The 115,343-nt window shown below is 33.7% G+C and carries 86 protein-coding genes and 1 tRNA gene (2 of these 87 cut by a window edge); 48 read left to right on the forward strand and 39 right to left on the reverse strand.

All coding sequences use genetic code 11. The annotated features are described in order from the left end of the window. From pbpC to HM982_RS09210, 4 genes are all read right to left on the reverse strand, one after another. Nucleotides 1-1,072, reverse strand: the start of a protein-coding gene (pbpC, locus tag HM982_RS09195) for a penicillin-binding protein 1C (RefSeq protein WP_179352867.1). Its footprint begins 1,277 nt before the window's first position; only the first 1,072 of its 2,349 coding nucleotides appear in the window; the start codon lies at nucleotides 1,070-1,072; its stop codon lies off the left edge, out of view. Between the two features lie 138 nt (nucleotides 1,073-1,210). After that, complete coding sequence (locus HM982_RS09200; RefSeq protein ID WP_179352868.1) at nucleotides 1,211-2,062, reverse strand: SH3 domain-containing protein; 852 nt, start codon at nucleotides 2,060-2,062, stop codon at nucleotides 1,211-1,213. A 291-nt stretch (nucleotides 2,063-2,353) separates the two neighbouring features. Beyond that, complete coding sequence (locus HM982_RS09205; protein WP_179352869.1) at nucleotides 2,354-7,927, reverse strand: alpha-2-macroglobulin family protein; 5,574 nt, start codon at nucleotides 7,925-7,927, stop codon at nucleotides 2,354-2,356. A gap of 242 nt (nucleotides 7,928-8,169) precedes the next feature. Beyond that, nucleotides 8,170-9,234: an isoaspartyl peptidase/L-asparaginase family protein gene (locus HM982_RS09210; RefSeq protein WP_179352870.1), complete on the reverse strand. Its 1,065-nt coding sequence runs from the start codon at nucleotides 9,232-9,234 to the stop codon at nucleotides 8,170-8,172. A gap of 123 nt (nucleotides 9,235-9,357) precedes the next feature. Here HM982_RS09210 and amaB point away from each other — a divergent pair, with 123 nt between their 5' ends. The 5 genes from amaB (at nucleotide 9,358) to HM982_RS09235 (ending at nucleotide 15,095) form a co-directional block, all read left to right on the forward strand. Next, nucleotides 9,358-10,911 (forward strand): L-piperidine-6-carboxylate dehydrogenase, encoded by a 1,554-nt coding sequence (amaB, locus tag HM982_RS09215; protein ID WP_179352871.1) that lies wholly within the window; start codon nucleotides 9,358-9,360, stop codon nucleotides 10,909-10,911. A 126-nt stretch (nucleotides 10,912-11,037) separates the two neighbouring features. Continuing rightward, nucleotides 11,038-11,733, forward strand: a complete 696-nt coding sequence (locus HM982_RS09220; RefSeq protein WP_179352872.1) for a hypothetical protein — start codon at nucleotides 11,038-11,040, stop codon at nucleotides 11,731-11,733. Beyond that, the gene (locus tag HM982_RS09225) at nucleotides 11,711-12,412 is read left to right on the forward strand and encodes a hypothetical protein (RefSeq protein WP_179352873.1); all 702 of its coding nucleotides are present in this window, start codon (nucleotides 11,711-11,713) and stop codon (nucleotides 12,410-12,412) included. The genes HM982_RS09220 and HM982_RS09225 overlap by 23 nt, the downstream gene beginning before the upstream one ends. Before the next feature lie 131 nt (nucleotides 12,413-12,543). After that, nucleotides 12,544-13,905 (forward strand): DUF1800 domain-containing protein, encoded by a 1,362-nt coding sequence (locus HM982_RS09230; protein WP_179352874.1) that lies wholly within the window; start codon nucleotides 12,544-12,546, stop codon nucleotides 13,903-13,905. Nucleotides 13,906-13,907: 2 nt separating this feature from the next. Continuing rightward, nucleotides 13,908-15,095, forward strand: coding sequence for a DUF1501 domain-containing protein (locus HM982_RS09235; protein WP_179352875.1), 1,188 nt, complete (start codon nucleotides 13,908-13,910; stop codon nucleotides 15,093-15,095). Between the two features lie 264 nt (nucleotides 15,096-15,359). Here HM982_RS09235 and HM982_RS09240 read toward each other — a convergent pair whose 3' ends face one another. From HM982_RS09240 to HM982_RS09250, 3 genes are all read right to left on the reverse strand, one after another. Continuing rightward, on the reverse strand, nucleotides 15,360-16,493 hold the full coding sequence (locus HM982_RS09240; RefSeq protein WP_179352876.1) for an ATP-binding protein: 1,134 nt from the start codon (nucleotides 16,491-16,493) through the stop codon (nucleotides 15,360-15,362). A 28-nt stretch (nucleotides 16,494-16,521) separates the two neighbouring features. Next, on the reverse strand, nucleotides 16,522-17,274 hold the full coding sequence (locus HM982_RS09245; protein WP_179352877.1) for an SDR family NAD(P)-dependent oxidoreductase: 753 nt from the start codon (nucleotides 17,272-17,274) through the stop codon (nucleotides 16,522-16,524). Nucleotides 17,275-17,354: 80 nt separating this feature from the next. Next, nucleotides 17,355-18,218, reverse strand: a complete 864-nt coding sequence (locus tag HM982_RS09250) for an aldo/keto reductase (protein WP_317167423.1) — start codon at nucleotides 18,216-18,218, stop codon at nucleotides 17,355-17,357. A gap of 106 nt (nucleotides 18,219-18,324) precedes the next feature. Between HM982_RS09250 and HM982_RS09255 the strand changes: the two genes are divergently transcribed. From HM982_RS09255 to HM982_RS09315, 13 genes are all read left to right on the forward strand, one after another. Beyond that, complete coding sequence (locus HM982_RS09255) at nucleotides 18,325-18,885, forward strand: DUF4382 domain-containing protein (protein ID WP_179352878.1); 561 nt, start codon at nucleotides 18,325-18,327, stop codon at nucleotides 18,883-18,885. A gap of 195 nt (nucleotides 18,886-19,080) precedes the next feature. Beyond that, nucleotides 19,081-20,082, forward strand: coding sequence for an AAA family ATPase (locus tag HM982_RS09260; RefSeq protein ID WP_179352879.1), 1,002 nt, complete (start codon nucleotides 19,081-19,083; stop codon nucleotides 20,080-20,082). Nucleotides 20,083-20,159: 77 nt separating this feature from the next. Continuing rightward, nucleotides 20,160-21,026, forward strand: coding sequence for a DUF58 domain-containing protein (locus tag HM982_RS09265; RefSeq protein WP_179352880.1), 867 nt, complete (start codon nucleotides 20,160-20,162; stop codon nucleotides 21,024-21,026). Then, nucleotides 21,026-22,816: a hypothetical protein gene (locus HM982_RS09270; RefSeq protein WP_246296689.1), complete on the forward strand. Its 1,791-nt coding sequence runs from the start codon at nucleotides 21,026-21,028 to the stop codon at nucleotides 22,814-22,816. Before HM982_RS09265 ends, HM982_RS09270 begins: the two co-directional genes overlap by 1 nt. Continuing rightward, nucleotides 22,816-23,820 (forward strand): vWA domain-containing protein, encoded by a 1,005-nt coding sequence (locus HM982_RS09275; protein ID WP_179352881.1) that lies wholly within the window; start codon nucleotides 22,816-22,818, stop codon nucleotides 23,818-23,820. Before HM982_RS09270 ends, HM982_RS09275 begins: the two co-directional genes overlap by 1 nt. Further along, nucleotides 23,813-24,853: a vWA domain-containing protein gene (locus HM982_RS09280; RefSeq protein WP_179352882.1), complete on the forward strand. Its 1,041-nt coding sequence runs from the start codon at nucleotides 23,813-23,815 to the stop codon at nucleotides 24,851-24,853. The genes HM982_RS09275 and HM982_RS09280 overlap by 8 nt, the downstream gene beginning before the upstream one ends. A 244-nt stretch (nucleotides 24,854-25,097) precedes the next feature. Further along, the gene (locus HM982_RS09285) at nucleotides 25,098-25,937 is read left to right on the forward strand and encodes an aerotolerance regulator BatC (RefSeq protein WP_179352883.1); all 840 of its coding nucleotides are present in this window, start codon (nucleotides 25,098-25,100) and stop codon (nucleotides 25,935-25,937) included. A 74-nt stretch (nucleotides 25,938-26,011) separates the two neighbouring features. After that, nucleotides 26,012-27,781: a BatD family protein gene (locus tag HM982_RS09290; protein ID WP_179352884.1), complete on the forward strand. Its 1,770-nt coding sequence runs from the start codon at nucleotides 26,012-26,014 to the stop codon at nucleotides 27,779-27,781. 1 nt (nucleotide 27,782) lies between these two features. Next, nucleotides 27,783-28,541: a tetratricopeptide repeat protein gene (locus HM982_RS09295; protein WP_179352885.1), complete on the forward strand. Its 759-nt coding sequence runs from the start codon at nucleotides 27,783-27,785 to the stop codon at nucleotides 28,539-28,541. A gap of 98 nt (nucleotides 28,542-28,639) precedes the next feature. Beyond that, nucleotides 28,640-28,882, forward strand: a complete 243-nt coding sequence (locus HM982_RS09300; RefSeq protein WP_179352886.1) for a hypothetical protein — start codon at nucleotides 28,640-28,642, stop codon at nucleotides 28,880-28,882. A gap of 95 nt (nucleotides 28,883-28,977) precedes the next feature. Beyond that, the gene (locus HM982_RS09305; protein WP_179352887.1) at nucleotides 28,978-30,570 is read left to right on the forward strand and encodes a SulP family inorganic anion transporter; all 1,593 of its coding nucleotides are present in this window, start codon (nucleotides 28,978-28,980) and stop codon (nucleotides 30,568-30,570) included. A gap of 357 nt (nucleotides 30,571-30,927) precedes the next feature. After that, nucleotides 30,928-31,557 carry a carbonic anhydrase family protein gene (locus tag HM982_RS09310; RefSeq protein WP_179352888.1) on the forward strand — a complete coding sequence of 210 codons (630 nt, stop codon included), beginning with the start codon at nucleotides 30,928-30,930 and terminating at the stop codon, nucleotides 31,555-31,557. 204 nt (nucleotides 31,558-31,761) lie between these two features. Then, nucleotides 31,762-32,388: a carbonic anhydrase gene (locus tag HM982_RS09315; protein WP_179352889.1), complete on the forward strand. Its 627-nt coding sequence runs from the start codon at nucleotides 31,762-31,764 to the stop codon at nucleotides 32,386-32,388. A gap of 43 nt (nucleotides 32,389-32,431) precedes the next feature. On the opposite strand, the gene HM982_RS09320 is transcribed toward HM982_RS09315, so the two are convergent. Then, complete coding sequence (locus HM982_RS09320; protein ID WP_179352890.1) at nucleotides 32,432-32,953, reverse strand: CvpA family protein; 522 nt, start codon at nucleotides 32,951-32,953, stop codon at nucleotides 32,432-32,434. A gap of 148 nt (nucleotides 32,954-33,101) precedes the next feature. Between HM982_RS09320 and HM982_RS09325 the strand changes: the two genes are divergently transcribed. Then, entirely contained in the window at nucleotides 33,102-33,458 is a 357-nt protein-coding gene (locus tag HM982_RS09325; protein ID WP_179352891.1) for a hypothetical protein, read from the forward strand. Nucleotides 33,459-33,649: 191 nt separating this feature from the next. Beyond that, nucleotides 33,650-34,669 (forward strand): phenylalanine--tRNA ligase subunit alpha, encoded by a 1,020-nt coding sequence (pheS, locus tag HM982_RS09330; protein WP_179352892.1) that lies wholly within the window; start codon nucleotides 33,650-33,652, stop codon nucleotides 34,667-34,669. Here the strand turns inward: pheS and HM982_RS09335 are convergent. Beyond that, nucleotides 34,666-36,186 carry a pyruvate kinase gene (locus HM982_RS09335; protein ID WP_179352893.1) on the reverse strand — a complete coding sequence of 507 codons (1,521 nt, stop codon included), beginning with the start codon at nucleotides 36,184-36,186 and terminating at the stop codon, nucleotides 34,666-34,668. The two genes, pheS and HM982_RS09335, sit on opposite strands and share 4 nt — an antisense overlap. Before the next feature lie 211 nt (nucleotides 36,187-36,397). Here HM982_RS09335 and HM982_RS09340 point away from each other — a divergent pair, with 211 nt between their 5' ends. After that, nucleotides 36,398-36,793 (forward strand): hypothetical protein, encoded by a 396-nt coding sequence (locus tag HM982_RS09340; RefSeq protein ID WP_179352894.1) that lies wholly within the window; start codon nucleotides 36,398-36,400, stop codon nucleotides 36,791-36,793. Nucleotides 36,794-36,986: 193 nt separating this feature from the next. Here the strand turns inward: HM982_RS09340 and HM982_RS09345 are convergent, their stop codons facing one another. The 3 genes from HM982_RS09345 to HM982_RS09355 all read right to left on the reverse strand — a co-directional run bounded on the left by HM982_RS09345 (nucleotide 36,987) and on the right by HM982_RS09355 (nucleotide 41,069). Then, on the reverse strand, nucleotides 36,987-37,988 hold the full coding sequence (locus HM982_RS09345) for an NAD(P)H-dependent glycerol-3-phosphate dehydrogenase (RefSeq protein WP_179352895.1): 1,002 nt from the start codon (nucleotides 37,986-37,988) through the stop codon (nucleotides 36,987-36,989). Nucleotides 37,989-38,086: 98 nt separating this feature from the next. After that, complete coding sequence (locus HM982_RS09350; RefSeq protein ID WP_179352896.1) at nucleotides 38,087-39,280, reverse strand: helix-turn-helix domain-containing protein; 1,194 nt, start codon at nucleotides 39,278-39,280, stop codon at nucleotides 38,087-38,089. A gap of 67 nt (nucleotides 39,281-39,347) precedes the next feature. Further along, entirely contained in the window at nucleotides 39,348-41,069 is a 1,722-nt protein-coding gene (locus tag HM982_RS09355) for a T9SS type A sorting domain-containing protein (protein WP_179352897.1), read from the reverse strand. Between the two features lie 253 nt (nucleotides 41,070-41,322). Here HM982_RS09355 and HM982_RS09360 point away from each other — a divergent pair, with 253 nt between their 5' ends. Continuing rightward, a complete protein-coding gene (locus tag HM982_RS09360) occupies nucleotides 41,323-42,264 on the forward strand; it encodes a nicotinic acid mononucleotide adenyltransferase (protein ID WP_179352898.1) in 942 nt (313 codons plus the stop codon). 251 nt (nucleotides 42,265-42,515) lie between these two features. Here HM982_RS09360 and HM982_RS09365 read toward each other — a convergent pair whose 3' ends face one another. The 3 genes from HM982_RS09365 to mfd are packed head-to-tail and all read right to left on the reverse strand — an operon-like array spanning nucleotide 42,516 to nucleotide 48,056. Next, a complete protein-coding gene (locus HM982_RS09365) occupies nucleotides 42,516-43,817 on the reverse strand; it encodes a TlpA family protein disulfide reductase (RefSeq protein ID WP_179352899.1) in 1,302 nt (433 codons plus the stop codon). A 46-nt stretch (nucleotides 43,818-43,863) separates the two neighbouring features. Next, complete coding sequence (locus tag HM982_RS09370; RefSeq protein ID WP_179352900.1) at nucleotides 43,864-44,727, reverse strand: DMT family transporter; 864 nt, start codon at nucleotides 44,725-44,727, stop codon at nucleotides 43,864-43,866. After that, complete coding sequence (gene mfd / locus HM982_RS09375) at nucleotides 44,724-48,056, reverse strand: transcription-repair coupling factor (RefSeq protein WP_179352901.1); 3,333 nt, start codon at nucleotides 48,054-48,056, stop codon at nucleotides 44,724-44,726. Before mfd ends, HM982_RS09370 begins: the two co-directional genes overlap by 4 nt. A 99-nt stretch (nucleotides 48,057-48,155) precedes the next feature. On the opposite strand from mfd, the gene HM982_RS09380 reads away from it, so the two are divergent. Next, complete coding sequence (locus HM982_RS09380) at nucleotides 48,156-48,587, forward strand: tellurite resistance TerB family protein (RefSeq protein WP_179352902.1); 432 nt, start codon at nucleotides 48,156-48,158, stop codon at nucleotides 48,585-48,587. A gap of 84 nt (nucleotides 48,588-48,671) precedes the next feature. Here HM982_RS09380 and fbp read toward each other — a convergent pair whose 3' ends face one another. Further along, entirely contained in the window at nucleotides 48,672-49,682 is a 1,011-nt protein-coding gene (gene fbp / locus HM982_RS09385; RefSeq protein WP_179352903.1) for a class 1 fructose-bisphosphatase, read from the reverse strand. 132 nt (nucleotides 49,683-49,814) lie between these two features. Here fbp and HM982_RS09390 point away from each other — a divergent pair, with 132 nt between their 5' ends. Genes HM982_RS09390 through HM982_RS09405 form a run of 4 tightly spaced genes read left to right on the forward strand, consistent with a single transcriptional unit; the run spans nucleotide 49,815 to nucleotide 54,433 of the window. Next, nucleotides 49,815-50,294 carry a GNAT family N-acetyltransferase gene (locus tag HM982_RS09390; protein WP_179352904.1) on the forward strand — a complete coding sequence of 160 codons (480 nt, stop codon included), beginning with the start codon at nucleotides 49,815-49,817 and terminating at the stop codon, nucleotides 50,292-50,294. 27 nt (nucleotides 50,295-50,321) lie between these two features. Further along, entirely contained in the window at nucleotides 50,322-51,572 is a 1,251-nt protein-coding gene (locus HM982_RS09395; protein WP_179352905.1) for an aspartate kinase, read from the forward strand. A gap of 19 nt (nucleotides 51,573-51,591) precedes the next feature. Continuing rightward, entirely contained in the window at nucleotides 51,592-53,427 is a 1,836-nt protein-coding gene (locus HM982_RS09400) for a GNAT family N-acyltransferase (RefSeq protein ID WP_179352906.1), read from the forward strand. Further along, nucleotides 53,411-54,433 carry a carboxypeptidase-like regulatory domain-containing protein gene (locus HM982_RS09405; protein ID WP_179352907.1) on the forward strand — a complete coding sequence of 341 codons (1,023 nt, stop codon included), beginning with the start codon at nucleotides 53,411-53,413 and terminating at the stop codon, nucleotides 54,431-54,433. The genes HM982_RS09400 and HM982_RS09405 overlap by 17 nt, the downstream gene beginning before the upstream one ends. Before the next feature lie 35 nt (nucleotides 54,434-54,468). On the opposite strand, the gene HM982_RS09410 is transcribed toward HM982_RS09405, so the two are convergent. The 11 genes from HM982_RS09410 to HM982_RS09460 all read right to left on the reverse strand — a co-directional run bounded on the left by HM982_RS09410 (nucleotide 54,469) and on the right by HM982_RS09460 (nucleotide 65,929). After that, a complete protein-coding gene (locus HM982_RS09410; RefSeq protein WP_179352908.1) occupies nucleotides 54,469-54,927 on the reverse strand; it encodes a YtxH domain-containing protein in 459 nt (152 codons plus the stop codon). A 62-nt stretch (nucleotides 54,928-54,989) separates the two neighbouring features. After that, nucleotides 54,990-55,376 (reverse strand): VOC family protein, encoded by a 387-nt coding sequence (locus HM982_RS09415; RefSeq protein ID WP_179352909.1) that lies wholly within the window; start codon nucleotides 55,374-55,376, stop codon nucleotides 54,990-54,992. Between the two features lie 131 nt (nucleotides 55,377-55,507). Further along, nucleotides 55,508-55,963: a DUF1801 domain-containing protein gene (locus HM982_RS09420; RefSeq protein WP_179352910.1), complete on the reverse strand. Its 456-nt coding sequence runs from the start codon at nucleotides 55,961-55,963 to the stop codon at nucleotides 55,508-55,510. A gap of 18 nt (nucleotides 55,964-55,981) precedes the next feature. Continuing rightward, nucleotides 55,982-56,920, reverse strand: coding sequence for a 2-hydroxyacid dehydrogenase (locus HM982_RS09425; RefSeq protein ID WP_179352911.1), 939 nt, complete (start codon nucleotides 56,918-56,920; stop codon nucleotides 55,982-55,984). Between the two features lie 321 nt (nucleotides 56,921-57,241). Next, complete coding sequence (mgtE, locus tag HM982_RS09430) at nucleotides 57,242-58,615, reverse strand: magnesium transporter (protein ID WP_179352912.1); 1,374 nt, start codon at nucleotides 58,613-58,615, stop codon at nucleotides 57,242-57,244. Nucleotides 58,616-58,672: 57 nt separating this feature from the next. Then, the gene (gene rsmA, locus HM982_RS09435; protein ID WP_179352913.1) at nucleotides 58,673-59,449 is read right to left on the reverse strand and encodes a 16S rRNA (adenine(1518)-N(6)/adenine(1519)-N(6))-dimethyltransferase RsmA; all 777 of its coding nucleotides are present in this window, start codon (nucleotides 59,447-59,449) and stop codon (nucleotides 58,673-58,675) included. Nucleotides 59,450-59,625: 176 nt separating this feature from the next. Further along, the gene (locus HM982_RS09440) at nucleotides 59,626-59,946 is read right to left on the reverse strand and encodes a DUF4286 family protein (RefSeq protein ID WP_179352914.1); all 321 of its coding nucleotides are present in this window, start codon (nucleotides 59,944-59,946) and stop codon (nucleotides 59,626-59,628) included. Between the two features lie 165 nt (nucleotides 59,947-60,111). Further along, nucleotides 60,112-61,899, reverse strand: coding sequence for a tetratricopeptide repeat protein (locus HM982_RS09445; RefSeq protein WP_179352915.1), 1,788 nt, complete (start codon nucleotides 61,897-61,899; stop codon nucleotides 60,112-60,114). A 395-nt stretch (nucleotides 61,900-62,294) separates the two neighbouring features. Beyond that, nucleotides 62,295-63,566 carry a serine--tRNA ligase gene (serS, locus tag HM982_RS09450; RefSeq protein WP_179352916.1) on the reverse strand — a complete coding sequence of 424 codons (1,272 nt, stop codon included), beginning with the start codon at nucleotides 63,564-63,566 and terminating at the stop codon, nucleotides 62,295-62,297. Between the two features lie 154 nt (nucleotides 63,567-63,720). Beyond that, nucleotides 63,721-65,028, reverse strand: coding sequence for an HTTM domain-containing protein (locus HM982_RS09455; protein ID WP_179352917.1), 1,308 nt, complete (start codon nucleotides 65,026-65,028; stop codon nucleotides 63,721-63,723). Next, a complete protein-coding gene (locus tag HM982_RS09460; protein WP_179352918.1) occupies nucleotides 65,021-65,929 on the reverse strand; it encodes a bifunctional riboflavin kinase/FAD synthetase in 909 nt (302 codons plus the stop codon). Before HM982_RS09460 ends, HM982_RS09455 begins: the two co-directional genes overlap by 8 nt. 90 nt (nucleotides 65,930-66,019) lie before the next feature. On the opposite strand from HM982_RS09460, the gene HM982_RS09465 reads away from it, so the two are divergent. Next, the gene (locus HM982_RS09465) at nucleotides 66,020-69,349 is read left to right on the forward strand and encodes a zinc-dependent metalloprotease (RefSeq protein ID WP_179352919.1); all 3,330 of its coding nucleotides are present in this window, start codon (nucleotides 66,020-66,022) and stop codon (nucleotides 69,347-69,349) included. A 53-nt stretch (nucleotides 69,350-69,402) separates the two neighbouring features. Here the strand turns inward: HM982_RS09465 and pth are convergent, their stop codons facing one another. From pth to HM982_RS09480, 3 genes are all read right to left on the reverse strand, one after another. Further along, the gene (gene pth / locus HM982_RS09470; protein WP_246296699.1) at nucleotides 69,403-69,969 is read right to left on the reverse strand and encodes an aminoacyl-tRNA hydrolase; all 567 of its coding nucleotides are present in this window, start codon (nucleotides 69,967-69,969) and stop codon (nucleotides 69,403-69,405) included. Nucleotides 69,970-70,122: 153 nt separating this feature from the next. Beyond that, on the reverse strand, nucleotides 70,123-70,755 hold the full coding sequence (locus HM982_RS09475; protein WP_179352921.1) for a 50S ribosomal protein L25/general stress protein Ctc: 633 nt from the start codon (nucleotides 70,753-70,755) through the stop codon (nucleotides 70,123-70,125). A 181-nt stretch (nucleotides 70,756-70,936) separates the two neighbouring features. Next, a complete protein-coding gene (locus HM982_RS09480; RefSeq protein ID WP_179352922.1) occupies nucleotides 70,937-71,878 on the reverse strand; it encodes a ribose-phosphate pyrophosphokinase in 942 nt (313 codons plus the stop codon). 206 nt (nucleotides 71,879-72,084) lie between these two features. On the opposite strand from HM982_RS09480, the gene HM982_RS09485 reads away from it, so the two are divergent. The 13 genes from HM982_RS09485 (at nucleotide 72,085) to HM982_RS09545 (ending at nucleotide 93,175) form a co-directional block, all read left to right on the forward strand. Further along, a tRNA-Leu gene (locus tag HM982_RS09485) sits at nucleotides 72,085-72,166 on the forward strand. A gap of 564 nt (nucleotides 72,167-72,730) precedes the next feature. Continuing rightward, complete coding sequence (locus tag HM982_RS09490; RefSeq protein WP_179352923.1) at nucleotides 72,731-72,991, forward strand: hypothetical protein; 261 nt, start codon at nucleotides 72,731-72,733, stop codon at nucleotides 72,989-72,991. 11 nt (nucleotides 72,992-73,002) lie between these two features. Continuing rightward, nucleotides 73,003-75,333: a chondroitinase-B domain-containing protein gene (locus HM982_RS09495; RefSeq protein WP_179352924.1), complete on the forward strand. Its 2,331-nt coding sequence runs from the start codon at nucleotides 73,003-73,005 to the stop codon at nucleotides 75,331-75,333. 132 nt (nucleotides 75,334-75,465) lie between these two features. Further along, nucleotides 75,466-76,518 carry a polysaccharide lyase family 7 protein gene (locus HM982_RS09500; protein ID WP_179352925.1) on the forward strand — a complete coding sequence of 351 codons (1,053 nt, stop codon included), beginning with the start codon at nucleotides 75,466-75,468 and terminating at the stop codon, nucleotides 76,516-76,518. A gap of 42 nt (nucleotides 76,519-76,560) precedes the next feature. After that, the gene (locus HM982_RS09505; RefSeq protein ID WP_179352926.1) at nucleotides 76,561-78,849 is read left to right on the forward strand and encodes an alginate lyase family protein; all 2,289 of its coding nucleotides are present in this window, start codon (nucleotides 76,561-76,563) and stop codon (nucleotides 78,847-78,849) included. A 416-nt stretch (nucleotides 78,850-79,265) separates the two neighbouring features. Continuing rightward, nucleotides 79,266-82,382 (forward strand): SusC/RagA family TonB-linked outer membrane protein, encoded by a 3,117-nt coding sequence (locus HM982_RS09510; RefSeq protein ID WP_179352927.1) that lies wholly within the window; start codon nucleotides 79,266-79,268, stop codon nucleotides 82,380-82,382. A gap of 30 nt (nucleotides 82,383-82,412) precedes the next feature. Then, the gene (locus tag HM982_RS09515) at nucleotides 82,413-83,858 is read left to right on the forward strand and encodes a RagB/SusD family nutrient uptake outer membrane protein (protein WP_179352928.1); all 1,446 of its coding nucleotides are present in this window, start codon (nucleotides 82,413-82,415) and stop codon (nucleotides 83,856-83,858) included. A 27-nt stretch (nucleotides 83,859-83,885) separates the two neighbouring features. Beyond that, nucleotides 83,886-84,782, forward strand: a complete 897-nt coding sequence (locus HM982_RS09520; protein WP_179352929.1) for a PKD domain-containing protein — start codon at nucleotides 83,886-83,888, stop codon at nucleotides 84,780-84,782. A 108-nt stretch (nucleotides 84,783-84,890) separates the two neighbouring features. After that, a complete protein-coding gene (locus tag HM982_RS09525; protein WP_179352930.1) occupies nucleotides 84,891-85,592 on the forward strand; it encodes a FadR/GntR family transcriptional regulator in 702 nt (233 codons plus the stop codon). A gap of 12 nt (nucleotides 85,593-85,604) precedes the next feature. After that, a complete protein-coding gene (locus tag HM982_RS09530) occupies nucleotides 85,605-86,918 on the forward strand; it encodes an MFS transporter (protein WP_179352931.1) in 1,314 nt (437 codons plus the stop codon). 26 nt (nucleotides 86,919-86,944) lie between these two features. Continuing rightward, nucleotides 86,945-87,709 carry an SDR family NAD(P)-dependent oxidoreductase gene (locus HM982_RS09535; protein WP_179352932.1) on the forward strand — a complete coding sequence of 255 codons (765 nt, stop codon included), beginning with the start codon at nucleotides 86,945-86,947 and terminating at the stop codon, nucleotides 87,707-87,709. A gap of 842 nt (nucleotides 87,710-88,551) precedes the next feature. Continuing rightward, on the forward strand, nucleotides 88,552-91,617 hold the full coding sequence (locus tag HM982_RS09540; RefSeq protein WP_179352933.1) for a SusC/RagA family TonB-linked outer membrane protein: 3,066 nt from the start codon (nucleotides 88,552-88,554) through the stop codon (nucleotides 91,615-91,617). 43 nt (nucleotides 91,618-91,660) lie between these two features. Then, a complete protein-coding gene (locus HM982_RS09545; protein ID WP_179352934.1) occupies nucleotides 91,661-93,175 on the forward strand; it encodes a RagB/SusD family nutrient uptake outer membrane protein in 1,515 nt (504 codons plus the stop codon). A gap of 201 nt (nucleotides 93,176-93,376) precedes the next feature. Here the strand turns inward: HM982_RS09545 and HM982_RS09550 are convergent, their stop codons facing one another. Then, nucleotides 93,377-94,444: a T9SS type A sorting domain-containing protein gene (locus HM982_RS09550; RefSeq protein ID WP_179352935.1), complete on the reverse strand. Its 1,068-nt coding sequence runs from the start codon at nucleotides 94,442-94,444 to the stop codon at nucleotides 93,377-93,379. 409 nt (nucleotides 94,445-94,853) lie between these two features. Here HM982_RS09550 and HM982_RS09555 point away from each other — a divergent pair, with 409 nt between their 5' ends. After that, complete coding sequence (locus tag HM982_RS09555; RefSeq protein WP_179352936.1) at nucleotides 94,854-95,807, forward strand: T9SS type A sorting domain-containing protein; 954 nt, start codon at nucleotides 94,854-94,856, stop codon at nucleotides 95,805-95,807. A 678-nt stretch (nucleotides 95,808-96,485) separates the two neighbouring features. Here HM982_RS09555 and HM982_RS09560 read toward each other — a convergent pair. Further along, a complete protein-coding gene (locus tag HM982_RS09560) occupies nucleotides 96,486-98,870 on the reverse strand; it encodes a polysaccharide lyase 6 family protein (protein WP_179352937.1) in 2,385 nt (794 codons plus the stop codon). 185 nt (nucleotides 98,871-99,055) lie between these two features. On the opposite strand from HM982_RS09560, the gene HM982_RS09565 reads away from it, so the two are divergent. Together HM982_RS09565 and HM982_RS09570 are read left to right on the forward strand one after the other, a co-directional pair. After that, nucleotides 99,056-99,892: a DMT family transporter gene (locus HM982_RS09565; RefSeq protein ID WP_394354350.1), complete on the forward strand. Its 837-nt coding sequence runs from the start codon at nucleotides 99,056-99,058 to the stop codon at nucleotides 99,890-99,892. A gap of 70 nt (nucleotides 99,893-99,962) precedes the next feature. Next, complete coding sequence (locus tag HM982_RS09570; protein ID WP_179352939.1) at nucleotides 99,963-101,135, forward strand: hypothetical protein; 1,173 nt, start codon at nucleotides 99,963-99,965, stop codon at nucleotides 101,133-101,135. A 34-nt stretch (nucleotides 101,136-101,169) separates the two neighbouring features. Here the strand turns inward: HM982_RS09570 and HM982_RS09575 are convergent, their stop codons facing one another. Further along, the gene (locus tag HM982_RS09575) at nucleotides 101,170-102,186 is read right to left on the reverse strand and encodes a LacI family DNA-binding transcriptional regulator (protein WP_179352940.1); all 1,017 of its coding nucleotides are present in this window, start codon (nucleotides 102,184-102,186) and stop codon (nucleotides 101,170-101,172) included. 149 nt (nucleotides 102,187-102,335) lie between these two features. Between HM982_RS09575 and HM982_RS09580 the strand changes: the two genes are divergently transcribed. From HM982_RS09580 to HM982_RS09595, 4 genes are all read left to right on the forward strand, one after another. Beyond that, on the forward strand, nucleotides 102,336-103,382 hold the full coding sequence (locus HM982_RS09580) for a sugar kinase (RefSeq protein ID WP_179352941.1): 1,047 nt from the start codon (nucleotides 102,336-102,338) through the stop codon (nucleotides 103,380-103,382). 121 nt (nucleotides 103,383-103,503) lie between these two features. Next, nucleotides 103,504-104,172, forward strand: coding sequence for a bifunctional 4-hydroxy-2-oxoglutarate aldolase/2-dehydro-3-deoxy-phosphogluconate aldolase (locus tag HM982_RS09585; RefSeq protein WP_179352942.1), 669 nt, complete (start codon nucleotides 103,504-103,506; stop codon nucleotides 104,170-104,172). A gap of 4 nt (nucleotides 104,173-104,176) precedes the next feature. Then, nucleotides 104,177-104,692 carry a LacI family DNA-binding transcriptional regulator gene (locus HM982_RS09590; protein WP_179352943.1) on the forward strand — a complete coding sequence of 172 codons (516 nt, stop codon included), beginning with the start codon at nucleotides 104,177-104,179 and terminating at the stop codon, nucleotides 104,690-104,692. 124 nt (nucleotides 104,693-104,816) lie between these two features. Then, nucleotides 104,817-105,584, forward strand: a complete 768-nt coding sequence (locus tag HM982_RS09595) for an XRE family transcriptional regulator (RefSeq protein ID WP_179352944.1) — start codon at nucleotides 104,817-104,819, stop codon at nucleotides 105,582-105,584. Between the two features lie 79 nt (nucleotides 105,585-105,663). On the opposite strand, the gene HM982_RS09600 is transcribed toward HM982_RS09595, so the two are convergent. The 6 genes from HM982_RS09600 to HM982_RS09625 all read right to left on the reverse strand — a co-directional run. Continuing rightward, nucleotides 105,664-105,939 carry a F0F1 ATP synthase subunit epsilon gene (locus tag HM982_RS09600; protein WP_179352945.1) on the reverse strand — a complete coding sequence of 92 codons (276 nt, stop codon included), beginning with the start codon at nucleotides 105,937-105,939 and terminating at the stop codon, nucleotides 105,664-105,666. Between the two features lie 97 nt (nucleotides 105,940-106,036). Next, nucleotides 106,037-107,545, reverse strand: coding sequence for a F0F1 ATP synthase subunit beta (gene atpD / locus HM982_RS09605; protein WP_179352946.1), 1,509 nt, complete (start codon nucleotides 107,543-107,545; stop codon nucleotides 106,037-106,039). Between the two features lie 178 nt (nucleotides 107,546-107,723). After that, nucleotides 107,724-109,304 (reverse strand): SGNH/GDSL hydrolase family protein, encoded by a 1,581-nt coding sequence (locus HM982_RS09610; protein ID WP_179352947.1) that lies wholly within the window; start codon nucleotides 109,302-109,304, stop codon nucleotides 107,724-107,726. A gap of 11 nt (nucleotides 109,305-109,315) precedes the next feature. Then, on the reverse strand, nucleotides 109,316-112,048 hold the full coding sequence (locus tag HM982_RS09615) for a TonB-dependent receptor (RefSeq protein WP_179352948.1): 2,733 nt from the start codon (nucleotides 112,046-112,048) through the stop codon (nucleotides 109,316-109,318). A gap of 347 nt (nucleotides 112,049-112,395) precedes the next feature. Then, nucleotides 112,396-114,243, reverse strand: a complete 1,848-nt coding sequence (glmS, locus tag HM982_RS09620; protein ID WP_179352949.1) for a glutamine--fructose-6-phosphate transaminase (isomerizing) — start codon at nucleotides 114,241-114,243, stop codon at nucleotides 112,396-112,398. Nucleotides 114,244-114,258: 15 nt separating this feature from the next. Further along, nucleotides 114,259-115,343, reverse strand: the 3' portion of a protein-coding gene (locus HM982_RS09625; RefSeq protein ID WP_179352950.1) for a DUF4270 domain-containing protein. The gene runs 631 nt beyond the window's last position; 1,085 of the gene's 1,716 nt are visible here — the last part of the coding sequence; the start codon falls outside the window, past its right edge; it ends in the stop codon at nucleotides 114,259-114,261.

The raw sequence follows: 115,343 nt of genomic DNA on the forward strand, positions 1-115,343 counted from the left end.
TTGGGAGTAAATCACCAGCATCGAGCATAGCTGCATATAAAAAAGGTTTTAAAATACTACCTGTACTTCTGGGTTTATCTATAATATCTACACTATTTTGGTGCGTGTTATCGGTTGGGGAATTTCCAACGTATGCTAATACTTCTCTCGTTTTTACATCTAAAACTAATACTGAAAGGTTGTGAATTTCATTTTGTTTTAACAGGTCGTAATGTTGTTTTACAATGTTATTAGTTTGCTGTTGAAGAGATGTATTTAATGTTGTTTTTACACGTTTTCCTCGCGATGTTTTGGCAATTTTCTGAAGTAGATGTGGTGCGAGTTGAGGCAAGGGGTAGGGCTTTTGTGGTAAATCCTCCGAAATTGCTAATTGGTGCGTTAACGTATCAATCGTGCCATTATTTAGTAGTTTAGTTAATAATCGATTGCGTTTTTTTAATAATTGTTTCTGATTTTTTCCGGGATAAATTAAACTAGGAGCGTTTGGTAGTACAGCTAAGGTGGCACTTTCTGCCCAAGATAGGTCAGAAGCATGACGATTAAAATAACGCCAAGAAGCGGCATCAATGCCAACAACATTGCCTCCAAATGGAGCATGGCTAGCGTATAGATTTAGAATGTCATCTTTAGAAAGTCTCAGCTCTAAACGCGTGGCAAGAATTAGTTCTTTTAGTTTTTCTAAATAGGTGCGTGATTGGCCTTTTCGAGATAACCGAATGACTTGTTGGGTTAAGGTGCTTCCACCACGTTTAACTTCTCCAGAGCTTAAATTACTTTTTAAAGCTTTAACTATGGAAACCGGATTAAAGCCGGGATGTTTATAAAAATATTCATCTTCAAATTGAAGAATACAGGTTTTAAATTTATCAGGAATACTATCGTTTACAGGAAATCGCCATTGGCCATCCTTGGCAATTAATGCGCCTAATAAATCGTTAGATTTGCTGGTGATTACTGTTGTTGTAGGGTCTTTGAATAATTCTTGAGGCAAACAAAAATAATAGGCCACAAGGAGAACGGCGACAATTACCGATTTTATCTTATGGCGTTTTATGTGGTTTATTAATTTCAAAAATCTTAATTCCAATAACTTTTTTTTGCTCAGTATAAGCGTTCTTTTTTATTAAACCCCTAAAGTCCTTATAGTAACAATCTTAAAAAATTTAGGTGGAATGTTCGCTTGAGGGGATTTTAGGGGTGTAAATTATATTTAACAACCTTTATGCATATTAAATTCTATGACTTTTTCACTAATATTATCTTCAAAATCAGTCAATATAAGTTTTAAAAACACACGATTTGTAGCAACACCAACGGGCCGGTCCTTGACATTTTTTATGGTTTTAAAGTAATTTAGCCATTCGGCACCACATTGGTCAATGACCTCTGCTTTTAAGGCTTCTACAGAGGTGTCAATAAAGGTTTTCCAGTCTTTTTCGGTATAAGCTAAAGTTTCAAATGTATTAGATGTTACTTGCTTTAAAGGTTTCCATTCGGAATCAAAATGTTTCCAATCGTTAGCGTCACACTGTTTGTCTACACTCATAAATGAAATACTATTTTCATAACGTTGAAAAATACTTACATGTTTATAATCGCTATCAATCAAAACAATTTGCTTACGCTCTGGTGATGCGCCTAAACCGACATTAATTTTTGCTGAATCTAGCTGTATTAAGTGGTGTAGCCTTTTATTGTCACTTGTGGCTAAATTTTTGATTTCCACATTCAGTTTGTCTAAATCTAATCGAATCGTTTTATTGATTTTTGTTGAAGAGAGATAGCCATTAAAGACATAGCCAATATGATTTCGAGTTTCTACTTTTACCCATTCGCCACTCACTTTTTTACCGCCATCGAGGACCACGAGTTTTTGGTCTGTTGTTTCTAGTACATCAATGGCTTGACCATAGGCTAATTTGCTAATCATTTTTCCATTGACGTCGGGCTGATCTCTAAGTGATAAGCCGCTTTCTGCTGCTACATAAGCATTTTGTTGTGCTGTAGCGAAGGCTGTGCTTACTACCATTACAATCGCTAAAATCTGTTTTAAATTTTTCATAATTTTTAGTTTTTAGCTTGCCACTATGGCAAGCTTAGTTAAACATTTTAGCGGTTTTGTTCTAGGATTTTTGCCTTCCGGACGGCTTTTGTTTAGTTATTTTATGCTGAACTTGTTCAGTATCTTGTATTTGTTTTTTAGGTCTACTAGGCACGTGTTGAATTAGATTCAACGTCTGACTTTGTAGGTGTTGTTTTTGGTTCCGTAGACCTGCTAGATTTTAAAAACCTGCAAGGTCTTAAATTGTTTAATATTAATTAATATAGTAAGGCCTATACTGGTATTATGAGCTTACTTCTCAACCGTTATCCACTGCCCTTTATTTCGGACTAAATAATCATTATCATACATAGCTTCAGCTTGTGAACCTGGTAAGTAATACGTACCTAAATAAGACGCATTCAATAAAACGGTAAAGGTTTTGGTGCCATGTTGCCCTTTCTTATTCATATCAAAATAAAAGTTCACACGGTCGTCTCTAATATCAGTATATCTCGCTTGGCTTACGGTTGTATTACCAAAGTCGGTAAATCTTGTGTTTACAATATCCCAACCTGAAGGAAAAATTTGTGTCAGTGCCACATCATGCACATTATCATTCGTTAAGTTAGAAATGCTAACCGTTGCTACAAAATCTTGACCTTGTTGTAGTTTACTAACATTAATTTTATTGCCTTGTAAATCTTTGTAAATCGTTGAAATTGTAAAGCCGCGTTGTTCTGCTAATTCTTCACCTAATTTTAATTTTCCAGTGTTTAAAACGCGTACATAAACCAAATTATCTTTGGCGTTAGTGATTAATAGCTGATTGCTGCCATCTTTTACAGGGATATTGCGTTGTGCAATAGCATTTTTAGTTGTTATCGTTTTTGATGTTCCATTAACACTGTAGGTTAATTTTAAATCTTTTCCGCCATTTTTAATCACCATTTTCCCCATAGCTAATAAACTATAAGCTGTGGTTTGCGTGCTCATCCATTGGTCACTCGATAAATCTTTTGCTATAGATTTTGCTAAAGCTCTCGCTTTAGGATTTTCTGTGATAATCATGGTTTCTAAAGCCATTGCTCTATTTCTATCCACCGAACCGTAGGTATAATAATTAGATTTTGGAGGTTGAAAATCGATATTAGCCGTTTTAGAAATCGCATCGCTGGCTTCTTTTTGGCCTGCTAAGGCATAAGCTGCTGCTAAACGCCATTTGGCTTCGTTAGAAATCTCTTCAAATTCTCGCAATCGGTTCATGCTTGCTAAATCTGGACTTCCTGCTAAAGCCAAGGTGTATAAACGATAGGCTTGTGCTAAATCGGAATGATAGACGCGGTAACTAGGTCGCCAATTTCGAGCGGCTTGTTTTTGGTAGGCTATCCAATTGCTTTTAAAGGTTAACGGCAATACAAAGCCTTTTTTCTCAGCTTCAATCATAAAATGACCTGCGTAGCTTGTGCCCCAATCATTGGCCGAACTTTCACCCATCCAATAGCTCATGCCACCGTTAGCTTGTTGAAAATTACCTAAGCGCTTAATACCATTTTCAATATTTTTTTGAACGTCTTGCTTCTTTTTAGTTGTTAAATCGAAAATATCAGTTAGGAATAATTGTGGAAATACACTAGATGTAGTTTGTTCTAGGCAACCATGTGGATAACGAATAAGGTATTGTAATCGTCCTGTAAAATCCATAGGAGGTAAGGTTGAAAATTCTACCGTAGCTGAATTTGTTCCTGAAACACCAAAGGTGCTAACATCTATAGTCTGTTTTTCATTCGCTTCTAGCTCATAGTCCATAACACGAGTTGTAAATGGATTAGGGTTTTCTACATCAATTTCAACTTTGTAAGTTGATTTCTCACCATGTCCTGTGGCTATGACTTCAACGGTATTAATGCCTTTGGCTTTGGTTACATCCAATTCAAAATAAACCATTTTTTCATCAGGTTTATCAAATCTAAGTGATTGTGTAGATGCGCCTTTTACTGTAATCCCATCGCTTAATTTTAAGGATAAGTTGACGTTTTTTACTTTGTTTTCCATCGCAAAAACCGTGACCGGAAGTGTTACTTTTTCGCCAGGACTCAATTTACGAGGTAAGGTTGCTAAGACCATCAGTGGTTTTTTAACATGTACTGATTTTTCGGCACTTCCATAAGCTTCCGTGGTATTGTTGCCAGCCACCACCATCGCCCTTACGGCACCGATATAATTTGGCATTTTAAGTTGGTGTGTTTTGGTTTTGCCTTCGCCTAAAAGAAAAGGACCCAAATATGTTACCACAGGTTTAAAACGGTTAGCTTTCTTATTTTTACCGGCTGCTGCATTGCCATCACCACCAATAGCGAAAACTTGGTCAATACTACCAGAATACGCCCCAACAACATCATCAAAAATATCCCAAGTTTTAACGCCTAATGCTTCACGCGCATAGAAGCTGTCCCATGCATTTGGAGTTTTAAAACGTGTTAAATCTAATAGGCCTTCTTCAACAACAGCAATGGTGTAGGTCATAGCTTTGTTATTCTTCTCTGAGACCTCTATCTCGTAAGATTGCTCAGGCTGAATGACATCTGGCATCTTAATTTCTGGTGTTAGTTTAGTTGCTGGGTCTTCAACCATCATAGGAATTACGCCGTATAAACGAATTGGTAAATCGTTTGAGGTAATGGCATGCGGCTGTAATAACGAAATATTAATGAAGACGTTTGGTGCCATTTCTGAAGTTACAGGAATATCAACTGTGGTTTCGCCTGGTGCTGTCTTTACCCATTGATGTTGCAACACTTCTGAACCATTTTCTATGCTGACTAAAGCTCTACCTTCTGAACCTGAAGGGAAAGTTAATTTAGCAGTTTCACCAACATTATATTTTTCTTTGTCCGTTGAAAATACTAACATCTTAGCGGCTTCTTTATTGCCTGAAGGATTTGTAGACCACCAGTTTTTATAGAAATAAGCTGTTCTTCCTGTGGCGTGTCCGCTTACTGGGTCAACCACTCTAATTAAATAGCGACCGCGTTCGTTTTCAGGAATTTTAAGTTTAAAATTAGCCTTTCCATTCGCATCGGTATCCACTGTAAAGGATTGAACAGGCCTGTGGTAATTACTCGATACGTAGCTTGATAAATTGTCGTAAGAGGAATTCCACCACCAACGCCATTCAATTTTATAGACTTTGACTTCTAAATTTTTTCTTTTTATGGGTTGGCCTTCGGCTGTTACTGTCGCGATATCAAAGGTGTGATTTTCATCTGTAAAAAATGAACCGTAGGTATTGCCTTTTGGTGATTGCAGACCTACAAAACTTTCATAAGGTGCGTAAGGCATGGTAAAGGCATCTAGTGAAAAATCACCACCATTTTCAAACGCACGTATTAAAAATTGAGCGTTTAACATACCAGGAGCATTTTTTCCGATATTTAATTCAGAATTGATGGTCGCATTACCTTCGGCATCTAAATTTCCTTCAAATACATTGGTTTCTTCAGAATTAAATGTTCGCGTAGGGTCGTTAAAAATATAGTTTTTATAGCCTTTAAATGTGGTGCTGGTTGAGGTGAACTTTGCTTTAATTTCAGCTTTTAAGTTCTTGGCGGGAGCACCGTGTAACCAAGTAACGTTGAGGTCGCCTTGAAGTGGTTTGTTGTGACTTAGAGTTTCGTCTTCAAAATCGATTTTAATTTTTAATCGGTTGGGTTTTACAGTTTCAATTTTTAAACCTTTTGAAAATGTTGCACCACCGACAGATACCTTGGCACTATAATTTCCGGTTTTGTAATCGGTTGAGGTTGGTACTTTAAAATCGTAAAAACTATTTAGATTGTCAATCGATATTTTTCTATAGACCAATTTGCCAACAGGGTCTGTAATTTCTAATTTTACAGGGTGACGTTTTGGTAGTTTGTTAGCATTGTCATTTAATACAAAAGTTAAAAATAAACTATCTCCAGGGCGCCAAACTCCTCGTTCTGCATAGATATAGCCTTTAAGTCCACGTTGTAATTTGTTTCCAGAAACATCAAATTTACTTAAGGATAGCGATAATCCATCTTGTAACTTTATATAGCTCACATTACTACCTTTTGTGGCGATGGCAAAAGCGGCTCTATGTTGGGCATCAACTTTTAGCATGCCTTCTTTATTGGTAATACCGTTGGCTAATTCTTGTTGCTGGTAGTTGTATAACGTAATTTTTACGCCAGTTTCAGGGCTGGTATTAAGAATATTAGTAACTGCAAATAAGTAAGTGTTATCAGCACCTTGTTTGGTTATAACACCAAGATTTGAGCTAATTAAGTTTTGGGCTACTGTACGGTTTCCGTAGTTAAAATAAGAATCGGTACATGGATTGTCTCGGTCTCTCCAGCGGTAATTGGTATTTCTATAGTTGTAGGTTAAATTATCCCAATAGCGCTCTTCAAGTAAGTTTTCTTCTTCTTCAGAAATATCTTCTGTAGCATAATAATCGTCGTCGTAATAGTCATCGTAATAATCGTCTTCGTCAACACTTGTTGTTTCTGCATTTGAAGCACAGTCATAAAGCGAATAGTCCTTTTTAAAACTTAATTCTACTCTGTAAATGGCGCCAGGGTCGGCTTTGAGATATTTAGATAAATCGATGCTGTAGGCTTTCCATTTTCCGGTATTCTGATTTTCGTCCTGAATTAGCGTTATCGTTTCTTTGGCAATACGACGTCCCACTTGTTTTATGGCGTGTTCGTTACCGCTTGTTAGCGTATTGTTTTGTAAGAATTGTAAAACATTATCTTCAAATATTTTGATAATTCTTACATCGACTTTACTCAAATTAACAGCTTCAAAATTGAATTTTAAGTTATTTGAATTTGGAAGGATGCTGCCATTGCTAATGAGTCTTACTTCTGGCTTTAATTCCTCAAAAGTTATGAGCTCAGAGAATGGTTTTTTCAATTTAAAACCATCAGTGCTTTTGATGCCTTGAAACACATCAACCTGAATGTCTCCAGCTAATTTAGTGCCTGGGTAAACGCGTAGTACATTGCCATCTACAACATATTTAGGCGTGTTGGCGCCGTGAAGTGATACTAAACCATCAAAATTTTGTTGTTTTAATAAAGGATCAGAAAAGTTTAAGGATAAAAATTGTTCCGGACTTTGGTACACTTCAGTTTTTATAATCGTAAAGTTATTTTTTCCAGGAATAGTGATGAAATTTTCCCCTTTGTTGTCCGCTTTTATTGCTTTTCCGTTCCATTGGATATCAATCTTACTGTCTTCCACCAGTCGATTAATACTGTCTATTTTAAACTCAAAGAATTTTGCATGTTCTGTAGCTTCATTCCATACTAAATTCAATGTTTTTGCGCTTTGTGAGGCAGATACTAATTTTTTGGCGTTTTTGAGCGATATCAGATCAGCAGAGCGCAATTGCCCATGCAGATATTGCCATTCTTTACTGTATGATTGTAAATTTTGAGTGGTGATGTTAAAACTTGGTGTAATGGTTTTAAATTGAAAGGTGTAATCTTCAAACTCTTCCGAAATGCCTTTGTAGATGTCACTCAATTTAACATTTACGGTGTATTCGGTAGAAGGATCTAAGTGTTCATCTGGAGTAAATAAAAGGGTATGATTGTTCATGGCTTTAAGCTGGCCTTGAACGTGAGGTGTAATTTTAACCAATTCTGTTGGTAGGTTTTTGTCTATCTCCCATCCGCTAACCGTATCTGATAAGCTAATTTTTATTGGGTCGGCAACAGAGACTAAACCTGATGAGGTGTAGCTAATATAATCGCGATATTTAAAGATGTTATCAGTTTCAACAGGTTTGTCTTTACAAGAAAATACAAAGGCTATAATGAAAAGTAGGATGACGTGTTTTTTGAGGTTCATGATGATTAATAGATTTAGTGCAAAACTACGATTTAAAAAATTTTGAGTAGGTGCATTCTTGTTAAATAAGTACGCTAAGTTTTAAAGGTTTAGACTTGTTTAAATTGTTAAATTGCTCTTAAATTTAAGAATTGCGTGCAAATGAGTTAATATTATTGAGATTATTTTAGTAAAGATTAGTTTTATTTGTTTTTATAATAATGATGTTAAACTGTAAAGAATATAGCTTTTTAAGCTGTGTTTTATTTTTCATAAATCCCAATTTCTAATTCGCCTTGGTCGTTCATCGTGGCGCGATACATGCCAGCAGTATTGAACTCCATAACCATTTTGCCATCTTTGTCAACCGCTATAATACCTCCATCACCACCAAGTTTGGCTACTTTTTCGTGTATCACTATGCGAGCAGCTTCTTGTAATGACAACCCTTTGTACGCCATTAAAGCAGAAATATCATGGGCGACTTGCGCACGAATAAAATATTCGCCCCAACCTGTGCTCGATACGGCGCAGGTTGCATTGTTAGCATAAGTACCAGATCCAATAATTGGGGCATCTCCAATTCTACCATAGCGTTTGTTAGTCATGCCTCCTGTTGATGTTCCTGCAGCTAAATTTCCATTTTTATCTAGCGCAACGCAACCCACTGTTCCAAATTTAGAATCTTTAATAGTGGGGTCGTAAAACGCTGTTTGGTCATCGTGATCTAGTTCTACTTTTTCTCGGTCCTTGGCACGTTGTAATGATTTGAATCGGTTTTCGGAATAAAAATAACTCGGGTCTACAAGCTCTAAGCCTTGCTCTGCAGCAAAGGTTTCAGCACCTTTTCCCGATAGCATAACATGTTCTGACTTGTCCATAATTGTACGTGCTAAATGTATTGGATTTCTTACCGTTGTTGTGCCAGCTGAAGCTCCTGCATTTAGTGTTTTTCCGTCCATTATCGAAGCATCTAATTCGTTGGTTTCTGCATTGGTGAAAACAGCGCCTTTACCAGCGTTAAATAGTGGCGAATCTTCCATAATAGTAATGGTTTTTTCAACCGCATCAAGACTGCTTCCACCTTCTTTTAAAATGTTGTAGCCTACTCTTATAGCTTCTTCAAGTTTTGCTTTGTAGGCAGCTTCATTTTCAGGTGTCATATTAGTTCTTAAAATGGTGCCTGCTCCTCCATGGATGACAATGGCGAATTCTGGTTTTTCAAATTTTATTTTAGGTGAAGTGTTTTCTATTGGGGTTGCGTTGTTTTCGTTTTTGCATGCAAAAGTTAGAACTAAAATGAATAGTAAAAGAAATGGTTTTTTCATAATTTAGAAGGTTGATTTTCTGTTATTAAAGTTACATAATTTAAGGAGGTAGCGTTTCGACTAGCAAACTTTTTATTAGTAACTTCGCATAAAATTTTAATAATTCATAAAAAATAAGCAAATATGGAAGCAGTAGCTACCGATTTCGGAATAAAAGAAGCCTTAGAGCAGTTGGGGGTTAAAGATATAAATGAAGGGACTTCTACAGGTTCAAACCATTTTTCTAATGGAGATATTATTGAATCGTATTCACCAGTAGATGGAAAATTAATAGGTAAAGTAAAATCGACGACAAAAGCAGATTACGACAAAGTGATGGATGCCGCAACAAGTGCATTTAAAACGTGGAGAGATGTGCCAGCACCACAACGTGGTGAAATTGTACGTCAGTTTAGTAATAAGTTAAGAGATTTAAAAGAGCCTCTAGGAAAGCTTGTTTCTTATGAAATGGGAAAATCCTTGCAAGAAGGTTACGGCGAAGTACAAGAAATGATTGATATCTGTGATTTTGCAGTTGGATTATCACGTCAGTTAAACGGACAAACGATTCCATCGGAACGTCCAGGGCATGTCATGAGAGAACAATGGCATCCAATTGGTGTTGTTGGGATTATTTCAGCATTTAACTTCCCAGTAGCCGTTTGGTCTTGGAACACTGCTTTAGCTTGGATTTGTGGTGACGTGTGTGTATGGAAAGCTTCTGAAAAATCATTATTATGTTCTGTAGCATGTCAAAATATTATCGCAGGCATTTTAAAAGAAAATAACTTACCAGAAGGTATTTCTTGTATCGTCAATGGCGATTATAAAGTTGGTGAAATGATGACAACAGATCCTAGAATGGCACTTATTTCTGCAACAGGTTCTACAAGAATGGGACGTATTGTTGGAAAAACAGTGGCAGAACGTTTTGGTAAATCATTATTAGAATTAGGAGGAAACAATGCCATTATTATTACACCAACGGCCGACTTAAAAGTGGTTGTTCCTGGTGCTGTATTTGGTGCTGTTGGGACTTGTGGACAACGTTGTACATCAACACGTCGTTTAATTATTCACGAATCGGTTTATGATAAAGTGCGTGATGCTATCGTTGGTGCGTACGGTCAGATTAAAATTGGTAATCCATTAGATGAAAACAATCATGTTGGGCCATTAATCGATAAGGATTCTGTAAATACGTATTTAGCAGCTATTGAAAAAGCTAAAGCTGAAGGTGGAAACGTTTTAGTAGAAGGTGGTGTTTTAGAAGGTGAAGGTTACGAATCTGGTTGCTACGTAAAACCAGCAATTATAGAAGCTGAAAACCATTATGAAATTGTTCAGCACGAAACATTCGCACCAATTTTATACATCATGAAGTATTCTGGAGATGTTGAAAATGCGATTGAACAACAAAATGGCGTAGCGCAAGGTTTATCATCAGCAATCATGACCAATGAATTAAAAGAAGCAGAGAAATTCTTGTCTTATGCTGGTTCTGACTGTGGAATTGCCAATGTGAACATTGGAACCTCTGGTGCCGAAATTGGTGGTGCTTTTGGTGGTGAAAAAGAAACTGGAGGTGGACGTGAGTCTGGTTCTGATGCATGGAAAGTCTATATGAGAAGACAAACCAACACCGTTAACTACTCTGATGAGTTACCTTTAGCACAAGGCATTAAATTTGATCTTTAAACTAAGGTTAAGTTTTATAAATATTATGAAGCCATATCGAAAGATATGGCTTTATTTTTTTAACATTGTAAGACGCAACCTTTTCTTACGAACTGTATCTGCTTAAAAACCAATCTATTTCATGTTATGAAACTACTAATTAGATTCTTTTTATCGTGCTGTGTGCTGTTAACAGTAGTGAGTTGCGAGGTTCACCTAGAAGACGATACCAGGATTTTAGTAGAAGGAAACATAATTGATCAAAATAACTTACCTGTTTCTGATGTGAAAATTAGCGTTCAAACTAGAAGGAGTAGTTACAATGAAGGAGAGAATCAGTATATTTTAGGAGAAGGCTACAGTAATTCTGATGGTGCTTTCTCTGTTATTTCACTATATGATGGAGATGAAGATTTTGCTATTGAAATTGATGGAGGTGACAAGTATAGTACTTATGTTTATAAAACCAACACTATAAATTATACGCCAACAGATTTAACTTTCAATCTGGAAACAGTAAGCTTAAAAAAAACAGCCACCTTTAATTATAATATGATTAAAACAAGTGGTGAATCCAATACGCTTAGATATAGTTTTAAATATGTTGAAGGTTTTTGTTTAGAATATTATGAAGGAACAACACTCAATGAATATCAAAGTTTATGTTATCAAGAGCGTGTGATAGGCCAATTGCTCAATGACAACAATCCTGATAATGAATGGTCATTTAGGCTTCCATTGGGCGAAGTGGTTGAGTTTACATACTCTATAAATGATGAGCCTGAAATCACTGAAATAATCACAATTAATCAAGATAGCTATGACTTTACGTTTACTTATTAATACGAGCTTAGTTATTAGTATGCTTTTGTGTGCTTCAGTTGGTTTTGCACAAGACAATCTTAACGAAAGTGAATCACAATCCGAGTCTAGCAACACGTTTTTCGATTCAGAGGATCGTCAAAGCTTTTTTGCTATAACGATAGGAGGTCATAAACCTTTTGCAAGTGGTGATAACTTTATGGGAGAAGGTCTAAGCGGAAAGTCAGGCATAGATTTTAAAGTTCAAATGTATGTGTATAAGCATTTATTTATAGGATTGGCAACAGGAGCCAGCTATTTTGATGTGAAAAACCAAGAGCTTTTAGGGAGTTATAGAAAATCTAGAATTGCTGAAAATTATATTTATTTAGGTTACGAATTTCTACCAGCTGAAAACTTAAGGCTAGGTCTTAATATTGCTATAGATGGTGATTTGAATTATAAAAATTCAGGATTTAGCGCGTCTGATATTGCAGAACAACATGATTCGGCCAAGTTAAATCGCTATGAATTATATCTTTATTATGAGTTGTCAAAACATTTTATGGTCTATCTCGATTATGGGTATAATGTGAGTAAAACCGATATTAGAGTGCCATCTGAACTAGAGGATTTCTTCAGAAAAGGAAAATACAGTACTATAGGTATAGGCCTTGTTTTTACCATTGGAAGTCGTGATTTAATTTCTCGTTTTTTGTAAATTAAAGGTCTGTTTTTTAGATGTTCTGTAGTTGTTTTGAAATAATTAGACTCATAAGCCGTTTTATATGAGAAGGGTTTATTTGAATGCACTTCAATTAAACTTTTCGATAATGAGTAAGTCTTATTTATATGACACAGCAAGAACTTCAACATTTATATTGGCGCGCTGGTTTCGGTATTAATCCGAATAGGTACAAATCTATGCCTAAGAATAAAGCGCAAGTTATTGAAGATTTTTTTGCAAACTCTAAGACTTTTACACCACTTCACATTGACTTGTCTTATCTGAATGGCATTAAGCCCATTGATTTAAAAAATTATCCAGAATTAAAAAAAGAGATTAATCAAAAGGGTAGAAAGAAGATCTTAGAGCTAAACAATGCATGGGTAAAACGCCTATTTAATCCTAAAGAATTACTTCGTGAACGGATGACACTTTTTTGGGCCAATCATTTTGTGTGTAGAGAGCGAAACCCATTATATGCCCAGCAATACAACAATACGCTGAGGTATTTTGCTTTAGGGAATTTTAAAGATTTTGTAAAAGCCATTTCTAAAGAAGCCGCCATGCTGAGGTATTTAAATGGGAAACAAAGCAGAAAAAATAAGCCAAACGAAAATTTTGCACGCGAGTTGATGGAATTGTTTACGCTTGGAGAAGGTGAATATTCTGAAAAAGACATTAAAGAAAGTGCACGTGCTTTTACAGGTTATAATCATGATTTTGAAGGCAATTTTATTTTTAGAAAGTTGCAACATGACTATGAGTCAAAGTTGTTTTTTAACAGGATAGGAAAACATGATGGTGACGACATTATAGATATCATTTTATCAGATAAGCGTTGTGCGCGGTTCGTTTCAGATAAAATCTACCGTTATTTTGTAAACCCAAAGCCAAACAAAAAACATATTGACGCTATGGCTGAGGTATTTTTTAAAGATTATAATATTGAGAACTTAATGCGTTTTGTGTTTCTTTCTGATTGGTTTTATGATGAAGTAAACAGAGGTGCCAAAATAAAATCGCCAATAGAATATGTGGTAGGATTAGCAACTACGGTTCCTGTGACATTTGAAAATGATAAAGACCTCCTAAAAATTCAAAGAATATTGGGGCAAACCTTATTGGACCCACCAAATGTAGCGGGTTGGAAAGGTGACAAAGCATGGATTGATGCCAATACAATTATGATTCGCTTAAAATTACCTTCTGTTGTATTAAATAATGGATTTATTGCTTTAGGTGAAAATGGTGATTTCAGAAAGCAATTCACCAAGAATAAGAAACAAAAATTACCTTTTAAAACACGACCGAATTGGGAGGTGTTTCTAGAAAATTTTAAATATACAAATATTGAAAACCTTCAAGATTATATCATTCAAGGAACGATTAACAAAGGCACTTTAGATTATATAAAAGCACTTGATAAATCTTCTAAACAAGCTTACTGCATTCAACTCATGTCATTACCAGAATATCAAATGTGTTAATTATGGACAGACGAAAATTTCTTAAGAATTCAGCCTTAGTGAGCAGCTTATTTTTTGTTCCTAATTTTGTGAAAGCATTTGAATCTTTGCCGTCAGAACGATTGGGTTATAAACGCTTAGTCATTGTGCAATTGGCTGGTGGAAATGATGGCTTAAATACTATAATTCCATATAATAACGATTTATATTACAACGCAAGACCGCGATTAGCGATTTCTAAAAACATTATAAAATTGAATGACGATTTGGGTTTTCATCCAAGTTTAAGCCCGTTACAGTCTTTGTTTGATAATGGCGAATTATCTATTATTAATAACGTTGGTTATCCTAATCCGGTACGCTCACATTTTAGGTCTATGGATATTTGGCAAACCGCAAGTGAATCAGATGAGTATTTGCAAAGTGGTTGGTTGGGACGTTATTTAGATCAGCATGGTAAAAAGCCATATAATGCTATGGAAATGGACGAGCAACTTAGTTTAGCTATGAAAGGTGAACATTTTAATGGCATTGCCACTAGCAATTATAAAACGCTTCATAACTCCGCCAAAGATCCTTATTTTAAAAATGTTCTTAATCATTATAATGATGCGCATTTAAGCGAACATAACTTAGGGTATTTGTACCAAACGATGATTGAAGCTAAATCGTCAGCCAACTATATTTATGAGAATACAAAGGTGAAATCCTCGCAGAAAAGCTATCCTCAAAATGGATTTGCTGGTCAACTCAAAAATGTGGCACAATTCATTAATTCTGGATTAGACACTAAGGTGTTCTATACGTCCTTGGCTGGTTTCGATACACATGCTAATCAAGATTACAAACAAACCCGATTATTAACGCAATACGCAGAAAGTGTCTCTGCTTTTGTGAGTGATTTAAAGCGCAGTAGTACATTTAAAGACACGTTGATTTTAACCTTTTCGGAATTTGGAAGACGTGTAAACCAAAACGCAGCAAACGGAACAGATCATGGTTCTGCTAACAATGTGTTTGTTATTGGGAAAAACTTGAAGACAGCCGGATTTTATAATGAGCTTTCCAGTTTGAGTGATTTAGATGCTAATGGGGATTTAAAATATAATATCGATTTTAGGTCTGTATATGCAACAATACTTTCCCAATGGATGGGAGTTTCTACTAAAGGCATTATTTCTGGTCAACCCAAGCCCTTAGATTTTCTGTAAGTGATTTTATTAATGAATTTTAACCTGCAGAATAGGTGATTCTATATTGAGATAAAAAAAACCTTGTTTCAATTTTAGCTTTTCGGCTCATTAGAAACAAGGTTTAATAATTGATTAATAGCAGTACAAATATGGTTAATATTTTGATTGATGAGTAAAATTAATGATGAATGGTAGAAAAAAATGTATAATCAGTACTGTTTATATAAGGCTTCCGATTAAATGCGTTAATATCCTGATGAAAAAATCATTATTTCCGACAAACTAGCTGTATTTTACTTTTCTTAGAATCCTAATGGTTTCTTTATAAGAGTTATAAAGATTTGTGTTGTGTTTTTTTATGAAGGGTTTTGCATATTCAAGTTTTGGTAATGCTTCATCAAAACCGTTGAGGTAACAAATAAGGTAACTTGCGGCTAAACTTTTTAAATCTTCATTTTCATTTTGATTTAAGGGGCTTTTCTTTTCAAGCTTTTTTAAGAGTGCATTATTGGCATTATAGATATGATGTAGCACTTTTTTGTCATATTGTGGCGGTTTAAATATTAACTTAGCTTCAATGGTGTAATTAACGTTGTCACTAAAACGTATCGTTTTTTCTTCAAGTTTATAATACTTATAAGATTTATACAATCCCAGTCTTACATATTCAATTATTCTAAAAGAATCTTCAGTATAGGTGATTGAAACATCATCTAATGCTGAATAAAACAAAAGCACTTGTTCGTTAATTAATTTAATATCAACTCTAGAGAAGAAGGTCTTGTCTTCAACCTGTTTTTTTGCGCCAGACCAGCACAGCACAAAATATTCTTTAAATACTTTGTATTGCGGATTAAAATCTTGGCGTTTATTCATAAAATCGAAAACACCGTCTAGGGTGAGTTCAATATTATTCTGTGCATGGTTTTCTATAGCTGCCACGATTTTAGAATTGACATCTTTAATTTCAATATTAAAGACTTTAGGCATACTTATGCTGCCATCCCTAAAAAACACAGAACCACCATAATATTTCCAAATGTTTTTTCTTAGCGAAGTAATACTGTCAATAGGTCTAATGGTTACCAGACCAACTACTTTGTGCTCTGGTAGGTGTGGAAACGGAATGTTTTCGTATTGAACAATAGGTGGATTTGCGAGGTAGGCATTAATAAGGTTTTGAATTTTACTGTCGTCAAAAAAATCGACACCAATAATTTTATTGTCTTCATCTTGTACGCCAATAACAATATAAGAGTTGTTTTTTGGGTTGCTATTAGATAAGGCGCAGATATGTTTTAAGAATTTCCCTTTTCCTTCTTTGGTACTGATGTTGATTTTTCGCTTCTTGTCATAAAAACTATTCTCATCGTTATGAGCTAATAAGTTTTTTATGAGTAGTCGCTTGTTAATCATAATAGCTCTTACAAGAGCAAGGATTTTGTTAATTAGATTTTTTCACAATCGTGGAGTTGGCTTGTGCAGTACAAAACATCAGTACATCGGCTATATTCACATGTGCAGGTCTAGAAACGGCAAAATAAATAACCTCTGCAACATCTTCTGCTTGTAGGGCTTTATAACCTTTATACACATTGTTTGCAATAGCATCGCCTTTAAACCGGACTTCTGAAAATTCTGTTTCTACCAAACCAGGATTAATGGCGCCAACTTTGATTTCAAAAGGATTCAAATCTATTCGCATACCTTCTGTTATGGCTAAAACGGCGTGTTTACTTCCGCAATACACATTGCCATTGGGATAAACTTCTTTTCCGGCTGAAGAGCCGATGTTAATAATTTGTCCAGATTGGCGTTCTGTCATCCCTGGGATAATCGCTTTACTCACATAAAGCAAGCCTTTCACATTTATATCTATCATAGCATCCCAGTCATCTAAATCACCATTTTGAATAGGGTCTAAACCATGAGCATTTCCGGCATTATTAATTAAAATATCAATTTGCTTAAATTCTTGTGGTAATGAAGCAATAGCTTTGAGTGTTTCTGCTTTATCACGGACATCAAAATTCAAGGTGTGTACATTAACTATATCAGATAATGCTTCTTGGATAGTGTTTAGTCGTTCTTGTCTGCGGCCACATAGAACTAGGTTAATGCCATGCTTGGCAAATTCATAAGCGGTTGCTCTGCCTATACCACTTGTAGCTCCTGTTATTAATGCTGTTTTTTTCATAGTTCTATAGTTTAAGAGAAAGCAGGAATATATGTTTATGAGTAAGCAACTGAATGCTACTACTGAGACAGTGAACTCACCTATGGCACCTTATGTCCCTGAGCGGCCACCAATATTAAAAACCAATCTTCTAATTCCAATTCAATTTTTGCGGCTTCAACCGATAACTTTAAGCGTTCTTCAGTTGTTGTGCCAACTACAGGGTGAATATTTGCGGGATGTTTCATAATCCATGCTAATAATAATTGGTCTTCAGTTGCATTGTATTTATCTTTTAGTTCACTGAGTTGTTTATGAATACGTATGTTTTGTTCATTGTCGTCTTTAAAAATAGAACCTAAAGGCGACCAAGCCATTGGCTTTATACCACATGTTTTTAGATAATCTAAAGTTCCATCATGCATGGCAGAATGTTCTGTAAGTGAAAATTCAATTTGGTTCACGTCAATATCCATACGTAAACCAATCATGTCCATTTGCGAAGGTGTAAAATTCGATACCCCAAAATCTCTAATTTTTCCTTCTTTCTTTAAGATGGTGATCGCTTCGGCAATTTCTTCAGCAACCATTAACGGACTAGGTCTGTGTAAAAGTAAAAGGTCTAAATAATCGGTTTTAAGATGTTGTAAGGATTCTTCAGCAGACCATATAATATAATCTTTGCTGTAATTATAGTGTTTAACGCTGTTGTTTCGGTTGTCGCTTATATCTTGAATACCACATTTTGAAATCAGTTGAATAGCTTCACGTTTCAAGCCTGAATCTGCAAAGGCATTACCAAAATCAGCTTCAGTGGTATATGCGCCATAAATATCAGCATGGTCAAAAGTGGTAATTTGATTTGAAACGCAGAAATTCATTAAGGCTGCCATTTCTTTTTTTGAGAGTTGCTTACCCCAACTCCCCCAAGTCATAGTACCTGCAATTAATCGGGAATATTTCACTTTGTTTTCATTTTATACGGGTTTTTATGCAATTGGTGTATAAAAATACTGAAAACATCAAGAATACAATATCATTGGGGTATAATTATTTAACAGCCCCCAAATTATGAAACCTATTCAAACGATTAAACTTTTAATCTTTACACTTATTGTAGTTAATTTTTCTAGTTGTGCTAAAGATGATATTAGTAGCAATGTTGACTACACAGGTATAACTGTAAGCCTAAAAAGTGATTCTAGTAAACTTAAAGATATATTTTTAGAAATCGAAGGCATTCAGCTAAGAGTAAAAGAAGATAGTAGCTCAGCAAATGCTTGGGTGAGTTTAAGTACTGTTAATACAGGAACTTATGATGTTTCGAAATTAAGAAGTGAATCTGAGTTATTATTAGTTAATCATTCTGAAATAGCATCAGCTTTCATTTATGAAATAAGATTAGTGCTTGGTGATAACAATTTTATGAATATCGACGAAATGTTAGTCAGTTTAGATGTTGCTGAAAATGGTAACGCTACACCATCAAATTTAATTGAGCTAGATTTTGAAGCCAACCATTTTTATGATTTAATGATTAATATAGATTTAGATGCTTCGGTAAGTTTTAATGAAGCTGAAAATATGATGACCCTCAATCCAAAACTCTTCACAGAAATAAGAAAGTTTTAATATTAATTAACCCTAATCCATAATTAAATCTTAATAAAGAGCGATACTTCGGTGTTGCTCTTTTTTTTAACCAATTGTTAACAGCAACTAAGAAAAAATTTTAACACTTTGCATCCTCTAAAATATGACGAAACCATTTCTTGAAATTTTATCAAAAATGGTATAAAAATAGTTTTGTTCTTAAACTCTTAAATAATGGAAGAAACGAGTACAGTTGACATTAAGTCAATTAATGAAAAGATTGAAAAAGAAAGTGCATTTGTAGACTTATTAACCTTTGAAATGAATAAGGTAATTGTTGGGCAAAAGCACATGGTAGAACGTTTGTTGATTGGCTTATTAGGTCAAGGTCACATTTTATTAGAAGGTGTGCCAGGTTTGGCAAAAACATTGGCAATTAACACGCTGTCTAAAGCCATTGATGCTAGTTTTAGTAGGGTTCAGTTTACACCAGATTTATTACCTGCAGATGTTGTTGGTACGCTTATCTTCAATATGAAGGAGAATGACTTTACCATTAAAAAAGGACCCATCTTCGCCAATTTTGTTTTAGCAGATGAGATTAACAGAGCACCAGCAAAAGTGCAATCTGCTTTGCTTGAAGCCATGCAAGAAAAACAAGTGACTATTGGAGATGAAACTTTTGTTTTAGATAAGCCTTTCTTAGTAATGGCAACGCAGAACCCAGTAGAGCAAGAAGGAACTTATCCGTTGCCAGAAGCGCAAGTGGATCGTTTTATGTTAAAAACAGTAATCGATTATCCAACTATAGATGATGAACAACAAATTGTAAGAGCCAATTTAAGAGGGACTTATGAAAAGGTGAATCCTGTAGTTTCTGTAGCGCAGATTTTAAGTGCCCAAAAAGCAGTTAAAGAGGTTTACATGGATGAAAAAATAGAAAAATATATTCTCGATATTATTTTCGCCACACGTTATCCTGAAAAATATGGATTAGCGGATTTAAAACCCTTAATTTCTTTTGGTGCTTCTCCACGTGGTAGTATTAATTTAGCTGCTGCAGCTAAATGTTATGCGTTTATAAAACGAAGAGGCTATGTTATACCAGAAGATGTTAGAGCTGTTGTTTATGATATTTTACGTCATAGAATAGGTATTACCTATGAAGCTGAAGCTGAAAATGTAACTTCTGAAGACATTATCAATAAGATTGTAAACCAAATTGAGGTACCTTAAAGATTCAAAATTTTAAGTTCAAAAATTCAAAGTTACTAAACCTTGAATCTTAAATATTAAATCTTGAACATCAAAAAATGGACACTAAAGAATTACTCAAAAAAGTACGAAAAATAGAGATTAAGACAAGACGTTTGTCTGATCATATATTTGGAGGCGAATACCACTCGACTTTCAAGGGCCGTGGTATGACTTTTTCTGAAGTGCGCCAGTACCAGTTTGGTGATGATGTTAGAAATATAGACTGGAATGTTACCGCGCGATATAACGAACCTTACATTAAGGTTTTTGAAGAGGAGCGTGAGTTAACAATGATGCTTATGGCTGACGTTTCGGGTAGTGAAATGTTTGGAACAGAAAATCAGTTTAAAGATGAAATTGTGACTGAAATTGCTGCGACATTAGCATTTTCAGCCACACAGAATAATGATAAAATAGGTTTAATCTTATTTTCAGATGAGATTGAACTATATATTCCGCCTAAAAAAGGCCGTTCGCATGTGCTTAGAATTATACGCGAACTGTTAGAATTTCAACCTAAAAGTAAACAGACCAACGTTGCAGAAGCCTTTAAATTTTTGTCTAACGTTATGAAGAAGAAAGCGATTGTTTTTGTGCTGTCCGATTTTGTTGCAGACGATTATAAGCAAAATCTAAAAATAGCTGCCGGCCGACATGATATTACAGGGATTAGAATCTACGATAAACACGAAGCTGAGATTCCTAATATAGGTATGGTGCAAATGCAGGATGAGGAAACTGGCGAATTAATGTTAGTAAATACAGCCTCTAAAAGTGTAAGACAAAATTACAGTAAATATTACCATGAAAAAGTGAACTACTTTAAAGATAGTTTTACTAAATCTGGCGCAGGTACCATTGATTGTAGAGTCGATGAAAGCTATGTAAAAAAGTTGCTGGGGTATTTTAAAAGAAGAGGATAATGACTATGAAACTTGAAGCACGGCGTTTGAAGTTAAAATGGAAAAGAAAGAAGTGTAAAGTGAAAGGTTTAAAAAATATATTTAGCATACTAACAAAAAACGAGGACATATTAGTCTTCCGTCATAGGACTTCCATTGTTGGTTTATGTTCCATGCTCTTTTTTCTGGCTACTTTTTCCTTGTCAGCACAAGTCACTACAGAAATAGATACCACAACGATTAGAATTGGTGAGCAAATAGACTATAAAATTAATGTTGAAGCTGATTCTACATCCTTAGTTGTTTTTCCGGAAGGGCAAACGTTTATGCCATTAGAAGCTGTTGAGGCTTTAGATATTGACACCACTAAAAATGAGGCTAAGTTTTTACTGTCTAGAATTTACAAACTCACGCAATTTGATTCGGGTGCTTACACCATTCCGAGACAAAAAATTCTTATCGGCGATCAGTCTTTTTTCACCGATTCCTTAAAAGTGGCAGTAAATACAATTGAAGTAGATACCACTAAGCAGAAACTCTACGATATAAAACCTATTATTGAAGTTGAAAAAAGTATCAGTACTTGGTGGCTTTGGGCGTTGCTTATCGTTTTAGCTGTTGCAGCAGTTGCGTTTTTATTGTATTGGTTTATATGGCGAAAAAAACCATTAACAGAAGCTGAAGAAATAGCGTTGTTACCTCCTTATGATCGTGCTAAATTAGCCTTGTCTAAACTCGATGAAAGTCAATATTTAATTCGTTCAGAAGTCAAGGAGTATTATTCAGAGTTGACCTTCATTATTAGAAAATATTTAGATGAAAAAGTGTATGATCGTGCTTTAGAGAGTACCACATCAGAATTGATTAATCATCTAAATTTGTTAAAAGATGGTAATCAGGTACCACTTTCAAAAGAAACGATTCTACATCTCGAATCTATTTTACAACGTGCCGATTTAGTAAAGTTTGCAAAGTCTGCACCAGATACGGCACTTGCCGAAATGGATAAAAAGACTATAGATAAAGCCATAGATAACGTTAAAGTTAGTTTGCCAGAACCTTCAGAAGAAGAAAAACTATTAGATCAAAAATATAAGGAAGAACAAGAACGCAAGAAGAAGCGTAAAAAAATCTGGTTGACCGTTATTATTTCATTATTTCTAATCGTAGCAACCTATGTAGGTTTTGGTATAAAGTACGGTTTCGGTTATGTAAATGATACGATTATTGGTGATGAAAGTAAGGAGTTATTAGAAGGTAATTGGGTAGAGAGTGCTTATGGTTTTCCGCCTATATGGATAGAAACACCAGAGGTTTTAAGGCGTGAAGAAGTTGAGGTTCCAGAAGCTCAAAAAGATAAAATTAAGACTTCAGTTTTTAGATATTTAGGTGAAAAACAAGGACTAGATATCCAAGTGAGCACCACAGCTTTTAATCTAACAGATGCTCAAGGGCAACCAAAACAACTGACAGATGAAGAAAAATCTGAAGATTTAGTTAAAGCTTCAGAAACCTATTTAAATACATTAGAGTCTCAAGGTGCCAAAGATATTACGGTAAAACGTGAAAAATTCACAACGCCTAATGGTGCAGAAGGCTTTAGGGTTTATGGGACAATGAATTTGGCTATAGATGAAGCTAGTACTAAGCCAGCTAAATATAATTTGTTTTTATTTAGAGCAGAAAACGTACGACAGCAGATTATTTTAAATTGGAGCGCGGAAGATAATTATGCCGATGCTATAATTGATCGTATCGTAGATTCCATAGAGTTGAAACCAGACGAAATAGAAGAAGAAAAGGAAAACTAATGTTCGAGCATATACAATTTTTAAATATAGAATTCTTTTGGCTGTTATTGCTTTTGCCAATAGCTATAGTGTGGTATGTCCTTAAACAAAGTAAACAAACGGCAGAGTTAAAAATGTCGAGTATTAAAGGATTTAAAGGGGTATCATCATTTTGGTCTAAATTGAGGCATGTGCTTTTTGCGCTGCGTCTAATTGCTTTAGCGTTTTTAATTACGGCCTTGGCAAGACCAAGAACCGTGGATGTGTCTACGCAAACTAAAACCACGAGCGGAATTGATATCGTTATGGCTATTGATGTATCAGCAAGTATGCTGGCAAAAGATTTACGCCCAAACCGATTAGACGCTTTAAAAGAAGTGGCAGCCGATTTTATAGATGGACGACCAAGTGACCGAATTGGTTTGGTAGAATACGCAGGAGAAGCTTATACAAAAACACCAATAACAAGTGATAAATCTATTGTAAAACGATCTTTAAGAGATATCAATTATAATTCTCTTATAGAAGGTGGTACCGCTATTGGTATGGGATTAGCAACTTCTGTAAACCGATTAAAAGATAGTAAAGCCAAGAGTAAAGTTATTATTCTGTTAACGGATGGTGTTAATAATTCAGGCTTTATAGATCCAAAAATCGCCAGTGAATTGGCTGTCGAATACGGCATTAAAGTTTATGCTATCGGATTAGGGACTAACGGAATGGCCTTGTCTCCAGTGCGGATTAATCCAAATGGAACCTTTGGTTACGGTCGCATACAAGTAGAAATTGATGAAGTCTTACTAAAAGAAATTGCTGCAGAAACCGGAGGAAAATATTTTAGAGCCACGGACAATGATAAGTTAGCCGAGATTTATGAGGAAATCAATAAACTTGAAAAAACTGAAATAGAAGAAAAAAAATACTACAATTACGATGAGAAATACAGGCCATTAGTACTACTGGCCGGATTGTTGTTATTGTTAGAATTATTATTAAGAAATACAATATTTAGAAGCTTTGTTTAGACTCGATGAAAAAATATGGTTTTGGACGTTGCTGGTAATTCCAGTCATCATTCTGTTGTTTTTAGTTTTACAACTATGGCGACGTTCGGCACAGCGAAAATTTGCTAATTCTGCTTTGTTAAAACGTTTGAGTCCTAATCAATCCTTATTTAAAAGTATTTTAAAAGTGTTTGTACTATGTGCTGCATTTGCATGTCTGTCTTTAGCTTTAGTAAATCCAAAAATAGGGACCAAGTTAGAAACCGTTCGTAGTGAAGGTGTCGATGTGGTTTTTGCAATCGACGTATCAAAAAGTATGCTGGCCGAAGATATTGCGCCTAATCGATTAGAGAAATCTAAGCAATTGGTGACACAAATAGTCAATAGTTTGGTGAGTGATCGTGTAGGTATTATTGCCTATGCAGGTAAAGCCTTTCCGCAATTGCCTATAACAACCGATTACGCTTCAGCAAAGATGTTTTTGCAAAATATGAATACGGATATGTTATCTTCACAAGGAACAGCGATTAGTGAAGCCATTCAACTTTCAAAAACCTATTATGATAATGAAGCGCAATCTAATCGGGTTTTAATTATCATCTCAGATGGAGAAGATCACGATGGAGAAGCACTCGATGTTGCCGAAGAAGCTGCAGAACAAGGCATAAGAATTCTAACCATTGGTGTTGGTGATTCTAAAGGTGGGCCTATTCCGATTAAACGAAACGGTGTCATTTCAAACTACAAGAAAGATAATCAAGGTGAAACGGTAATTACACGACTAGATGAAACCACTTTAAGAGATATTGCAGCAGAAGCGAATGGTGTTTACATCAACGGAAGAAATACTGCTGATGTGGTTAATACCATAAAAGAAGAATTAGATAAAATGGATAAACAAGAATTTGAGTCCAAGCAAATCGCTGATTTTAAAGATCAGTTTCAATGGTTTTTAGCTTTCGGAATCTTGTTACTATTCATCGATATATTTTTCTTAGAACGAAAAACGGCTTGGTTAAAGAAGTTAAATCTATTTAATGAAACCTATATTTAGAAGAACCAACTAAAAAATAGCTATTAATAATAGACTCGAAGAAAACTTATAAATAATTGAAACACGCAAATTGAAATTTTTAGAATTTCTTTAACGCAGAGTTGCTAAGGGCTTTAGTAATTTAGAGGTCGTTTTCAAAATTTAAATTAATATGAAAATTTTTGTCAAATTTTTTTAAATTTAAGCGCATGGTCATAAAGACTGTATCATGTGATTTTATAGAAACTATAATAGCGAATTACACATGAAATTTTATATCCTACTTAGTGCATTTTTAATTGGTAGTTTTGGTTTTTCTCAAGACCTTGATAAAGCACAATTAAAATCCGAAAAAAATGCTAATAATCTTGTGCATCAAGCCAATGAGCTTGTTGGAGAAGATAATTACATTGAAGCTGAAATGGCCTACAGGAAAGCTATTTCTGAAGCGCCTAGCAAAGCTGTTGGTGCTTATAACTTAGCGCATTCTTACTATAAAAAAGGGAGTTTTGATGAGGCTTTATTCAGAAGTCAAGAAGCTGCTAAAAATGCCATTACTAAAGAAGAAAAACATAGAGCATTCCATAACATGGGTAATGTGTTAATGGAAAATAAACAGTGTAAAGAAGCAGTTGAAGTGTTTAAAAATGCTTTACGTAATAATCCCAATGACGAAGAAACCCGCTATAATTTTGCTTTAGCTAAGGAATGTGCTGAACAACAGAAGCAAGATGGTGGTGGTGAAGAAGATAAAAAAGACGACGACCAAGAGCAAGAGCAAGATAAAGAAGACGAAGAAAAGAAAGACGGCGAAAATAACGAAGACAAAGAAGATAAAAAAGACGAAGGCGACCAAGATAAGAAGGATGGCGATAAGGATAAAGATGACGAAGGAAAACCTAAAGATGATAAAAAAGATGAAGGTAAAGGCGGTGAGGATAATAAGGATAACAACCAAAAACCAAAGCCTCAACCTGGACAAATGTCGCCTCAGCAGATAAAGAATATTTTAGAAGCGATGCAAAATCAAGAACAAAAAGTTCAAGAAAAGATAAATGCTGAAAAGCAAAAAGGTGCTAAAGTAAAAACAGAAAAAGACTGGTAAAAACAAACTACGATGATTGAATTGCGATTTCTAATCCGCATTAGATGAATTGTAATTCTAAAATCGTCACTATTATGAGTATTAAAAATTACATATCAATAGTATTCTTCATACTTACAACAAGTATGGCTTCGGCACAAGTAAAATTTGAAGCCAAAGTAAGTAAGCAGAAGTTAGGAATTAACGAGCGTTTACGTATCGATTTTGAAATGAACCAAGATGGTGACAATTTTGTGCCACCTAGTTTCGAAAATTTTGATGTGGTTGGTGGTCCTAATACATCTGTTCGTAATTATTCAAGAAATGGTCAGCTATCGTATACTAAAACCTATAGCTATTTTTTAGCCCCAAAAACACGTGGAAAATTTACAATTAAACAGGCTACGATTGAAATAGATGGTGAAACCTATAAAACATTTCCTATAACCATTAATGTCACTGCTGCGGTAAGTCAACCTAACGCTAATACAGCAGCTTCAGATATTGCCGCTGAAAATGTGCATTTAGTCGCTGAATTAAGTAACAGCAATCCTTACATTAACGAACCTATTTCTATTGTTTATAAGCTTTATGTATCTCAACAAACGGTGGTTAGTGGTTGGCGAGAAAAAGATAACCCAAGGTATAATGATTTTTGGAGTCAAAATATAGAAGTTAAAGGATTTGATATTCTTAATGGTGAATACAAAGGCGAAGCATACCGATATGTGGTTCTTAAAAAAACAGTACTTTACCCACAGAAAACAGGCGAATTAAAATTAGAGCCGTTAGTGCTAGATGTTAATGTAGAAGTGCCCTCTAACAAGCGTGATATTTTTGGTAGACGTTTGATGACCAAGGTGCCACAACTGGTTACAGCTGGTAGTAAAACAGTTAATGTAAAACCATTGCCAGAGCAAGGGAAACCTTCTGATTTTAAAGGTGCTGTAGGTGATTATTCATTTAATGTTACTACATCTAAAACACAGTTGAATGCTACGGAATCGCTTCAAGCTAAAATTGAAGTTTTAGGGCAAGGTAATTTAAAGTTATTCGAACTGCCTAAGTTAACCGTTCCAAGTTCATTAGAAGTTTATGAACCAGAGCATCAGGAGAATGTTAGGACCAATTTAAGTGGAATGCGAGGTAGTATTACTGATACTTATACACTTGTACCACAGTACAGAGGGAAATATCCGGTACCTAGTATCTCGTTTTCATATTTTGACCCCAAAACGGAAAGCTATAAACGTATTACTTCAGACGAGATTGTAATCGATGTTTTAGAAGGTCCTATGGCATCTAGCAATACCGAACAAAATGCGACGGCAAATACAAAGCAAAATGTAGCTATAAACACCGATACATTTGCATTTATTAAAACCGAATCAAATTGGTCTCATACAACAACAGAATCGTTTTTTAAATCTACAGGATTTTGGTCTTTATTTTTATTGCCATTTTTAGCCATTCCGTTGGCTATAGTTGTTAGACGAAAACAAGATGCTCGTAATGCCGATGTGCAGGGTAATCGTATAAGAAAGGCTGATCGTTTGGCTAAAAAGTATTTGACCGAAGCAAAAAAAGCGCTTGGCCAAAAAGAAACGTTTTATTTAGCCTTAGAAAAAGCACTTCATAATTATTTAAAAGCAAAATTGAATATAGAAACCAGTGATTTTAATAAGGAAAAAATTGAAAGCCTTTTATTAGAACGACAAGTTGAAGGCGCTGTGGTATCAGATTTTATTTCAATTTTAGAAAATTGTGAACTGGCACGATATACACCAATTACGCAAGTTACCATGGAGAATGATTATGACAAAGCCGCAAAAACGATTTCATTAATTGATAAGCAACTGAGATAATATGAGAATTATTGCCCTCTTACTTTTATGTTGTTTAAGCAACATTAGTTTTTCGCAAAATGATCAAATTTTTAGCGAAGCTAATAGCTTGTATAATGATGGTAAATATGCTGAAGCTATAGATAAATATGAATCTATTTTAGACACCGAACAGCATTCAGCGGAGTTGTATTTTAACTTAGGTAATGCCAACTATAAACTTAATAATATTGCACCTAGCATTTATTATTATGAAAAAGCATTGTTACTAGCGCCTAATAATAAAGATTTACAAAACAATTTAGCATTTGCAGAAAATATGACGATTGATGCTATTGATGAGGTGCCTAAAGTAGGATTTTCTAGACTTACCAATAATTTAGTGAACACATTTAGTATGGATACTTGGGCAAAAATTGCCGTTGGTGGTGTGTTGTTGTTTGTAATTATATTTTTAACCTATCATTTTTCTTATACCAGCTCTAAGAAACGAGTTGCATTTGTGGTGAGTTTAATAAGCTTATTTGTAGCTTTCTTTTCATTAGCAATGTCATTTCAGAAAGAAAGTTTAAATAATAAGAATAATCCTGCAATTATCTTTGCACAAGAAAGTAGAGTAAAAACAGACCCTAACCCTGCAAGTGAAGAGGTGTTTAGATTACACGAAGGCACTAAAGTTCAGGTCTTAGAATCTTATGACGATTGGAGAAAAATTCAGCTTTCAGATAATTCTATAGGTTGGATTCCTTCAACAGACATTAAATTATTAAAAGTTTTTTAGAACTTATTTAACACTCGGTTCATTTGGAACTATTATATTTGTCGCTTATGCGAGAGAGCAGTAAATACAGGCTATCAATTTTTTTAACCATAATATTTGTGGGACTTCTTGTGACGCCAACTGTTATTTCATCTATTGATGATTCTATAGATACTACAGAATTTTATAGCATAAGCGAAGAGGAAGAAAATTCAAAAATCAAACTTCTTTTCGATAAAAATAACCAAACATTAGAATCTTTAATTGAGGATAAAACGACGCTTAATCTTACAGGTTATATGTTTAAGCAATATCCTAATCCTCAGCTTAATGTTGTCTTTCCACCTCCCGATTTTATTTAATATTTTATCCGTTAGACAGCTTCTGTCTTGTAACTAAATATTAAAATTAACTATTGATATAAAATTGAATTCAATAGTAAAAAATCGTTATATACATGTTTAAAAATTTAAAAAGCGACATACCAGCGAGTATTGTCGTATTCTTTGTGGCATTACCACTATGTTTGGGTATTGCTCTTGCAAGTGGAGCTCCATTATTTTCTGGTATAATTGCAGGGATTATTGGGGGAATTGTAGTAGGAGGTTTAAGTGGTTCTAAATTAGGTGTTAGTGGACCTGCGGCAGGTTTGGCAGCCATTGTTTTAACCGCTATTACAACGTTAGGAAGTTATGAAAATTTTCTTGTTGCTGTTGTTTTAGGTGGAATTATTCAAATAATTTTTGGAGTTTTAAAAGCCGGCGTTATTGGGTATTACTTTCCTTCATCTGTTATTAAAGGAATGTTAACCGGTATTGGTATCATCATTATTTTAAAGCAAATTCCAAACTTTTTTGGTTATGATGAAGAATCTGCTTGGGATTTAGAATTTTTTGAAATTGATGGTGGTAATACATTTTCTGAGCTAATTAATATTTTGGGAAATATTCATCCAGGTGCTTTGTTAATTGGAGTTATCAGTCTACTTCTTATATTGATTTGGGATAATGTATTAGGTAAGAAAGCTAAGATATTTAAAGTTATTCCTGGGCCTTTCTTAGCAGTTGTAGCTGGTATTGTTTTCTTTACTGTTACTCAAGGTAATGAGTTGTTGTCTATAGGGTCAAAACACATGGTTAGTGTGCCAGTACCAGAAGACCTTTCTTCTTTTGTGGGTCAGTTTAGTTTTCCGAATTTTGGAGTTGTATTTAATCATGAAGTGTGGATAGTTGCTTTTACTATTGCTTTAGTTGCAAGTATTGAAACATTATTATCTGTTGAAGCTTCTGATAAAATCGATCCAGAAAAAAATGTAACCCCAACAAACAGAGAATTACTTGCACAAGGGGCTGGAAATATAATTTCTGGTTTAATAGGAGGTTTACCAATTACGCAAGTAATCGTTAGAAGTTCAGCTAACGTACAATCGGGTGGAAAAAGTAAAATGTCAACTATTTTACATGGTTTCTTACTTTTAATATCAGTGATTTTAATACCTACGTTACTTAATATGATTCCGTTAGCAGTACTAGCAGCCGTTTTATTATTAGTTGGTTATAAATTAGCTAAACCTTCATTATTCAAAAAAATGTATCATTTAGGGTGGAAGCAATGGTTGCCATTTATTGTAACCGTAGTTGGTATTGTTTTTACAGATTTACTTTCTGGTATTGCTTTGGGAATGCTAGTAGGTATTGTAGTTATTTTATTAAAGAGTTACCAAAATTCGCATTTCCTTCATATCGAAGATAAAAGTAATGGAAAACATAAAATTAAAATGGAGCTTGCTGAGGAAGTCACTTTCTTTAACAAAGGTGCTATTTTAAAGGAATTAGATAGTTTACCAAAAGATTCTTATTTAGAATTTGATGTTAGGAAAACACGCTATCTCGATTATGATGTCATTGAAATTCTCGAAGATTTTGCTTTTAAGGCAAAAGAAAAAAATATTGATATTAAATTGATATCCAAACGTGGCGTTGTAGAAAATCCACCAAGTTTCATTGAGTTTTTTAAGCTAAGACCTAAGTCTGAAATTAGTTTGAGTTAAAATTAATCTTATGGTTTTTAAGCTCAACTAAAATATTTCATACTAAAAGCATTAAGATATAATGGTGCAATTGAAGTGCCATTAAAGTATTTATAAATAAAAAACATTTAAAAAGAAGCGTTAGATTAGACCTCTAAAATGAATTAGAAATGTATGCGTTTGTATTTGAGAAGAACTCGTATACATTCACCACGTTTTTTTCACATCTATTGAAACGTAATATTGATTTATTGTGTTTAGGTAGTGAGAATGGTAATTCTTTAGTAGTTAATTTTATTGCACTAAGCCGTAAATACGTTTAACGTTTCATTATTGGTTTCATTAGACTGATAAAAACACATTATTAAATAAAAAAATATGAAAGCACATACTAAAGAAACACAAGCAACAATGACACCAGAAAAGTCATTGCAGTTTTTAAAAGAAGGAAATGTAAGATTTCAGAATAATTTAAAAGCAAACCGAAATTTGTTAGAGCAGGTAAACGATACCAGTGAAGGGCAATTTCCTTTTGCAACCGTTTTAAGCTGTATTGATTCTAGAGTTTCAGCCGAATTGGTTTTTGACCAAGGCTTAGGTGATATTTTTAGTGTTCGTATTGCTGGTAACTTTGTAAATGAAGATATTTTAGGGAGTATGGAGTTTGCCTCTAAATTAGCAGGAACAAAACTAATAGTAGTTTTAGGTCACACGAGTTGTGGTGCTATTAAAGGGGCTTGTGATAATGCTAAATTAGGAAATCTTACCAAGTTAATTGAGAAAATCACACCAGCTGTAGAAGCGGTAAAAGAACCTGCGGATGCAGACTTGAGAACCTCTAAGAATCTAGATTTTGTAGATAGTGTATCTCATATGAATGTCGATTTAACTATCGACAGAATTCATGCAGAAAGTCCAGTGCTTTCTGAAATGGAAAAAAACGGAGAAATTAAAATCATTGGTGCCATGTATAATGTTAATACAGGTGCAGTTGCATTTTACGAATAAATAAATTAAAAAATTTATAAAAAAGGTAGTATTAGCATTATTTGTTAATGCTGCCTTTTTTTATTAAAACAAGATAACTGTTATTGCATAGAGCGCTTTATATGTTAGAAAATCAGGATTATATAATAATGTAATACTGATGGCTATACATTTTTGCTAACTTTGATACAGCTCAGCATACTATACACCACTTAATACGAAACTATGGATTTAAAAAAACTATTTAAAAATAACGAAAAATGGGTGGCAGATAAACTTGCCGTTGATGCAAATTATTTTGAAAATTTAGGTAAAGGGCAAAAACCAGAAATATTATACATTGGTTGTTCTGATAGTAGAGTAACGGCTGAAGACTTGTTAGGTCTCGGCCCTGGTGATGCTTTTGTACATCGAAACATTGCTAATATGGTTGTTGGTACAGATGCGAATGGAATGTCTGTAGTTAACTACGCTGTAACACATTTAAAAGTTAATCATGCCGTGGTTTGTGGTCATTATGCCTGTGGTGGTGTAAAGGCAGCCATGCAATCCTCAGATTTAGGTGTGCTAAATGGCTGGTTGCGAAATATTCGAGATGTTTATAGAATGCATAAAGATGAGCTTGATACTATTGAGTGTGAGGAAAAAAAATATGACCGTTTGGTAGAGCTTAATGTAAAAGAACAATGTGTTAATCTACTAAAAACAGCAGCAGTACAAAAAGCATATAGAGAAAGGGGCTTAAGACTGCATGGTTGGGTTTTTGATGTTCATACAGGTAAACTCATCGATTTAAAAATTGATTTTGATAAGTATCTCAAAGATATTATGGAAATCTATCATTTAGATTAATAAATTTTGGCCTGCAAGGTTTCTAAAACCTTGTAGGTCTTTTTTATTTCTCTTCTTTTTCTTCTTCTGTGTTTTCATCAGAATCACTTTTTATTATTGAAGGAAAAATTTTAGCGGCTAGTGATTTTACAGGTGCGTATAGCTTGCTTTTTTCTAAATCTTCTTTTTCCATAAAAGGTAAGGTGTCATTCATTTTGTCAAATACACCTAAGAGCACACTAAGGATTAATCCTATTTTTAAAGCACCAAAAACACCACCTGCCAATTTATTTAGGAGTCCTAAGGCTGCAAAATTTGCAAGTTTAGTTAGGGCTTTTCCTGCTAAGCCTATGGCTAAAACAATGACAACAAACGTAATAGCAAAGGCCACAATATTCATGGTTTTTTCATTCCAGTCGACTCGAGGTTCTAAAAATTCTGAAGCAAAATAACTAAAGTGAATGGCGCCCCAAACGCCTAAAACTAATGCTAATAAAGAAGCAATTTCTACAAAGAACCCTTTAAATAAGCCACGTATAAATCCAAATAATATTAAGGCAGCTAAAACAATATCAACAATACTCATACAACTAGCGGTTTAGGCAAAAGTAAACGATTTTTGCCATTTTAATATAATAACGTCAGTGAAGCTGCTTTAGTTTATTAACTTTGAAACCTGAAAGAATTTGAAAAACAACTCGAATTCTTGAATCTGAAACATTGAACTTAAAAGCATGGCAAGAGACGAACAATTAAAAGAACGATGGGATTTGGTAGTAGAAAAACTCTCTAACCAATTTGCAGATGGCGACCGATTAGATTTAGATTCTATAATATATCTTATTGGTGTTCAGGAACTAGGGCAATTGCACCGCGAATATAAAAAAGACCATAAACTCGATTTGATGCATATTGCTATTTGTAAGGTGTTAACACCTTACGGGTTTTACGAATTTGATTATGTAGACGACGATGGCTGGCCACATTATAAAGTATTAGCACAATTACCACATCTTAAAGCTGGTGAACAAAGTGTATTGATGAAAGAAGCGATTGTGAATTACTTTGTAGAAACTGACTATATAGATTAATATTCTTTTAAAAATATTTTAAAGAAATGACCAACAGGCAGTAGTGCTTATAACTATCCCTGTTAGAGTAATATATAACAAGACAAGTTGTACGTATTCGGTAAAGTTAGTTTACTAAACTGATAAAGTTTTTATATAAAATCATTAAATTTGCCACCCAATATTACATACTGAATTAAATTCAGCACAAGATGATAGACAAGATAAAAGAACTCATTGCAGAAGCAGAAACCTTTAAAGCACAATCTAAAGAAGAGGTTGAAGCCTTTAGAATAAAATACCTAGGCTCCAAAGGCCATTTAAAAGCGTTTTATGGTGAATTAAAAAATGTAGCGAATGATCAGAAGCGAGAATTCGGACAAATTATTAATGAGCTTAAGAACACTGCTGAAGCTAAAGTTAATGCCTTAAAAGATGAGCTCGATAGCAGAGAAGAAGAAAAAGGGATTTATGGGGATCTATCGCGTCCTGGAGAACCGATTTCAATAGGTGCACGTCACCCAATTTCTATAGTGAAAAATGAAATTATCGATATCTTTTCTCGTGTTGGTTTTAATGTGAGCGAAGGTCCAGAAATTGAAGATGATTGGCATAATTTTACAGCATTAAATTTACCAGAATACCATCCGGCTAGAGATATGCAGGATACCTTTTTTATTCAAACAGACCCAGATATTTTATTACGTACACATACCAGTTCGGTGCAAGTACGTTATATGGAAAATAACCAACCTCCAATTAGAACTATTTCACCTGGTCGTGTATATAGAAATGAAGCTATTTCGGCACGTTCGCATTGTTTTTTCCACCAAGTGGAAGGCTTATACATTGATAAGGATGTGAGTTTTGCCGATTTAAAACAAACCCTTCAATATTTTACTACTGAAATGTTTGGGAAATCTAAGATTAGATTACGTCCATCTTATTTTCCATTTACAGAACCAAGTGCAGAAGTTGATGTGTATTGGGGACTAGAAACAGAGACCGATTACAAAATTACCAAAGGTACAGGTTGGTTAGAAATTATGGGTTGTGGTATGGTAGACCCTAATGTTTTAGATAATTGTGGTATTGATTCTAAAGAATACTCTGGTTTTGCATTCGGAATGGGAATTGACCGTATAGCGATGTTATTAAACCAAATTAGTGATATTCGTTTATTAAGTGAAAACGATGTGCGCTTTTTAGAGCAATTCAAAAGTGCGCTTTAAGCGTTAAATAGCTTATCTGTAGATTTTTTTGCGATATTTAAAGGACGTAAAGCATTCTTTCTTTTAAACGAGTTAGACTCCATTCTAATTAAAATATTTTCAAGGGTTTTTATAGCATTATTGATATAAGGACCCTTGTTTAGCATTACACACTCGGCATACGCACCTTGTGTAGCATCACTGATTTCTGCTCGTGTAGGAATGCCTGTTTTTGCTAAATTCTCAAGTACTTGAGTCGCCCAAATCACTGGAATATGTGCCGCTTCACAAATCCATAATATTTGATTTTGTACTTCTGATATTCTTTCAAAACCGACTTCTACAGCTAGGTCGCCGCGCGCAATCATCACACCAATTTTATTGTGTTTCATGCCTTCTAATAAAATTTCAGGAAGGTTTTCAAAGGCTTCAACATTTTCAATTTTAAAAATAACACCAAGATCTTTTGCGCCATGTAAATGAAGTTGTTGAAATAAAAATGAAACATCTTCTTTATCTCTTACAAATGAATAGCCTACCATATCTGCATATTCACAAACAAAAGGCAGATTCTTGATGTCTTGTTCTGTTAAAGCTGGTAATTTATACTTTGTGTGTGGAAGGTTAATGCCTTTTTCGGATGATAATTTAGACTTATAGCAATCTGTAATTAAAAGCTCTACATCCTGTTCTGTTTTAGAAAGTACCTGCGCTTTTATCATACCATCATCAAAAAATACCACATCTTCAACCTTAATGTCATCAATGATTTCATGAAGCATGACACCAATCTCAGCTTTTTCAATTTGGGTATTGGTATTATCAAATTTAGAGCGTTTTCCTTTAGTGGTACGTTTAGTTAAGATTATATGATCGCCTTTTTTTATAGGAATACTGTTGCCTATTTTGCCATCGTCTTTAAGAATTTCAATCGTAGAGGTTCTAAACTTAGGACCTGATAAATCCATGTAGATTTTAATATTATAATTGGTTTGGTTATTTATTTCTTTGATATAGGTCACCATTTGCATCCAGTCTTTAAGCTTTCCGTGGCCTAAATTTATTCGGGCTATTTCCATGCCATTTTCGGCCATGTCTCGTATAACAGATTTATCTTTTGCGGCATTTTTAGGTAGCGTTACCATGATTTCTGCAAAATGCTTTGTGCGTGCTCTTTTAAATAAAGCATTGGCATTTTTTTTAACCAATTTTTTGCTTTTTTTATAGCCAATTAGTTCTATAGTTGATGGTTCTGTTTTTGGTAAACCCTGCAAAAGCTTCAGGTTTCTAACCACATTAAAAATATTGCTGTACACATAACCTTCTGACGTTCGGATTGAAGAGACGCCAATCTCAGATAGATTTTCTTGAAATTTCCTTAGATCAAAAGTCCTTAAAATTAAATAACGGCATAAGTTTTTGGCACTTAGCTTATAGTTGTCATGAATGTTATGCGTCACATTATTAATGTTGCCTTCATTAGCTTCAATAGTTTGTAGAATATTTTCTAAGCCATTGGTTAATTTATCCAATTTCATAAAACTCAAATTTAGGGAATTGTCGATTTTAAATTTCTAGAATAAAGGTAGTTGCTAAGCTTATCATATTTTATGATTTCCATCATACACAAGGTTAATAAATGGTTAAGAACGAATTCAGTTTTAGAAATTAAAGTTGAATAGTATTTAAACAATTGATTTGGTTTATTTTTGAAAATTAAAATCCGAAAGGATATTAAAGTGTGATGTTATGAAAAAAGATATTGAAGTCCCAGAAGTAAAAGATGTTCATGTAGCTGTTGTACAAGAAAAGCATTTGGAATATAAAACCTTAGATTGGAACGCTTATATTATTAATAACAGCGATAAAGATTTAGATACGGTTCTTATCGTTTCTCAGGGCTATAATGATAAAAAATTAACACCACCAATGCGGCATACCCTTGCAAAATTACCAGCCCGAAGTTATGCTAAGATTGAATTTTTACAAGAGAAAGTTTTAGAATTAAATAATACGTTTAAAATTACATTTTTTGAAGGCAATCAAATGTTTGATAAGACTTACTTGTTTCGAAAAAATACGATTAACGAAAATGCTTTGCAAACGGTTCCTTTAATGCAGTTAAAAGGTATTTTGGTAAAGTAATTAAGGAATGTCATTGCGAGGACGAAGGACCTGCCAATCTCTATAATATTTAAAGCTTACCCTCTTACAGGTTATTCCTTTTTTATTGTTTTTTAAGGAATTCATGAATGCTTTGCATGAGCTACAGCTGACGAAAATCAGCTTCGTAATGACGGAAAACTTCCAACTTAAGGGATTATTAATCGAAGTGTTGTTAGTCTAACTTGTCTGTTAATTTCTGAAAGGTTTTTTTAGGGTTTTTATTTTCATATAGAATTTCGTAAACCGCTTTAATTATAGGTAACTGTGTTTTGTTTTTGTTTGTTTTATTAATTTCATACGCACTTTTTGTGGCGTAATAACCTTCAGCAATCATGTTCATTTCCATCTGTGCTGATTTCACGGTGTAGCCTTTACCAATCATATTTCCAAACATTCTATTTCTAGAGAAAACAGAATAGCCTGTAACCAATAAATCGCCCAAGTAAGCTGAGTTATTAATATTACGTTTCATCTTATGCATTTTTTTGATAAAGCGTTTCATTTCACGGATGCCATTACTCATTAAAACACTTTGAAAATTATCACCATATCCTAAACCATGAGCAATTCCGGCAGCAATAGCGTAAATGTTTTTCAACATTACGGCGTATTCTATACCAATAACATCATCACTTGTTTTGGTTTTTATATAATCGCTAGATAATTGATTAGCGATAGTTTGTGCTTTTTCAGTATCGGCACAGGCAATAGTAAGGTAAGATAAACGCTCTAATGCAACTTCTTCGGCATGGCAAGGCCCAGCAATAACAGCAATATTATTGAATGGTATTTTATAGATGTCATGAAAATGCTCGCCAACCAATAAGCCAGATTCAGGAATGATGCCTTTAACCGCAGAAACTATAGTTTTATTACTAATATCAGCTGTTAGTTTTTCTAATTCAGAATGCATAAAAGCAGACGGAATAACAAAAATAAGCACATCTGCCCAATCTGCCATTTCATTAATATCGTTACTGAGTTTTAATTGTTCTGTATGGAATTCAACTGAGCTTAAATAGCTTGGATTATGTTGTTCTTTTAAAAGGTGTTCTTTAGTATAAACACTTCGCATGTACCAACCTACTTCATCTAGGTTTTCACAAAGCATTTTTACAATAGCGGTAGCCCAACTTCCGGCTCCAAAAACGGCGTATTTTATAGTGTCACTCATAGTGATTGTGTCAATTTTCTATATCAAAAATAGTCAAAATAATGTAAAATTTAGTCTTTAATGGACTAAGTATTGTCTCTTAAAGTGCGGTGAGATGCTTAGGATACTTCCTGAAATTTTTTATTATAATTAGAGGGTGAGATCCCTTCTTTTTGTTTAAAAATTCTATAAAAACTGGCTTTAGACTTAAAACCGGCATCATAAGCTATAGAAATAATCGTGTATTTTTCAGCATCTCCATTTTCAAATCGTTGTTTAATGGCATTGATGCGGTATTCATTAATTAAATCGTAAAAATTAGTATTTAAATGATGATTGAGTAATTCAGATAACTTCTTGTTAGAAATATCCATGTATTCTGAAAGCTGAGTTAAGTTGAGATCCTCATTGAGATACACTTTATCTTCAGATAGTAGTACATGAAGCTTTTGTTTTAAATTTTCAATTTCTTGAGGTTTTAAACTGTCGAGTTGCCTAACAGTTGTTTTTTCTTTATCTATTTTGGTATTAGGGGCTAAAATGGTATTACTTGGTATGACTTGAGGAGCGTCTAATTGGTCTAATAAAAAACTTGGAATAAGAATTTGTGCCTGATATAAACCTTTGTATCCTAAATAGAGATACAAGTAGAATAGCATAAAAGCGATAACGGTACCAACATTCCATAAATCTACAGTGAAAAAATATTCGTAAATGCTTAAAAATGAATCTATAATTACGATGATTAGAAATCCGATTATGAAGTGCTTATACCATTGAAGATTTTGTGACGATAAGTTGGCATAATTTTCTTGAATAGAAATTCTTAGACGCTTTAGAAATTTAAGTGTTTTAAAAATATAGAAAATGATAAAAATGTTTTCTAAGATATTAAATGGAATTTCTAAAGTGATATAGATTTTATGATAGGCATCAAAATAATCTGTTGTCATTGCAATGCTCAATGGGATATTGCAAAAAATAAATACAATTGCAAAAGGAATCAGACTTTTTAAATAAGGTCTTAGAATTTTTTCTTTTGAAAAAACAAGAGACTTGACTAGATATAGAAATGAAGGCCCTAAAAGATAGCCTACGCCATGTCCAAATAGTAAAGCTATTCCTCCGGTGATGCGAATTTTGTGTAGAAAAGAGTAGTAATAAAGTAAAAAGAAAAATGCATTTATAAAAAATACATTTAGTATCGTTTTTGAAAAATGAACTTTAGATTTTATAAGTACAAGAATTAAGAACGCTAAGAAAGACATTCCTGCGATTAAAAAGAAATCGAAAAACATTTCCCATCTATCCATAAGTCGAATATAGAAAGGTTATGCAGTGAATCCAAAAATTTAACGTAGGAATGTCTGTATTTGCAATCTAATTTTTTAGAAACTTTAAGGTTTCCATGGATTGATCAAAATTTAAAAAATAGAATCCGTTATTTAAATGGCTGATATCTATTTTGTTATTTGCTCCAAGTGCTCCAGATATTACATTTTTTCCATTAATATCAAAAATCGAATAATTTGATGTGTCTAACGTGGGTGTATCTGAAACGTAAATGTAGTTTTGTGAAGGATTTGGATACAGTGTAACTAAGTGGTTAATCTGATAATCATTTGTGCTTAGTAAATTACTATTACCCATGCTTAAAATATAATTATCTCTAAAGCCATGTGAAATAAGCTCTGTGTTTTCTGAGTCAAATGGGCTGATATCTACTGTTTCTCTAAAAGAACCAGTAATAATAACGTTGTCATTAGAATCGATAGTAACTAATTGAGTATCTGCTGAGTTAATGCCTCCAAATTGATAAGCACTTAAGAATTCACCAGAACTGTTTATGGTTACTAAGTAACTTTCTAAAGCATAAGGGCTTTGTTTCGTTAAATTAAAGTCACCAACACTTAACGTTTCACTATAATAACCAGCTAAGAATACATTTTGGTTAGAGTCTACATCTAAATCAAAACCAAAGACAGAATCTGTACCTCCATCAATTTCTTTAATCCATGATACCATCTGCGTTGTAAAATCTACTTTAGCTACGAAGGCTTCATAATTGGTGTCAGAGTCTATAGTAATTTCTTCAGGTGTACCTTCATTAGTTGTTAAAATACCACCATAATAACCTGTAACATACGTATTATTGTTGTCATCTGTAATAATAGCAGTACCTATACTTTCTGAATTGGCTTGGCCAACATTAACAACTCCTTGGTGATCTCCAAAAGCATTAAGTTTTAAAGCAAAAGTTCCATTGTTGCCTGGTAAAGCTTCTAATGTAACGGCATCCGAACCAAAAAAACTAGGACTAAAAGTTGCTGTGTCGTTAAATTGCCCAGTGACATAAACATCACCTGTCGGTGTAACATCAATATTCATTCCGAGGTCTGCGTCAGTTCCTCCCATATTTTTCATCCATAAAAAATAACCCGCACTTGCATATTTCATAACAAAAATATCTGATTCTCCATAAGAAGCAATTATTGAGGATCCTGCAGCATGGAACATAGAAATAGAATTCCTAAAGTGTCCTGTAACGTAAATGTCACCATTAGCGTCTAGATCTACATCTGTGATACTTTCAAAGGTGTCTACTGTAGTTCCAAAAGAAGTTGCCCACATAAAGTCACCATTTGAATCTAACTTTATAATAAACATTTCATAACTCGTTGCACTTAAAATATATTCTCCAATGCCAGGATCTGCATCAAAATCACCACCATCAAAATAGCCAACTACAATAACATTCCCATCCGCATCAACAGCAATGCCCTTTGAAATGACCGAATGATAAGGATCAATGGTTTCGTCGTTAGGTTGGGCTAAGGCTTTTGCCCATAAAAAATTACCATCAGAATCTGATTTTGTTACAAAAGAATTGAAGCCACCAATGGCGGTTAAATCGATATCGTCAAAACTAGACGCATCTGCAAAATACCCAGTAGTGTATATGTTGCCATTAGCATCTGTAGTCACAGATTTTACAACATCTTCTGAAACATCCCCAAAATGACTAACCCACGCAATGTTCTGTGCATAGGTAATCGATGAGAAAAAGATACAAAGGAATAAAGTAGTAAAGTTTTTTTTCATGGTTTAATTTTTTAAAGTTAGTTTATACAAAAGACTTGTTTTATTTTTTAAAAACGTTCTTATTGGAAGCATTGATACTAATTTTATTAGAATAAGACTCTTTGTTTTTGTTTTAAGCATCTGGTTTTTAGCGGTTTTGGTGTGTTTTGTGTATGCTGCTATTATTTTGGCATAGGTTTTGAAACTACGCTGAATAGTAACCTTAAAACTGTTGAATTCCATTTAAAAATAGTTTTAAATAAAAATCGGATATATGAAAACAATAAAACTACTCTTAGGATTTGCAATTATAGCAAGTGTATTTACATCGTGTTATGTTGAAGAAACTCATTATATAGACGAACCCTCAATTTCGTTAAATCAGTTATTGAATTCCTACGAATTATGGTATGTAGATATTAATGCAACACACGGTTATGGTGAAACCCCTTTTTTACAAATTGCATTTACCTTGTCGTTTAACAACGGCCGTTTATATGCTAATAACAATTTAGTGGGCTTTGGAAGCCAAGGAAATGGTTATGGTGTAGAAATTGGATATTATGATGCGTATGATATGATTCTAGATGTTAATCATATTATTGATGGTTATAATAGTTTTGACGTTTATCAAATAAACAACAATACGATTGAATTATACAACCCGTATAATGATACCTCTTATTTTTTAAAGGGCTACCAGCGTTCTAATTTTGATTACGATTATATCTTTTATGATAATATTCATTATTTTTTACAAGAATATGAAGCTTGGGAAAAAACATATACCAGTAATTATGGCGCTTTAAATGAATTTGATAACGAGAATTATTTACAGTTCTTATCAGGTGGTAATGATGATACTTTTAGAAGCTCACAAGACCAAAGTGTATATAATATAAATAGTATTTATTGGGATTTTATAGGGGATTATAGCGTAGGCAATGCTCCTGGAAGTAGCTATCTAAAAACATTAACATTAGATTATGATTTCTTTGACAATGAATACTTTGATCTCAACGTTATTAATGATAGTACCATAGAGTTGTTTCATGTAAATTCTGGAACGGTATACGAATTTAAAGGACGTAGCTATATTCAGTATTACAGAAGTTCAGCCGAGGGCAAATCTAATTCAGAGGTAGATGAGCTTAAGAAACGTAAGCAAAGTACACAGAAAGTAGATAATGCTAGAGAAAATACCAGAAACACTTAATATAAGGCCCAGGTATTAAACGTTTAAACGTCTAAAAATAGGGCATAAAGATTTTACACGAAACTAAATTTGGTTGGTTATTTAGTTTCAAGAACGCTCAGTTAAAGCACTTGCTTTACTGAGCGTTTTCTATTATAATGTGAGAATTAAAATCGGATTTTAGTCTGAAAAACCGCCTTATAATTGGATTGTTCTAGATTTTTAGAACTTCTTATTTTAAAAACTATAATCCATTTTCTACTGAATACATTTTATATCTCTTTCAACAGTTCTTCTAATTCTTCAATAGTATTAGGTTTACCTATAATAACTTTAGAAGCATCTAAAAGAAAATAGGTTGGGGTTGCTGTAACACCATAGGTTTCAACTAATGGATTATTCCATTTACCTAAACCAATTTGATGAATAAATTCTGGATATTTTTTAGTTTCTCTAATCCATTTTTTATCATCGTCTTCTAATCCATAAGCCACTACTTTTAGCTGTGGTTTATTGGCTACCATTGCTTTTACTTTAGGTAGCTCGTTTAAACAATGGCCACAAGCACTACTCCAAAAAATAACTAAATAATTTTCTGCGCCTTGTAACTGATGAAGACTTGAGTTTTTGTCGTTTATCGTGATATCAAAATTAGGTGCTTTAGTTCCAATCGCTGTATTTTTAAAAGTAATCAATTGGTCTTTTAAAGCATTGTTTTTAGTTTGCTTAGCAAGTTCTAAAAGATAGTGGTCAGTAATATAGTTCGCTAGTGTTGGGTTTTCTAAAGTTACAAAATGCTGCCAAAGCATTTCTAACAGACTAGACTTAATAATTAAATCATCAGTAGGAATCGCTGTTGCAACATCATCTACATGTTGTTTATAGATTTCATCACTTGGGTTTTCTACCATATTAAATACATAAGCGGTAATGCGGTCAACCAGAAATGTAGAACTTTGTAGTAAGGGGTCACTAAAATCAATATGACTTAAAAAATGTTGTTTTAGATGTTTAGAATAAGTAGTAACATCTTCATATTGCGCCGGAATGTATGGGCGGTTAGCTTCAATAAAACTCGAGACTAATTTTCCTTTGGCTAAGTCTTCATAACCCAATTGTGTGTCTTTTAAAGTTTTAAAAATAGCATTAAAACCTTTTTTGTCTGCATTAGCTTTAGCGTAATAATTACTGATGGTTTGGTTAACCATGTCCATACTTTTTAAGTAGGAATTCCAAAGTTTGTTTTCTTCAGATGAAGTGAAATTGACGCCTTTTTCAAAACTAAAATTAAAGGCAACAGTTTCCTTTCCGTCGTATATAAAGTCGAAATTATTGTCTTCTGGGGGAATCGCATATACAATTTTATAAATACCAGCTGTTACTGAAGAATCTAATGCAATTTCAAAATTACCAAGACTATCTAGTTGGGCACGGTCCACATAATTAGCGCCTTTTGGAGTTGCTTTATATAAAAACGCATAGGTAAACTCATCAGCAGGCGAGAATGTTCCTTTAACGCTTTGAGCAATAGATAAAAGTGGTAATACGAAAAATAGGATCAATAATTTTTTCATAATAATTTCTTTGTTTAACTGTTGAATTACCTCAAAAAGTAAGCCATCATTTGTTTTTAGACCTTATACTCTCTATGATAACTGTTGCTAAAATTAAACTACCGCCAATATAGGTGTTTATTGTTGGAATTTCATTCAAGAAAAAAAAGGCTATGATAATTCCGAAAACAGGTTGGGTACTCCCAATAATACTTGCGGTACTTGCTTTAAAGTGTTTTAAACTATTTACAAACATCGTATGGCCTAGAGTTGTTGTGACTATAGCGAGCAGTAATACATAAGGATATTGTGTTTTAATGTTTGAGGTATCCATAAAATATAGAGTAGGAGCTAATAGTACCGATAGAATTAAAACTTGGTAAAACATGAGCATTACGCCATTGTATTTTGCAACATGTCCTTTTAGTATTAGAATTCTTAAGGCATAACAAACGGCTGAAAGTACGCCAAATAGAACGCCTTGTAATTGACTGCTTTCTAAATTGAGTTCTGGTGCTAAAATAAAAATACCAACCAATACCATGAGTCCTAATACGATATGCATTGGATCTAATTTTGTTTTAGAAAATAGAGGTTCTAAAAGTGCTATGATTACGGGGAATGTAAATAGGGAAATCATCCCAATAGCTACATTAGAGACTTTTAGGGCATAGAAATAAGTAATCCAATGCCCTCCCATTAGCAGTGCGGCAATAAAAAAAGTAGCACGGTCTTTATTTTCACTTACCTTTAAACTGATGCCTTTAAAAACACAAAAAAAGAATAATATAATCACGGCTAAAATAGAGCGCCACCAAATAATTACTGGTGTTGGCATATCTATATAATTACCTAAGGGACCAGAAGTACTAAGACATACGGTGGCTATGATGAGCAATAAGAGATTATTTAAATGACTTTTTTCGTTCATTTAATATTAGATAATGCAGCCAGTGCCTGTTTGGTAGATTTTATATTTTCAAAAGTGAGTAATAAGCGTAAGCCTTTTCGGGTTTGTTTTTCTTTCATTTTACATTTGCCAGCATTCATCTGTACAAATTGTAAAACTTTAGAAAATGCTTCACTTTGATAAAATCCGCTATTTTGTTCCTGAATAAAATAACCAATCATTTTGCCTTGTTTCATAATTAGTTTTTCGATGCCCATTTTAGTCGCTATCCATTTTAAGCGAACACTATCTAATAAATCGGAAACCTGAGTTGGTAATTCACCAAAGCGGTCTATAATGTCAGATTCAAACTTATCGAGTTCTTCTTCGGTTTTAATGGCGTTTAATTTGGTGTAAAGGTTTAAACGTTCGGTAATATTATTGATGTAATCGTCAGGGAATAATAATTCAAAATCCGTGTCAATGGTCATATCCTTAACGTAAGTTTTAGGCTTGCCATCGTCTTCATATAAATCTGAGAATTCGGTTTCTTTGAGTTCTTCTATGGCTTCATTTAAAATTTTCTGATAGGTGTCAAAGCCAATATCATTAATAAAGCCACTTTGTTCACCACCTAATAAGTCACCAGCACCACGAATTTCTAAATCTTTCATCGCAATGTTAAATCCGCTACCAAGCTCTGTAAATTGTTCTAAAGCAGTTATACGCTTGCGGGCATCTGTTGTCATTGCCGAATATTCTGGTGTTATAAAATAACAGAAGGCTTTTTTATTACTACGGCCTACACGACCTCGCATTTGATGTAAATCACTTAATCCAAAATTATTGGCATTATTGATGAAAATGGTGTTTGCATTTGGCACATCTAAGCCACTTTCTATAATTGTGGTACTGACTAAAACGTCAAATTCCCCATTCATAAATGACAACATCAAATTTTCGAGCTTTTTACCGTCGAGTTGCCCGTGGCCAACTCCGATTTTAGCATCAGGAACCAAGCGCTGAATCATACCAGCAACTTCTTTGATATTTTCAATTCTATTGTGAATAAAAAATACTTGTCCACCACGCTGAATTTCATAACTCACCGCGTCTCTAATCGTTTCTTCTCCAAAACGAATCACATGACTTTCAATAGGGTATCTATTTGGAGGCGGTGTAGTAATTACCGATAAATCTCGCGCCGCCATTAAGCTAAATTGAAGTGTTCTGGGTATTGGTGTCGCTGTCAGCGTTAAGACGTCAACATTTTCTTTTATAGTTTTTAATTTCTCTTTGACGGCAACACCAAATTTCTGCTCTTCATCGACAATGAGTAAGCCTAAATCTTTAAATTTTACGTTTTTATTAGCGAGTTGGTGTGTACCAATAATAATATCAACATTTCCTTTTTCGAGACCTTCTAAAGTTTCACGCTTTTCTTTTGCTGTTCTAAATCGATTGACAAAATCTACAGTGACCGGAAAATCCTTTAAACGCTCCTTAAATGTCCGTGAATGTTGATAAGCTAAAATTGTTGTTGGTACTAAAACAGCCACCTGTTTCCCATTGTCAACGGCTTTAAAAGCGGCTCTTATGGCAACTTCGGTTTTGCCAAAGCCAACATCACCACAGATAAGGCGATCCATTGGGCGTTCACTTTCCATATCTGCTTTAATATCTGCTGTAGACGTAATTTGGTCTGGCGTATCTTCATAGATAAAAGACGCTTCAAGCTCTAGCTGCATGTGGCTATCTGGTGCGTATTGAAAGCCTTTTTTTAGTTTTCTCTTAGCGTATAGCTTGATAAGGTTAAAAGCAATTTCCTTTACTCTAGATTTTGTTTTTTGCTTTAATGTAGCCCAAGCCTTACTGCCTAATTTGTAAACGGTTGGCGGTTTCCCATCTTTACCGTTAAACTTGGTGATTTTATGTAATGAGTGAATGCTTAAATATAAAATATCGCGCTCACCATAAACCAATTTTATGGCTTCTTGTTTTTTACCCTCAACATCAATTTTTTGAAGTCCTCCAAACTTACCAATACCATGATCAATGTGTGTAACGTAATCACCAATTTCAAGATTAGTGAGTTCTTTTAAGGTAATGGCTTGCTTTTTAGCATAACCATTTTTTAGATGGAACTTATGGTAGCGATCAAAAATTTGGTGATCGGTATAAATAGCAATTTGATGTTCTTTGTCTATAAAACCTTGAAATAGTGATAGCACAATAGTTTTATAATGAACTTCTTGTTCGGCATCATCAAAAATATCATGAAAACGCTTGGCTTGCTGTTCACTTACACAGGCAATGTAATTTGTAATGCCATTGCTGTGATTGGTATTTAAATCTTCAATTAATAAATTGAATTGCTTATTAAATGTGGGTTGTGGTTTGGTGTAAAAAGCGATGAGTTGCTTGGCAAACATAGCGTCAGTACCAAACTCTACTAAGGTATAGTCTAAAAACTGCCGTTTTAATAAGTCTGAATTACAGAATAAGGCTTCTGGTGAGGCATGTTGTACATCACTAGATAAATTTTTAAAAGCATCTTCAGCTTTGCTAAAAAAGTCATCAATCCTTGAAAATATTAAATCTGCATTCTTAGAAAAAACAACTGTTTTATTTGAGATGTATTTTAGGAAACTTTCGCGTTGTTCTGCAATGAGTTTGTTGGCGACATTAGGGATGATGCTCACCTTTTTTATACGCTCGGTAGATAATTGTGTTTCTACGTCGAAGGTTCTAATACTATCTACTTCATCACCAAAAAATTCAATTCTATAAGGTTCATCATGCGAAAAGGAAAACACATCTACAATACCACCTCTTACTGAAAAATCACCAGGTTCGGTAACAAAATCTACCCGTTTAAACTTGTATTCAAACAAGACTTCATTAACAAAATCGATGCTTAAATCATTTCCAACTGAAATCTTTAACGTATTCTTTTCAAGTTCTTTTTTAGTGACTACTTTTTCAAAAAGAGCATCAGGATAGGTAACAATTATACAAGGTTTTTTACGCGAATTGATACGGTTTAAAACTTCAGCACGCAATAACACATTAGCATTATTGGTTTCTTCAATTTGGTAGGGTCTGCGATAGCTTCCTGGGTAAAACAACACATCTTTTGTGTTAATGAGTTGTTCTAAATCATTAAGGTAATAGGCAGCTTCTTCCTTATCGTTAAAAATCAACAAAAAGGGTTGGTCTGCGGTTTTAAACGCTTCGGCGACTGTAATAGAAAACGAAGAACCAACAAGTCCTTTTAAATGTATTTTAGTTTGGGAAGAGGCAATAGCAGCTTGCAGATTTTGCTGTTGCAAAGTCTGTGCATACGTTTGGGTAATAGACACTTTACTCAAGTTTCTTATTTTGAAAGTGCAAATATAAAATATTTGAAGTGTTCTATATCGAAAATCTATTAATAGATTATATTTGTCCACACAAAAAACTAACATACTATGTCATTTTCAGACTTATTCGATAGCGGATTTAAAAAACGTAACGAAGATCATTTTGCCTCCATTGTAAGAGTAGCAATGAGTGACGGTGTAATAACCGACAAAGAGAAAGCATTTTTAGATCGTCTAGCTACAAGACTAGATATCTCCGAACTCGATTACAAAGAGATATTAGAAAACTATAAAGGTCATCCTGTTAATGCACCTCATTCTTATGATGAGCGCTTAGGGCGTCTATACGATCTGTCTCGTATGGTGTGGGCGGATGATATTGAAGGACCAAATCAGCATTGGCTATTAGAAAAACTTTGCGTTGGTTTAGGGTTTCATACCCAAAATGTAAAGTATATTGCAGATAAAGCTTTAGGACTTGCGTACGATAAAGTGGATGCAGATACGTTTATTGAAGAAATGAAAAATATGAATAAGTAGTTGTCGTAATTACACGTTTTAATTTCTATCTATAAAAAAAGCAACCTAATTTTAGGTTGCTTTTTTTATAGAATAATGTGTTTTCTAATCGCCGAATTTTGTCATAAACTCTTCAGCTTTTTCTACCATGTTTTTGCTACCACAAATAAAAGGCACACGTTCATGAAGCGATTTAGGTTCTATATCCATAATTCTTGTATACCCATCACTTGCTTTTCCATTGGCTTGTTCAGCAATAAATGCCATAGGGTTACACTCGTAAAGCAAACGTAATTTTCCTTTAGGATTTTTAGAACCTTTTGGGTACATATAAATGCCACCTTTAATCATATTTCTATGAAAATCTGAAACTAAAGATCCGATATAGCGACTAGTATAAGGTCTTTTGCCATCTTCCTCCTGGCAATATTTTATGTATTTTTTTATGCCTAATGGAAAATCTAAATAATTTCCTTCATTTACAGAATAGATATATCCATCCTCAGGAAATTTCATGTCAGGATGTGATAAATAATAAGAGCCTATTGCAGGATTTAACGTAAACCCATTAACGCCATATCCTGTGGTATAAACTAACATTGTTGAGGTACCATAAACAACATAACCCGCGGCAACTTGTTGATTTCCTTTTTGTAAAAAATCGTCTATTGTAACAGGTGTTCCTATAGGTGTAACACGCCTATAAATTGAAAAAATAGTACCCACAGATACATTGACATCAATATTAGATGAACCATCTAAAGGGTCTATTAAAACCACATATTTATTCTGATGGTTTTCATCTTGACTATTAATGGTAATAAAATCATCTTCCTCTTCACTCGCAATACCACAAACAATATTTCTTTTGGTCATGGTTTGGATAAACTTATTATTGGCATAAACATCCAATTTTTGTTGGTCTTCCCCTTGAATATTAGTGTCGCCTGCGGCACCAATGATATCGACTAAACCGGCTTTGTTAACCTCGTGGTTGACAACTTTAGCAGCCAAACGAATTGAATTTAGGAGTCGAGAAAGTTCTCCTGAAGTGTATTTAAATGATGATTGATTCTCAATTATAAACTCACCTAAGGTTTGTTTGGTTTTAGACATGAAGTAAAATATTGATTAATAGCTTACAAATATCGTATTTTTTAACAAACTATATCGTTTTCGTGCTTTAAAAAAAATTGCTGCGTCTACTGAGTTTAGATTATCTTTGTTTTCTTTTTTATTTAATAACCTATGAATCACCCAAGATTAGCCCTTAAACAAGACATGCCAAGAGTTTTAGAACTCATTCAAGAATTGGCAACGTTTGAGAAGGAAACTGATGCTGTAGAAATTAATAGTTCTGATTTACAGCAAGATGGCTTCGGTAGCCATCCAAAATTTACCTGTTTTGTTTTAGAAGAAGATGACACCATTGAGGGTATTGCTCTAGTTTATCCGAGGTATTCAACCTGGAAAGGCGAAATTTTACATCTAGAAGATCTTATTGTTAGCGAAAAATACAGGGGCAAAGGTTTAGGTACAAGACTGCTTGATGCTGTTGTTAAATACGCTAAACAAATCGGTGTAAAACGTGTGAGTTGGGAAGTGCTAGATTGGAATGAATCTGCTATAAAATTTTACCAAAGCAAAGGCGCAAATGTCATGCGAGATTGGGATGTGGTTCAGTTAGACCAACATGGAATTGAGAATTATATAAATAATATTAATTAAAAATTTCCGTTTTTACAGGAAGTGTGTATGCAAGTTTATAAGTTTGGTGGTGCATCAGTAAAAGATGCTGAAGGTGTAAAAAATTTAGTAGAAGTATTAAAAACTACAGGTTATGATAATACTTTGGTTGTGGTTTCTGCCATGGGAAAAACAACCAATGCTATGGAGTTAATCATTAAAAATTACTTTGAGAATAAAGCTGAATTACAAAGTGCTATTCATGAGGTAATAAAATACCATAATGAAATTCTTTTAGATTTATTTGAGAATGATAATCACGGTGTTTTTAGGGCTGTAAAGTTACTTTTTGATGAATTAAACCTGTTTTTTAAAAGTAATAAATCACCAAACTACAATTATGTTTACGATCAAACAATTGGTTTTGGAGAATTAATTTCAACTACAATTATTAGCCATTATTTTAATGAAGTAGGTTTAACGAATACTTGGCTCGATGTTAGAGAATTTATAAAAACAGACAGTTATTATAGACGTGCTAATATAAATTGGGAACAAACACAAGAACAAATTTCCTCACAATTTAATTCAGATATTCTAAATATAACTCAAGGATTTTTAGGGAGTGATGCTAACAATTTCACCACCACTTTGGGGAGAGAAGGCAGTGATTATACGGCCGCAATTTTCGCCTATTGTTTAAATGCAACAGGTGTTACAATCTGGAAAGATGTGCCTGGTGTTTTAAATGCCGACCCTCGTTATTTTGAAAACGCTCAGTTATTACATCATATTTCTTACAGAGAAGCCATTGAGTTAGCTTTCTATGGTGCGTCTGTTATCCATCCAAAAACGCTACAACCCTTGCAACGTAAAGAAATTCCGTTGTATGTAAAATCATTTTTAAATCCAAAAGCAGAAGGTACTTGTGTTAGCAAAGGAAAAACTTTAGAGCCAGAGATTCCTTGTTTTATTGTGAAGAAAAATCAGATTTTAATTTCATTATCTTCTTTAGATTTTTCATATATCGTAGAAGAGAATATCAGCGATATTTTTAGTCTATTGCATTTGTATAAAATGAAGGTAGATGTAATTCAAAATTCAGCGATTAGTTTTTCGGTTTGTATCGAAAATTTATATGATAATTTAGAAAAATTATTACAGCACTTAAAGGCTAAGTTTAATGTTACTTGTCACAAGGATGTCAATCTGTATACCATAAGGAACTATAATGATGCGGCTATAAATGAACTAGAAAAAGATAAAACGGTATTGTTAAAGCAATTAACACAGGGAACTGTTCAAATTGTAACTCAATAAACTTCACTACATTTGTTCTATGAGTAAATCGTCTGATAATGGATTGGTAACGGCAAAAGAAGTCGCTAAGGCAATTCATGTTGATAAATACGGGTTTTTAGGGACATTTATTGGTTGGATATTAATGAAAGTTCTTAAAATATCGACCTTAAATAAATTCTATAATCGTAATAAGCACTTAAGTAATGTCGATTTTCTTGATGCTATTTTAGAAGAATTTCAAATTAAATTTGAAATACCAGAGGAAGACCTTAAACGGCTCCCTAAAGAAGGACCTTATATCACTATTTCTAACCATCCGCTTGGTGGTATTGATGGTATTTTATTATTAAAATTAATGATAGAACAGCGTAGTGATTTTAAAATTATTGCAAATTTTCTATTGCATCGTATTGCGCCTCTAAAGCCTTATATCATGCCTGTTAATCCTTTTGAAGATCGTAAAGATGCAAAGAGCAGTATATCAGGTTTTAAAAATGCAATTTTACATCTAAGAGCAGGCCATCCATTAGGCGTTTTTCCTGCAGGTGAAGTTTCTACTTATAGAGATGGTAAATTAGTGGTTGATAAAGAATGGGAGGTGGCTGCCATGAAATTAATTCAGAAGGCTGAGGTCCCTATAGTTCCTATTTATTTTCATGCTAAAAATAGCCGTTTATTCTATCGACTTTCTAAGCTAAGTGATACCTTAAGAACGGCAAAATTACCTTCAGAAGTATTAACACAGAAACGACGTGTTATAAAAGTAAGAATAGGACGGCCAATATCTTTAAAAGATCAAAAAGCACACCCATCACTCCCTGAATTCACAGAGTTTTTAAGACGGAAAACATATATGTTATCCAAAACGTTTGAAGATAAACCTAAAATTCTAGGTAATATTCAGTCGCAATTAAAAGTGGCTAAAATGCCTAAGCGTATTGAAACCCCTATTGCGCCAAAATTAATGATAGCTGAGGTTGATAAACTTAGAATAGGTGATTGCAGACTTTTAAGGAGTAAAAACTATGAAGTGTTTTTAGCACCTCCTAAAGATATTCCAAACCTATTAAAGGAAATAGGACGGCTTAGAGAAATTACATTTAGAGAAGTTGGAGAAGGTACTAATGAAGCTACTGATTTAGATAAATTTGACACCTATTACCATCACATGTTTTTGTGGGACAACGAGCAAAATGTAATAGCAGGAGCATACCGAATGGGTTTAGGTGCTAAAATTTATAAACGCTTTGGTATCGATGGGTTTTATTTGCAAGACTTATTTCGTTTTGAGCCCGAATTACACAAAATGATGAGCCAATCCATAGAAATGGGACGTGCATTTATCGTTAAAAATTACCAGCAAAAACCAATGCCTTTATTTTTGCTCTGGAAAGGTATTGTTCATATTACATTACGATTTCCAGAACATAAGTATTTAATAGGCGGCGTTAGTATCAGTAATCAATTTTCTAACTTTTCTAAAAGTTTGATGATTGAGTTTATGAAATCACATTATTACGATCCGTATGTTGCGCAATATGTGCGACCTAAAAAAGAATTTAAAGTGAAGCTCCAAGATGCGGATAAGGATTTTGTATTTGATGCTACGGAAGCCGATTTAAATAAATTTGATAAAATAATAGATGAAGTAGAGCCAGGTGCTTTACGATTACCTGTCTTACTTAAAAAATATATCAAACAAAATGCTAGGCTTGTAGCATTTAATGTTGACCCTTTATTTAATAATGCGGTAGATGGGCTAATGTATATAAAAATTGCCGATTTGCCAGAAAGTACGGTTAGACCTGTTATGGAGGAGTTTCAACAGGAATTAGAACGCAAGTTTATGGACCATAATGAAGAAGATAAATAAGGCAGGGATTTTTATTTTTCTATTGCCCTTATTTTGTGTGTCACAAACCTTCAAAGGGCGTGTTTTAGACAAAGTTACCCAACAACCCTTAGAAACTGTCGCTGTCTATTTTGATAACACGACTATAGGCACAACAACCAACGAAAAAGGGGCGTTTTCTATCCCTTACACCGATGCTGTTCAATCTACTTTAGTTATTTCTTACTTAGGTTATGAAAACGTGATGATTTTAAATTATAGAAATCAAAACAACATTACTATTGAACTTGTTGAAGCAGAAAGTGCTCTAGATGAAGTGCATTTGAACTATGATGATGGTTTAACTAGACGACAGAAATTACGATTGTTTAGAAAAGAGTTTTTAGGTGCTTCAAAGTTTGGACGCTCAAGTAAAATATTAAATGAGGATGATTTAGTTTTAAGATACAATAAGCAAAATAAAGCCTTATATGCAAGTTGTAATGCTGTGATTAAAATTGAAAATAAAGCTTTGCAGTATGAGATATTATACGATTTAAAGGATTTTGAAATCAATTTTAGGTATGTAGAGGCTGACCAAAATATTTTCACAATCAACTCCGTAGCTTATTCAGGGACTTCCTATTATAAAAACTTAAAAAAATCAAATCATAAGAAAACAATTAAGAACAGAGAAACCGCTTATAATGGTTCTGTTCAGCATTTTATGCGCTCACTTTATAATACCAATTTGAAAGCGGAAAATTACCGGATTTTTTACGATGGGTTTGTGGTAGATGAGTGGACCTATTTTAATGTTGAAGTGATTGCTAATTCGGATTTTAAAAAGGTGACCTTAAAGGATAAAGTCTCCATTTTATACAATAAAGATTTCCAATCAGATTTAATTATAGAATTGGATGAATTTTTTATTGATGTTTATGGGAATTATGCTCCTGTTGTTGGTATTTATTTTAATGGCGTTATGGGAAGCCAGCGCCTTGGAGATACGTTGCCTTTAGATTATAAACTAGAGGAAAAAGAATAAAAAACCCAGAACGTTAATTCTGGGTGGTGTATATATTAAATGCTTTTAAACCATTCTTGAAATTGCTTGCCAAATAAGAACGTTGGTTTCATTTCTCCGCCTATAGCAGCTATTAAACTCATAATCCAAGCGACTAATAAAACAATGCTAATAAGGAAACCTAAAACTGGAATCCAACCTAAAACAATACCAATAATAGATAAGCCTAACATTTGTCTTATGTAAAATGATCCTATTTCAGTTTTATTACTACCATTCATTATAAGTGCTATTATCCAGCCAATGATAGTAATGTGAGCTATAATTGCTATGTTTTTACCATCACTTAATGCTTTGTTTGCATCACTACCAAAATCATTAGTTGCTTGTTTTGCATCATCAGAGAATTCATTGGCCTTTTGGCTTATTTTATCTCCTGAAGTTTTTGCTTCAGCTTTAGAATCACCTATCATATCATTTAGGTCTTCGTTTAAATTTTTATTATCGTCTGACATTTTTATTTTTTTAAGGTTAATGTTTTAATTGATGCGATAAATTTAATAAAAAAAACATACAATTACTGAAACGCCGCATCGATTGGTTCCCATAATTCTATTTTGTTATTGTCGTTATCTAAAATCCAAGCAAACTTTCCGTAATCATAAGTTTCCATATCGCCAATAATAGTAACACCTTCATCTTTTAGTATTGGTAGAAGTGCTTCTAAATCTTCAACGCGGTAGTTAAACATAAAGTCTTTTTTTGAAGGCTTAAAATACTCGGTATCGTCATTAAAAGGACTCCATTGTGTTGAGCAGTCGTTGCCTTCTTTGTCTTTCCACCAAAACGTAGAACCATAATCGTCGGTATTAAAACCTAAGTGTTTTTTATACCAAGCTTTTGCCGCTTTTGGGTCTTTAGTTTTAAAGAACAACCCTCCAATTCCTGTAACGCGCTTTTTCATTTTATTCTGTTTTTATTTCAAAATCTCATTAATTGAAGTCCTGAATATTATTGTTTTATTTATATACCCTTAAAAAAGAGAATTTAGTAAATTAAATACCTACAAGGTTTTAGAAACCTCGCAGGATAAGGTTATTTTTTTATGGTGTTTTCATAAATTTCAATCCATTCTTCTACAGTCATTTTGCCTAAAAGTGTTTCGATTAAATCGTACGGAATGTCATCTATTTTCTTAAAACGAATACAGCTTTTTCCCATGTCTAACTTGTATTTACAGTGTTTAGGGTATGCTGAGACAAACCAATCGTGTAATTCTTTTTTGGCGTAAATTCCAGAATGATATAAGGCAATAAAGTTTTTTTGAGAGGCTAAACTCATAAATGTCAATGGCGGAAATGGTTTGCAATGGTAACCAGGCGGATAGATTGATTTTGGAACATAATAACCTAACATTCCATAACTCATTCCAGCTTCTAAGCCCTTAGGCATATGGTTCTTTATAAGCTCGTGTAATTTAGTAATGGGTGCTTTTCGGTCTTCAGGAAGTTGAGCAATATAGGCTTCTGGAGTTGTAGCTGCGGAGGTCATAATTGTGAATTACTAGGATTAATTGAATTTAGCTTTTATCTTATCGACTATAGTTTGGGCTAATTTTTCTTTGCTTTCAATGGTCCAACCTGCCACATGTGGTGAGAGTAATACATGTTCTGATGCTATTAAATATTTAAAAGCTTCGGGCATAGCATCTCTGGTGAATAGATTTTCAAAAGAGGCTTTTTCATATTCTAAAACATCGAGTCCTGCGCCTAGAATTTTACCAGATTCTAATGCTGTTACTAAATCTTTAGTCACCACACTTTTACCACGAGCCGTATTAATGAGCCAAAACGATTTTTTAAATCCGTCTATAAAATCAGAATTAACCATATTTAGAGTTAATTCGGTTTGTGGGATATGCAAACTTAAAACATCAGATTTTGCTTTCAGTTCTTCGAGGATAACTTGTTTTGCATTAGCATCTCCAACGTTAGGTTTTATATCATAGCATAATACTTCGACGTCAAAACCTCTTAATTTTTTAGCAAAGGCTTTTCCCATATTGCCATAACCAATAAGACCAACTGTTTTACCGTCTAATTCCAGTCCACGATTGGCTTCACGTAACCACGCACCTTGTCTCACTTCTTTATCGGCTTTATTTAGTTTATTAAAAAGCGACAATAGCATGCCTAAAGCATGTTCGCCAACAGCATTTCGGTTACCTTCTGGTGCAGAAATAAGATAAATGCCTTTTTTTTCTGCATAATCACAATCGATATTTTCTAATCCTGCACCTACGCGACCTATAAATTTTAAGTTTTTGGCAGCATCTAAAAATTGTTTATCTATTGAAAATCGACTTCTAATTATAAAACCGTCGTAATCAGCAATTTTAGCTTCAATTTCAGATTTGGAAGAGGTATAATCTTCATGATTGGTGAAACCTAAATCGTTTAGTTGATTTAAGAGTAGTGGATGATTGGTGTCAAGATGCAGTATTTTCATATTTACTTCCCAGAAGAGTGAGAATCTTTTTAATCGTTAAGTACTCGTTTCTTTAGTTTTTTCGGACCTAATAGATTTTTGAAACTTAGTAAGCCTGAAAATTTATTGAAGTAAAGTTACAAAGATTTACATTGCGATTTACAATCGTTCATTTTTAAACAGATTAAAATCGTAATTGCGTTAGGGATAGAACGGCATGTTTGAGCTCTTTTGCTTTTTCGCAAAAAGCGAGTAGTGACAGCCCGACGCTACGAAGCTTTTCTATGTGATAAAAAGGATTACTATAGTTAAATAGCGAAGTAGCGTAACGCCCAAATAAGACTAAATACCTAAAATCATTTTTGCAATGAGGAAATAGATTAGTATGCCAAAAACATCATTACTGGTGGTAATAAAAGGTCCTGTAGCCACTGCTGGATCAATACCTCTTTTGTCTAGAAAAATGGGAATAAATGTACCAATTAAAGCTGCCATAATAATTACAGCAATTAAAGCAATGCTTATGGTAAAGGAAAGAATATAGGTAGTGCCAAATATAAAATGAGTAATAAGGATGGCGACAAGAGATATTGCAAATCCGTTAACAATGCCTAGTAAAAGTTCTTTAAATAAACGTTTTAAAATTTTGCCATTAATGGTGCCATTGGCCAAGCCTTGTACGACAATGGCAGAGGATTGTACACCAACGTTACCAGCAGTTGCTTGTATAAGAGGTACAAAACTTAACAAAGCTGTAAAAGTGCCCAGATTATCATTAAATTGCTCAATTATGCTCGCGGCTCCTAAGCCGCCAAACATGCCAATAAACAACCAAGGTAAGCGTGCTTTGGTAAGTTTAAAAATGCTGTCATCAGCTTCTACATCTTGAGAAATACCAGCTGCTAATTGGTAATCTTTATCTGCCTCTTCTCTAATAACATCTATAATATCATCAATTGTAATTCTCCCTAATAACACTTGATTATCATCGACAACAGGAATGGCTTCTAAATCGTATTTTGCCATTACTTTTGCAACGTCTTCAACATTATCATGTACGTTGGCCCAGTCTACATTATCTTTAGCAATGTCTGCTATTTTTTGATCACTTTTTGAGGTGATTAAATCCTTTAAAGATAATCGGCCTATTAATTTATCATGCTTGTCTACAACGTAAACGGAATGTACTCGTGTAACATCTTTTGCCTGACCTCTAATTCGGCGTAAACAACCTGCTACCGTCCAAGTTTCATAAACTTTAACCAATTCTTTTGCCATGAGTCCACCTGCGGTATCTTCATCATAGGCTAATAGCTCTTGGATTTCATCTCTGTGCTCATGGTCTTCGATGTAGGCGATAACTTCAGCCTGTCGTTCTTCAGGAAGTTCCGCAATGATATCTGCGGCATCATCGGTATCTAATTCTTCTACTTCTTCGGCAATTTCTTTGGTAGAAAGATTTCTTAAGACTTTTTCTCTAATGTCCTCATCGAGTTCCATAAGAATCTCTGAGGTGGTTTCAGAATCGAGAAGTTTGATGACATATACAGCATCTTCAGCATCTAATTCATCTAGAATTTCTGCAATATCAGCATGGTGAAACTCATTTAATAAGATTTTTAAATCGCTATCGTTATTATCTTCGACAAGGATTTCTACCTTTTCAATAAGCTCATCGGTGAGCAGAAATTGTATGTTTTCTTGAATGTCTTCCACGTAAACTAGGGTCTGTTTTAATACATTTTAACTACCTCATTGAGTGAGCTTAAGAAACTAATTTATATCATTTTCAATAAGTGAGGTTAACGCAATAAACTGGGAAACGCTCAATTGTTCTGGCCGCTGTCCAAAGATAGTATTTGCTTTTAAACTATCCGAAAGATTGAAGGTTTTTAAACTGTTGCGCAGTGTCTTTCTTCGTTGTTGAAACCCTGTTTTTACGACCTTAAAAAATAACTTTTCATCGCATGGCAGCGAGTAATTTTCTTTACGCTTTAATAATAAGACCCCAGAATCTACTTTTGGTGGTGGATTAAAAACCGTTGGAGGTACTGTAAATAAGTATTCAGCATCGTAAAATGCTTGGGTTAAAACCGAGAGAATACCATACACTTTAGAGCCTTCTTTAGAACAAATACGAAGCGCAACTTCTTTTTGAAACATACCAGAGAACTCTGGAATCTGTGCTCGCATTTCTAAAGTTTTAAATAAAATTTGAGAAGATATATTGTAAGGAAAATTACCAATAATAGCAAAAGGTTTGTCTTTAAATACAAGGTTTAAATCGTATTTTAAGAAGTCTTTTTCTATAATTCTATCGGCAAGATTTAGGTAATTGTTTTTTAAATAGTCTACAGATTCTGTATCGATTTCTATAACATGTGTTTTAGTATCTTTTTTAAGAAGGTATTTGGTTAAAACCCCCATTCCTGGACCAATTTCTAAGACATCTTTATAGCCTTCTAAAGATAAACTATCGGCGATGTCTTGCGCTATAGATTCGTCTGTTAAGAAATGTTGGCCTAAGTATTTTTTTGCTTTTACAGTCATAATTCATTTTTCTCGCAGAGCCGCATTAGCGCAAAGCAATTATTGTGTAAAGGTACGCAGAGGTGCCTAAAAGATTTATAAATTTGGTACTAAATTCTCATGATTTAGTAAAGCCAAAGTAGCAGTAAGTTGAACTTAAGATTTCTTTGCTTTTCAGAGCCTTTTGGAGAAATCTATTAGTTGAATTTAACCGAATACTCATCCACAATTTCTAATTCTGTCCTAAAAGATAACATTTTATCTGCAAAACGCTGTAATCCGTCTTGTTTTAAACGTTCAGCATGTTCTGCGTAATAGGCGTCTAAAGCAGCTCTAGAGTGTGCTCTAAATTGTACAGAATAGGTGTCGGTTTCAGCATCTTCTACTAAAACTTTTGTCAGTTTAGCTTCTTTAAATTTGCCGGTTGCCAATACTAGCGGAATATGTTCTTTTATCCATTCGAGCCATTCTTGATGGATGCTTTTGTCAATGTTTAGGGTAACGTTATATATAATCATTGTTAGAGGAATATGTGGTAAAAATTAGGAATGAATTGCAAAAGTATGAATTTTGGAGCTAATGAATTTTTTTGCCGTAATTCTGATAAGGCTAAAAAGCGAAGCTGAAAAGAATACTTAATCTAAGGGTGAAGTTTTAGGTATTAAAAAGCAGGCGATTGAGAACTAATTTATACTGTTATCACCCCGTAACAGCCTAAATTTTCGGCGTGCTTCAATAAAATAAATACTGTCTTGGTGTTCAAATATTATTTTTTCGTAATGGTCTTTAGCTTCTTCAGATTTTTCTAGATGGGTATTATATAACTCGGCCAAATAATAATAGGCGTCATCAATTAACATGTCTTCGCTAAAATTATTTATAAGTTCTTGATAGTTGGCTTCGGCCTTAGTGTATTGCTTTTTCTTTTCGAAAAGTTTAGCTTGTTGAAATAAAGTCTGGGCTATTATATTTTCTCCCTGATGTTCTTCTAATATCTTATTTAGTAATGATATGGCATCGTCGGTTCTATTCTGAAAAGCATATAAGTCTGCCTTAGCATACTGTTTTAGAGCGGTTTGTAGGCTGTCTTCGTATTTGTTGTCTGAAATTAATAATTTTAAATCTAGCGCGTCGTTGGCAATCAATTGTGACGTTGAAGATTTTAATATTTTTAGTTGTGATTCTGCCCAATCAAAATCGCCTTTGTAATAACTTGTTTTTGCCACTTTAAAACGTGCTTCTTGAGCAATGGTACTGTTTTTTAATTCGTTTTGAATCTGAGAATAAAAAATTAAAGCCTCATTAAACTTTTCTTGAAGCACTAAGACATCAGCTAATAATAACTTTATTCTAGATTTTCTATAATGAGTAACATTCAGTTTTAAACTTTCTTTTAAAAAAGTAGTTGCTTTTTCTGTGTCTTTGAGGTTGAAGGCCAAGAATTTTCCATAAGCGATTTGGAGCGGAATCGTTCGTCTAACCATACCAAATTCACTAAACAAATCATTATAAGTTTTATCAATTTCTTTTAATTGTACCTCGTCTGCGTTTCTAGTTTCAATTTCTAAAATGTACTCATGCGCTATTAAAGCTGTTGTTTTGTCTTGGGTGCTATCTAACACATAATTAAAAATCGATTTTGCTATTTCATCATCTGCATCTTTTTTAGCCATAACACCTAGTTCAATAAGGCGTTCTAAACTTTCGGGATTACGCATAAATAATGCCTTTTCTTGTATAAAGGATTTATTATAGGCTTTTTCTTGAACATATAGCCAGCTTAACATTTCGTACCAATATGGTTTTGGTTCTTTCTGAATTTGTTTTAACAATGCACGTCTTAAAAACATATTGTTTTCATTGTCGCTGTTTTCAGAAATGAAATCACTAACAGTACGTTTGATGTCGTTGAGATGATTGGGTCTGTAATTGATATAATCGATATAGTTGGCAAACATTTGTTCTACATTACCTTGGTCCCCATAAATACGTGCTAATTGAATGCTGTAATTGTAATCTGGTGTTAAAACTTTGCCTTTTTCGTAAGTACGAATAGCTTGATTTAAAAGTGAATAGTCTTCAAATTTTCTGGCAATAGAATAAACGTAATTGGGTTTTTCATCTATATAAGCAATAGCTTCTTCATAGAGTTTGTTGGCGCTTTTTATACTGTCTTTAAGTTGATAATTATAGCCTAAAGCGATAGTCATCATGGGATTTTGTCGGCCACCTAAGTGATTTAAAATAATGCGTTCTGCTTCATTATATTGTTCTAATTGCTGATGTATGTCCACCAACTTATTAATATAATTGTAACTATTTGGTTTTTGTTCAATGAGGTTTTCGTAGATAACAAGTGCTTTCTTAAATTCTCCTTTTTTGTAGTAACTATCGGCTTGCGCTTCGTTATTTTGTGCGGAGGCGACAAAGCATCCAAATAATAAAATAAAAACGAATAAGCGCTGTTGCATGTTTTGTGATTTAGTCAAGATGAGTGTAAATATAAGAAATGCCTCAAGGAGATATTGTGAAAATAACTATAAAAAAAAATGCCTCAACGTAACGTTAAGGCATTTTGACCAGCAAAATAAATGTGCTATTAACCATTATTATATAAATATGATTCAGTTATTCTGTCTTGGTTTTGTTTATTGTTTCTAAATGAGTAGTTAAAACAAAACTTTGCTTACTAGAGCAATTAAAGAAACCAGTAATACAATTCGTTTTAAATTTTTCATAATTGGGGCGTTCAAATCTAGGAATACTAAATTCTAAAATTTATTCAATCAAAACGAAGAAACACAATAATAATCGTTTAAAAGCATTAAAATTTAACATTTAACGCTAAAAAGATAATATTAGTCACTTAAGAAATTAAATCAAAACCTGTATATGGCACTAAAACATCAGGGATTTTTATACCATCTTCAGTTTGGTAGTTTTCTAAAATACCCGCTAAGATTCTTGGTAGTGCTAATGAACTTCCATTTAATGTATGGCACAATTCGTTTTTACCTTCACTATTCTTAAAACGCAGTTTCAAACGATTGGCTTGAAAGGTTTCAAAATTAGAAACTGAAGAGACTTCTAACCAGCGGTCTTGTGCTGTTGAAAATACTTCAAAATCATAAGTTAATGCTGAAGTAAAACCTAAATCACCACCACATAATCTTAAAATTCTATACGGTAATTTAAGCTCTTGCAAAATACCTTTTACATGATTTACCATGCTATCTAATGCGTTGTAAGATTCATCAGGATGCTCAACACGTAGAATTTCAACTTTATCAAACTGATGTAAGCGATTTAGCCCTCTAACGTGTGCGCCATAACTTCCAGCTTCGCGTCTAAAACATGGTGTATAACCGGTGATACTTATCGGTAGATCACTTTCATTTAAAAGTGTGTCTCTAAAAATATTAGTTGCAGGGACTTCTGCAGTAGGAATTAAATATAAATTATCTAAGGTAACGTGGTACATCTGCCCTTCTTTGTCTGGCAATTGCCCAGTTCCAAAACCTGAAGCTTCATTAACTAAATGTGGTACTTGGTATTCGGTGTAACCTGCTTCCGCATTTTTATCTAAAAAATAAGCGATTAATGCCCGTTGTAATCTTGCACCTTTACCAATATAAACAGGAAATCCTGCACCAGTGATTTTGTTTCCTAGTTCAAAATCAATAATGTTATATTTTTTTGCTAATTCCCAATGTGGTAGGGCTGCATCGTGTAATTTTGGAATATCACCGTCTCTAAATGTCTCCTCATTGTCTTCGTCCGTATTTCCTGCAGGAACTATAGGATTAGGAACATTAGGAATTTTATACAGTAACTCAGAAAGTGCAGCAACTTTATCATTGAGTTCTTGTTCAAATTTTTTGGTAGCTTCTTTTAATTGGGTTGTTTTTTCCTTTAAAAGATTCGCTTTTTGAACGTCTCCAGATTTAAATAAATTGCCAATTTCTTTAGATAAAGTGTTAGATTCAGCTTTTGTAGAATCTAAGGATGTTTGAAGTGCTTTTCGGTCTTCATCAAAAGCAATGGCCTCATTAATCATTTCGGTAGCATCAATATTTCGTTTGGCTAAACGAGCAATGATATCTTCTTTATTCTCACGGATAAAAGCAACTTGTAACATATCTTTAATTTTGATTAATACCCATTGGTATATGGTAATACAAGCTACAAAAGTAAATAGAAAATAACCAAGAAAAAATATAAAGGTTCTATTTTATAACATGAAGTTAGATTTGCGACTTATGGCCATTTTTTTTGAAATCAATTAACAGATTTTATTCTGAAGGTAAAATCCAATCGTGGTGTTTAAAATGGTGCCACTCTTCATTGGCTAAATCTACCTTGGGATCAATAAGTTGTTTTGATTTTTTACCATTTACGGACACGTAGGCCTTTACAAACACTTTAATGGGAATGCCTTTTTTAGCGTAATCTTGTTTTAAGTGCTGGGCGAATTGCCACATAACATCTGGTTTTGTACTAGCACCACGCTGTTGTTTTCGGGTTAAATAATCTTTTAATCTAATGCGTGTAATCTCATTGGTGTTGGTGTTTGTAACGTAATATATTGTTCGTCCGCTTTTGGAGCGTAACATCATTCGCCATGAGAGTCGGTGACCTTCTTCGGTCCACAAGACATTATCTTTAATAAAATGATGCCTTAATGGTAAGCCAATCTGAATTAAAAAGTAGAGGGAAAAAAATGATAATAATACGGTTTTATACTTCGGAATAACGATTTTGTCAGCATCATAATAGGGTTTCCGTTTTAAGAATATATTTCTAATCGTTTTAGGTTCAAAAAAGAATAAGCTAAAAGCTAAAGACAAATAAGGAAATATGCCAATATGAAAGATAAATGAGTTAAATAGATGAAAGAAAATAGATGCAAAAAAAGCATACTTTCTTGTGGGTTTAAAAAGTAACAACGGAATAATTAATCCATCGAATAATATGCCGCCATAAGCCAAAATATAATGGACAGTTTTATTTTGTAAAAGGTCGCCTACAACATAGAAATCAGCTTTACTTCGCATAAGAATTTCCATTACCGTAGTATCAAGCCAGTCTGGGTAAAACTTAGCTGCTGAAGCATAGGAGTAAAGGATTAATAATTGAAACACAAAAAACCACTTACACCAACTTGGCATCGACAGGCTTTTGAGTGAGGGGTTTAATTTTACATCTATAGAAGCATAACGATTTGCAGGCAAAAAAATCATTAAAAAACTCAATAAGGCGAGTAGATAATAATGGTTGTTGTAAGATGATTTTTGCATGAGGTAAGTCGCTGTCCACATGAGGGCAAACATCAACATACTAAATCGGTATTTATAGCCCAACATTATAAAGAGTCCAAAAACTCCCATTACAATGTAGTAAGCATACATCCAATTTCCTGGTAAGGGTTGCAGCCATTCAAATCCTATAAAGGAGAAGGTAAATTCGGGTTCTATTAAAGTACGCTTTATCCAACCTGTAAAAACAGCGCCAACAGCTTCTAAAAAGCATAAAAATCCAAAGATGATCCTGAAAACTACAAGCCCAGAATTATCGATATGTTTAAATAAAAACTTAGACATTTAAAGCGTTAATAAAGTTAGAAGCATTTTTCATGTCGGTTCTAAGTTGTGACTTTAAAACGTCAATATTTTCAAATTTTTCTTCGCTACGTAAGCGTTTTAAAAATTCAATTTTTAATTCTGAATTATAGATATCTTTATTAAAGTCGAAAAAATGAACTTCAATAGATTGTGTTTTTCCATTAACAGTTGGGTTGGTGCCAATATTCATCATCCCGTAAATGGTTTGATTATCTATTGTGGATTTTACGACATAAACACCGTCGTTTGGAATAAGTTTGTAGCTTGCTGTAACACTAATATTCGCTGTAGGAAACTCAATAGTTCGCCCTAAACCTTTGCCTTTAATTACAGTTCCGGTAATAAAGAAATTATAGCCTAAATATGAATTTGCTAAATCGACCTTACCTTGGTTTAAAGCAGTTCTAATTTTAGTAGAACTCACGGTAACATCCTCAATGTCTTGTGCTGAGATTTCTTCAACTTGAAAATCATAGTGTTCAGCAAAAACTTTTAAGTCTTTAATATTGGCACTTCGGTTTTTTCCAAAATGATGGTCGTAACCAATAACAATGTATTTGGTATTTAACTCATCTACTAAAATTTGTTTAACGTAATCTTTTGCTGAGAGGTTAGCGAATTCTTTAGTAAACTTTTTTACAATAACTTCTTTTATACCAAGAGATTTTAATAATTCTACACGCTCTTCTATAGTATTTAGCAATTTAATAGAATCGTCTTTTTGAAGCACCATTCTAGGGTGCGGAAATAAAGTGAGCACCACCGGAATATACCCTTTGTCTTCCGCAAGTTGAACGACTTGTTTGAGTATTTTTTGATGGCCTATATGGATACCATCAAAGGTGCCAATAGTTGTTACTTTTGCCGAAATTGTAGTCAAGCGTTGTAATTTATAGATTGTTGTTATGACTTATTGTTTGTAAAAAAAAACATAAATTCGAAGAATTTAAATCTTTATACAAAAAATTTTATGAAAACAAAGCTACATTTTGTTTTGGCATTATCCTTATTTTTAACGGTATTTTCAGTAACTGCCCAACAGCGTTATTGGCAGAAATTAGATAAAAACGAGGTTAATCCTAATCGTAGTAATACGGTACTTAATCAAAAGCTTAATCAAGCTTATCGTTTAGATATAGCGAATTTTAAAGCACAACTTGCTAATGCACCACTACGTTCGGCAACAACTGCGTCGTCTAATGCAAAAGTTTATCTTCCAAATTTAAAAGGTGAATTAGAACAATTCATAGTTGTTGAGGCGCCAGTATTATCTAAAAATTTAGCCTTAGAATATCCTAATATTAAAACCTATTTAGGATTTAGCACTCTAAACCCAGGAGCAAGAGCTCGATTTAGCTTAACACCACAAGGCCTACAATGTATGGTGTCTTATCCTGATGAGCCGACAAATTTCTTAGTGCCATTGCGTAAAACAGATACCACCACTTACCTATTATACAGTAGAGATTCAAACGCTGAGGTTTCTAGTGACTTTGAATGTTTAACAGAAGATGAGTTTTTAAGAGATGACGCAGCAGCATCTCCTAAACGAGATGCTAATGATCAAGTATTACGAACCTTAAGAATAGCAATTTCTACTACCGGAGAATACACTAATTATTGGAATGATGGTGATACTGAAAATGGAAATGCACAAGAAGATGCTCTAGCTCAGGTCGTATCTTCATTAAATAGAATGAATGAGATTTTTGAAGTAGATATGGCTGTGACTTTTACTTTAGTAACAGGCACAGAAATTATATTTGAGAGTGCTATTTCTGACCCGTACAGCTCGGGGAGCTTTAATTCCCAATTACAATCAGAATTAACAACCACTGTTGGAGAAGCTAATTATGATATTGGTCATTTAATTCATCGTGAAAACAATGCGAGTAATAACAACGGAAATGCAGGTTGTATTGGTTGTGTGTGTGTAGATGGTGAAAAAGGAAGTGGTTTTTCCTCTCATGCGTTTACGGACAATGATGGTGGCCCTTATGTAACCGATTTTTTTGATGTTGATTACCTATCTCATGAAATTGGTCATCAAATGGGAGCGCGGCATACGTTTTCTATGCGTAGCGAAGGTGCGGGAGTTAATGTAGAGCCTGGTAGTGGATCTACAATTATGGGTTATGCTGGTATTGAACAGTTTAATGACGTGCAAGATCACTCGGATCCTTACTTTCATTATGCGAGTATCAATCAGATTTTAAACAACTTAGAAACTCGAACGTGTTGGGTTGGAACGACAATTACAAATAGTCCGCCTGTTGCCGATGCAGGATCAGATTACACTATTCCTGTGGGAACTGCTTTTGTTTTAAAAGGAGCTGCTACAGATGCAGATACTGGTGATGTGCTAACTTACACTTGGGAGCAAATTGATGACGGCGTAACGACCTATTCAAATTTTGGTCCGACTAAAACATCTGGTGCGGTTTGGAGATCTAGACCACCAAGTACGGTTTCAGACCGTTATATGCCTATTATTGAACGTGTAATTTCTGGTGAATTAACAGAAACTAATCCTGTTGAAACCGTTGATAATTCATCTTGGGAAACCGTTTCTAATGTCGGAAGAACTTTAAATTTTGCACTGACCGTAAGAGACCGAAGTGAAGCTAATGGCGTTGGACAAACCCCTCAAAGTGACTTTGATACTATGGCAGTTACTGTAGATGCTGCTGCAGGGCCTTTTGTAGTGACTTCTCAGAGTGCGAATCAAATTTGGGACGCGGGATCTAACCAAACCGTTGCCTGGGATGTCGCCGGAACCGATGTAGGCGCAGTAAATACACCGACGGTAAATATTTTGCTTTCAACTGATGGTGGTTATACATTTCCTTATGTTTTAATGACCGCTGTTCCTAATGATGGTGAGCAATTAATTACAGTGCCATTTGTAGGTGGAGACTCAACAACTGCAAGAGTTAAAGTCGAAGGCAATAACAATATATTTTACGCCATTAATTCTACTAATTTTACCATACAAGAATCCGAGTTTGTATTAAATATAGCAGAAAACACGCTAGATATATGTGCTATAGATACAGCTGAATTTAATTTTACATACAATACATTTTTAGGGTTTTCAGATACAACAACATTTAGTACAGCTGGTTTGCCACCCGAAGTATCTGTATCCTTTTCGCCAACAACGGCAACAGCAAATGCTACTGATGTTGTAGCTACCTTATCGGGGTTAAATGGTTTAGTGCCTGGGAATTATCCGTTTGAAATTGTAGGAACATCTGGCACAATAACTAAAACAGTACCAGCTGAGATTAATATTTTCAATTCTATTTTAGATGTAGTAAACCTACAAGAACCAACAGAAGGTGCACAAGATGTGCAGGCTAATAACGCGACGTTTACTTGGACTGCAGATGTAAATGCAGAATCTTATGAGATTGATATTGCTACAGACGCTAGTTTTACTACGATAGTAGAAAACGCCTCAGTTACGGAGCCAAGCTATACAACAACAACTTTAAACACGGCATCTGATTATTTTTGGCGTGTAAGAAGTAGTAATGATTGTGGAACAAGTGCGTATTCAGAACGTAGTTTTAGCACAGCTGATATTTTTTGTGCGTCTTATGATGCCGCTGATACGCCAATAGATATTCCTGATAGTAATCCGGCAGGAATTAATTCGGTAATCACAATTCCTGAGGCTACCGGAACAATTACTGATATTAATGTTACAGTTAATATTTCTCATAACTGGACAGCAGATTTAGAGTTGAAATTAATTGCTCCAAATGGAACTGAAATTGTACTGTCTAATGGTAATGGTGCTGATGGAGACAATTATACAAATACTGTTTTTGATAGTGATGCAGTAGATTTAATTACTTCAGGAACGGCGCCGTTTACAGGGAGTTTTCAGCCCGAAGGCGATTTAACCCAACTCAACGGAAGTTTGGTAACAGGTGATTGGACTTTAAATGTGGCTGACACCTTGTTCTGGCTTTCTGGAGCATTAGAGAGTTGGTCTATAGAGATTTGTGAGCTCGTCGTACTATCTTCTAACGATTATTTGAGTTACAATGCGTTTAAAGTTTATCCAAACCCTAACGAAGGAACTTTTAATATTGTTATTGATCAACCGATTTCTAATGCTATTGATGTTGTTGTTTTTGATATTAATGGACGTCAAATTTTGAAGCAACAGTTTAGTGCTGAAGCTAATTTTAATCAACGTATAAATCTAGGCGAAGTAGCCTCTGGTGTTTATTTGATGCAAATTAAAGATGGAAATAATTTACAATACCAAAAGGTGGTTGTAAGATAACTCACTAAATAAAGAGAGAAAAAGGCCGTAAATTCTTAAAATTTACGGTCTTTTTATTTACCGTTAAATTGATTCATTGTGATATTTACTCCAGCTAATGCAAAAGATTTAATGAGTTCTGCTGAGGTTTTTAAGCGCTCTTTTAGTTGGGCGTTTTCATCTTCGTTCCATTCGCCTAAAACGTAGTCTATTTGTTTGCCTTTGCTAAATTCGTCACTAATACCAAATCTAAAACGATTGTATTTTACCGTTTGTAATTTGTCTTGGGTGTCTTTTAATCCATTGTGACCACCATCACTTCCTTTGGTTTTAAGTCGAAGAGTTCCGAAGGGTAGATTAAGATCATCGGTAACAACTAATAAGTTTTCTAAGGGGATTTTTTCTTTCTCTAACCAGTATTTTATGGCTTTGCCACTAAGATTCATAAAGGTGCTAGGCTTTAAAAGAATTAAAGTCCTGCCTTTAACTCTTAAAGTTGTAATATCACCAAGCTTTATAGTTTCAAAAGTAAGGTCATTAGTTTCTGCTAAATAATCAAGTATTTTAAATCCGATATTATGTCTGGTATTGGCGTATTTTTCTCCGATGTTTCCTAAGCCAACAATTAAGAATTTTTTCATTGTGTCTTCTTCTGTTAATGTTGTGTTGTTATTAAAACCCAACCATTTATTCAACAAATTATACATTTAGATTTTCAATTTGTGTAAAAATAAAAAAAGCATCCTATAAAAGAATGCTTTTTAAATATTTGAAAATAAGTTCAAATTTTTTATCTATGCTTGCGCATCATCTGCTTGTTCCGTTGATGGTACTTCGTCAGCATCAACATCATCATCTTCATCGTCTACAACTACAGCTAATCTACTACGTCTTACTTGACATACTACTGTGTTATCTGGATGAATAAAGCTGTAATCTTCATTTTTTAATTCAGAGATATAGAATTTACTACCAATTTTTAAAGGTGTAATATCAATTTCTATAAAATCTGGTAATTTAGAAGGAATCGCTTTTACTCTTAATTTACGGTAAGGTACTCTTAGGTTACCACCATTCATTACACCTTTAGAAGATCCTACTGTTTTTACAGGAATTTCCATTGTAATCGCTTTATCCTCATAGATTTCATAAAAATCTACGTGCATAATTCTGTCTGTTACAGGGTGAAATTGAATATCTTGCATTACTGCATTAAAAGTATCACCATTATCTAGTTTAATCACAACTGTATGCGCACTAGGTGTATATACGAGTTTTGAAAACGCTAACTCTGGTGAAGTAAAATGTACTGGATTAGCTTCTCCTCCGTATAATACGCAAGGAACCTGACCAGCATTACGTAAGGCTCTAGTTGACTTTTTGCCTACGCTTTCTCTTTGAGATCCGTCAATTGTAATTGATTTCATTTTTTTTGAAATGTTCGTTTATAAAATATTAATTCCCTCATTTTGAGGGCTGCAAATTTAGTTATAATATCTGAAAATACTAGTGTTAGAAGGTTTTTTTTACAGCACCTTTACTTTTCTATATTATAGAGGTTATTTTGTATCCTTAATTTGCTTTAAAACAATACTTAAATATATCGTTTTACAATACAAATTTATTACTTATCGATTCGTTATGATGTACATTATGCATTACCCCAGCAAATAAGTCTGCACAAGTTAAAACACGTAGTTTTTTACTTTCTTTTTTAAGTGGAATAGAGTTCGTTACAATTAACTCTTCAAGTTTAGAGTTCTCTAGTTTTTCATAAGCAGAACCCGATAAAATTGGGTGCGTACAAATTGCTCTCACACTTAGAGCGCCACGTTCCATCATAAGGTCGGCAGCTTTAGTAAGTGTGCCAGCTGTATCTACCATATCATCTACTAAAACAACATTTTTTCCTGTGACGTCTCCAATCAATTCCATATGAGAGATAATGTTGGCCTTTTCACGTTGTTTATAACAAATTACCACGTCACTTTTTAAAGCTTTAGAGTAGGCATAAGCACGTTTAGATCCTCCCATATCTGGTGAAGCAATAGTTAAGTTGTCTAGGTTTAGACTTTTTAAATAAGGTAAAAAGATAGTTGAGGCAAATAAATGGTCGACTGGTTTTTCAAAGAACCCTTGTATTTGATCAGCGTGTAAATCCATTGTAATGATACGTGTTGCTCCAGCAGCTTCGAGCATTTTTGCAACCAATTTAGCAGCGATAGGAACTCTAGGTTTGTCTTTTCTATCTTGCCTTGCCCAACCAAAATAAGGTAATACCGCAGTGATATGTCTTGCAGAAGCGCGTTTAGCAGCATCAATCATTAAGAGCATTTCCATTAAATTTTCTGGCCCAGGATGGGTAGAACCAATGATAAAAATACGAGTTCCCCTAATAGATTCTTCGTAAGAGGGCTGAAATTCACCATCACTATAAGTTGATGTAATAACTTTTCCAAGCTTAGTACCGTAGGACTTAGCAATTTGCTCCGCTAGATATTGACTTTGGGAGCAGGTAAAAATTTTGGCTTCTGTGGTTTTGTAAGGCATTTGTTATCAGTTAGTTGTTTAGTGTTCTAAAGGGTTTTTGATTGGGGTCAAATTTAGAAAATTATTTTTGCTACATAAAGTATAAAACCTACTAATTTTAATTGATAGCCAAAATTATTTTTCTATTTTTGCATTCCGAAAATTGTTTTGGCAATTTTTATTTATTCTAAAGATAAAGTTGGTAACTATAATTACCAATAAAAATCGCTCAAGTGGTGGAATTGGTAGACACGTTGGATTCAAAATCCAATGTCGCAAGACGTGCGGGTTCGATTCCCGCCTTGAGTACAGGTATAAAACCTCAATAATCTGATAAATCAGTTATTGAGGTTTTTTTATTATTACCTTACTTTTAGTTGAGCTATTTAAGTATTGTTTGCTGTCTAGATGCTGGTCTTTTATGTAATCATCATTTTCTCCTCTTTATAAGGACTCTCTATTTCTGCTGCCGTCTTATAGAAATTTTCACTGTAATTATTAATTCTTATTCAAGGTTTATATCATGAAGCTTATTTTAGTTGCTCTTTATCGGAATTTAATACACTCAAAAAGTATTGTCTTGGAAGTATGTTAATGGTTTTGTGTTTTTACAATTAAGACAACTAAAAATTTATCAATTTATAAAGGCATTTAACTCTATTATCTCTTGTTTTTATTGACTTTCTTAAATAATAACTTATTTATAAAACCTATATTTGTTTAGGTAATTACCCTTATTATATACATAATTAACACATTTCCTTTTTTTGTTCAGAAAAATAATCTTATTTTTGGTTAACCAATCTGGTTAACCAATTAAATAGAGTCATGAATAAGAGGTGTTTAAGTGTAAATAGTGTAATTGCATTGCTGATGTCAGCTCTATTTTTTGCAGACGCTAACACCGCTGCGAATTTTAAGCTTCCGGATTGGAAGTTAATCCTTCCTATATATAAAGTGAATAAGGGGAGTGTTGATGAACTTGAATTACAATTCAATGTCAAAGCCCCATTAGTTTATAATGATGGAAAATCAGATGCAGTACCTTCTGAAAATTATGCAAAGGCAGATAATTATTTTGCATTAACAGACCTATTCTACAAATTTAAAATCACAACACTGAGTTATACCTAAAATAAAACTAAATGAAAAACTATCTATTAATTTTTGGATTATTGTTAACGCTTTTTTCCTGTAATGAAAAAACAAAAATAGAATCTAACGTACTTGTTTCTTCTGCAGAAGAATTATACAAAGCTATTGAAAGTGCACAGCCAGGCGATGAAATTGTTTTAGCAAATGGTGTTTATAGAGATGTTGAGATAAAATTTAGAGGTCAAGGTACTAAAGATAACCCTATAACTTTAAGAGCAGAAACTGCTGGAGAAGTGAGCATAGAAGGACAGTCGTATTTAAAGTTTGGAGGCGAATACTTAATTGTAGAAGGTCTACATTTTAAAAACGGATTTTCACCATCTAGTGCAGTTATCGATTTTAAAATAAGTCAGAAAGACGCTCCAGATGAGATTTCTAATAATTGTAAGGTGACTAATTGTGTTATTGAAGATTTTAACAAGCCAAAACGAGATAACAGCGATTTATGGGTGAATTTCTGGGGGAGACATAATGAGTTGAGTAACAGTTATATTGCCGGGAAAACAAATAGGGGACCTACAGTTAGAGTTAATATTGAAGGTATTGAAAGTATTAATAATTACCATCAAATTGTTAATAATCATTTTGGACCTAGACCTGTAAAAGGCGGGCCAAGTGGCGAAACAATTCAGTTAGGAAACAGTTATACTTCAATGTCGCCTAGTCATACCATGGTTGCTAATAATTTATTTGAAGAATGTAACGGTGAGGTAGAAGTCATATCAAGTAAAACAAACTTTAACGAGTTTAGAAATAATGTGTTTTATATGAGTGAAGGTTCTTTAGTCGCACGTCATGGTAATTATTGTATTATCGATGGGAACTACTTTATTGGAGATGGTATCAATGAAAATATTGGTGGTGTTAGAATTGTAAATACAGGACATTGGGTAACTAACAATTACTTTTATAATCTAAAGGGCGAAAGTTTTAGAAGTCCATTAGCGGTAATGAACGGTATTCCTAAATCACCATTAAACCGTTACAACCAGGTTACAGATCTTGTAGTAGCCTATAATACTTATGTTAATTGTAGTTCGCCTTGGCAATTTGGCGTGGGAACAAACATAGCACAAGCCGATGTGTTACCTAAATCTGAAATTCGTTCGGCAAGAGCAATTAGATCTACAGTCGCTAACAATATTATTTACAACGAAGAAGGATTAAATGCGATTGTTGTAGAAAACGATAAGGCAGATGGTGTGTTATTCAAAAATAATGTTGTGGATAATCAAGGCGTAGCATTTAATAATTTTGAAGGCGGAATTATTGCAGCATCCCTAGAGTTAAAAGAAGTATCCGATAATGTTTTACTTCCAACAGGAATTCCTTCTGAAGTAGAAGCTTACGAAGGTTTCGATTTTAACACCATAGAAAAAGATTTATTTGGTAACTCTAGAAAAGATAATAAAAGTATTGGTGCAGCTGTAAATACAGATGTTAGCAATCCTAATATATTAGATAAATCTAAATATGGTACCACTTGGTATTCAAATGAAATAGAAGCTAAAGATGCGGTAACTCACACAGTAACTAAAGCAGAAGAATTACAGACAAAAATAAATGAAGCTGCTAATGGTGATATTATAGCTTTAGCAGAAGGAGTCTATGATATAAGTAGTTCTATAATTATAAACAAATCCATTACGGTCCAATCTTCAGGAGATGTAAAAGCACAATTGGTTTACTCAGGAACGGCTCAAACGCCATTGTTTTCTTTAGAATCTAAAGGAAAGCTAATTGTAGATAATGTCGTCTTAAAAGGAAGTTCGTCGAGCTATGCCTTTGCAAGCTTAAAAGAAAACATGTCTAATCATTTTGGGTTGAAGGTTTCAAATTCTGAAATCAGTGATTTTAATTATGTTCTAAAAGTATATAAAGAATCCTTTGCGGAGCGTATTACTTTTGAAAACACAGCCATTTCTAACTGCGAAAACGGAATAGAATTATCTGGAGAAATAGATGATAAAGGGGATTACAATACCGAATACTTAACCATTAACAACTGTAACTTTGATAATGTTAAGGAAAATGTGATTGATTATCACAGAGGTGGTTATGATGAGTCTACAATTGGTGGTAACCTTTTGGTAGCTAATAGCACGTTTACCAATTGTGGTGCAAAAGAAAAGAACAAAACGTTATTGAATCATAGAGGTATTGTGAATGTAAATATTACCAATAATACCTTTAAAAATAATCAAGTTGAATTTGTATCTGTGTTATGGGGCGCAAAAAATAATGTGGAATCTGAAAATACAGTAGTTAATTCAGGACAAATAAAAACTGAAGAAAATTTAAAAATGAAATTAATGTATTAATAAACTTCTGAGTGTTAGTCTGAGCGTAGTCGAAAGTATTGGGTTAGTCTTTTAATAATATTTCAGCTACGCTTTTTTTTAATGTTTTGGTATAGGAAGACAACATAAAATCTCAGATAAATTACTGCTTCAATGAAAAACTCACTATTAATTATATTTATATTTTTAACCGTAGTTGCTTGTAAAAATACAGCTAAAACAACTGTGAATACTTCTACAGATACTACCATTAAAACTCAAGATTCCATTGTTTATCCTAGCGATGTAATAGCGGAAATGGATAAATGGAATATTCTCTTAGGTAATGGTGAGCATGTTAAAGAACTCGTTAATTATCAAGACAAAGATTTTTTCTATACGCTAAATGATGGTACAACGGATTGGGTAGTTTTTAAAACGCCTAATTCTGGGGTGACTTCTCCAAACTCTGGTAATACAAGAACAGAATTAAGACAAAAAAAAGAATGGACAGCAGAAGCTGGAGGAAAACTATCAGGAACTTTAAAAGTTCAGCATGTATCTACTTCAGGTGATGCAAGAGTTGCGGCATCTTATGCAACTGTGGTAGGGCAAATTCATGGTCACGTTGGTCATAAAAATGAACCATTAAAAATATTTTATAAAAAATATCCAGGTCACACTAAAGGTTCTGTTTTTTGGAACTATGAAATAAATCCAGAAGGCGATAATTCAGGACGATGGGATTTTTCTACAGCGGTTTGGGGTTATGATTTTTCCCATGTGGGCTCAGCCCCAGATTCTTATCCAGCAGAACCAAAAGATGGTATTGCTTTAGGTGAAGAATTTAGCTATGAGGTAAAAGTTGAAAATGGGATTATGCATTTGACATTCATTAGTGAAGGGCATAAAACTAAAACATTTACAAAAAGTTTAATAGCATCAGATTTCACAAATCAATCCGATATTCCAGAGCAAATAAAAACACTCTACGCAACATTAGGTCGCGATGGTGTAGAGCGCGAAAATGCTTATGCTGATGAGTTGCAGTATTTTAAGTTGGGTGCTTATAATCAGGTTAATGGTAAAAATCCAGAAGACAATATTGTTTGGAGCACTGGCGCAGAAACATTTAACGGAGACATTTCAAAACAATATGAAAACGGAAGTTATACCGAAGTTTGGTTTAAAGAAATTTCCGTAGAAGCACATACAATAGCATTTTAATTTAAGACCAATTAAAAACCATACCACTACTAAAAACTACCTATGAAGGCAACAAATAACATATTACTAAAACTAACGCTAGTAGCACTTATATTTACAATAGTATCTTGCAATAAAGAAAGTAATACCGTGTCAGAAAACCATACGCAGCAAAATGGGAGTCATCCCAATTTAATCTTAACTCAAGAGAGTGTATCTAATATAAAGTCAGAATTAGGAAATGTTCCTGTTTTTGATGCAACTTTAGCTACAACAAAAGAAGCTGTAGATTTAGCAATAGAAGCTGGTATAGATGTGCCAATTCCTAAAGATATGGCTGGTGGTTATACCCATACGCAGCATGCTGCTAATTATGTAAATATGCAAAAAGCGGGTGTTTTATTTCAACTTTTAGGAGATGAAAAATATGCTATTTTTATAAGAGATATGTTGTTAGAATATGCCGAAATGTATCCGACTTTAGGTCGCCATCCGCAAGAGCGTTCTTATGCTAGGGGTAAATTTTTCTGGCAATGTCTTAATGATTCTAATTGGTTAGTGTATACAAGTCAGGCGTATGATTGTATTTATGATTGGTTGCCAGAAGAACAACGCGAGCATTTAAACACAAACTTTTTTAGGCCTTATGCAGATTTTCTATCTGTAGAAACACCAAAGTATTTTAACCGTATCCATAACCATAGCACATGGGGAAATGTATCTGTAGGTATGATTGGTTTAGTTATGGATGATGAAGAACTTGTGGATCGCGCGTTATACGGACTTAAAGATATTGATATCGACAAAAAAGCGATAGATAATGACGGTGGTTATATTTTTGATGAAGATGGTAAGGCGGGATTTTTAGCCAATTTAGAAAGCCCTTTTTCTCCAGACGGATTCTACACCGAAGGGCCGTATTATCAACGTTACGCAATGTATCCGTTTATGATTTTTGCTGAAGCGCTTCAAAACAAAAAACCAGAATTAAATATTTTTGAATATAAAGAGGGTGTGCTATTGAAAGCCGTTGATGCCCTTTTAAATTTAACCGATGCAAATGGTGATTTTTTTCCGCTGAATGATGGCCAAAAAGGCATGTCTTATTTTACATCATCTTTGGTGTCTGTTGTTGATATTGCTTATTATCATGGTAGCCAAAAACCCGAATTGTTATCGGTAGCTAAAGACCAAAACGCAGTGCAATTAAATGCCTCAGGTTTTGCAGTGGCTGTAGGCTTGCGCGATGGTAAAGAACAACCATTTATTAAGGAGTCTATGGAATTAAGTGATGGTGCAAATGGTGATGAAGGTGCTGTTGGTATCTTAAGATATAACGATGACAATAATACCATGGGTCTGGTTATGAAATATACCGGACAAGGCTTAAGTCATGGACATTATGATAAATTATCATTTTCACTCTATGAAAATGGCGAAGAAATTTTGCAAGATTATGGTTTGTCACGATTTGTAAATGTAGAACAGAAAAATGGTGGTGGTTATTTAAAAGAAAATAAAACTTTTGCAAAACACACTATAGCGCATAATACAGTGACTCAAAATGGAATCTCTCATTTTGATTATGATTTTGAAACAGGAAGTAATAATCACTCCGAAAAATTCCTGTTTGATGCATCAAACTCAGAGGTTCAAATTATGAGTGCAACTGAAACTAATGCTTACCCAGGTACTAAGTTTCACCGTACTATGGTGATGGTTAAAGGAACCGAATTTGAAAAACCATATATAATCGATGTTTTTAAAGTGAATTCGGAAACTGAAAACCAATATGATTTGCCGTATTACTACTTTGGACAAATAATTTCAACAAGTTTCGATTATAACTCTGAAAAAACATTAGCACCACTGAGTGATAAAAATGGCTATCAACATTTGTGGAAAGAGGCGCAAGGAAAAGCGGATGCTTCCAGTATTCAATTTACATGGTTAAATGAAAAGAAGTTTTATAGCCTTACCGCTGCAACCTCTAATGAAGATGCTATTATTTTAGCTAGAATTGGAGCAAATGATCCAGAATTTAACTTGCGTAGAGACCCAACAATAATCTTGAGAAAAAATGATACTAAAGCAACAGTTTTTGCTTCAGTTATTGAATCTCATGGTAATTATGATTCTGTAGCTGAAAAAGCTAATAATGCCTACAGTCATTTTGAATCTGTAAAAGTTTTATTAGCGAATGAAGCCTATACAGCTATAGAATTAAAAATGAAAACAGGCGCAACTAAGCTGCTTATACTTTCAAATAATGATGCCTCAAAAGAAGCCTCACATACTTTAGATATTGATGATGCTAACTATCAATGGACTGGTGCTTATTATTTTAAATAAAATATAATTCTAAGTAATAAAAGGGTTTTACTGCCCAGGTATTCTTTTGAAGATTGTAAAAAATATCACATCGTTTTACAATCTTCAAGGTGAAAAATGGGTGAGAATTAGGCTGTTTTATTTTCTGCTTTGGCCTATAAAATTATAAGATTTTTATAGTATAACAACCTGTAATTTATGGCGAAAGCCAACCATAGGTGTTAAATATTAGATTTTAACACAGAATGTTTTACGAAATCATTGTAGTTAGCAAAATTATACATATATTTGGTTAACCAATCTGGTTAACCAATTTTTCAACCTAATTTAAAATAGAAAACAACAATTTTATCAATCAACAAATTTGGGCAGCTGAGGTTAAGGTAACTAAAGTTGCAGAACAAACTAACTTTTTAACAACAACTAACTATCTCATTATGAAATTAAAAATTAGATCAACCTTAATTGTTTTTGTTTTAATGTGCTTTTCGTTAAGTGCACAAGAAGCGATGAACATTAAAGGTCAAGTGGTTTCTACAACTGATGGTATGCCGGTTCCTGGTGTAAATATTATAATTGTAAATACTACTAAGGGAACAACTACAGATTTTGATGGAAATTACCAAATTCAAGCTAAAAAAGGGGATGTTATTCAATATTCCTATCTTGGTTTTGCAACACAAAACATCACCGTTGGTGATGAAACTACCATTAACGTAGAATTAGCAGAAGATGCTAGTATACTAGATGAAATTGTAGTTATAGGTTATGGTACGCAAAAGAAAAGTCATACAACAGGTTCTATTTCAAAGGTCGTAAATGACGATTTAGGTCAAATTGCTGCTTCTAGGGTAGATGATGCTTTAGTAGGGCAAGTCTCTGGTGTAAATATACAATCAACAGATGGAGAAGCAGGTGCTGCACCAACAATTACAATTCGTGGTGTAGGTTCAATGGCAGGTGATTCTACGCCTTTAATTGTTGTAGATGGTGTTATTGTTGATTCAGACTTTTTAGGATCTTTAAATATGAATGATGTTGAGTCTTTTGAAATCCTTAAAGATGCCGCTTCGGCAGCAATTTACGGGTCAAAAGGTTCAAATGGTATTATTATGATTACCATGAAATCTGGTATTGAGGGAGAAACTAGAATTAGTTATAGCACTTATACGGGTTTTAAAGAAGCTAGAAAAAGTGATGCTTACGGATTTACAACACAAGATTGGGCCAATATGCAGATGGAAGAAAATGGAGAGCTTTCTATTTTTACACAAGCACAATTACAAACAGGTACTGACCGTGCTTGGCAAGATGTGTTTTTTGATGGGGGAACGATTACAAGTCATTCACTTTCATTTAGTGGTGGAAATAAAAGCACAAAATACAACGCTAGTTTAAATTATTCTGATGATGAAGGCGTATTGTTAGGTGATAATTTCACCAAATATGGTGCAAGAATAAAAGTAAGTAACAAGGTGAATGATCGCTTTTCTATGTCGTTTAACCTTAGTCCTTCTTATACTGTAAGAGATCGATTTGCAGAATCTGTTCATAACGTAGCAAGACATCAGCCATGGTTACCAATATACCACGATGAAACCACCTTGCAAATGACAGATCCTAGTTTTGGACTCCAAGTAGGTGATTATGCAAGACAAGATCATTTTACCATATTCGATTTTAATGGTGATGGCGTATTTGATGAAGAGCTTTATAATGTTGGTAACAGTACTAACCAAAACCCTTATGGTAGAGCTACGGAGCGTAACAGAATGGATAAAAAATTCAAGTTATTTGGTAGTGTAAACGCTAAATATAAAATAGCAAGTGGCTTAAACTTTACAAGTACGCTATCTGGATCTATGCAAGACACCAAAAGAACAGATTATCTTGGTACTAAAGCGCGTAAAATTTCTACTAATGCTTATATGATTGAAACCAATCAAAAAGAACAATACTACATTTTCGATAATTTCTTAAATTACGATAAAAGTTTTGGAAAGCATGAGTTTGGTGTTACAGTAGGTAATTCAATTGAAACTAGAGATTATTTTTTCTCAACCATTAAAGGTATCGGTTATGAAAATGATAATGTGCAACAAATCTCAGGAGCAACAACAATTGTTGGCGATGAAACATTTGCATACGAATGGCAGAAACGAGGTATTTCATTTGTATCAAGATTAAATTATGCTTTCGATGATAAGTATTTATTATCTTTTAGTTTACGTCGTGATGGTAGTTCTGTATTTGGTGCCGATTATAAATATGGTACTTTCTTAGCAGCTTCAGGGGGATGGAACCTTGCTAAAGAAAACTTCTTAAAAGATAGTCGAGTGATTTCTTCACTTAAATTAAGAGCGAGTTACGGTGTTACTGGTAATGACCGTTTAAATACAGGTAGTGTAAATCCTGATGCTCAAGGTAGTACTTCAACATTAAGTTCAGATGATGTTTTAATTGATTATTACCCATACTTATCTTTAATAAATTTAACACCTTACATCGTAGACGGTAGTATCACAACAGGTAATTCACCTTTAAATATTGCAAATTCAGAATTAAAATGGGAGCGATTAATTGAAATTAATCCAGGTATAGATTTTGGATTCTTAAATAATAAAATTACGGGGTCTGTAGATTGGTACCAAAGAACAAGTGACCAACTATTATTAAACAACCCAGTGTCTGTTACTACAGGTTTTGATACCGCACTTGTTAATTTAGGTGAGGTTAAAAACGAAGGTTTTGAATTTGAAATAAGAACAAGAAATATTAATAAAAGAAACTTCTCTTGGCAATCTACTGTTATAGCTACAACAAACGAGAATACTTTAGTTGATTTTGCAGATTCAGATGGGCAAATTACAAGTATTGATCCATCAAGACCAGCAGAATGGATTAACCAAGAAGGGCAACCTATTTCTTCTTTCTATGGTTATGTTGTAGAATCAGAAGTGCCTGTTGAATATAGAGACAGACCTTACAGACACGTTGGTGCAGAATTTGGTCTAGTAAAGGTTAAAGATTTAAATGGAGATGGTGTTTTAGATGCTGAAGATAAAACCATCTTAGGTAACCCATACCCAGAATTAATTTGGAGTTTTACTAACGATTTTAATATCGGAGATTTTGATTTCTCATTTATGTTCCAAGGTTCTCATGGTGCTGAAGTTCGTAATATTGGTGACCACTATTTATTTAGTCACAATAACAACAGATCTTTAAACCCAGAAACTTTACCTGATACCTATAACACAGACTTTTTAGTTGATAAATATTTTACTAATAGTGTGATACAAGATGCATCATATATCGCTTTAAGAAACGTAAATATTGGTTACAATTTTCCTGAAGATTTATTAGATCATTTAGGCGTGTCAAAATTAAGATTATACGCATCAGGTCAAAACTTAATGTATATAACTGCTGATAATTACACCGGTTGGAATCCCGAAGCGTTAGACAAAACAAGTCCAACACAATACGGATACCAAAGAGGTGGATCACCAATATACAGAACGATATCTTTTGGAGTAGATGTTGATTTTTAATAAAAATTTTAATTACTTAATACACATATTATGAAATTTAAAAAATATATAACGATTCTCTTAGTAGGGATATTAGTTACATCGTGTAGCGATTTTCTAGAGCCATCACCTAGTTCTGCAACAGGAACTGAAGAGTATTATACAACTATAGAAGAATTAGAAACAGCATTAATAGGTGCTTATGATGCTATGCAAGGGGTTAGCTCTTATGATAAAGATGCTAATCATGGCGTGCAATATGAATATTACATTACAGAAATGCGAAGTGGAAACACGGCAACTAAAATTGCTGATCCAGATGATTTCTCTGATGCGGGACAATTTGAATCATTCGATGTGCTCCCAACCAATGGTTTTGTAGCCAACTATTACGCCAGTTTTTATCGTGTTATTTTTAGAGCCAATGTGGTTTTAGAAAACTTAGGAAACGTTAGTGAAGATACCTCAGCATTAGAAGCAGAAGCAAAATTTATTAGAGGTTATGCTTATTTTAATTTAGTGAGACTGTTTGGTGATATTCCTTTAGTAGATCACGTATTATTACCATCAGAAACCACAACTCAATTTACTAGAGTAGATAAAAATATTATTTATGATTTAATTATTAGCGATTTAGAAACCGCTGTTGCCGGATTAGATAATTCTTATAAGACTAGAGCGTCTAAAGCAGCAGCTCAAGGCTTGTTAGCAAAGGCTTACCTTACCATAGATGAGCCTCAGTATCTTCAAGCTCAGTTATTATGTGAAGATATAATTAATAGTGGTGAATTTAGTTTGGTAGATTTTTATGATGTATTCTATACAGAAGGAAATTCTGAAGTTATCTATGCCATAGGTTATGAAAGCCTTAATGAAAGTCAAAAATTTTCAGCACAATTTATGAATTCAGTAGGGCGATCAAGTGGTTTAAACTACGCAACATATGACTTAGTTAATGATTTGAATGAGTTTGGTGGTGAAATTAGAGCTGAGAATTCTTTTAGACAGGATCCTAACCATTTAACATCAATTAGATACCAATGTGCTAAATATTTCCCTGATGGTGACGACGGCGGGACATCTAACCCACATATTTTTGAAACTAGCCCTAATCCAGAATTAGCAGGTAATGATTGGATTGTGTTGCGTTATGCAGATATATTATTATTACATGTAGAAGCCATAATGGCAGGAGGAAATCAAACAAGTTCTGCTGCAGCACTAGCTTCTTTTCAAGAGGTTAGAAATAGAGCCGGTTTAACAGATCCTGTTACCGAGATTACTTTAGATGATTTGGTTATGGAAAGACGTGTAGAATTAGCTTTTGAAAACCACAGATTATTTGATATAATTCGTTTAGGTGTTGCAGAATCTATTCTTACAGAATATGCAGAAGCAAACGGATTTGGATTTACATCTACAGATTTATTATTACCAATGCCACAAAATGAAGTGAATCTAAGTAAAGGTATTATGAATCAAAATCCTGGCTATTAGGAATTATTAATTTAAAACATTTTAAAAATGAAAAATATTAGAAAATTAAGAATTTATGTTTCACAAAAACTAATGGCAACCTTGCTATTAGTAGCGTGTGTAACTATAGTTTCTTGTGATCCTTCAATAGAAGCATTAGAGTTTGAATTACCAGAAGCTAATTCACAAGAAGATTTAACACCACCATCAGCTGAATTTTTAGCGTCAGTAGGAGGTGATTATTTAACCTATACGTTTTCGAACCTGTCAATTAGTGCAACATCATATTTATGGGATTATGGTGATGGTAATACATCTACTGATGTTGATGGAGAAAATACATTTCCAGACGAAGGTACTTATACTGTAACGCTAACTGCAACAGATAATTTAGGCGTTTCAAGTTCGTATTCAGAAGAAGTTGTTGTTGAGGAGCCTGAGGTGCTTCCGACATTAATACCAGAAATTTTAGAAGCAGGTTTTGATAATGGTGATTCAGGTGATATTCCTACCGAGATTGATAGTAGAGATCCATGGAGAAACGATTTTGGTGGTGTCATTCAAATAACATCATCAAATGGTTATTACGAAGGATCCTATGGCGCAAAATTACCGACTGCAGGCGATCGTGCTGGTTACCAAGTAATAGGTGAGTTTACACCGAATAAAAATTACCTTTTAAATTTTAAATACGCTTTCAGAGACCAAGTAGGAGATGATGGTAAACTTTATGTTGCTATGGTACGGCCAATGGATTCAATTGAAGAATTTGAAGACAATACAGTTGAGATAGTAACTTACACTGAATCTATAGCGGGAGATGGCGCGCTGCTTACAGGCTCATTATTATTTAATTCTGGTGGAAATACATCTTTAGCGATATACTTTTTTAATGAATTAGATGAAGCCTATATCGATTCTTTTGAAATTACTGCTTTAGATTAATTTGATGGATATTATTTCTTATTACAAAGATTTAAGTTGAAAATATAGAAATAAAAATAACTGCCTTATTTTTGGACGAAAAATTGATACTATTATACACATTTTTATATGAAGTTAGATACACCAGCTAAATCGGATAATTTAAAAGTTCAAGATGAGGTTATCTCCAAAATAGGAGAATTAATCACGATGAAAAACCTTGAACCTGGAGATAAATTACCATCCGAACGAATGTTATCCGATAAGTTCAACGTATCGCGAGGCGTAATAAGAGATGCAATTCAGAGATTAGAACTCTATGGTTTATTAATATCAAGACCACAAAGTGGAACTTTTGTTGCTAATATTGGTGTGATAGCCATGAACGGAATGATTGAAGATATTTTACGACTAGAAGAGCAAGATTTTAAAGGTTTAGTAGAAACAAGAATTCTTTTGGAGCTAAAAACAGTACGACTAGCTTCAATGCGACGTACAAAAGAAGATTTGAATAATTTGAAATCGACCTTAATGGCTTATGCAAAAAAAGTCACCAATGGTGAAAATGCAGTTCAAGAAGATCTTCTATTTCATCTTGCTATCGCCAAAGCAAGTAGAAATGCTACCATTAACACATTTATGTTAATGATAACTCCCGAAATTATTACAAATTTTGATAAGTATCATGTTTGTGATAAAGGTTTAGCGCTACGCGGTATAGATGAGCATGAGGCTATATATAAAGCTATAGAGCAACAAAATCCACAATTGGCAAAACAAAAAATGAAAGATCACTTTAGTGAGTTGTATCAATATTGTTATAATATTTAATTTAAATAAATTATGCTTAAAAACAAGAAAATTAAAGGCTTACGTTGGTGGGTCGTCGGCTTAATAGCTTTAGCAACTATTATTAATTACATCGACAGACAATCGTTAAGTGTATTATGGCCTCAAATTGCAGAGGATCTTTACCCAGGACATACACCTGATGAGACAAAAGGGATTTACGCACTTATTTCAATAGTTTTTGTATTCTCATATGCTTTTGGTCAAGCTATTTTTGGAAAAATTTTCGATTGGGTTGGTACAAGAATGGGATTTGTGTTATCTATTGGTGTATGGTCTGTAGCTACAGCGTTACATGCCTTCGCACAAGGAGTCTTAAGTTTTGGTATCTTTCGTTCCATATTGGGTATAGCTGAGGCAGGAAACTGGCCTGGTGCAACTAAAGGAAATGCCGAATGGTTTCCTACAAAAGAACGTGCTCTAGCACAAGGAATTTTTAATTCAGGAGCCGCAATTGGAGGTATTATCTCTATTCCGTTAATTGCTACTCTAACCATATATTTTGATTGGAAAGCTATTTTTATAATCATTGGTTTGGCCGGTTTATTATGGTTAGTGCCATGGTGGATTTTAGTAAAGTCTGAACCTAGTAAGCACCCTTGGATTACAGAAGAGGAACGTGAATATATTCTTACAGGTCAAAGAAATGAAGATTTTGATGGTGATGGAGAGCCAGATCAAGAATACAATCCTAATACTAAAGAATTATTGGGTCATAAACAAAGTTGGGGTGTCATTTTATCATCGGCAGCAATTGATCCAATTTGGTGGCTATTTGTATTCTGGATACCAATTTATTTAAATGAAGTGTATGGAATGGATGTTGTTTCTATCGGACTTTATGGTTGGGTTCCTTATGTAGGTGCTATGTTTGGCGCTTGGTTTGGTGGTTTATTTGCACAAAATAGATTAAAAGCAGGTTGGGATGTTAACAAAACACGTAAAACCATAATTACTATTGGTTGTTTAATTATGCTACCAGCATTATTGGCGATGTCAAATCCAGGAGGACCAACATCAGCGGTATTAATTATGGCTGTTATTTTATTTGGTTTTCAAACAACCATCGGAAATGTGCAAACATTACCTAGTGATTTGTTTAGTGGTAAAACAGTAGGAACATTATCTGGATTCTCAGGTATGGCTGCTAAATTAACTGCTGCAGGTCTTACTTATTTAGTGCCTTGGTTAACAAGTGGTGGTAACTATTCACCAGCATTTATAATCGGTGCCGTATTAGCAATATTAACACTGGCAAGTGTATGGGTTTTAATTCCTAGAATTAAACCAGTAAAAAAGAGTATTTAAAGTAAATTATAATTAATTAAATAAAAATGAGCAAAAACAAAGGAAAAGTAGCAATTATTACAGGAGCTACAGGAGGAATAGGTTTTGCAGTAGCAAAACGATTAGGACAAGATGGATATACTGTTGTATTAAACGGTATTGAAGACGAAACCGGAGCAGAACGTGTTAAAGAGCTTGAAGCTGAAAACATTACTGCTGAATATTATGGTTTTGATGTAACAAGCGAAGCAGAAGTAACTGAAAATATCACTAAAATTGGTGATAAATACGGTAGAATTGATGTACTAGTAAACAATGCTGGTGGATTAGGTGGAAGATCTAGGTTCGAAGAAATGACAACTGATTTTTACAGAAAAGTAATGGCACTTAACCTTGATTCAGTATTCTTTGCATCTAGAGCAGCAATACCTTACTTGAAAAAAGGTGAGCACCCTTCTATTATTAACTATACATCTAATGCAGGATGGACTGCAGGTGGACCAGGTGCTGGAATCTATGGAACATCAAAAGCAGGTGTACACGCTATAACTAGAGCTTTAGCTAAAGATTTAGCTGAATATGGAATTAGATCAAATGCAGTATCACCTGGTACTATTGATACACCTTTCCATGCACAAATTAAAGCGACTAAACCAGAAGTGTTTAAGTCTTGGGCAAATAACATTATGTTAGGAAGATTAGGTCAGCCAGAAGATGTGGCAGGTGTCGTATCTTTCTTAGCTAGTGAAGATGCTTCTTTTATTACTGCTGAAACTATCCAAATTGGTGGTGGTCAAGCTTTAGGTATCTAAAATTAAGCATTACAAGTTTTCATAATAGATTAAGCGCTATTGTAGCAATACAATAGTGCTTTTTTTATGCCATAAATTTTCAAAGGCAATATTTAGATTTTTAATATTCATTCACTCAAATTCTGTTTTTTTTCTAGTTTGCTTTAATTTTTAATTAAATAACTAGCACTTCCATAAGACCTCTTATTAAGCATTAGAATATTGGTAAATTAATTCAAAATTGAACATTATACTTAGACTTTTTTGCTTTTAAATTAGTGTCATTAATTGCCTAAAAAATTAAGTTAATTTTGGTTGATTTCTCCTTCAATATTTAAGTTGAAATAGCAATAAAAATGCCCTTAAAAAAGACAAAATATAATCCCCAAAAAACCTCCTTAATTTCACCTTCAAATTACGATAAATGAAGTTTTATTCTTGTTTTTTGCCAAAGTATTAAAAAAGCGATTTCGAATTAGTAAATTGATTATTTTAGAAGGAATTTGCGCTTATTTCGCAATTGCACAAAAATAAATTTTTAAAAAGTGTCTAAATCTAGCCTAAAAACAGTCTTATTTCACCTTTTTTTTAATTGCTTTGTTAATTGTTTTTATATGTAAAATGCATGTTTACAGGTAGTTGTGTTTCTGTTTTTCTTTTTTTTTTCGTTCTTGCTTTTTTTTGAAAATAAATTCAATAATAAGCACGAAAACGTTATAGTTAACGTAATATTAACTATATTTGGTTAACCAGATTGGTTAACCAAATTATTGCTGTAACTAATTAGATATTATTAAACTTTTTTAATAGTTCTAATAAGCAATTGTAAGACTAATTTTAAACAACAACTAAAAACAATTTTTATGCACAAACAACTCAAATTTTTTAATATAAAATGGGTGCCAATTTTGGTGTTTATTTTATCTGGCTTAGCATTAAATGCTCAGCAAACAGTGACAGGTACTGTTGTTAGTCAACCTGATGGACTCCCTTTACCTGGAGCCAATATTTTAGTTAAAGGAACAACTACTGGAGCTACTACCGATATGGATGGTGTTTACAGTATTCAAGTACAAGATAATAGTGCGGTTTTGGTATTTAGTTACCTGGGATTTGTGTCTCAAGAAGTGACTGTAGGAAACCAATCCGTAATAGATGTAACCCTAGTAGAAGACGCTAGTCTACTTAGTGAAATCGTCGTTGTTGGTTACGGTGCCCGAAGAAAAAGTGATGTCACTGGTTCTGTTTCTTCTGTAAAAGCAGATGAATTAACGGCTTTTCCAGTATTAGATGCAGAGCAAGCACTTCAAGGACGTGCAGCTGGTGTAGTAGTTCAATCTAATAATGGTGGTGAGCCAGGAGCTCCAATTAAGATAAACATTAGAGGTAACACATCTATTAATGCCAGTAGTGATCCTCTTATAGTGGTAGATGGATTTGTAGGTGCAAATATGCCTCAGGCAGGTGATATTGAATCTCTACAAGTATTAAAAGATGCTTCTGCAACAGCTATTTATGGATCTCGTGGATCTAATGGTGTTGTTTTAGTAACCACTAAAAAAGGTAGAAGTGGTAAACTGGTTGTAGAATTTAATACAACGTATGCTGTTCAAAATACGGCTAATAGTTTAGATTTATTAAATGCGGATGATTTTGCAGATTACCAAAACCAAATTAGAATTAACCAAGGTAATACAGCACCTTACGAACAGGGGAGTTATGATACCGATTGGCAAGATTTAATTTACCGATCAGGTAATACTTCAAATAATCAATTATCATTTTCAGGAGGTACAGATAAAGTAAATTATTATGCTTCTGGTACGTATTTTCAACAAGATGGTATATTGATAAATTCTGGTTATGAAAGAGTCTCATTCTTGTCTAATATAGATGCAGATGTTACTGATAAACTTAAAGTTGGATTGAATTTAACAGGTGGATTAAGTAAAAAGACTGGTGTACCAACACAATCTGATGGTTCTGTTACTGTAGGTGGTGATGATGTGGTGTCTTTAGCGATGCGTTTTGCTCCAGATAAAGGTATTTATAATGATGATGGATCGTTTTCAACTAACGACAGAATAGGTGATGAAGTAGATAACCCTTACGCCGTAGCGACTCAAAGAGATGATGATACTGAAATAGAAAATTTCAGAGCCAATTTTTATGCGAATTATGATATCATAGAAGGGCTAACCTTTAAAACAACTTTTGGTCTCAGTACTGAAAACACGTTTAGAGGTATTTATATGCCAAGAACATTAGCCGTTACAGCGGGTAGAGGTCTTAATGGTAGAGCAATAATGAGAGAGCAAAAAAGTAAAGATATTTTAAGTGAAAATTACTTAACCTATACCAAAGAAGTAGGAAAAGGGACTTTAACATTATTAGCAGGGTATTCTTACCAAAACACAATTAACAAAGGGTTCTATAGTGAAGGTACAGGAACACTTTCAGATTCATTTTCATACTACGGATTATACACAGCTACTAATTTAATAAATGGTTCTAGTGGAAATATTTATGAAACTAAAACTGAAATTCAATCACAATTTGGTAGAGTAAATTACGATTACAATGACAAGTATTTATTTACAGCTACAGTTAGACGAGATGGTGCTTCTAATTTCTCAGAAAATGAAAAATATGCTATTTTCCCTTCTGGTGCCTTTGGTTGGAAAATTTCAAACGAAGATTTCTTAAAAGATAGCGATTTAATTTCAGACTTAAAATTAAGATTGAGTTATGGTGTTACAGGTAACCCTTCAATTGGTGCTTATGAATCTTTAGCAAGTTTAGCAAGTTTATACGCGTCTAGTAATGGTATTACAGTGCCTGCTATAACGCCGTATCAAACTGCTAACCCAGACTTAAAATGGGAGTCGTCTTACCAATCTAACATTGGTGTAGATTTTGGCTTGTTAAGCAACAGAATATCGCTTTCATTTGATTATTATAATATTGATACAAAAGATGTATTGATGTTTGATAACAGTATTCCTTGGTATTTTGGTTATCTTAATGATGAAATTATTACAAATGTAGGTGAGGTTAACAACAGAGGGTTTGAATTCTCAATTAACTCTAGAAACATTGTTAAAGACGATTTCAGATGGACGACAGATTTAGTGTTTTCTAAAAACAAAAACACAGTAGAAACTTTAATAAATGGGGCTGATTATTTTGGTAGTGGTGCGCCATCTTATTTTAGTCTTAATGATAACTATTTACTAAGAGAAGGTGAAGAAGTAGGTCTCTTTTATGGGTTAGACTACGCAGGTGTTTACCAAGGCGGAGCTTTACCTGCAGGAACAGCTACTTTACCAGATGCTGCTGCTGGTGATCCTTTGTTTTTAGATTTAGATGATGATGGAGATATTACAAATGATGATAGAAAAATTATTGGTAATCCAAACCCAGATTTTACTTGGGGTATTACAAATAACTTCACGTACAAAAACTTTGATTTAAATATCTTCTTTCAAGGGTCTCAAGGTGGCGAAATTTTTAACATGACTAATGTGCAGTTAAATAATGGTGATGCTAATACAACTTATGATTACTTTAATAATGCATGGACGCCAAATAACACAAATACAGATCAGCCACGTGTAGGTAATAATAGTTTTAGAGAAATCTCTTCTCGTTTTGTTGAAGATGGTAGCTATGTGAGATTAAAAAACATAGCAGTAGGTTACACCTTTCCTGAAGACCTAATTAGTAATTATGGTATTACTAGTTTAAGACTTTCTGTAAGTGCTCAAAATTTATTAACCTTTACTAGTTACTCTGGTTTAGATCCTGAGGTTAATTATTTTGGAGCTTCTGGAGATAATAACACATCGAGCAATACAGTTAGAGGTTTTGATTTTGGAAATTATCCAACAGTAAGATCGGTTAGTTTTAGCCTGAGTGCTAAGTTTTAATCGAATGTTGAAAAAGAACATTATAAATTAAAAAGAAAAAATTATGAATACATATAAAATTTTATTGTTATTGATGGGATTCTCAATAATGGGATGCTCAGATTTAGAGGAAGAACCAGTCGGTTTATTATCTCCAGACGGATTCTTTCAAACGACTCAAGATATCCAAACTGCAGTAGATGGCTCATTAACTCATGCTATCAACGAAGAGATTTGGGGGAGAAAATTGTCGATGTCACTATTGTTACGTTCAGATATGGCAGTGCTCCAATCAGGACAAGCCTATAGAGCAGAGTTAGACATGCATAATATTTCAGGTATTAATGAAATGACTTATGATCCTTGGAGAAGAATTTGGTTAGGAATTAGTGCTGCTAATAATGCTATTGCCGGAGCAGAAGATGTGGCAGTAGATGAGGAAACTAAAAACCCTGTTGTAGCTCAAGCATATTTTGCTAGAGCATTCTACTATTTTCACTTGGTAAGATTATTTGGTGATATTCCTTATTTTGATAGACCAGCAGGTGATGAGCAAGATTTTACGGTTGGTTTAACATCAGAAGAGGAAGTGTATGATAATATCATTGCAGATTTAGAATTTGCTAAAACTTGGTTACCAGAAACTGTAGCTTCAAGAGCTATTCCGTCTAAAGCAGCTGCAAGTTCATACTTAGCTTTGGTTTATTTAACAAGAGCTGGTACAAGTGACATGACTTATTTTCAATTAGCATTTGATGAAGCTAAAGAAGTAATTGACAATAGAGGTGCTTATAACGTAGGCTTAGACCCAGATTTTCAAACTTTATTCAATGCGAATAAGATTGATGCTTCAATAGAACCAATTTTCGCACTAGATTATAACAGTGTTGAAGCTGATGATAATGCTTATGATCAAACATCACCTATGACAGGTGTTAGGGGTGATTTTGGCTGGTCAGTTATTGTGCCTAGTATGGCTGTATACGATTCTTTTGAGGATGGAGATTATAGAAAAAATGTAAGTTTTCAAACAGAAGCTGTAATTAATGATAGTCTAGTTACTTATGAAAATTTTGATTACAGTGCGCATGAACATGCAGCAAACCGTCCGTATATAGCTAAGTACTCACGTTACCCAGGAGAGTTTGCACGTGGTGATAAAAGAGCAACAAGTCATAACTATTCTATGATACGTTATGCAGAGGTGCTATTAATTGCAGCAGAAGCAGGTGTTGAAATAGGAAGTCCTTTAGCACTTGATTATCTTAATGAAGTTAGAGCTAGAGCAAGAAACGGCGGAGAATCAACTTCTGGTGGTTATACTGATGTTACCATTCCTCCAAGTTCTGTTCCTGCTGATCTTAGCTCCATTACTGTCGAAGATGTATTAGAAGAGCGTAGAATTGAATTGGCGTTTGAGTGTAAAAGATGGTACGATATAAAAAGAAGACAATTAGGTGACCAAGCATTTGGACCTTCAGGCTTAGAAGGTTCTAAACCAGGTTGGAATTCTGGTGTTGATTACGACACACCAATACCACAACAAGAAATCGATAGAAACCCTAATCTTGGTGGGTGATCGTTATAATGATTAATATGTTAAGTTAAGTTGCTGTCCTTGTATTTTATTATAAATACGAGGACAGTTTTTTTATAGTCATATTACTTCTAGTTGTAAAAACGGAAAGTTGTATGTTGTTATTTTGATAGTGATAAATTATTAAAATTTCTACACAAGCTATAAGACAGACTTAAAGATAAATGATAAGTTTAACGATGTTTATTTTACCAAACATTTTAAAACTTTTACTGTGCGCTTAGATTTTATAAAAGCAATATAATACAGACCTGTACTTAAGTCTGAAACATCTAATCGATAGCGTTTAAGTTGGTTATCTGTAGGGATAGTTTCACCGCTAGAATTATACAATATGATAGCATCATAATCATCTGCCTTTGCATTTTTAAAGGTCACAGTATGTTTTGCCGGGTTAGGGACTAGAGTTATCGCTTCAGCTTTTGTTTCCAGATCTTCAACCGTTAACGGACCAAATTCTTCAATACTAAAATCTGCAAAACGAACAATTTCATCTTGTAAATCGTTAATCTGATTTAAACTTCTATAAATGCCCCATTTAGGTCGTGCAAAATTAGCCCCATCTTGCCATGTGTCCATAGTATCATTACTATAGCTTAATATAGACGCTCCGTTAGAAACCTGGTTAATATCAATACTGTAACTGCCTTCATTGCCAAAAGTAATAGTTTCGGTTACTTGTACCCAATGGCCTCTTAGTAAATCTAGATTAGCTGTTTCTATCGTGTTTTGATTGTTTGTAGCCGTATACCTCAATTCTATACGGTCTGGCGAACTTTTACGAAGCGTTAATGTAATCATAGGAATGGACTCATAAGGACCACCTACTGCTTTTATTTGATGTATATGAGTAAAGCTAGAAGATACTTGGAAGTCATTAGGTAACTTAAATTTCCAAGTATACGCTACAGTTTCGCCCTCAGTTGCTTTTAAATGGTCTGGAGAAGACGCGTAAGTTTTAATTTCTACACGTTGTCTATCAAAATTTTGACAACGATCATTATCGGGTGTTTGGTGTGCTATAAACCGAAATACATTAGTGTCTAACTCAGTGTCAAAGACTTCATCGATATGGCGTCCAAAATCAGTATGAGAACAGTCGGGTACTTCTACGGCATTATAACCTGGAGCTAAAACTGAAGTAATGTCCTCATAGGTATTACCTGGTCCATCAGCGCTTAAAATTGTTTGTGAAAATAATAAGGAGAAGCTAAAAAAAGTAAAAGTGATATTTAAAAATGTAGTTTTCATAATGTTATGATTAAATAATTGGTTAACCAATTCAAATTAGTCGAATATAATATTTAATTATGTGAACACATCGTATATGCGGTTATTTTTCTATAAACAGCGGTATTTAATACTGTAGGCTAACCCGCTATTTACTTATTATAATACAACCGTTCTTTAAAGTGTTAATTCCTAATGCAGAATTATGTAATTAATAAAAAACAAGGGTATAAATTATGAGTATTTGCTTAATGTGGGGTTAAAATTATCTAATAAGGTCTTTTTTTTTGCAATTTTTAAGGATAATAGTGATTCTTATCTATATTTTATTTATATTTGGTAAACCAGTTTGGTTAACCAATTAAAACAAGGTTATTTTTCCATATTGTACTCAATTTAAACTAAATACAAACACTTAAAAACAACAATTATGAAACAAACATTACTTTCGTTATGCTTATTAGCATCAATTTCGATTTATGCACAAGATCCCGTAGTAGAGAATGCTATTTTTGATGAAATTCCAAAAAACTCTGGAAGTGATTGCGCCTGCGCACATTGGATGAATAAAGATTTAGGAGACCAGGCTGAAACCTCTAATACAGGTTTAGAAGATGGTAACTTTGCCGTTAAATTTGATAACTTAGAATCTGATGTCGTATATCAGGAGGTTGAAGTTTTAGCAAATACAGATTATAAATTAACGTTTTCAGCAAGACTTAATGATGATAGCGATGATGTAAATCCACCAAGTAATTTAGAAATTAGAATTTTAAAAGGTTCTGGTTACGAAGATGGTTATGAAATTATTTATTATGATGATGCTACTGTAAAGCCAAGTTCAGGTTTTGGATATACAGATATCGCAGAAGTAGAGCTTGAAGCTAATAATATAGAAAGCATAGAATTAGCATACCCAGGAAACCAAGATTTTAGTCTTTATGAACTTAATTTTAATTCAGGTGATGAAACAAGTATAGCGATATTCGCTAGAGGTATTGGACGACCAGATACAAGACCTGTGGATGAAAATTGTGATGAAAACGATGAAGGTTCTAGATGTTTTGAATGGTCTGCTGGTAAAGATGAAACAAGACTTGATTATGTAGAATTAGTTAATCAGTCAGCATTATCTACACAAGAAGTTTTTGCATCAAACTTAAAGGTATATCCTAATCCAACACATTCAATTTTAAACATTAAATCTATGGATAATGTTCAGATTGATAATGTAGAATTATTTAGTATTTTAGGTACTAGTGTTTTTAAAACGTCAAGTTTAACTAATGATACTATTGATGTTTCAGAATTGGCTTCAGGTGTATACTTACTTAAAATTAATTCAGGAATTAACTCTGTTACTAAGCGTATCGTTATTGAGTAATACTTACTAAACTAATAGCAAGAAAAGGCAACTTAAGAAATTTAAGTTGCCTTTTTGTTTTCTTCTACTTTACTCAACGACAGTTCTATATTTTATGCGAATTCTATCGTTACATATCTAAAAAATAGATTGAGTAATGCTGTTGTTATCTGATTTATATTAGACTAATATCAAAAGTATAAGCTCACTTTTTTACAAGGTATTTTTTGTTGCAGTGTAGTTATATGTTTAATTTTTTGGAAACAATATTATACGCATTCGCTTTCTTTTTTATTACGTGTTTTAATCTCTAGCATTTAGTTTAATGTCAATAATAAAACGTGATGAAAGCTAGCGTGGTGTTAATAGCTCTATTTATTCAATTGGTTAGGTTTGATTTTTTTTTTAAATTGATACTTCCTGCTTTTGTATTAGGTTAAACGATTTAGTGGTTTTGATTTTATGCATTAAAATAAATTTGTTTCCCTAGTTCTATTATGCTTCAGGTTATATTGAAATATACATCTAAAATAATGTCTAATCTTTAGTAGTCTAGGTTATTAAACTAGTGTATTTATTTATTGTTAATTCTAGTCTAGCAAGAATATATTTAAGCGTTTCTTTAAAAAAATAGTGGCTATCTATAAAGTATTTTCAACTTTATAGATAGCCATTTTTAAGTTTTTAATTATTGTTAAATTATTTTTTAATAAGCCCTATTGTTGCTTGATCATTATTTTCTTTCAACAAAGGAGATCTTTTACTAGGAATATAGTTTTCGCTATCTTCCCATCGCGGATTTTTAAAAATCATATGTGCTTCTTTAGCGCCCTTAGTTATTTTTGGAAATCCACTATCATCAAATAAGCAATTGGATATACTATTATTTAAACCTTGTAGACTAACGGGGGTTTTTACTTTGAAACTATTTACAAAGGCTGAATTTTTAATTGTTACTTCGTGAATACCATTGGTAATAAGGATTTTTCCTTTCTCTTCATTGGCAATATCATCAAACACACAATTGGTAACTTTTAGAATTCCGCCTTCAACATTGACATTTGGAATATTTCGAACATAGTTTACAGCAAACTCTTCAATATTGTTGAAAAGACAATTATCTAAAACAATTTCTACGGCATTGATTTTTCCGATATTATCTTTGTCGTAAGAAAGATTTAAACCTCTATAACTGTCTAAAAATTGAGTATTTTTAAAGGTGATGTTACTCGCAACGGTTCCTTCGTAAGCTTTAAAGATACTGCCACCATTTTCCATTGTAAAATTTTTGAAAGTACAGTCTTCTACCATTAAAGCATAAAGTTGAGATTCCATTTTATCTGGCGAAATTATAGCATACTTTGCCGGCGAACGATGTGAGGCGTCAAAAATAATATTTTTAAGTGTTAGTGAAGCACCTTGGTCAATACGTAAGAAATAGTTGAATGATTTTTCAATACCATCATGGACTTTAAAAACTGTGCCTTCTACTCCAGCGACTGTAATTTTGCTACTAATTTTAATGCCTTTATCAAATTCATAAACGCCTTCTTTTAAAGTTACAACATCACCATCTTTAGCTCTTCTTAGTATTTTAGTTAAGGTACCAACTCCTGGCTCAACAATTAAATCTTCTGCTTTAGTGACAGGAGCTACAATATTAGGTTCCCAACCTGGGCCTGTTCTAGCTAGAAGTGCTTTTGGCATACGAGTGTTATTTAGATTAAATGCTCCTGCAACATATTCTTCTCTTGTAGAACCAACCATATCTTCTGTTGGACTTTTTACTGTTTTAGTCACACTTTTTAATACCTCATTATTAGCTGTAGGCATCGGTAATGATCTTAACATGGCCCAATCTATAGTGGTTTTTGTGAAATATTGTGGATTTACCATGGCTTCACTATCTACAATATTTCCAGAAAATGTAATTCCATTCACAGAATCTACGGTTTCTAATATAGTTCCGGCATTGGTATTGGTAATAATATTGTTTGCAAAAACGGTATTAATTGGTGCAAGGCTTAATTCTTCATTTTTTCCTCCTCCAAAAGTCATAGGACCACAGTTGATAATTGTGTTGTTCTGAATATCTACATTTTTAACTTGGTTATAGCGATTTAAAGGGGAATTAGGCACACCATTCATAATGACAATTGGTCCTCTAAAATCATCACCAGCTAAACCTATTAATAAATTATTTCTTACAATGTGTCCTTCGTTGATAATTCTAATACCTCCTGTTCGCGATACATTGTTTCCAAAAAACACATTGTTTTCTACTAGTGCATTGTTACCATGCCTTAACGTTAGTGTTCCTTTGCTTTCAATAAAAAGATTATTTCTAAAGATATTATCTCCAGATTTATTAGAAATGATTTCAATTTCACCATCACAATTTTTAAAGGTGTTACTTTCAACAATCGTTTTAGAAGATTTCATAGAATTGTCACTTGTTCCTATTCTAATAGTTTCTCCTCCATTTTCACCCAAATCAGGTCTAGCACCAAAATAGTTATGGTCAATTTGATGATTATTTTCAATGTGTTCTTCGCCTTTTAGCCAAACCACTAATGTGGTACCTGCAGACGTTTTACCTGTAAAATTGTTGTGGTCAACACGGTTATTCTTACCCCAAATATCTACCCAGTGATTTTTGATGTTATCATCAGCGACATCAAAATAGGAAATTGTAGAATTGGTAAACCTAGAGTTATTGGCAAATTCTTTGGAGTTTTTTCTAAACTGTACCACAAATTTTTCTGTAGATTTTCCTGCTTTAAACCAAAGGCCACTTACAATAACATAATTGCCATAGATACTTAAATTAGAATCGCCGGTAAGCACCACCTGTCCTGGTGTTTCAGCTTTAATAATTATGGGGTTTTCTTTGGTGCCATTTCCGTGGGCTAAAAGTTTTGCATCTTTCCATTCACCATTTTTAAGAATAATTGTTCCGCCATCGCTAACTTTAGAAATTGCAGCATTATATTCAGCAAGATTTGAAACTGTAATATCTTGTGCATTTAATGTATTTATTAAAAAAAAAGTGCTCAAAAGAAGTAATAGATGTGTTGTTTTCATTTGTTATTTTATTCAAAATTTGTTTAACATAAATATAAGGAAAAACACTACTATTATTGAATTTACCGACTAAAAAATAGAAATAATTGGGGTGTTTTTCTAATTAATTTTCATGATTTAATCTGTACATTGCACTGTGTTATAAAAAGTAACATAATTATTAAACTTTTAATTTTTTTTAAGTCTTGAAAAAAGCAATACAATACATGATAATTAGTGCTCTTGCATTTACTTTTCTGAATGTATTTGTAAAATCATTGCACAGTTTTAGTGTTTATCAAATCATTTTTTTTCGCTCACTAGGATCTTTATTTTTTACGATGCCATTTTTACTGAAGAATAAGATTTCTTTATTAGGAAATAAAAAAGGCTTAATGATTACAAGAAGTCTTTTTGGAGTAACGTCTATGGGCTTGTTCTTTATGTCATTGCGGTATATTGAGATGGGGACGGCGGTTTCAATTCGTTATATAGCGCCTATTTTTGCAGCATTCTTTGCTTTACTATTTTTGAAAGAAAAAATAAAACCCTTACAATGGTTATTTTTTGGTGTCGCTTTTGCTGGTGTTTTAGTTTTAAAAGGATTTGATACAGGATTACAAATTGAAGGTGTTGGTTTAGCTTTAGTGTCTGCAGTTTTTGCAGGATTTACATATATTGTTATTAGAAAAATAGGAACCCAAGACCACCCTGTTGTGGTGGTTAATTATTTTATGGTGATTTCTGCCGTTCTTGGAGGCTTACTTTCTATAAGCGGTTGGAAAACTCCAGTAGGTCAAGAATGGTTAATTTTTCTAAGCCTTGGTGTTTTTGGGTATTTTGCACAATTATTTATGACAAAAGCCATGCAGGTTGGCGAAACTAATCAAGTGGCACCGTTAAAATATTTAGAAGTAATATTTACTATAATTATTGGTTTAATTTGGTACAATGAAGTTTATACATTGCAGAATTTAGTAGGGATATTACTTATTATTTTTGGTTTAACGCTCAATGTTATATCTAAGAAAAAAAACAAATAATCTGTTGGTTTATTGATTATTTTGTTGAACTAAAAGGTTATATTTACTAGAGCTTTAATTCTTCTCAAATATGACTCCAAACTTAAAAAATCATTGCCTCTTTATTTTTGTTTTTTTATTTGTCAACACCTTATTTTCACAAACTGAATTTAAAAAAGGAGCATTTATTTCTAATACAGACGAAACCGTTGAGTGTCTTATTAAAGACTTAGATTGGAAAAATAATCCTAATAAATTTAAATACAAATTAACTGAAGATGGCGACGTTAAAGATGGAGATATTTTAGATGTGAAGTCTTTTGAAATCTATGGTGTTTCTAAATTTTTAAGAGCAATCGTAGCCATTGATAGGTCTAACAGTAATATTGACAATCTCTCTGAAAAAAGAGGACCTGAATTTTCTGAAGAACAGTTGTTTCTTAGAGAGTTAGTCCCTGGAAAAGCAACGTTGTATTATTTTGAAGCAGCTAACTTTGTGCGTTTTTTTTATAATCTTGAAGACGAAAAAATTACACAACTAGTATTCAAAAAATACCTTTTTGATAATAGTCGCATAGGTGAAAATAATCATTTTAGACAGCAAATTTTAAATGTTTTTGATTGTGAAGATCTCTCGGTAAGTGATATTAAGCGATTAGATTACAATATTGAAGATCTAACTAATATTTTTAAAAAATACAACAGTTGTGTCAGTGGAGATATTGAAGCTGATTATGACGAAAAAACCAATAAAGATATTTTTAACTTTAGAGTAAAAGTAGGAATTGGTTCTGCAACTGTAGATTTAGAGACGTCGAGCTTAAATAAAAAATTTGATAATGAATTTATGTATCGATTTGGTGGAGAATTAGAGGTGTTGCTTCCATTTAATAATGATAAATGGGCTTTGCTCATTGAACCGAGTTATCAAACGTATACCTATGAAGAAGATACAGGTTTAGGTCTCGATTATAAGACTATTGAGATTCCATTTGGAATAAGACATTACTTCTATTTAAATGACGATTCTAAAATCTTTATTAATGCATTTTATGCTTTAATATTTCAAAAAGACTCTTCATTTTCAATGCCTAATTTAGAATTAGATATGAGTAATGGGCAATCTGTTGGTATTGGTTATAGCTTTAAGAAATTGAGTTTAGAAGGTCGTTATGAGTTTTCTAGAGATTTACTTAGAAATTATCATTATATGAACGCCGATTATAATCAAATCGCCCTAATTTTAGGCTATCAAATTTTTTAAATGACATTCTCGATGACATCTCGAATGCTTTATTTTACCTCGAGGAATCTCTAACGATTAATTCAGCGTCAAGAATAATTTTATTGAGTGTTTGCTTAAGTTCAGGTTCTGCAATACGTTTCAAAAATGTTTCTGCAGCTAAGCGACCAATATCTTTACTGTGCTGCTCTATACTAGAGATAGAAGGTGTCACTAAAGACGTAAATGGCTCATTACCAAATCCAATTAACCGTATATCTTCTGGGACTTTTATATTATGTTCGTTTAAAACTTGTAAGGCTCCTAAAGCAGCATTATCACTAGCCACATACACAGCATCGGGTCTGTTTTTTAATTCTAATAGACGCTCCATTTCATGTCTTCCATCTTCAACAGTTAAGGAACTTTCAATAATTAAATTAGCATCAATGGGTAAGTTGTTTTTTTCAATCGCATCTATATAACCTTTAATTCTGTTATTAAAGATACGTGTGCGTTTATAGCCACCAATGTGCGCAATACGCTTACAACCTTTAGAAATTAAATGTTTAACAATAAGGTGGCTGCTTTCATAGTCGTTAATACCAATATAATCGACATTAAGGTCATTTTCCCCACGATCAAATAATATTAAAGGAATACCATTCGATTTTATTTTTTCATAGTAAGATAAGTCCACAGTTTCATTGGCCATAGATGCAATAATACCATCAACTTGTGTGTATAATAAGGTGTCTATGTTTTTGCATTCTTTTTCAAAAGACTCATTAGATTGCGTGATTATAATATTGTATCCAGCCTTATTGAGTACAGCTTCCAATTGCTCAATTACAGAAGAAAAGAAATTGCTATTTGTTTTGGGAACAACCACGCCAACCAAATTACTTTTTCCTTTTCTTAAGGCACTTGCCAAATGATTAGGTTGGTAATTTAATTCTTTTGCAACACGTTTTACAGCTGCCTTAGTTTTTGTGCTAATACGGGAGTCATTGTGCAAGGCTTTAGAAACAGCTGCAGGTGAAATATTGAGCTCATTAGCAATGTCTTTTATAGTAGTTCTTTTTTTATTCACCTAGTTTTTATATATTTGCTTAATCGATTAAGCAAATGTAATGTTTTAAGCCTATAAATCAAAATATAACTCTTTTGATTTATTTTTTAAACTACTTGGTTAATCGTTTAACTAAAAAAATTATAAACTAATTTAAACTTATATTCAGAATGAAAAAAGTAGTCACTTTCGGAGAGATTATGCTAAGATTAGCACCTCAAGGATTTTTAAGATTTTCACAAGCATCAAATTTTGATGTTGTATATGGTGGTGGTGAATCTAACGTAGCAGTATCTTTAGCTAATTATGGTGTTCCTGTAGATTTTGTAACCCGTTTACCAAAAAATGATATTGGTGAATGTGCTATGATGGAAATGCGTAAAAGAGGTGTTGGCGTCGATAAAATTATTTATGGTGGTGACCGTTTAGGGATTTATTTTCTTGAAACAGGTGCGGTAAGTAGAGGAAGTAAAGTGGTTTATGACCGTGCACATTCTGCAATTTCAGATATCAAACCAGGAATGGTAGATTGGAAAGCTGTTTTTAAAGATGTTGCTTGGTTTCATTGGACAGGTATTACACCTGCAATTTCTCAAGGTGCAGCAGACGCATGTTTAGAAGCTGTAAAAGTTGCTAGCGAAATGGGTGTAACTATTTCTACGGATTTAAACTACCGTGCAAAACTTTGGACGTTCTGTGATGATGCGCATAGAGAAAAAATAATGACTGAGTTAACAGCATATTGTGATGTTGTATTAGGAAATGAAGAAGATGCTGAAAAGCATTTTGGTATCCATCCTGAAGGCTTAGATGTACATAAACATGGTCATGATGTTAAAGCAGAAGCGTTCTTATCTGTTTGTAAACAAATGATGGAGAAATTCCCAAAAGCTAAAAAAGTAATCACCACATTAAGAGGTTCTATTTCTGCATCTCATAATACTTGGGCAGGTGTTTTATACGATGGTGAAAAAATGTTTGAAACACGTCAATACCAAATTACTGATATCGTAGATCGCGTAGGTGGAGGTGATTCATTCATGGGAGGTTTAATTTATGGTTTATTAAAGTATCCTGAAGATGATCAAAATGCATTAGACTTTGCTGTTGCAGCTTCAGCCTTAAAACATACTATTAAAGGTGATGCAAACTTAGCAACCGTTTCAGAGGTTGAAAAACTTATGGGTGGTGATGCTTCTGGTCGTGTAGCACGTTAAAAACAAATAGCGTCTTAAATCTCGAAAGTGAAATACTGACGCATAATATTAATTAAAATAAACACCCTTCCAGCTTATGTCTATCACAGCGTAAGTATGGAAGGGATTTAGAACATAAATTATGGCAAATTTTTCAAGATTAGAAGTTGTAGAAGTGATGAAACAAACAGGCTTAGTGCCTTTGTTTTATAACTCAGATATTGAAGTTAGTAAAAAAGTAATTAAAGCCGTCTATGATGGTGGTGCAAGATTATTAGAGTTTACTGCAAGAGGCGATTTTGCTCACGAAGTTTTTGGAGAGCTTAATAAATATGTTGTTAAAGAATTACCAGGAATGATTATGGGCGTTGGGTCTGTTACAGATGCCGCATCAGCATCGCGTTTTATGGCCTTAGGTGCTAACTTTATTGTTACACCTGTCTTAAGAGAAGACATAGCGCTTGTTTGTAACAGACGCAAAGTGGCTTGGTCTCCAGGTTGTGGTTCTTTAACCGAAATCTGTCGTGCAGAAGAACTTGGCTGTGAAGTCGTAAAATTATTCCCTGGTGGTATTTATGGGCCAGATTTTGTAAAAGCAATTCGTGGACCACAGCCTTGGACCAGTATTATGCCAACAGGTGGTGTGTCGCCAACTAAAGAGAATTTAGAAGGTTGGTTTAAAGCTGGTGTTACTTGTGTTGGCATGGGCTCTAAGCTTATTGCTAAAAATGCTGAAGGTAATTATGATTTAGACAAAATTACATCAGATACTAAAAACGCCATGGATATAATTAAAACTTTAAGAGGTTAATACATTGGGGTCCGCAGCATTTACCATTAAAGAGCTCTCTTCATTATCTGGCTATTCCGTATCCACGGTTTCTAAAGCTTTAAACGATAGGGAAGATGTAAGCATAGCTACACGTAAAACGATTAAGGCTATGGCCAAAAAGTTTAATTATGTGCCTAATAACTACGCCGTAGCATTACGCGTTAAAAAAAAGCAGTCTATTGCTGTGGTTTTACCAATGGTTACCCAAAAATCTTATAACCAAGCCCTCTACTATTTGCAAAAATCAGCAGAGGATTTTGGTTATAGGGTTTTATTATATCAATCCTTTAATTCTTTAACTAAGGAAATTAATTACATCAAAAGTCTTAATGATGGCTCAACTGATGGCATTATTCTTATTTCTGAAAATGATAAGAATTTATCTAATTATACCAGTTATTCCGTTCCAATAGAGTTGCTTGTTATTAAAGATTATCAATCTCAAATTGAAATTGAAGAACAATCTTATAATAGTTTAAATAGATTATTAAAACCATAATAGATTAATTATTAGTTTATTATTGTTTTTTATAATCTTAAATTTTTAAACCTCCTACATCTTATTATTTTTGGCTAATATATGTAGTTTGTATTGCTTATTTTTGTAGTAATATAAATTTATAATGAAACCGATTCAAGCCAATATAAAACACTTGCGCGCTTTAAAAAAGCTATCTCAAGAGCGCTTTGCTGATGAACTGAACTGGACACGTTCTGTCGTGGGTTCATACGAAGAAGGACGTTCAGAGCCGCCTATAGACCGTCTAGTAGACTTATCTAATTTTTTCGACATACCTATTGACATTTTAGTTAAGAATGATTTACGCAAGGCTAAAGATACTTCTTTTATTGAAGTCGGAAATAAACGCGTATTATTTCCTATTACTGTTAACGAAGATAATGAGGACCTTATAGAAATTATACCTGCTAAAGCATCTGCAGGCTATTTATCGGGTTATGATGATCCCGAATACATAGAACAACTTCAAAAAATAAAATTACCGTTTTTACCAACAGGAACACATCGTGCATTTCCTATTAAAGGTGATTCTATGCTTCCTGTTAAAGATGGGGCGTTTATAGTAGCTAAATTTATAGATAACATTGCTGAGATTAAAAGCGGGCGTACTTATATTTTATTAACCAAAGCAGATGGTTTAGTGTATAAACGGGTTTATATTCCTGAAGGTGACTCTGTAAATTTAATGTTGAGTTCGGATAATAAAAGTTATCAACCTTATATAATTCCTCGTGAAAATATTTTAGAAATTTGGGAATTCACCTGTTGTATTAATACGCAAGAGTATGATGAAAAGGAACTGAAAATGAGTAGTATATTGACCATGTTTCAAGAATTAAAAGTAGAATTAGAAGCTGTCAAACGGCTCTAAGCAAACAATAGATTATATTAAAACAAAAAAGCGCAAAATAATTAAATTTTGCGCTTTTGTTTTATAATATAAAATCGAGCTAATCAGCTAAAATAATTAACTTGTTATCCTTTAACTCAAGAGTACCAGAATTTATCGCTAACCATACGCCTTTATCAGACTTTGTAAATTTAGCTTCAACTTCTTTGTCTAATTCAACGTTTCCAGCAATTTTTACATGTCCTTCCTTAAGAACAGAGACAATTGGTGCGTGATTAGTTAACATTTCAAACTCACCATTAACTCCAGGAACTGTTACTGAAATAACTTCTCCACTAAATAATGTGGCCTCTGGTGATACAATATCTAAATACATCGTTAAACTTGTTTAACTACCCTGAATTTAGTTCAGGGTCTTTTTAATATTTCCTTTATTTTTTGAGATACTGAAACAAGTTCAGCATTAGCTTTGGCTAAGCCTCTGCTAACATTTTCTCTCCTGCTTCAATAGCTTCTTCAATAGAACCTTTAAGGTTAAATGCTGCTTCTGGTAAGTGATCTAATTCACCATCCATAATTTGGTTAAAACCTTTGATTGTTTCTTTAATATCTACTAAAACACCAGGAATACCTGTAAATTGCTCAGCTACGTGGAATGGTTGCGATAAGAAACGTTGAACACGTCTTGCTCTACCTACAGCCATTTTATCTTCTTCAGATAATTCTTCCATACCTAAGATGGCAATAATATCTTGTAATTCTTTATAGCGTTGTAATAACTCTTTTACACGTTGTGCACAAGCATAATGCTCATCACCTAAAATATCAGCAGTTAAGATTCTTGATGTAGAATCTAATGGGTCTACCGCAGGATAGATACCAAGCTCAGCAATTTTACGAGATAATACTGTAGTTGCATCTAAGTGAGCAAACGTTGTTGCTGGAGCCGGATCCGTTAAATCATCCGCAGGTACGTAAACCGCTTGTACAGATGTAATAGAACCTCTTTTTGTTGATGTAATACGTTCTTGCATGGCACCCATTTCGGTTGCTAATGTCGGTTGGTAACCTACCGCAGAAGGCATACGACCTAATAATGCAGATACCTCAGAACCAGCTTGTGTAAAACGGAAGATGTTATCTACGAAAAATAGTACATCTTTTCCTTGTCCTTCACCAGCACCATCACGGAAATATTCTGCGATAGTTAATCCTGAAAGTGCTACACGAGCACGAGCTCCAGGAGGCTCATTCATTTGTCCGAATACGAAAGTAGCTTTAGATTCTTTCATGATTGATTTATCAACCTTTTGAAGATCCCATCCGCCATCTTCCATAGAATGGATAAAGTCATCACCATATTTAATAATTCCTGACTCTAACATTTCACGAAGTAAATCATTTCCTTCACGTGTTCTTTCACCAACACCTGCAAATACAGAAAGTCCACCGTGTCCTTTTGCAATATTATTAATCAACTCTTGGATTAATACTGTTTTACCTACACCTGCACCACCAAATAAACCAATTTTACCACCTTTTGCATAAGGCTCAATTAAATCGATGACTTTAATACCTGTAAATAAAACTTCCGTAGATGTTGATAAATCTTCGAATTTTGGAGCTTGTCTGTGAATTGGTAAACCTGCTTCACCTGTTTTAGGTAAATCACCTAGTCCATCAATAGCATCACCAATAACGTTAAAAAGACGTCCGTAAACATCTTCACCAATTGGCATTTGTATCGGAGAACCTGTAGCTAGAACTTCTGTTCCTCTACTTAAACCATCTGAAGAGTCCATAGCAATAGTACGTACAGTATCTTCACCAATGTGAGATTGTACTTCTAATACTAATTTAGAACCATCTGGTCTGTTAATTTCTAACGAATCATAAATCTTTGGAAGCTCTGAATCCGTAGCGAATTCAACATCGATAACTGGACCTACGATTTGTGCAACTTTACCTGTAACTTTTGACATTACTCTTATGTTTTTGTTTTGCAATTGTTTAAATATAAAAAACAACTAACTTAATTTTATTAAGTGCATGTGTTTTTCGCGCTGCAAAGATATGTTTTTATTTAAAAAAATATGACCTTTTTTCAATAAAAAAACACGCTCTATTTGAGCGTGTTTTTTAAGTTTCTTTTAATTGCATTTAATCAAGTCCGGTTGGGTAATTTTCAGGATAGTTTGTAGGATAATCTCCTATGTCTAGTAAATTACCAGAATCTTCAAAGTTTGACCCGTAAGTTGCATCAATTTCTTTCATAAATTCGTTAGCTAATAAAGCATAACCTCGAGCTGTTGGGTGAACACCGTCTAAAGAAAATGCTCCACCTGTTACTAAGCTAGATGTTAAAATAAAGTTTCCATCAGAGTAACCTCCATTATCTAATTGTGACATTAATGAGTTGGCATCAACAAAAGCAAAACCAGCAGACGTTGCTGCCGCTTCTAATGTAGCGTTAAAGTTATCTGTTGCTATTTTAATTTCATCTTGCTCTTGAGGTGTTAAAACCCATTTATCAGCCAGTGGTATAGCAACACCATTTACAGTTGTTGGGTTACCTGGCACAGCCTCGGTACCAATAAAGCTAGATGCTGGTAATACTAATAAATCATCTTCTGTTGCTTGGCGCATACTAACCAGAGCAGGGTTTATAGCGGTTAAATCTGTTAAATCCTCATCCATAATAACTACTGCATTACCAGAACCTTCAGAAAAGTATATTTTTCTTCTAGCCATTTCTGCAGTTGCTAATTCTTCAGATGTCATCTCGTCAGTTGGAGGAAAGAAAAAGGCTAATTGAGTAGGATTAGCTATAAGATATGCTAATGTACCATCAAGCCCTCCGTTGTAAGCTCCATAAGCACTTGCACTATTTAAAAATCCTGCAGTTGTAGCATCTAGAGGAACAGGATTATGAGGAACTGTTGTAAAATGTGGGATGGTTGTTACGTAAGGAATATTAGCCATAACACCTTGCACATTTGCAGTTTGTAAAGCGCCAATAATGGCATTTATAGATCCTTCAAAAGTTAGTTGTGGAGTAATAGTAGCCTCATTTTGGTCTCCACCAGAGGTAGCATAACCTAACACGTCATTATTACCAATCCATAAAGAAACAAAAGTTGGTTGTTGTGCTAAGGCATCTCCCAAAACAGTTGCGTTTGGAGCAGAGGCCATCCTAACAAAATAAGGGTTGGCAGTAGGAGGTTCTGTCAATAAATTAGCAGGATTACCATAACCATCATATAATAGGTGAAAACTTGCAGCACCTGGAACTCCCATGTTATTTTGAGGACCTAATGAAGAATCAAAAGCTTCCGTTGTTGACATAGCTGGTAAATTAGCAGGTCCTGATCCATCAAAATATAATCTAGGACCAAAACTACCATCGTCTTTTGGACTTCCTCCAAATAATAGACCACCAATATTGTCATCCATTAAAGGTTGTGTAAAGGTGCCACCTCCAAGTAAAGCGAATTTTTGCGATAGCATATTAGGCATTGAGTTTTCCTGACCCGCAATAAATAAAGCATTGTCAGTAAAGCCAGCAGTTAACGAATTTCCAATAGATAGATATTTAGAAAAATCTGCCGTACCAGAAGTTAGGTCTGGATATACAACCTCTTCCGTTGGGTTGTCTAACTGATCTTCAAAATCTTCTTCGTCATTACAAGCTGTAAATCCTATTAAGATAGCTGATAGTAATATATATTTTATGTTTTTCATTTTGCTATTTTTTATAAGTTATTAATTGTCCATGACGCATAATACATTGAGCCAATGTAACCTGAACCAAATACCGTGAAGTATTCTTTACCGCCAATATTAGTACCACCTATTTTTATAATAGATTTTAAACTAGGGATTTTATAATTGATTTGTGCATCAACCGTATGGAATTCTGGTACAATACCATCACCAAAAGTCGCTTCCCAGAAATAATCATCACTAAACTTATAGGCGATATTGAATCCAAAGTTTTTAAATAACTCGGTATTACCAAAATGAGCTTTAAATTTATGTTCTGGTGTGTTAAAATTGGTTTCAAAATTAGGATTTGCAGCTTGGTCAAAATCTTGTTTGGTAAATGTGTAGCTTCCACCTAAATCATAATCGCCTAATATTTTTGTTGATAAACCTACAGAAGCACCGTAGGAATTTACATCTACTTGTGAGTTTGTGTAAGCACTATAGGTTGTAAAATCACTACTTGCTATTGCTGCAATAGCAGAGCCATCTGCTACAGATCCATAAAGCGGAGCAATAACTACTTCTGAAGCAATAAAATCTTTGTAGCGATTGTAGTATGTGCTAAAATCTACAGTAATTTTATTAAACTTACCTCTATAACCAACTTCTACCGAACTAACTTTTTCTGGCGATACGAGGTCAGGATTTGCAATTGATAAAACAGAGGTGTCACCTGTTGCAGCAAACTCTTGAACAGAAGAGGCAGAATACGAGTTGTTATATGCTGCAGCACCAGTTTGGTTGTAAACAGTTCCATTACTCGCTGTAAAATCTCTAGAGTAGCGATCTAAATTATCTGGAGCAGAACCGACTAAAATGGCTCTACCAGCATCTAGCCCAATAAATAAATCTTGTGTTGTTGGATTTCTGAAACCTGTTTGTGCAGAAGCTCTTATGTTGTGGTCTTCATTTAATGTTAATCCTAATGAGATTCTAGGCGATATAAAACCATCAAAAAATTCGGATTTATCATAACGTGCAGAAGCTGTTACTTTTAAATTCATATCGTTATTTAATTCCAGTTCTTTTTGAATTTGCGTATATACACCATATTCACTGTACTTTATACCACCATCATAATCGGTATATATAGAACCAAAAGAATTTAAATCGTATTGTCTAAAAGAACCACCAATCTGTATATCAGCAAAATCTATTAGATGGCTAAAATTATAGTTAGCATCTGCATGATAGTATTTGGAAACATCCTGAAATTGTGATCCACTAGATAAATCTGGGTTTTTAATGATTCTGTTGAATGCATTATTAAATTCAGTCGTTCCTGGTTCAAATCTTCCCGTTTCAGCAGCAGCTCTTGCTGCGGCATGTGCTTCAGTTTCAGTTGCACCACCACCAAGTGTTGCAGCTACGTAGGTATTGATGTAGTCGCCAAACCAATCTTCATCGCTTTTCCAAGCTCTGTTAATGTTGATTCCGGTAAATACCATATCATAGGAGTCACCAGCTTTATCTGCTACGACATAACCTCTTACAAAATAGTTGTCATTTTTTACCTCTAGTTTATGTTGTTGTTGAAAAAAGCCATCAATATTGTAGCGGTTAGTACCTTGATAAATAGTTGTTCCTGTGCCTACTTTACCAACATATTGTATTTCGAAATTACTATCGGTAATTGGACGAAAATACAATCCCCAATCGGCTTTAATACTTTCTGCTTTGTGTTCTGTTAAATCACGTTCATTATATCCTGTTCTACTCACAAAAACATCCGGAACAATTCCAGTTCCGCCAGCTAAATCGTTAATGTTGGCACTTACTTCATCGCCATATACATTTATACCGTTATAGTTTAAGTTAGTTGCTCTTGTGCCACCAAATCTATCGCTATCTACTTCGCTAGTTGCTGCCCAGTCGGTACCGTTTAAATAACCAAAGTTAATTTTTGCAGCAAATTTATCACTAAATTTATAAGCCATACTAATACCAATATCAGTATATTCATTATCTCCAGCTGCTTTTTGAGATGTAATCCCTTTCTTAACAACAGCTCTTATGCCTTGTTGGTCAAATGGGTTTTTACTTCGCATAAATAAGATACCGTTAAAAGCATTTGCGCCATATAAAGCAGAAGAAGCTCCCGGTAATAATTCTACACTATGTACATCTGTTTCAACCATGCCAACAAGATTTCCAATAGGGAAATTTAGTGCAGGAGTAGAGTTGTCCATGCCATCAACTAATTGCATAAAACGCGTGTTAGCAGTGGTTGCAAAACCTCTAGTGTTTACAGATTTAAACGTTAAACTACTTGTATTGACATCGACACCTTTTAAGTTTTCTAAACCGCCATAAAAATCGGCAGAAGCGGTGTTTTTAATTTCTTTTAGACCAAAACGTTCAACGGTTACAGGTGATTCAAAAATACGTTCTGGTGTTCGTGATGCAGATATTACAACTTCATCTAGCTCATTTCCTTCAGCCATTGCAATAGTTACAGTTTGGTTGTTTGTTGTTATTTCGATAACCTGTTCATCAAAGCCAGTATAAGTTACCCGAATAGAAAACGGAGGTTCTTGATTAGTTGTTAAGGTGAAGTTACCATCAAAATCTGATACCGTACCAATATTGGTTCCTGTTATAATAATATTTGCACCTGGCAAGGGCAGTCCTGTATTGTCTTTAATTTGCCCTTTTATTGTTGTTTGTGCAAAAGTTACCACGCAAAAAAGCATAGTAAAAAGCTTTAAAATTGTCTTCATGTTGATGAATTAGTTAGTGTGTTAGATGGGCAATTTAATTAATTTTTTGAGAATTAATGATTAAATTCTCAAAAATTACACCTCTATATCTAAATATTGATAATTTTACACCTAAAAAAATAGTAATATCAAATTTTAAGCCTTTAAAATTATGATTTTTACAATGCTTTATTAATGCTGAGTAACCGAACTTCCTTTTGTTAAGGGGCTTGAAGACTTTTTAGGTTAAAATGTGTTGGTAAGTTCGGTGATAATTAGGCTTATGGGCATAAAAAAGCGGTTTAAAAATGAGTGTTATTCAATTTTTAAACCGCTCTTGAGTTTAAGTGATAATCGTGATTACCGTTTTATTCCACGGTTACTGATTTAGCTAAATTACGTGGTTGGTCAACATTTTTTTCTAACATTACAGCTATATGATAAGATAACAGCTGTAATGGTATTGTTGTTAGTAAAGGCGATAAGCATTCTAATGTTTCAGGCACCTCAATTACATGATCTGCTAATTCCTTTACACTAGTATCTCCTTTTGTAACGATACCTATAATTTTACCTTTTCTAGATTTAATTTCTTGTATATTACTGACTACTTTTTCATAATGCCCTTTTTTAGTGGCTATAACTACCACAGGCATTTGTTCATCAATTAAAGCAATAGGCCCATGCTTCATTTCTGCAGCAGGATACCCTTCGGCATGGATATAAGATATCTCTTTTAATTTTAAAGCGCCTTCTAGTGCTACAGGGAAATTAAAGCCTCTACCTAAATATAAAAAGTTTTTAGAGTCTTTATAGATTTCGGCAATAGTTTGTACATAAGCATCAGATTTTAAAGCTTCCTCAACTTTACTTGGAATAGTTTCCAACTCAATAAGAAGGTGTCTAAATTCTGAACTAGTCATTGTGCCTTTAGCCCTTGCAAAACGTAATGCAATAAGGCTTAAAACGGTAATTTGAGTAGTGAATGCTTTAGTTGAAGCTACTCCAATTTCTGGGCCAGCATGTGTGTAAGCACCAGCATGGGTTTCTCTTGCGATGGTTGAACCAACAACATTACAAACACCAAATACAAAAGCACCTTTTGATTTTGCTAATTTTATAGCCGCTAGCGTATCTGCAGTTTCGCCAGATTGAGAGATGGCAATTACGACATCTTTTTCTGTAATAACAGGGTTTCTATATCTGAATTCTGAAGCATATTCTACTTCTACAGGGATTCTTGCTAAATCTTCAAAAATATATTCGGCTACTAAACCAGCATGCCAAGAAGTTCCACAGGCAACAATTATAATTCGGTCTGCAGCTAAGAAGCGTTTCATATTGTCTTCAACACCTGCCATTTTTATAATAGCTTCATTGCTCAGTAAACGTCCTCTAAAGGTGTCTAAAATGGCACTAGGTTGTTCATATATTTCTTTGAGCATAAAGTGGTCGTAACCTCCTTTTTCGATTTGCTCTAAATTAAGTTGAAGTTCTTGCATATAAGGATCTACAAGAGTATCACTTTTAATTTTTCTAATTTTAATGTCTTTTCCTCTTCTAACAATTGCCATTTCTTCATCTTCAAGATATATGGCATTTTTTGTGTATTCTATAAATGGAGAGGCATCACTAGCAATGAAAAATTCATCTTCACCAACGCCGATTGCTAATGGGCTACCAAGTTTTGCGACAATAATTTCATTTGGTTTATTTTTATCAAAAACAGCAATAGCATAAGCACCTACAACTTGATTTAATGCAATTTGTACTGCTTTTCCTAATTTTAAATTCTCACTTTTCTTAACATCCTCTATCAGGTTAATAAGAACCTCTGTATCTGTATCTGAATGAAACGTGTAGCCACGTTTGATTAATTCTTTTTTTAAGGAATCGTAATTTTCAATAATTCCATTATGGATAATCACTAAGTCTCCAGAATTAGAATAATGAGGATGTGAATTAACATCATTAGGTATACCATGTGTAGCCCAACGTGTATGACCGATACCTAGTGTTCCGTCTGTAGAAATATCACTTTCAATTTTATTTTTAAGATCAGAAACCTTTCCTTTCGTTTTTGAAAGTTTAATGTTATTTCCATCAAATAATGCTATACCAGCGCTATCGTAGCCACGATATTCTAATCTTTGAAGTCCTTTAATAATAACTGGGTAAGCCTCACGATGGCCAATATATCCAACAATTCCACACATAGGATAATCTTTAAATTAATTTGGTTCGGTGTAATAAATTTCTAAATACACACGTTTTGTTTCGTCTTCACTATTATTACCGTGCAATATGGTGCCTCTAGGTGTTAATAATGAACTTACAGGAACAGTATACTCATCAGTGTCTTGTACTTTTTTCTGAATAGAACCTATTGTAGATTCTTCGATGTTGACACTTAAAGAGACAGCTAAGCCTAATTCAACATTGGTAGAATCTCTTAATAATAAATTATTAATGTGTTCTGTAATTCTCAATTTGTATCTAACACCTTTGTTATCTGTGTCTTGACGCTCTAATGGACCAAGATGGCTGTATTTTGATAACGAAGGTACATTTGAGTTTGTTCCATCTAAAAAATAATCGAGCAACGGTGTTTTATTATCTACATCATACAAATAGATACGATTAGGTTCGTTGTCTGGATCTTCATTAAGCATATCTAACTGGTTTCTATCCACATAAAAAACAAGATTTGCTTCATTGACTAAACGTTTTGAACTTTCAAACTTTCCGTCTTCGTCAGTTTTAACGAATGTATTTTTAAAAGATTCAAACGTATTCATTTCTGGTGAATCATCTAAATCTTCACCATTAAAAAGTTTTATTCCAGCAACAGCACCTTCACCGCCTTTGAGGTAAATTCTGCTGTCACCAGTTTCTGAAGCTCCCGAGGGTATAGGTTGTGTAAAATTGTTTTCGAAAAAATTAACTTTATTAGGACCAAAACTTAAGGTGTAAGTTGATGTTAGTGTCTCAACTTCATCCTCACCTTCATCGTTTTCTGTAGTGTTGGTATATTTAAAATAAATAGTAACGTTTGCATCGGTGGTATTTAAAAGAAGATAGCTACCGTCATTATTTACAGGTTCAGCTTTAAAATAAAGCCCTCTAAAATAATCGATAAAGCTGTTTTGATTGCTTAATACCGGATCACCTTCTTTTTCAATAATTTTATTTTGCCAATAGTCAGGGTCTAATTTTACCCTTATACTAGGTGCTTGTTGCTCTAAAATCTGAGGGTCAGTATCATCATCTTCGTCGGTGTCTACACCTTCTAAAATATAAGCATTTTCATTAATGG

It is taken from the genome of Winogradskyella vidalii, from assembly GCF_013403955.1.
GTDB lineage: Bacteria > Bacteroidota > Bacteroidia > Flavobacteriales > Flavobacteriaceae > Winogradskyella > Winogradskyella vidalii.

Coding starts and splice junctions, on each gene's coding strand:
- HM982_RS09200 (WP_179352868.1), bottom strand. CDS start 2,062: ATGAAAAATTTAAAACAGATTTTAGCGATTGTAATGGTAGTAAGCACA.
- HM982_RS09205 (WP_179352869.1), bottom strand. CDS start 7,927: ATGAACCTCAAAAAACACGTCATCCTACTTTTCATTATAGCCTTTGTA.
- HM982_RS09210 (WP_179352870.1), bottom strand. CDS start 9,234: ATGAAAAAACCATTTCTTTTACTATTCATTTTAGTTCTAACTTTTGCA.
- amaB (WP_179352871.1), top strand. CDS start 9,358: ATGGAAGCAGTAGCTACCGATTTCGGAATAAAAGAAGCCTTAGAGCAG.
- HM982_RS09220 (WP_179352872.1), top strand. CDS start 11,038: ATGAAACTACTAATTAGATTCTTTTTATCGTGCTGTGTGCTGTTAACA.
- HM982_RS09225 (WP_179352873.1), top strand. CDS start 11,711: ATGACTTTACGTTTACTTATTAATACGAGCTTAGTTATTAGTATGCTT.
- HM982_RS09230 (WP_179352874.1), top strand. CDS start 12,544: ATGACACAGCAAGAACTTCAACATTTATATTGGCGCGCTGGTTTCGGT.
- HM982_RS09235 (WP_179352875.1), top strand. CDS start 13,908: ATGGACAGACGAAAATTTCTTAAGAATTCAGCCTTAGTGAGCAGCTTA.
- HM982_RS09240 (WP_179352876.1), bottom strand. CDS start 16,493: ATGATTAACAAGCGACTACTCATAAAAAACTTATTAGCTCATAACGAT.
- HM982_RS09245 (WP_179352877.1), bottom strand. CDS start 17,274: ATGAAAAAAACAGCATTAATAACAGGAGCTACAAGTGGTATAGGCAGA.
- HM982_RS09255 (WP_179352878.1), top strand. CDS start 18,325: ATGAAACCTATTCAAACGATTAAACTTTTAATCTTTACACTTATTGTA.
- HM982_RS09260 (WP_179352879.1), top strand. CDS start 19,081: ATGGAAGAAACGAGTACAGTTGACATTAAGTCAATTAATGAAAAGATT.
- HM982_RS09265 (WP_179352880.1), top strand. CDS start 20,160: ATGGACACTAAAGAATTACTCAAAAAAGTACGAAAAATAGAGATTAAG.
- HM982_RS09270 (WP_246296689.1), top strand. CDS start 21,026: ATGACTATGAAACTTGAAGCACGGCGTTTGAAGTTAAAATGGAAAAGA.
- HM982_RS09275 (WP_179352881.1), top strand. CDS start 22,816: ATGTTCGAGCATATACAATTTTTAAATATAGAATTCTTTTGGCTGTTA.
- HM982_RS09285 (WP_179352883.1), top strand. CDS start 25,098: ATGAAATTTTATATCCTACTTAGTGCATTTTTAATTGGTAGTTTTGGT.
- HM982_RS09290 (WP_179352884.1), top strand. CDS start 26,012: ATGAGTATTAAAAATTACATATCAATAGTATTCTTCATACTTACAACA.
- HM982_RS09295 (WP_179352885.1), top strand. CDS start 27,783: ATGAGAATTATTGCCCTCTTACTTTTATGTTGTTTAAGCAACATTAGT.
- HM982_RS09305 (WP_179352887.1), top strand. CDS start 28,978: ATGTTTAAAAATTTAAAAAGCGACATACCAGCGAGTATTGTCGTATTC.
- HM982_RS09310 (WP_179352888.1), top strand. CDS start 30,928: ATGAAAGCACATACTAAAGAAACACAAGCAACAATGACACCAGAAAAG.
- HM982_RS09315 (WP_179352889.1), top strand. CDS start 31,762: ATGGATTTAAAAAAACTATTTAAAAATAACGAAAAATGGGTGGCAGAT.
- HM982_RS09320 (WP_179352890.1), bottom strand. CDS start 32,953: ATGAGTATTGTTGATATTGTTTTAGCTGCCTTAATATTATTTGGATTT.
- HM982_RS09325 (WP_179352891.1), top strand. CDS start 33,102: ATGGCAAGAGACGAACAATTAAAAGAACGATGGGATTTGGTAGTAGAA.
- pheS (WP_179352892.1), top strand. CDS start 33,650: ATGATAGACAAGATAAAAGAACTCATTGCAGAAGCAGAAACCTTTAAA.
- HM982_RS09335 (WP_179352893.1), bottom strand. CDS start 36,186: ATGAAATTGGATAAATTAACCAATGGCTTAGAAAATATTCTACAAACT.
- HM982_RS09340 (WP_179352894.1), top strand. CDS start 36,398: ATGAAAAAAGATATTGAAGTCCCAGAAGTAAAAGATGTTCATGTAGCT.
- HM982_RS09345 (WP_179352895.1), bottom strand. CDS start 37,988: ATGAGTGACACTATAAAATACGCCGTTTTTGGAGCCGGAAGTTGGGCT.
- HM982_RS09350 (WP_179352896.1), bottom strand. CDS start 39,280: ATGGATAGATGGGAAATGTTTTTCGATTTCTTTTTAATCGCAGGAATG.
- HM982_RS09355 (WP_179352897.1), bottom strand. CDS start 41,069: ATGAAAAAAAACTTTACTACTTTATTCCTTTGTATCTTTTTCTCATCG.
- HM982_RS09360 (WP_179352898.1), top strand. CDS start 41,323: ATGAAAACAATAAAACTACTCTTAGGATTTGCAATTATAGCAAGTGTA.
- HM982_RS09365 (WP_179352899.1), bottom strand. CDS start 43,817: ATGAAAAAATTATTGATCCTATTTTTCGTATTACCACTTTTATCTATT.
- HM982_RS09370 (WP_179352900.1), bottom strand. CDS start 44,727: ATGAACGAAAAAAGTCATTTAAATAATCTCTTATTGCTCATCATAGCC.
- HM982_RS09380 (WP_179352902.1), top strand. CDS start 48,156: ATGTCATTTTCAGACTTATTCGATAGCGGATTTAAAAAACGTAACGAA.
- fbp (WP_179352903.1), bottom strand. CDS start 49,682: ATGTCTAAAACCAAACAAACCTTAGGTGAGTTTATAATTGAGAATCAA.
- HM982_RS09390 (WP_179352904.1), top strand. CDS start 49,815: ATGAATCACCCAAGATTAGCCCTTAAACAAGACATGCCAAGAGTTTTA.
- HM982_RS09395 (WP_179352905.1), top strand. CDS start 50,322: ATGCAAGTTTATAAGTTTGGTGGTGCATCAGTAAAAGATGCTGAAGGT.
- HM982_RS09400 (WP_179352906.1), top strand. CDS start 51,592: ATGAGTAAATCGTCTGATAATGGATTGGTAACGGCAAAAGAAGTCGCT.
- HM982_RS09405 (WP_179352907.1), top strand. CDS start 53,411: ATGAAGAAGATAAATAAGGCAGGGATTTTTATTTTTCTATTGCCCTTA.
- HM982_RS09410 (WP_179352908.1), bottom strand. CDS start 54,927: ATGTCAGACGATAATAAAAATTTAAACGAAGACCTAAATGATATGATA.
- HM982_RS09415 (WP_179352909.1), bottom strand. CDS start 55,376: ATGAAAAAGCGCGTTACAGGAATTGGAGGGTTGTTCTTTAAAACTAAA.
- HM982_RS09420 (WP_179352910.1), bottom strand. CDS start 55,963: ATGACCTCCGCAGCTACAACTCCAGAAGCCTATATTGCTCAACTTCCT.
- HM982_RS09425 (WP_179352911.1), bottom strand. CDS start 56,920: ATGAAAATACTGCATCTTGACACCAATCATCCACTACTCTTAAATCAA.
- rsmA (WP_179352913.1), bottom strand. CDS start 59,449: ATGACTGTAAAAGCAAAAAAATACTTAGGCCAACATTTCTTAACAGAC.
- HM982_RS09440 (WP_179352914.1), bottom strand. CDS start 59,946: ATGATTATATATAACGTTACCCTAAACATTGACAAAAGCATCCATCAA.
- HM982_RS09445 (WP_179352915.1), bottom strand. CDS start 61,899: ATGCAACAGCGCTTATTCGTTTTTATTTTATTATTTGGATGCTTTGTC.
- serS (WP_179352916.1), bottom strand. CDS start 63,566: ATGTTACAAGTTGCTTTTATCCGTGAGAATAAAGAAGATATCATTGCT.
- HM982_RS09455 (WP_179352917.1), bottom strand. CDS start 65,028: ATGTCTAAGTTTTTATTTAAACATATCGATAATTCTGGGCTTGTAGTT.
- HM982_RS09465 (WP_179352919.1), top strand. CDS start 66,020: ATGAAAACAAAGCTACATTTTGTTTTGGCATTATCCTTATTTTTAACG.
- pth (WP_246296699.1), bottom strand. CDS start 69,969: ATGAAAAAATTCTTAATTGTTGGCTTAGGAAACATCGGAGAAAAATAC.
- HM982_RS09475 (WP_179352921.1), bottom strand. CDS start 70,755: ATGAAATCAATTACAATTGACGGATCTCAAAGAGAAAGCGTAGGCAAA.
- HM982_RS09480 (WP_179352922.1), bottom strand. CDS start 71,878: ATGCCTTACAAAACCACAGAAGCCAAAATTTTTACCTGCTCCCAAAGT.
- HM982_RS09490 (WP_179352923.1), top strand. CDS start 72,731: ATGTCAGCTCTATTTTTTGCAGACGCTAACACCGCTGCGAATTTTAAG.
- HM982_RS09495 (WP_179352924.1), top strand. CDS start 73,003: ATGAAAAACTATCTATTAATTTTTGGATTATTGTTAACGCTTTTTTCC.
- HM982_RS09500 (WP_179352925.1), top strand. CDS start 75,466: ATGAAAAACTCACTATTAATTATATTTATATTTTTAACCGTAGTTGCT.
- HM982_RS09505 (WP_179352926.1), top strand. CDS start 76,561: ATGAAGGCAACAAATAACATATTACTAAAACTAACGCTAGTAGCACTT.
- HM982_RS09510 (WP_179352927.1), top strand. CDS start 79,266: ATGAAATTAAAAATTAGATCAACCTTAATTGTTTTTGTTTTAATGTGC.
- HM982_RS09515 (WP_179352928.1), top strand. CDS start 82,413: ATGAAATTTAAAAAATATATAACGATTCTCTTAGTAGGGATATTAGTT.
- HM982_RS09520 (WP_179352929.1), top strand. CDS start 83,886: ATGAAAAATATTAGAAAATTAAGAATTTATGTTTCACAAAAACTAATG.
- HM982_RS09525 (WP_179352930.1), top strand. CDS start 84,891: ATGAAGTTAGATACACCAGCTAAATCGGATAATTTAAAAGTTCAAGAT.
- HM982_RS09530 (WP_179352931.1), top strand. CDS start 85,605: ATGCTTAAAAACAAGAAAATTAAAGGCTTACGTTGGTGGGTCGTCGGC.
- HM982_RS09535 (WP_179352932.1), top strand. CDS start 86,945: ATGAGCAAAAACAAAGGAAAAGTAGCAATTATTACAGGAGCTACAGGA.
- HM982_RS09540 (WP_179352933.1), top strand. CDS start 88,552: ATGCACAAACAACTCAAATTTTTTAATATAAAATGGGTGCCAATTTTG.
- HM982_RS09545 (WP_179352934.1), top strand. CDS start 91,661: ATGAATACATATAAAATTTTATTGTTATTGATGGGATTCTCAATAATG.
- HM982_RS09550 (WP_179352935.1), bottom strand. CDS start 94,444: ATGAAAACTACATTTTTAAATATCACTTTTACTTTTTTTAGCTTCTCC.
- HM982_RS09555 (WP_179352936.1), top strand. CDS start 94,854: ATGAAACAAACATTACTTTCGTTATGCTTATTAGCATCAATTTCGATT.
- HM982_RS09560 (WP_179352937.1), bottom strand. CDS start 98,870: ATGAAAACAACACATCTATTACTTCTTTTGAGCACTTTTTTTTTAATA.
- HM982_RS09570 (WP_179352939.1), top strand. CDS start 99,963: ATGACTCCAAACTTAAAAAATCATTGCCTCTTTATTTTTGTTTTTTTA.
- HM982_RS09580 (WP_179352941.1), top strand. CDS start 102,336: ATGAAAAAAGTAGTCACTTTCGGAGAGATTATGCTAAGATTAGCACCT.
- HM982_RS09585 (WP_179352942.1), top strand. CDS start 103,504: ATGGCAAATTTTTCAAGATTAGAAGTTGTAGAAGTGATGAAACAAACA.
- HM982_RS09595 (WP_179352944.1), top strand. CDS start 104,817: ATGAAACCGATTCAAGCCAATATAAAACACTTGCGCGCTTTAAAAAAG.
- HM982_RS09600 (WP_179352945.1), bottom strand. CDS start 105,939: ATGTATTTAGATATTGTATCACCAGAGGCCACATTATTTAGTGGAGAA.
- atpD (WP_179352946.1), bottom strand. CDS start 107,545: ATGTCAAAAGTTACAGGTAAAGTTGCACAAATCGTAGGTCCAGTTATC.
- HM982_RS09610 (WP_179352947.1), bottom strand. CDS start 109,304: ATGAAAAACATAAAATATATATTACTATCAGCTATCTTAATAGGATTT.
- HM982_RS09615 (WP_179352948.1), bottom strand. CDS start 112,048: ATGAAGACAATTTTAAAGCTTTTTACTATGCTTTTTTGCGTGGTAACT.
- glmS (WP_179352949.1), bottom strand. CDS start 114,243: ATGTGTGGAATTGTTGGATATATTGGCCATCGTGAGGCTTACCCAGTT.